Source organism: Niallia sp. WK069_GA_01 (assembly GCF_983173855.1).
Window position 1 is genome coordinate 3,575,628 of record NZ_OZ470138.1, and the last position, 115,343, is coordinate 3,690,970.

Annotated in this window: 85 protein-coding genes, 9 pseudogenes and 1 CRISPR repeat array (2 of these 95 cut by a window edge); of the genes and pseudogenes, 12 read left to right on the plus strand and 82 right to left on the minus strand. The window is 34.7% G+C overall.

From position 1 onward, the window contains the following. The 5 genes and pseudogenes from AC5LWL_RS16805 to AC5LWL_RS16825 form a co-directional block, all read right to left on the minus strand. On the minus strand, positions 1 to 1,564 hold the 5' portion of the coding sequence (locus tag AC5LWL_RS16805) for a UvrD-helicase domain-containing protein (protein WP_493435388.1). The gene continues 761 nt to the left of window position 1, outside the view; the window shows 1,564 of its 2,325 coding nt (coding positions 1–1,564); its start codon is at positions 1,562 to 1,564; its stop codon lies beyond the left edge, outside the window. 323 nt (positions 1,565 to 1,887) lie between these two features. Then, a complete protein-coding gene (locus tag AC5LWL_RS16810; protein ID WP_493435389.1) occupies positions 1,888 to 2,481 on the minus strand; it encodes a cell wall hydrolase in 594 nt (197 codons plus the stop codon). 459 nt (positions 2,482 to 2,940) lie between these two features. Then, complete coding sequence (locus AC5LWL_RS16815) at positions 2,941 to 3,813, minus strand: YitT family protein (protein ID WP_493435390.1); 873 nt, start codon at positions 3,811 to 3,813, stop codon at positions 2,941 to 2,943. Between the two features lie 405 nt (positions 3,814 to 4,218). Then, positions 4,219 to 4,602, minus strand: a complete 384-nt coding sequence (locus AC5LWL_RS16820) for a VOC family protein (protein ID WP_493435391.1) — start codon at positions 4,600 to 4,602, stop codon at positions 4,219 to 4,221. Between the two features lie 112 nt (positions 4,603 to 4,714). Next, positions 4,715 to 4,993, minus strand: a pseudogene (locus AC5LWL_RS16825) (ArsR/SmtB family transcription factor). Between the two features lie 482 nt (positions 4,994 to 5,475). Between AC5LWL_RS16825 and AC5LWL_RS16830 the strand changes: the two are divergent. Then, positions 5,476 to 6,708 (plus strand): type I restriction endonuclease, encoded by a 1,233-nt coding sequence (locus AC5LWL_RS16830; protein ID WP_493435392.1) that lies wholly within the window; start codon positions 5,476 to 5,478, stop codon positions 6,706 to 6,708. 215 nt (positions 6,709 to 6,923) lie between these two features. On the opposite strand, the gene AC5LWL_RS16835 is transcribed toward AC5LWL_RS16830, so the two are convergent. From AC5LWL_RS16835 to AC5LWL_RS16890, 12 genes are all read right to left on the minus strand, one after another. Next, positions 6,924 to 7,625 (minus strand): FadR/GntR family transcriptional regulator, encoded by a 702-nt coding sequence (locus AC5LWL_RS16835; RefSeq protein ID WP_493435393.1) that lies wholly within the window; start codon positions 7,623 to 7,625, stop codon positions 6,924 to 6,926. 380 nt (positions 7,626 to 8,005) lie between these two features. Beyond that, positions 8,006 to 9,466 (minus strand): amidase, encoded by a 1,461-nt coding sequence (locus AC5LWL_RS16840; protein ID WP_493435394.1) that lies wholly within the window; start codon positions 9,464 to 9,466, stop codon positions 8,006 to 8,008. 216 nt (positions 9,467 to 9,682) lie between these two features. After that, positions 9,683 to 11,152 (minus strand): amidase, encoded by a 1,470-nt coding sequence (locus tag AC5LWL_RS16845; protein WP_493435395.1) that lies wholly within the window; start codon positions 11,150 to 11,152, stop codon positions 9,683 to 9,685. Positions 11,153 to 11,293: 141 nt separating this feature from the next. Continuing rightward, on the minus strand, positions 11,294 to 12,679 hold the full coding sequence (locus AC5LWL_RS16850; protein WP_493435396.1) for an aminotransferase family protein: 1,386 nt from the start codon (positions 12,677 to 12,679) through the stop codon (positions 11,294 to 11,296). A gap of 133 nt (positions 12,680 to 12,812) precedes the next feature. Next, positions 12,813 to 13,757 (minus strand): ABC transporter ATP-binding protein, encoded by a 945-nt coding sequence (locus tag AC5LWL_RS16855; protein WP_493436638.1) that lies wholly within the window; start codon positions 13,755 to 13,757, stop codon positions 12,813 to 12,815. Positions 13,758 to 13,797: 40 nt separating this feature from the next. Next, entirely contained in the window at positions 13,798 to 14,763 is a 966-nt protein-coding gene (locus tag AC5LWL_RS16860) for an ABC transporter ATP-binding protein (RefSeq protein ID WP_493436639.1), read from the minus strand. A gap of 52 nt (positions 14,764 to 14,815) precedes the next feature. Continuing rightward, the gene (locus AC5LWL_RS16865) at positions 14,816 to 15,736 is read right to left on the minus strand and encodes an ABC transporter permease (RefSeq protein WP_493435397.1); all 921 of its coding nucleotides are present in this window, start codon (positions 15,734 to 15,736) and stop codon (positions 14,816 to 14,818) included. Positions 15,737 to 15,769: 33 nt separating this feature from the next. Continuing rightward, positions 15,770 to 16,717: an ABC transporter permease gene (locus AC5LWL_RS16870; protein ID WP_493435398.1), complete on the minus strand. Its 948-nt coding sequence runs from the start codon at positions 16,715 to 16,717 to the stop codon at positions 15,770 to 15,772. Between the two features lie 218 nt (positions 16,718 to 16,935). Beyond that, complete coding sequence (locus AC5LWL_RS16875; protein WP_493435399.1) at positions 16,936 to 18,504, minus strand: ABC transporter substrate-binding protein; 1,569 nt, start codon at positions 18,502 to 18,504, stop codon at positions 16,936 to 16,938. Between the two features lie 1,188 nt (positions 18,505 to 19,692). Continuing rightward, positions 19,693 to 19,866, minus strand: a complete 174-nt coding sequence (locus AC5LWL_RS16880) for a hypothetical protein (protein WP_493435400.1) — start codon at positions 19,864 to 19,866, stop codon at positions 19,693 to 19,695. Then, on the minus strand, positions 19,863 to 21,029 hold the full coding sequence (locus AC5LWL_RS16885) for a DUF4062 domain-containing protein (protein ID WP_493435401.1): 1,167 nt from the start codon (positions 21,027 to 21,029) through the stop codon (positions 19,863 to 19,865). Before AC5LWL_RS16885 ends, AC5LWL_RS16880 begins: the two co-directional genes overlap by 4 nt. A gap of 307 nt (positions 21,030 to 21,336) precedes the next feature. Further along, positions 21,337 to 21,666 carry a YegP family protein gene (locus AC5LWL_RS16890; protein WP_493435402.1) on the minus strand — a complete coding sequence of 110 codons (330 nt, stop codon included), beginning with the start codon at positions 21,664 to 21,666 and terminating at the stop codon, positions 21,337 to 21,339. Between the two features lie 964 nt (positions 21,667 to 22,630). Between AC5LWL_RS16890 and panE the strand changes: the two genes are divergently transcribed. Further along, entirely contained in the window at positions 22,631 to 23,557 is a 927-nt protein-coding gene (gene panE, locus AC5LWL_RS16895) for a 2-dehydropantoate 2-reductase (protein WP_493435403.1), read from the plus strand. 361 nt (positions 23,558 to 23,918) lie between these two features. Here panE and tnpA (AC5LWL_RS16900) read toward each other — a convergent pair. After that, positions 23,919 to 24,272: pseudogene (tnpA, locus tag AC5LWL_RS16900) on the minus strand (IS200/IS605 family transposase); the annotation flags it as partial. A gap of 31 nt (positions 24,273 to 24,303) precedes the next feature. Between tnpA (AC5LWL_RS16900) and AC5LWL_RS16905 the strand changes: the two are divergent. Beyond that, positions 24,304 to 24,699 (plus strand): ISL3 family transposase, encoded by a 396-nt coding sequence (locus AC5LWL_RS16905; protein WP_493436640.1) that lies wholly within the window; start codon positions 24,304 to 24,306, stop codon positions 24,697 to 24,699. A 372-nt stretch (positions 24,700 to 25,071) separates the two neighbouring features. Here AC5LWL_RS16905 and AC5LWL_RS16910 read toward each other — a convergent pair. The 6 genes and pseudogenes from AC5LWL_RS16910 to AC5LWL_RS16935 form a co-directional block, all read right to left on the minus strand. Continuing rightward, positions 25,072 to 25,437: pseudogene (locus AC5LWL_RS16910) on the minus strand (YitT family protein); the annotation flags it as partial. Between the two features lie 225 nt (positions 25,438 to 25,662). After that, positions 25,663 to 28,953, minus strand: a complete 3,291-nt coding sequence (locus tag AC5LWL_RS16915; RefSeq protein ID WP_493435404.1) for an SNF2 helicase associated domain-containing protein — start codon at positions 28,951 to 28,953, stop codon at positions 25,663 to 25,665. 571 nt (positions 28,954 to 29,524) lie between these two features. Continuing rightward, positions 29,525 to 30,328: an ABC transporter permease gene (locus AC5LWL_RS16920; RefSeq protein ID WP_493435405.1), complete on the minus strand. Its 804-nt coding sequence runs from the start codon at positions 30,326 to 30,328 to the stop codon at positions 29,525 to 29,527. Positions 30,329 to 30,476: 148 nt separating this feature from the next. Next, positions 30,477 to 31,838 (minus strand): annotated as a pseudogene (locus AC5LWL_RS16925) (ABC transporter substrate-binding protein). Between the two features lie 676 nt (positions 31,839 to 32,514). Further along, a pseudogene (locus AC5LWL_RS16930) lies at positions 32,515 to 32,843 on the minus strand (transposase); the annotation flags it as partial. Between the two features lie 95 nt (positions 32,844 to 32,938). Beyond that, positions 32,939 to 33,302: a CRISPR direct-repeat array (repeat unit 34 nt; unit sequence TATTTCAATCCACTCACCCATACAGAGTGAGACA). 371 nt (positions 33,303 to 33,673) lie between these two features. Beyond that, complete coding sequence (locus AC5LWL_RS16935) at positions 33,674 to 34,840, minus strand: pyridoxal phosphate-dependent aminotransferase (protein ID WP_493435406.1); 1,167 nt, start codon at positions 34,838 to 34,840, stop codon at positions 33,674 to 33,676. Positions 34,841 to 35,347: 507 nt separating this feature from the next. On the opposite strand from AC5LWL_RS16935, the gene AC5LWL_RS16940 reads away from it, so the two are divergent. Then, positions 35,348 to 35,563, plus strand: coding sequence for a hypothetical protein (locus tag AC5LWL_RS16940; protein WP_493435407.1), 216 nt, complete (start codon positions 35,348 to 35,350; stop codon positions 35,561 to 35,563). Between the two features lie 429 nt (positions 35,564 to 35,992). Here the strand turns inward: AC5LWL_RS16940 and AC5LWL_RS16945 are convergent, their stop codons facing one another. From AC5LWL_RS16945 to AC5LWL_RS16955, 3 genes are all read right to left on the minus strand, one after another. Continuing rightward, entirely contained in the window at positions 35,993 to 36,526 is a 534-nt protein-coding gene (locus AC5LWL_RS16945) for a hypothetical protein (protein WP_493435408.1), read from the minus strand. Positions 36,527 to 36,602: 76 nt separating this feature from the next. After that, positions 36,603 to 38,015 carry a sensor histidine kinase gene (locus AC5LWL_RS16950; RefSeq protein ID WP_493435409.1) on the minus strand — a complete coding sequence of 471 codons (1,413 nt, stop codon included), beginning with the start codon at positions 38,013 to 38,015 and terminating at the stop codon, positions 36,603 to 36,605. After that, the gene (locus tag AC5LWL_RS16955; RefSeq protein ID WP_493435410.1) at positions 38,012 to 38,671 is read right to left on the minus strand and encodes a response regulator transcription factor; all 660 of its coding nucleotides are present in this window, start codon (positions 38,669 to 38,671) and stop codon (positions 38,012 to 38,014) included. The genes AC5LWL_RS16950 and AC5LWL_RS16955 overlap by 4 nt, the downstream gene beginning before the upstream one ends. A 403-nt stretch (positions 38,672 to 39,074) precedes the next feature. Here AC5LWL_RS16955 and AC5LWL_RS16960 point away from each other — a divergent pair, with 403 nt between their 5' ends. The 5 genes and pseudogenes from AC5LWL_RS16960 to AC5LWL_RS16980 all read left to right on the plus strand — a co-directional run bounded on the left by AC5LWL_RS16960 (position 39,075) and on the right by AC5LWL_RS16980 (position 43,283). Continuing rightward, positions 39,075 to 39,740: an AraC family transcriptional regulator gene (locus AC5LWL_RS16960; protein ID WP_493435411.1), complete on the plus strand. Its 666-nt coding sequence runs from the start codon at positions 39,075 to 39,077 to the stop codon at positions 39,738 to 39,740. A gap of 96 nt (positions 39,741 to 39,836) precedes the next feature. Further along, positions 39,837 to 41,177, plus strand: a complete 1,341-nt coding sequence (locus tag AC5LWL_RS16965; protein WP_493432582.1) for a transposase family protein — start codon at positions 39,837 to 39,839, stop codon at positions 41,175 to 41,177. A gap of 163 nt (positions 41,178 to 41,340) precedes the next feature. Next, a complete protein-coding gene (locus AC5LWL_RS16970) occupies positions 41,341 to 41,595 on the plus strand; it encodes a GyrI-like domain-containing protein (RefSeq protein ID WP_493436641.1) in 255 nt (84 codons plus the stop codon). 194 nt (positions 41,596 to 41,789) lie between these two features. Then, positions 41,790 to 42,537 (plus strand): annotated as a pseudogene (locus AC5LWL_RS16975) (ABC transporter ATP-binding protein). Next, a complete protein-coding gene (locus AC5LWL_RS16980; protein ID WP_493435412.1) occupies positions 42,534 to 43,283 on the plus strand; it encodes an ABC transporter permease in 750 nt (249 codons plus the stop codon). The pseudogene AC5LWL_RS16975 and the gene AC5LWL_RS16980 overlap by 4 nt, the downstream one beginning before the upstream one ends. Positions 43,284 to 43,285: 2 nt before the next feature. Here AC5LWL_RS16980 and AC5LWL_RS16985 read toward each other — a convergent pair whose 3' ends face one another. Together AC5LWL_RS16985 and AC5LWL_RS16990 are read right to left on the minus strand one after the other, a co-directional pair. Next, on the minus strand, positions 43,286 to 43,597 hold the full coding sequence (locus AC5LWL_RS16985; RefSeq protein WP_493435413.1) for a hypothetical protein: 312 nt from the start codon (positions 43,595 to 43,597) through the stop codon (positions 43,286 to 43,288). 95 nt (positions 43,598 to 43,692) lie between these two features. Next, positions 43,693 to 44,883, minus strand: coding sequence for an MFS transporter (locus AC5LWL_RS16990; protein WP_493435414.1), 1,191 nt, complete (start codon positions 44,881 to 44,883; stop codon positions 43,693 to 43,695). A gap of 305 nt (positions 44,884 to 45,188) precedes the next feature. Here AC5LWL_RS16990 and AC5LWL_RS16995 point away from each other — a divergent pair, with 305 nt between their 5' ends. Beyond that, positions 45,189 to 45,620, plus strand: a complete 432-nt coding sequence (locus AC5LWL_RS16995; protein WP_493435415.1) for a MerR family transcriptional regulator — start codon at positions 45,189 to 45,191, stop codon at positions 45,618 to 45,620. Positions 45,621 to 45,756: 136 nt separating this feature from the next. On the opposite strand, the gene AC5LWL_RS17000 is transcribed toward AC5LWL_RS16995, so the two are convergent. The 26 genes from AC5LWL_RS17000 to AC5LWL_RS17125 all read right to left on the minus strand — a co-directional run bounded on the left by AC5LWL_RS17000 (position 45,757) and on the right by AC5LWL_RS17125 (position 81,598). Beyond that, on the minus strand, positions 45,757 to 48,474 hold the full coding sequence (locus AC5LWL_RS17000; protein WP_493435416.1) for an MBL fold metallo-hydrolase: 2,718 nt from the start codon (positions 48,472 to 48,474) through the stop codon (positions 45,757 to 45,759). Positions 48,475 to 48,809: 335 nt separating this feature from the next. After that, positions 48,810 to 50,483 carry an SWIM zinc finger family protein gene (locus tag AC5LWL_RS17005; RefSeq protein WP_493435417.1) on the minus strand — a complete coding sequence of 558 codons (1,674 nt, stop codon included), beginning with the start codon at positions 50,481 to 50,483 and terminating at the stop codon, positions 48,810 to 48,812. Between the two features lie 37 nt (positions 50,484 to 50,520). Then, a complete protein-coding gene (locus tag AC5LWL_RS17010; protein WP_493435418.1) occupies positions 50,521 to 51,087 on the minus strand; it encodes a Uma2 family endonuclease in 567 nt (188 codons plus the stop codon). Positions 51,088 to 51,435: 348 nt separating this feature from the next. After that, on the minus strand, positions 51,436 to 51,867 hold the full coding sequence (locus AC5LWL_RS17015; protein WP_493435419.1) for a DUF4064 domain-containing protein: 432 nt from the start codon (positions 51,865 to 51,867) through the stop codon (positions 51,436 to 51,438). A gap of 969 nt (positions 51,868 to 52,836) precedes the next feature. Continuing rightward, positions 52,837 to 53,160 (minus strand): nucleoside triphosphate pyrophosphohydrolase, encoded by a 324-nt coding sequence (locus AC5LWL_RS17020; protein WP_493435420.1) that lies wholly within the window; start codon positions 53,158 to 53,160, stop codon positions 52,837 to 52,839. 344 nt (positions 53,161 to 53,504) lie between these two features. Then, the gene (locus AC5LWL_RS17025; protein ID WP_493435421.1) at positions 53,505 to 54,017 is read right to left on the minus strand and encodes a hypothetical protein; all 513 of its coding nucleotides are present in this window, start codon (positions 54,015 to 54,017) and stop codon (positions 53,505 to 53,507) included. Positions 54,018 to 55,595: 1,578 nt separating this feature from the next. Next, positions 55,596 to 56,690 carry an ABC transporter ATP-binding protein gene (locus AC5LWL_RS17030; protein ID WP_493435422.1) on the minus strand — a complete coding sequence of 365 codons (1,095 nt, stop codon included), beginning with the start codon at positions 56,688 to 56,690 and terminating at the stop codon, positions 55,596 to 55,598. A gap of 28 nt (positions 56,691 to 56,718) precedes the next feature. Continuing rightward, on the minus strand, positions 56,719 to 57,471 hold the full coding sequence (locus AC5LWL_RS17035; RefSeq protein ID WP_493435423.1) for a nucleoside 2-deoxyribosyltransferase: 753 nt from the start codon (positions 57,469 to 57,471) through the stop codon (positions 56,719 to 56,721). A 21-nt stretch (positions 57,472 to 57,492) separates the two neighbouring features. Continuing rightward, complete coding sequence (locus tag AC5LWL_RS17040; RefSeq protein ID WP_493435424.1) at positions 57,493 to 58,380, minus strand: SMP-30/gluconolactonase/LRE family protein; 888 nt, start codon at positions 58,378 to 58,380, stop codon at positions 57,493 to 57,495. Beyond that, positions 58,380 to 59,723: an amidohydrolase family protein gene (locus tag AC5LWL_RS17045; RefSeq protein ID WP_493435425.1), complete on the minus strand. Its 1,344-nt coding sequence runs from the start codon at positions 59,721 to 59,723 to the stop codon at positions 58,380 to 58,382. Before AC5LWL_RS17045 ends, AC5LWL_RS17040 begins: the two co-directional genes overlap by 1 nt. A 50-nt stretch (positions 59,724 to 59,773) precedes the next feature. Further along, positions 59,774 to 60,709: a nucleoside hydrolase gene (locus AC5LWL_RS17050; protein ID WP_493435426.1), complete on the minus strand. Its 936-nt coding sequence runs from the start codon at positions 60,707 to 60,709 to the stop codon at positions 59,774 to 59,776. A gap of 22 nt (positions 60,710 to 60,731) precedes the next feature. Beyond that, positions 60,732 to 61,355 carry a hypothetical protein gene (locus AC5LWL_RS17055; protein WP_493435427.1) on the minus strand — a complete coding sequence of 208 codons (624 nt, stop codon included), beginning with the start codon at positions 61,353 to 61,355 and terminating at the stop codon, positions 60,732 to 60,734. A gap of 32 nt (positions 61,356 to 61,387) precedes the next feature. After that, positions 61,388 to 62,209: a carbohydrate ABC transporter permease gene (locus AC5LWL_RS17060; protein WP_493435428.1), complete on the minus strand. Its 822-nt coding sequence runs from the start codon at positions 62,207 to 62,209 to the stop codon at positions 61,388 to 61,390. Between the two features lie 90 nt (positions 62,210 to 62,299). Continuing rightward, on the minus strand, positions 62,300 to 63,541 hold the full coding sequence (locus AC5LWL_RS17065; protein ID WP_493435429.1) for an ABC transporter substrate-binding protein: 1,242 nt from the start codon (positions 63,539 to 63,541) through the stop codon (positions 62,300 to 62,302). A 44-nt stretch (positions 63,542 to 63,585) separates the two neighbouring features. Next, a complete protein-coding gene (locus AC5LWL_RS17070) occupies positions 63,586 to 64,542 on the minus strand; it encodes a carbohydrate ABC transporter permease (RefSeq protein ID WP_493435430.1) in 957 nt (318 codons plus the stop codon). 87 nt (positions 64,543 to 64,629) lie between these two features. Then, the gene (locus tag AC5LWL_RS17075) at positions 64,630 to 65,718 is read right to left on the minus strand and encodes an ABC transporter ATP-binding protein (protein WP_493435431.1); all 1,089 of its coding nucleotides are present in this window, start codon (positions 65,716 to 65,718) and stop codon (positions 64,630 to 64,632) included. A 511-nt stretch (positions 65,719 to 66,229) separates the two neighbouring features. Continuing rightward, a complete protein-coding gene (locus AC5LWL_RS17080; RefSeq protein WP_493435432.1) occupies positions 66,230 to 67,000 on the minus strand; it encodes an IclR family transcriptional regulator in 771 nt (256 codons plus the stop codon). Between the two features lie 751 nt (positions 67,001 to 67,751). After that, positions 67,752 to 68,345, minus strand: coding sequence for a cell wall hydrolase (locus tag AC5LWL_RS17085; protein ID WP_493435433.1), 594 nt, complete (start codon positions 68,343 to 68,345; stop codon positions 67,752 to 67,754). 403 nt (positions 68,346 to 68,748) lie between these two features. Then, the gene (locus tag AC5LWL_RS17090) at positions 68,749 to 68,901 is read right to left on the minus strand and encodes a hypothetical protein (RefSeq protein WP_493435434.1); all 153 of its coding nucleotides are present in this window, start codon (positions 68,899 to 68,901) and stop codon (positions 68,749 to 68,751) included. A gap of 304 nt (positions 68,902 to 69,205) precedes the next feature. Continuing rightward, the gene (locus AC5LWL_RS17095) at positions 69,206 to 70,195 is read right to left on the minus strand and encodes a helix-turn-helix transcriptional regulator (protein WP_493435435.1); all 990 of its coding nucleotides are present in this window, start codon (positions 70,193 to 70,195) and stop codon (positions 69,206 to 69,208) included. After that, positions 70,188 to 73,610 carry a UvrD-helicase domain-containing protein gene (locus tag AC5LWL_RS17100; protein ID WP_493435436.1) on the minus strand — a complete coding sequence of 1,141 codons (3,423 nt, stop codon included), beginning with the start codon at positions 73,608 to 73,610 and terminating at the stop codon, positions 70,188 to 70,190. The genes AC5LWL_RS17095 and AC5LWL_RS17100 overlap by 8 nt, the downstream gene beginning before the upstream one ends. A 63-nt stretch (positions 73,611 to 73,673) precedes the next feature. Then, entirely contained in the window at positions 73,674 to 76,529 is a 2,856-nt protein-coding gene (locus tag AC5LWL_RS17105; protein ID WP_493435437.1) for a PD-(D/E)XK nuclease family protein, read from the minus strand. Positions 76,530 to 76,949: 420 nt separating this feature from the next. Beyond that, positions 76,950 to 77,501, minus strand: a complete 552-nt coding sequence (locus AC5LWL_RS17110) for a UvrD-helicase domain-containing protein (protein WP_493435438.1) — start codon at positions 77,499 to 77,501, stop codon at positions 76,950 to 76,952. A gap of 133 nt (positions 77,502 to 77,634) precedes the next feature. Next, positions 77,635 to 78,177: a hypothetical protein gene (locus tag AC5LWL_RS17115; protein ID WP_493435439.1), complete on the minus strand. Its 543-nt coding sequence runs from the start codon at positions 78,175 to 78,177 to the stop codon at positions 77,635 to 77,637. Positions 78,178 to 78,273: 96 nt separating this feature from the next. Further along, the gene (locus AC5LWL_RS17120) at positions 78,274 to 79,392 is read right to left on the minus strand and encodes a HEAT repeat domain-containing protein (RefSeq protein WP_493435440.1); all 1,119 of its coding nucleotides are present in this window, start codon (positions 79,390 to 79,392) and stop codon (positions 78,274 to 78,276) included. Between the two features lie 271 nt (positions 79,393 to 79,663). Further along, positions 79,664 to 81,598: a hypothetical protein gene (locus tag AC5LWL_RS17125; protein WP_493435441.1), complete on the minus strand. Its 1,935-nt coding sequence runs from the start codon at positions 81,596 to 81,598 to the stop codon at positions 79,664 to 79,666. A gap of 564 nt (positions 81,599 to 82,162) precedes the next feature. Between AC5LWL_RS17125 and AC5LWL_RS17130 the strand changes: the two genes are divergently transcribed. After that, complete coding sequence (locus AC5LWL_RS17130) at positions 82,163 to 82,513, plus strand: hypothetical protein (RefSeq protein WP_493435442.1); 351 nt, start codon at positions 82,163 to 82,165, stop codon at positions 82,511 to 82,513. Positions 82,514 to 82,618: 105 nt separating this feature from the next. On the opposite strand, the gene AC5LWL_RS17135 is transcribed toward AC5LWL_RS17130, so the two are convergent. Together AC5LWL_RS17135 and AC5LWL_RS17140 are read right to left on the minus strand one after the other, a co-directional pair. Then, the gene (locus AC5LWL_RS17135) at positions 82,619 to 82,762 is read right to left on the minus strand and encodes a hypothetical protein (protein WP_493435443.1); all 144 of its coding nucleotides are present in this window, start codon (positions 82,760 to 82,762) and stop codon (positions 82,619 to 82,621) included. Between the two features lie 428 nt (positions 82,763 to 83,190). Then, positions 83,191 to 83,496: a hypothetical protein gene (locus AC5LWL_RS17140; protein WP_493435444.1), complete on the minus strand. Its 306-nt coding sequence runs from the start codon at positions 83,494 to 83,496 to the stop codon at positions 83,191 to 83,193. A gap of 128 nt (positions 83,497 to 83,624) precedes the next feature. Between AC5LWL_RS17140 and AC5LWL_RS17145 the strand changes: the two are divergent. Continuing rightward, positions 83,625 to 83,732 (plus strand): annotated as a pseudogene (locus tag AC5LWL_RS17145) (bacitracin ABC transporter ATP-binding protein); the annotation flags it as partial. 216 nt (positions 83,733 to 83,948) lie between these two features. Here AC5LWL_RS17145 and AC5LWL_RS17150 read toward each other — a convergent pair. The 25 genes and pseudogenes from AC5LWL_RS17150 to AC5LWL_RS17270 form a co-directional block, all read right to left on the minus strand. Then, a complete protein-coding gene (locus AC5LWL_RS17150; RefSeq protein WP_493435445.1) occupies positions 83,949 to 85,877 on the minus strand; it encodes a 3'-5' exonuclease in 1,929 nt (642 codons plus the stop codon). Between the two features lie 202 nt (positions 85,878 to 86,079). Next, complete coding sequence (locus AC5LWL_RS17155; protein ID WP_493435446.1) at positions 86,080 to 86,427, minus strand: HNH endonuclease; 348 nt, start codon at positions 86,425 to 86,427, stop codon at positions 86,080 to 86,082. 203 nt (positions 86,428 to 86,630) lie between these two features. After that, positions 86,631 to 91,196: a lamin tail domain-containing metallophosphoesterase family protein gene (locus tag AC5LWL_RS17160; RefSeq protein ID WP_493435447.1), complete on the minus strand. Its 4,566-nt coding sequence runs from the start codon at positions 91,194 to 91,196 to the stop codon at positions 86,631 to 86,633. A gap of 264 nt (positions 91,197 to 91,460) precedes the next feature. Continuing rightward, positions 91,461 to 91,598 (minus strand): hypothetical protein, encoded by a 138-nt coding sequence (locus AC5LWL_RS17165; RefSeq protein WP_493435448.1) that lies wholly within the window; start codon positions 91,596 to 91,598, stop codon positions 91,461 to 91,463. Positions 91,599 to 92,275: 677 nt separating this feature from the next. Further along, positions 92,276 to 92,377 (minus strand): annotated as a pseudogene (locus AC5LWL_RS17170) (VOC family protein); the annotation flags it as partial. 393 nt (positions 92,378 to 92,770) lie between these two features. After that, the gene (locus AC5LWL_RS17175; protein ID WP_493436642.1) at positions 92,771 to 93,769 is read right to left on the minus strand and encodes an SIS domain-containing protein; all 999 of its coding nucleotides are present in this window, start codon (positions 93,767 to 93,769) and stop codon (positions 92,771 to 92,773) included. A gap of 121 nt (positions 93,770 to 93,890) precedes the next feature. After that, entirely contained in the window at positions 93,891 to 95,312 is a 1,422-nt protein-coding gene (gene aspA / locus AC5LWL_RS17180; protein ID WP_493435449.1) for an aspartate ammonia-lyase, read from the minus strand. Between the two features lie 86 nt (positions 95,313 to 95,398). Beyond that, the gene (locus AC5LWL_RS17185) at positions 95,399 to 96,586 is read right to left on the minus strand and encodes an MFS transporter (RefSeq protein WP_493435450.1); all 1,188 of its coding nucleotides are present in this window, start codon (positions 96,584 to 96,586) and stop codon (positions 95,399 to 95,401) included. Positions 96,587 to 96,710: 124 nt separating this feature from the next. Then, positions 96,711 to 97,364 carry an amino acid ABC transporter permease gene (locus AC5LWL_RS17190; protein ID WP_493435451.1) on the minus strand — a complete coding sequence of 218 codons (654 nt, stop codon included), beginning with the start codon at positions 97,362 to 97,364 and terminating at the stop codon, positions 96,711 to 96,713. After that, positions 97,312 to 98,043 (minus strand): amino acid ABC transporter permease, encoded by a 732-nt coding sequence (locus tag AC5LWL_RS17195; RefSeq protein ID WP_493435452.1) that lies wholly within the window; start codon positions 98,041 to 98,043, stop codon positions 97,312 to 97,314. Before AC5LWL_RS17195 ends, AC5LWL_RS17190 begins: the two co-directional genes overlap by 53 nt. A gap of 21 nt (positions 98,044 to 98,064) precedes the next feature. Further along, positions 98,065 to 98,808 carry an amino acid ABC transporter ATP-binding protein gene (locus AC5LWL_RS17200; protein WP_493435453.1) on the minus strand — a complete coding sequence of 248 codons (744 nt, stop codon included), beginning with the start codon at positions 98,806 to 98,808 and terminating at the stop codon, positions 98,065 to 98,067. Positions 98,809 to 98,821: 13 nt separating this feature from the next. Continuing rightward, positions 98,822 to 99,682: a transporter substrate-binding domain-containing protein gene (locus tag AC5LWL_RS17205; protein ID WP_493435454.1), complete on the minus strand. Its 861-nt coding sequence runs from the start codon at positions 99,680 to 99,682 to the stop codon at positions 98,822 to 98,824. 70 nt (positions 99,683 to 99,752) lie between these two features. Next, entirely contained in the window at positions 99,753 to 100,589 is an 837-nt protein-coding gene (locus AC5LWL_RS17210) for a TIM barrel protein (RefSeq protein WP_493435455.1), read from the minus strand. A gap of 474 nt (positions 100,590 to 101,063) precedes the next feature. Then, positions 101,064 to 101,255, minus strand: coding sequence for a hypothetical protein (locus AC5LWL_RS17215; protein ID WP_493435456.1), 192 nt, complete (start codon positions 101,253 to 101,255; stop codon positions 101,064 to 101,066). A gap of 123 nt (positions 101,256 to 101,378) precedes the next feature. Beyond that, positions 101,379 to 102,350 (minus strand): SIS domain-containing protein, encoded by a 972-nt coding sequence (locus AC5LWL_RS17220; protein WP_493435457.1) that lies wholly within the window; start codon positions 102,348 to 102,350, stop codon positions 101,379 to 101,381. A 288-nt stretch (positions 102,351 to 102,638) separates the two neighbouring features. Then, complete coding sequence (locus AC5LWL_RS17225) at positions 102,639 to 104,012, minus strand: sodium/glutamate symporter (RefSeq protein WP_493435458.1); 1,374 nt, start codon at positions 104,010 to 104,012, stop codon at positions 102,639 to 102,641. 539 nt (positions 104,013 to 104,551) lie between these two features. Beyond that, the gene (locus AC5LWL_RS17230) at positions 104,552 to 105,265 is read right to left on the minus strand and encodes a GntR family transcriptional regulator (protein WP_493435459.1); all 714 of its coding nucleotides are present in this window, start codon (positions 105,263 to 105,265) and stop codon (positions 104,552 to 104,554) included. Between the two features lie 240 nt (positions 105,266 to 105,505). Then, positions 105,506 to 106,477, minus strand: a complete 972-nt coding sequence (locus tag AC5LWL_RS17235) for an aromatic acid exporter family protein (RefSeq protein WP_493435460.1) — start codon at positions 106,475 to 106,477, stop codon at positions 105,506 to 105,508. A gap of 546 nt (positions 106,478 to 107,023) precedes the next feature. Further along, on the minus strand, positions 107,024 to 107,872 hold the full coding sequence (locus AC5LWL_RS17240; protein ID WP_493435461.1) for a PfkB family carbohydrate kinase: 849 nt from the start codon (positions 107,870 to 107,872) through the stop codon (positions 107,024 to 107,026). 237 nt (positions 107,873 to 108,109) lie between these two features. Beyond that, positions 108,110 to 108,847, minus strand: a complete 738-nt coding sequence (locus AC5LWL_RS17245) for a UTRA domain-containing protein (protein ID WP_493435462.1) — start codon at positions 108,845 to 108,847, stop codon at positions 108,110 to 108,112. 117 nt (positions 108,848 to 108,964) lie between these two features. Continuing rightward, entirely contained in the window at positions 108,965 to 109,174 is a 210-nt protein-coding gene (locus AC5LWL_RS17250) for a UTRA domain-containing protein (protein ID WP_493436643.1), read from the minus strand. Between the two features lie 134 nt (positions 109,175 to 109,308). Then, a complete protein-coding gene (gene tnpA, locus AC5LWL_RS17255; protein WP_493435463.1) occupies positions 109,309 to 109,698 on the minus strand; it encodes an IS200/IS605 family transposase in 390 nt (129 codons plus the stop codon). A 405-nt stretch (positions 109,699 to 110,103) separates the two neighbouring features. Beyond that, a pseudogene (locus AC5LWL_RS17260) lies at positions 110,104 to 110,547 on the minus strand (nuclease-related domain-containing protein); the annotation flags it as partial. Positions 110,548 to 110,912: 365 nt separating this feature from the next. Beyond that, the gene (locus AC5LWL_RS17265; protein WP_493435464.1) at positions 110,913 to 113,582 is read right to left on the minus strand and encodes a DEAD/DEAH box helicase; all 2,670 of its coding nucleotides are present in this window, start codon (positions 113,580 to 113,582) and stop codon (positions 110,913 to 110,915) included. Next, a protein-coding gene (locus AC5LWL_RS17270; RefSeq protein ID WP_493435465.1) for a DEAD/DEAH box helicase crosses the window boundary here: on the minus strand, positions 113,573 to 115,343 show its 3' portion. 920 nt of this gene lie beyond the right edge of the window; 1,771 of the gene's 2,691 nt are visible here — the last part of the coding sequence; its start codon lies beyond the right edge, outside the window; its stop codon occupies positions 113,573 to 113,575. The genes AC5LWL_RS17265 and AC5LWL_RS17270 overlap by 10 nt, the downstream gene beginning before the upstream one ends.

The following is a 115,343-nucleotide window of genomic DNA, read 5'->3' on the forward strand; positions in this document are numbered from 1 at the left end:
CCAGTAAATATTCTTTATTATATCCTAATTTTTTTGCAATTTTTATCAGCGTTTCCTCGTACCCCAACTGAAAACGAATAGTTCGGATTGCTTCAAGTGGGGATGTTCCTTTCATCTTTTGAAAAATAGTTTTATATTCTTTTAAGATGCTCGCTTGGCTATTGTTCCACTTCATATGTTTTAAAAGAACATCAAACACGGAATCCTGGGGTTGCCATTTCTTCATGCTATCTACTTGGTCTTTTGAAATATAAAGGGTCAGTTTCCTAGAAATTTCTGCAAATATATCTAGTCTCCTATCATTAAAGGAAAAACGCATAAAGTTTAAAATATCTTTTACAACCCAATGCGAAAAGAAACGATTTTCATGGTCTTTCATATAAAAAGGAATACCAGCTCTGTCAAATTCATTTATTATGATGATAGCGGATGATTTATTTCGGAATAAAATGGCCGCATCTTGATAGTTTTGCAGCTTGTTTATTTCTTGTGCTAAATATTTCGCCTGGAATTTATAGTCTTCAAAACATTTAATTACTATCGGTTTATTGGGTGGATTTTCTGTATGCATATTTTTATCATAACGATTTTTATTTTGTTTAATGAATTGGTTCGCTGTTTCGACAATTTCCTTTGAAGAACGGTAATTTTTCTCCATCATTAAAATAACGGCATGTGGATAAACTTTTTTAAATTGGAGCAAATATTGCGGCTCTGCTGCCCTCCAACCGTAAATCGATTGATCATCATCTGCAACCACATACAAATTCTGATGCTGCTGCACTAATTTTTCAATTATAGCATGCTGAACCATTGAAGAATCTTGACTCTCATCTGTTAGGATATAATCATATTTTTGCTGATATTTTCTTAAGAGTGCAGCATCTTTCGCAAATACTGCATTTGCAATGGTAAGCATATCATCAAAATCAACTAACAACTTATTTTGATCTGCTCTCTTATATTTTTCATAATCTGTTAAGATTTGCTCTGCGTTTGGAACATCACATTTAACACTCGACCAATTTCTTTTAGGGAGCAGCTTGTTTTTAATAAAGCTAATATAATTTGTTAATTCCTCTAACTGATCCTCTGAAACACTTTCATGATTGACCGATTTAAAAATTTTTCTCAGAATTTGTTTCTTCTGTACAGGAGGACTACTTGAGTTTTGATCCGCTTTCCCTTCAATTAATTGATAGGATATTCCCTTTGAATAAAAATAATCACGAACAACTTGTAAGGATAGACTATGGATCGTGGAGAAATCTACTGAATTATCTGGGTGGTCAGGAAAAAATCGTTTAAACCTTTCTTTCATATCGGAAGCAGCTGCTTTACTAAACGTTACGGCTTTAATACGTGAGGGATGCACTCGCTTTTCTTCTATTAAGTAACCTATGCGCATAATCGTAGTAGTTGTTTTCCCGGAACCGGGGGTTGCAAGCAATAGGAAAGGTCCCTCCGTATGAAGAACAGCCTTTTTCTGCACTTCATTTAAATGAACACCTATTTGTCTTTTTTTTCTTTCAAAAAAATCTTCCTTTTGATTCAATGAAATCACCCTTGAGAGATTGATGGATAGTAAATAAAGAATTTACTTTAATTGTTATTTTTATTATACAGAATAGTTGTCATATATGGAGGATAACTGGTATCTTTTATTTAAACCTCATCCGCAATGATATTTGTATTTGATATCCATCGTAAGTCCATGTTTATACTTTATTTATTCTTACACTATATAAATCTACTAATAATATCTGTAGAAGCATACCATTTCACTAAAAACATTGAAAAATAGTAACTAATTACACCTTATTTTCTCCAAATAAAAAATGCCTCCAAAAAGTCAAAGCTCTTTGAAGACATTCTTTCATCCCTTTCTTATCTTGCAAATCGGTGATTCCCGATTTCCACTGTAACAGAACGGGATAAAATCCATTTGCTGCTTGAGGTTTTCGGATTATAGAAGAATAAAGATCCATTCCCTGATCCATCTAAAGCAATTGCTTCATTTACTGCCCTTTTCGATGCAGCATCAGCTGATTTATTGATCTGTCCATTTTGTACAGGAGTAAATGCATAATGTCCATCTGTGACCTGGTAAATAACTTCACGGACTGTATTTGGAAATTGATTACTTTTTACACGATTCAGGATAACAACAGCAACAGCGACTTTTCCAGCATATGGCTCCCCCACTGCTTCTGCATGCACTAAACGTGCCATTAAATCTTTATCGGTAGCGGAAATAGTAGCGTTAGGCAGAATCATTGTTTCACCTGCAATAAGTGGTTTGCTATCGTTGGCATTCATTACACTTTTCACCGGAACGCCAAACCCCTTTGCTATTTTCCAATATGTGTCCCCATTATGTATTGTACGATTTGTTGCTGCTTCTGTTTCATTTGTTAACGTAAATGCGGAAATCGTTACGATTAAACCTGCTGCTACCATTATTTTTTTAAATTTGTTCATATCTTGTGCCTCCAGTAGTAGTTCATTATCTACTACTAGACTATCAAATGTAATATTTTCAATCATGGCACAAAACTTGGTAAAAACAAGATTGCTAGTATAAAGCTATGATAATAAAGGGTGAAAATTGATAGAGGAATTATTATCCATCTTATTAAATCCCCCAATAAAATCCTCTTATAGGAAAATGCGGACTAAATTTTACAACATGGTAACATGTATATTACATAAGACTAAAATCAGCCCTCTTCTTAAATAGCTTCTTCATTCCATAAGAACTTTTACATAATTCAGAAAACATAGCGAAACACCAGATTCAAGTCTATTTTTTAATACAATGGTTCGTCCTTTTACTAATTTACCCCCATCCTTCTTCCCTAAAATCGAAAAAAGAGGAACCATTTTCAGTCCCTCTTTTTCCAACCCTCCACTATATCCGTTTATATGCTAACTAAATTATTAATGAATATTTTTCTTTTGAAAGTTCCCACCCTTTACTTCGGATACATCGTAAATTGCGACAAAGGCTTTCGGATCAATTTCACGGATAATTTCTTTCATTTTACTTTCTTCAAGGCGGTTAATAACACAGGTAATTTCCTTAAATTCTTCTTGTGAATAACCACCTTGAGCTAGTTTATACGTAGCTCCACGGCCTAATCGATCACGAATTGTCTCCACCATTAATTCCGGATGATCGGTAATAATATTAAAGGTTTTCGAACCACTTAAACCTTCTTCTACAATATGTATCACTTTCGATGCAATATAATAAGCAATGGCCGATAAAATAGCCCCTTGAAGACCAAACACCGTAGATACAATAACAAAAACAAACATATTTAAAAATAGAATAAGATCACTTGTTCCAAAAGGCAATTTCCGAGAAAGCAATACGGCTAACATATCAATTCCGTCTAATGCGCCGCCGTTACGCAAAGCCAGACCCATTCCAAAACCGATAATAATCCCACCAACAACGGTTACAAGCAACGTATCTCCATCTATAATCGTTGGCACATGGTGCATAAGACTCGTGCTAACGGCTAGTGAAGCGATTCCAATCACAGAATAAATGGCAAAGCTTTTTCCAATTTGTTTATATCCTAAAAATACAAATGGTATATTTAATACAGCAATTAGAAGTCCTAATGGCAAGCCAATTAATTGCGATCCAACAATACTTAAACCTGTTACACCACCATCTGATACAAAGTTTGGAATTAAAACGGCTTCTAATCCATAAGCTGTAATAATTCCCCCAATAATCACCAATAATGCACGTGAAAATTTAAAAATTTTGTTACTTTTTTTCTTTGTTATTGTACTCATTTGATTCCTTTCCCCGTTTCAACCTTATTTATGTAATTTTTCTTCCTTTATTACTTATTTTAACACTGTACTCTATTCAAGTGTTCATTTTTGCTCTGATCTTTCTTTTTTCCGCTTGATTTCTTTACTTTTAAAAAAACAAAGTTGATAATTATATCTTCTAATTTTACTTTAACAGTTATATTTTTTCTCCTTTGTTGAAAATTCAATTCTATCTATAATAATTTTAACAAATTAATATTCGTTTCTATTTGATATCAATCAAAGCGTTCTCTTATATAGTAGAACCCCATCCTAAATTAGGACAGGGTTCACATAAAGTTGAATAATGTTTGATAAAAGACACTTCACCTATCTAAAAAATCCACCATAAAGTCGTTAAGAATTACGTTCATTTATCATAGGTTACTTCTGTAGTATCTGAATAAGGTTGCCACATGTATCGTCGAAGATAGCTATTGTGACTGCACCCATTTCAGTCGGTTCCATCGTAAACTTCACGCCTTTTTCCGTTAATCGTTTGTATTCTTTATGAATATCTGCAACGCCAAACATTGCTGCTGGAATGCCCTCCGTACTTATTTTCTTTTGATACTCTTTAGCAGCAGGACGGTGATTAGGTTCGAGTAATAGCTCGGTACCATCTTGATCATCTGGAGAAACCAGTGTTATCCACCGATATTCTCCAACGGGAACGTCCTCTTTTTTTACAAATCCCAGTTTTTCTGAATAAAATGCCAGTGCCTTATCTTGATCTTGTACAAATATACTAGTAACAATAATTTTCATATGGTTATTGCCTCCTTTGATATTTTTGACACTTGATGTTGCGCTAATAATCTGACTGCAAGCAAAACCACCACACATTTGTCAGAAGAAGTCCTGTTCCGATTTTCTAGAATTACTCTATCCATCCTTTCAGCAATTTTTTAAGTGGCTCGTTATTAACTATTACCACTCGATATTTTCCCTTTCATTATGATTTTACAGGCCCTGCATCTTCCAATACAAAAAGATGTTTAGCTATCACTTGTCGCGAAATAGCAAGGTTATACTTCATAATGAGACGTACCGTAAGTTCATACTACGTCATCTCATTGCGTTCGGATAGTTCGTCTAATATGTGCCGCCGAGTCGAGTCACCAAGCGCTTTCAATATAGTTTGTCCCCATTTATAAATCAATTATAAGCAACTCTGTGTTTGCATGATGAAGGAACCGTTTCATGCGAACTTAACAAAGAAGATAAAAAAATGAATCTATCTTTGAGTGTCCGTATCCCGTTCATTATATTGCCTATGATAGTGAAATAGCCGCTGATAACAATCATCACCTTTCACTTGTGTAGGGCAATATAGAATTGGTTCTTACTAAATTTTATGACTGGATATTGGGCAGAATCTGCTTCTAGAGATACAACATATAAAATATGAGAAAATTATGAAAAAATAAAAATTCCAGAGAAAATTTGGAAGAAAAATGATATTATTTAATTAAGTACTTTAGTACTAACATAATTGCAGTTTATTCGCTAGATGTAGACTCCGTTATTTAACCTTTTAAATTTTAAGTGAGCTAGTACTAGATTGATACGTACATACAAGTTGCTAAAGGATTAACTAGAAGAAATGCTAAAATAAGAATAAAACCGGAGAGTGTTAATATGAATCTTAAGGAAACTTTAGAAATGTTAAATAAAGTTGTGATTGAAAATAAAGAGCTAATTAAGAACGAGGAATCGACCAAGCAATTTTTAATTTTACCTTTTCTCAGAGGTTTAGGTTATGACACTTATAGTCCTCAAGAAGTTACTCCGGAATTCACGGCAGATTTCCATAAAAAAAATGAAAAGGTTGACTACGCTATCTCAATCAATGGAGAGCCAAAAATATTTGTCGAAGCAAAACCGGTGAACAGCAAGATAGTTAAAAATGCTCCTCAATTAAGTAGATATTTTAGCACCTTCCCAAATGTTCGTCTCGGTATTTTAACGAATGGCATTGAATATCATTTTTTTACTGACTTAAATAATACCAATATAATGGATTCTACTCCCTTTTTCATTTTTAACCTTACCAACTACAGTGAAGATGATTTTAATCACTTAATTAAATTTTCTAAAAACCTCTACGACTATGAAAGTATCAAAACTCTTGCTGAATCTTTAATGTACTCTCAATCTTTCAAATCTGTCATTAAAGAAATATTTGAAAGTCCAAATGATGATTTTATTAAATTTGTCATAAAAGAACGATTTAAATTCAAAGTAACGCAACAGTTCATAAATACGGCTAGACCTTTGGTGCAAAAATGCATCCAAGAAGCGCTAACCGAAATTATTAGTGAAAAATTTGACGGTATACCCAATAATAATCAAGTGATTCAAGAAGCAGCTGCTGCTATGGAAGAAATACAACAGGAGGAGAAAAAAGTTTATTACTCTCCAGAAGACATTGACTTATTAGGTACCTTTGAAGAATTTGAAGGCGTTAAAGTAGTTCTTCCTAATCCAGAGTCCTATAAAAAATTATTAAAAATACCACAAACAGCCTATTCCGTTGAGAAAGGAAATCCATTAAGCGATTTTTTTGTTTCATCCATCCTCTTACAAGGATATGCTATTGCTGGGTACCTAATCGGCCACTATTATAATAATCGAGAAGATACCACCCTATATACGGTTAAATCGAATGAAATCGAAAAATTCTTAAAAGAAAATCCTATTGTTCTTAAATCAGGCTTCATCAACGCACGGTTAGGATCACGATTAAACAAAACCACCAATGAAAAAACGTATTATTTAAAAAGCTGTTTGACCAATCTTTCCTTAAGAGATATTCCTAATCTTGTTTCAAAAGTTGAAGATGTTGATGTGTTTTTTAGCAGATTGCAATAATTAGAAATTCGTATGCACTTAATTTAGTTTGTTGATTTTTGGAAACGATTAGCAAAAAGATGCAATTAACTGCTTTATCTTTTAATTTATGGCATTCGTTGTTAAGTAAAGAATTCCGTATGAAAGCTATTCAAGAACAACTTGTTCAGGCACCCATTGTCCTTGGACAAATGTCTTTTTAGGGTACCTGACACTTTTAATCCATTTTAACTATACTACAGTTCATTTCTCAAAATATCAGAGACTTGTTCCATTTCGTTTCGAACTAATAATAGATGCTCGGTAATCAGCATTTTGACTAGATTTTTATCACGACTTTTAATGGCTTTTACTATCTGTTCATGATGGGATATACCATCCTTTTTTGTTTGTGGAAACATAGTCATTAATAAATAAATAGTCTCATCTAAAAGAACAGAAATAGTATTCATTAATTCTAAAAAAAGTGGATTTTGTGTACATTTAGCCAACGTGATATGGAATTCTAAATCCAATGCAGCAATTTGTTTAGAATTGTCGATTTCTTCCTTCATCCGGTCTACTATTGTTTCTAAATGATTAATTTGTTCATTTGTTGCACGGTCAACAGCTAATTCTCCTATTTTCTGTTCTAACATTTCTCTTATTTCCACAATATCTTGCAATTTCCCATTATTATACTTCATAATTCGTTTAACATTGCCAATCAAATTGGCACTATAATGGTGGGCAACATAACTCCCCTTTCCTTGCACAACTTCTACTAACCCTTTCTCTTTCAGCAATTTCACCGATTCACGTATCACGTTTCTGCTAATATTATAATATTTAGACAATTCCCTTTCCGAAGGAAGCTTTTCTCCTATTTGATATTTTCCATTATTTATTCCATCTTCAATGACTCCTGCAATTTTTTCATATAATAACATTGTTGACATGACATTCTCCTTTCTACCATGAAGTGAACTCTAACTCATTAGTTTGCGCAATATACCATCTATTGGTTCCAGAGTATGCATACATTCATGAATGTTTTATTATATATTTATAAAGATATGAATATTGTAATCTTTAATACTTTGAAAAATCAAAGAGTAAATCAATTAATACTATTTCACTATTTTTCTCCGCTTCTTAAATCAATAAATAAAGAGTCAAATAATCCTCACCCTTCAAACAGGATGAGGACTTGTGTTATTTAACACTTTATTGATAATTGGCAAACTTGCAGAAGGCTGATGTACTAGAGGAATAAAGAACTGACACCTATTAGTGACTGTTTAAACTGTGATATAAGTACTTTCTATCTGCTTAAATCTTACTTCTCATTAACTCCCTGATAAATAGTAGCAGCAATTTTAGCCAATGTGGGTGTTTTCAGATGTTCTTCTACCCATTTAGCAAATTGGAAAAGAGTAACATCATCCAATCTTTTACAAATTGCTTGCATTCCAATTGGAATTCCTTTTTCTGTGAATCCAATTGGAATGGAAACTGCTGGCTGACCTGTCAAGTTTGAAATACTCGTATATAAAAAGGTATAATCATAATCTTCCGTAGCATGTCCATTAATCTCTTCCGGTTTATCTGCATCATAGGCTATTTTATTTGTAGCAAGTGTTGGAGTAAGAATGACATCATATGTTTCAAACATACTTTGCATCATATGCCATAAATAAGAACGATATTCTCCTAGTCTATCAAATTCTATTGCAGATAAACCATCGGCTCGTTGAACTACATTTTTTAAGCCTTCTGATACCTTATCTGCATGATTATCCATTAGAGGCTTTACACCCGCACCTAAATGTGTCGTCCAAATCTTATCAAAAAAGTCTATATACTCCTTACATGTTTTTTTCATAGAGATCTCTACAGGTTCAACACGCAAACCCCATTCTTTAAATTTATCTATCCGTTTTAAAAATGCATCTTTTGTTTCAATTTCTACCTCAAATATACCACAATCCAATGAATAACCAATGACAAACTCATTGCGTGCTTCTTTTTTTAGAATATCATAAATAGATACATCTAATTTTGGCAAAGAGAACGGATCGGAAGGCGCCTCACCTTGAATTACATCAAACATTAAAGCAGCATCTGTTACCGTTCTTGTGATTGGACCATAAAAAATAAATGGATTATGATTATTAAAAACAGCACCCATATCATTATCTAACGGAACACGCCCAAAGGTTGGCTTAAATCCATATACTCCACATAGGGCTGATGGAATTCTAATTGAACCTGCACCATCCCCCCCTTGTGCAAGTGGCACAAATCCTGAAGCAATGGAAGCTGCAGCCCCTCCACTTGAACCTCCCGATTGATAATCCAAATTCCAGGGGCTTTTCGTAGGACCAAAAAGAGCATTTTCTGTTGTTCCTTTAAATCCAAACTCAGGTGTATTCGTTTTCCCCATAATGATAGCTCCAGCTTCTTTTAACCTTTTAACTATCGTTGCATCACGATCAGGAATGTTATCTTTGTAAATAAGACAGCCATGCGTTGTTTTTATTCCTTTTGTATTGACAAGGTCTTTTATCGCAACCGGTATGCCTTCAAGTGCACGTATATTTGTTCCTTCTTTATATCGTTTCTCCGACTCCTCTGCCTGTATTAATGCTTCTTCCTTATTTAATGTCACAAAAGCATTTATAATCGGATTTTTTTCTTCAATAAATTCAAAAAGGTTCATTACTACTTCAACTGGCAATAATTTGTTGGAACGATAATGCTCAAGCAATTCATCTGCACTTAATTCATATATCTTCATCGTTCTTCCCCTTTCTTTCCATTTATCCCACTCTTAACAGGCAGTAAGTCCCCCACCTCAAGATTCTAAGAAATCAAGGAATACAGGTGGAAGATAACTGCACGTAAAAGTCCGATTGGTTCAACTAACCATCAATGGGGAAGGAAGCCCCCACTGATGGAAGTTTTACTTTATTAAAGGCACAGCACTTAATATTTTTAGAGAAACTACTAGGATCTATTCTCCCTGTGAAGTGATTAATGGTATCTCTTCCTCGTGTAAAAGAGGTCGTTTTTCTTTCCAAGGACTTGCTTGCTCAAGCTGGCCAGCCAACCTAAAAAGTGTAGTCTCGTCACCAAAACGACCAACAAATTGCATTCCGATTGGAAGTCCTTCTTTACTCCATCCAAGCGGCAATGATATAGCTGGCTGACCTGTCGTGTTAAACAAGTATGTAAATGGAGAATAGTCCAAAATTTGTTTCGTCCAGTTCCAAATATCTATACCAGGTGCATTCATATTAAGTACTCCTAATGGAACTGGCAAGCGTGCTGTCGTTGGGGTTAAGAGCACATCATATTTCGTAAAAAACAAACCAACCTCCCTTGAAATAGTATTGTTGATACTTAAAGCTTCCAACAAGTCGGATGCTTTCATGGTTTTATAATATTGATAAGCAGACCATGATACATTTTCCATATTGTCAATGGAAGGTTTCCGATTTAAGACTTTTGCCACGGTTTCTAAATTACGACTAATGTTAGCCGCCCATATGCGGAAAGTTGCAAGGAAAAGCGCTTCATTATCAATGACAGGAGCATCTTCTACCAATTCATGTCCTAAATCCCTACAAAGCTGAACTGTTTGATGAAGAGATTCAATACACTCCTGATCTACTGGTGCTCCATTAATAGGCTTGGACATCCAAGCAATTCGAAGTTTCTTTGGAGTATTTTCTAATTCCGTTAAATAAGGCCGTTTTGGTATTTCGGGAGAAGAGTAGCATCCTATATCTGCCCCCCCAACAGCATCGAGAAGAGCTGCCGCATCACGGACAGATCTGGTTAAGGCAAAATTGGAGGCAAGTCCGTTTAGCGGTTCGCTTGACGTTGGACCAAATGGCACACGACTTCGAGTAGGCTTTAACCCAACTAACCCATTCACGGAGGCGGGCTGGCGAATCGAGCCAGCACCATCATTTCCTTGGGCGATTGGCACTATCCCTGCAGCTACCGCGGCAGCCGAACCACCGCTTGATCCTCCAGCGCTCAACTGAAGATTCCAAGGATTTCGTGTAGGACCATACATAATAGACTCTGTAGAAAAGTTAAACTGTACTTCAGGGGTAGTTGTTGTACCTAGTAAAACAAGTCCGGCCTTACGAAATCGGATGACAAGTTCACTATCTTCCGATGTTGTATACCCCTCTGCCAAACGGCTGCCCATACATGAAGGAATCCCAACAGCTTGCGGACTCGTCTCCTTCAGTAAATAAGGGACTCCAAAAAAAGGGGCATTAGGTGTAAGTTGTTTCATATCCTCCATTGCTCGATTAGGATAAGTTGCCACCACTGCGTTAATAATAGGATTTATTTTTTCAACCGCTCTAAGAGCAACATCTTTCAATTCTTCAGGGGTTACTTCTTTTCTTCTAACTAACTCAGCAAGACCGATACCATCATAAGTAGCGTATTCAGAAAACTTCATCTCTATCTACCTCCTATAAATATTGGGTACCTCAATCGATAGAATATTCAGAACCATCCTGTCCTGTTGGAAAAGAATTAAAAAGGGCAGACTGCCTTTTGTACAGATGGTCCATGAACATTTTTAACATGAAAGTCGAAATTACAAAGCCAGAGCCAGTTCTTTTTTTACTTCAAGAATAGTCTCACGTATAATCCCGATAATATCATCCATTTGATTTGTATTAATAATTAACGGAGGAGCAAGGACAATCGTGTTTTTTCCATCATATGTAACAGATCTGCAAACAAGCCCACGGTCAGCCGCATGTTCCACGAATTTAGAAGCAATTTGAAGATTAGTAGAAAACTCGATGCCTAGGTCTGGATCACGCATAAGGTCAAATGCCCCCAATAATCCCATCGAGCGAACATTTCCAACGATTTCAAATTCATTCTTTAAAGCTAAAAATCCTTTGAGCATTTGTTCTCCACGTTCTTTCGAGTTTTCTACAAGATTTTCTTTCTCAATAATTTCAATGTTTTTTAATGCTACTGCACATGCGGTAGGATGTCCGCTATAAGTAAATCCATGGAACAGAGTACCTGCCGACAGTTCAATTAAGGTATCATGCACTTTTTTGGAAACACATACTCCTCCAAGTGGAACATATCCACTCGTAATGCCTTTTGCAATCGTCATAATATCTGGCACTACGTTCCAATGCTGGGTGCAGAACATTTTGCCTGTACGACCAAACCCTGTAATTACTTCATCCGCAATAAACAGAATGTTGTATTCATCACACAGCGTTCTTACTTGCTTGAAGTACTCATCAGACGGTACGATCATCCCCCCTGCTCCTTGAATCGGCTCAGCAATAAACGCGGCAATTGTATCTGGTCCTTCTTCATTAATGATAGATCGGATACTTTGCACTTCGTCTAATTCTGAATCGGATAACCGCTCACTTCCATAATAATTATTGACAGGCTTTGCTGCATGCAAAAAATCAGGTGACTTTGTGCCTGACATATTCCAAAATTCTTTAATCCCCGTAGCACTGGTTGCTCCCATGCTAATGCCGTGATATGCTTTTTCACGTGAAATAATTTTATTTTTTTGCGGCTCTCCTTTTATCCGCCAGTAGTGTTTCGCTAGCTTAAATGCCGAATCGTTTGATTCTGACCCTCCGGAGGTAAAAAATACTGCATTTAAATCTCCAGGAGTCAAAGTGGCGAGCTTTTCCGCCAACACAATAGCCGGCTCGTGGCTGAAAGTGGACATCGCAGAGGAGAAAGCCAGCTTTTCCATTTGAGCAGAAGCGGTTTCAGCAAGCTCCTTTCTACCGTGGCCTACATTAACATTCCACAAGGATGACATCCCATCTATTACTTTTTTTCCACTAATATCTTTTAAGTAAATGCCTTCTCCTTCTGTAAAAATAAAGGAAGCTCCTTCTGTATGCTGCTTTTGAATAGAAGAGGTAGGATGAATAAAAAACTTGCGATCCAATTCAATAAGTTCTTCCCGAGATAAATTTGTCATGTAGCATTCACTCTCTTTCCTATAGATTGTCAGATTTTAATTTTTTATATAATCAACTGCTTATTAGTGGCAGGTAAAACCTGATTTTTAATAACTAGTTATCCCTCTATCTTCGTTTCCACTTTTATATGAACTACGCATATAAATGACAAGCGACAAAATGACCTTCTGAAACTTTTTGAAGCTCAGGATTTACATAATTACACACTTCTGTATATTTATGGCATTTAAAACGATAGATGCACCCACTATCCATATCCGGTACAGGCTGCCCTTCCTCTTTTAAAATTATTTTATCTCTCTTACAACCAGGTTCCGGAATAGGAATGGATGATAATAATAATTGTGTATAAGGATGCAATGGGTTAGAAAACAATTCATCCGTAGGCGCTTCCTCGACCAAATTTCCTAAATACATCGTTCCAATTCTGTCCGAAATATGGCGTACAACACCCAAGTCATGTGCGATAAAAATTAACGTTAATTTATATTTTTCTTTTAATTCAAGCAAAAGGTTGATAATTTGCGCTTGAATGGAAACATCCAAAGCGGAAACTGGCTCGTCGCATATCAGCAAGGAAGGATTAATCGCCAATGCTCTTGCAATACTGACCCTTTGGGCTTGTCCTCCGGAAATTTGGTGAGGAAATTTATAATAATGTTCAGTAGATAAACCAACCTTCTTCAACATTTCAAATGCAATATATGATCTTTCTTTCGGTGAATACAGTTTATGAATTTTCAAAACTTCCACGATGGAATCACCAATACTTTTTTTAGGATCCAAAGATGCCAGCGGATCTTGAAAAATCATCTGGATTTCTTTGCGTAATCCTTGAAATGATTTATTATCCATTTTAGAGATTTCTTTATTTTTATAATAAATTTCTCCATCTGTTGTCTCTACAAGTTTTAATATGGATCTAACCGTTGTACTCTTGCCCGAGCCTGATTCACCTACGATCCCGTAGGTTTCTCCTTCATGAATATGAAAAGAAATATCATTGACCGCTTTAAATGATTTAAAATATACCTTCAAGTGATTAACCTGGACAATCAGTTTCGAGTTGTCTTCCATTATTTGCACGAACTTCTCTCCCTTCACTCATTATTCGTAATTACAACCAGCATCTAGCGTAATGACCTTCGCTTCTCTCTTTTAATTCCGGTGCTTTATCCAAACATTTTTGGGTGACATATGTACAGCGATTCGAAAATCTGCACCCTTTCGGAATTTCCTGGAGAGAGGGAACGGCACCTTCTATGCTGAATAGCTGTCGATTTCTTTCACCATCTATTCTTGGAATGGATTTTAGCAACCCTTTTGTATAAGGATGCAAAGGCGATTTAAAGATGCTTTTTACATCCGCACTTTCCACAACTTGTCCTAAATACATGACCACAACCTTCGTACAAAATTCTGCTACAACACCAAGATCATGGGTGATGAAAATAACGCTCATATCCATTTCCTCTTTTAACTTGTGCATTAATTCAAGTATTTGCGACTGAATAGTTACATCCAACGCAGTTGTTGGTTCATCTGCGATCAAAATTTTCGGTTGACATGCAAGAGCAAGTGCAATCATGACTCTCTGCTTCATGCCTCCTGATAATTGATGAGGATAGGAATGAATCTTTTCTTCCGGTGAAGGAATTCCAACCAATCTCAATAGCTCAATTGATTTTTGCATACTTTCCGATTTTGAAACCTTTTGATGCAACCTAATCGTTTCAGATAATTGATTGCCTATCGTATAAACCGGATTAAGAGAAGACATTGGATTTTGATGGACCATAGAAATGGAATTCCCTCTAATTTTCCTTAAATTTCTTTCTTTTAGTTCCAATAAATTTTGTCCATTAAACTGGATATCCCCATCAATCTTGGTTTTTTTCCGATCTAGTAATCGAAGTATAGATAAAGAAGTAACACTTTTCCCGCATCCAGATTCTCCTACAACTCCTAATACTTCCCCTTTATTTAATTCAAAAGAAACTCCGTCTACTGCCGTTAAATATCCTTCATCTGTGGAAAACGAAACTTTAAGGTCTTTTACATTCAATACTGTCTCTTTTAACATTTTGCTACTGCTCAATCCCATCACCCCTAGAAAATCTATAGTTTACCTTTCATTAACGTGAATGCTGATCAATGAAATCTCTAATCCCATCACTCAACAAATTGGAGGACACGATTGTAAGCAAAATTGCAGCTCCAGGAAAAACAGTCATCCACCATCCGACATCAATGACCACTGCACCTTCCTGTAAAATAGCACCCCAGCTTGGTGTTGGAGGAGGAGTACCCACCCCTAAAAAGCTCAAGGAAGACTCAATAATGATGGCGAATGAAAAAACATATGCCGTTTGCACGAGCAAGGAAGAAAGACAATTAGGTAGTATATGGCACCATATGATTCGCTTGGAACTTGCACCAATCGATTTCAATGCTTCAATATATGGCTGCTCCTTAACTGAAAGTGCTGCTGAACGAATGGTCCTTGCAACGGTTGGAATAAATACCACCGATAAGGAAATAAGAACATTTAATGTACTTGGTCCTAAAGATGCCATAAGGATTATGGCTAACAAAATTTCTGGAATAGACATAATTCCGTCCATAAATCTCATCAATATATTGTCGAGCTTTCGATAATAGGCAGAGTACAAACCGATTACACACCCAATTAATCCACTCATTATTCCAACTGTAGTACCTACCAATAAGGAAATTCGAGTTCCATAAAGCACCCTGCTAAATACATCCCTGCCCAGTCGATCTGTTCCGAAAAGATGATCCATGCTTGGCCCCTTCATCCGATCAATAACATTGGAAGTAAGCGGATCATATTTTGTAATGAACGGAGTAATTAGCATTATGATAAAAATAAATAGTAGTGTACTACTGCTGATCATCAAAGTCTTATTAGATAAACACCTCTGGATAAATTTAGATCTTTTCTCTTTTTTATATTGGTTTTTGATTTCCGACAAAGAGGTGTCCATTTCCAATCTTTGTTCATTAATATATTCTTTATTAACAACAGTACTCACGTTCTCACCTTCTCTTCAACTTCATACTCGAAGCTATTTTTTTAAGTCAATTCTCGGATCTACAACTGTATACAAGATATCGATCAATAAATTAAGAATGACATATAAAAATCCAACAAAAAGGGTAATGCCTTGTATTAGAGAATAGTCTCTTCTAATGACAGCGTTAACCGTCATTTGTCCTAGTCCTGGGATATTAAAAACAGTTTCAATGATTACCGCTCCACCAAACAATGTTGCAATAGACATGCCAATAACCGTTAATATGGGAAGAAAAGCGTTGCGAAAAGAATGTTTTATAATTACTCTAAGAGGGTTTATCCCTCGAGAATTTGCTGCTTTTATATAATTGGAATTAATGACATCCAGCATGGAAGACCTTGTCATTCGCAAAATTAAGTTTGAAAGAATTAAGCCCAGTGCAAATGCTGGAAGTGTCAAATAGCGAATATGGTTCCAAAAACCTGCACTCATCGGCTGATATCCTGCAACAGGAAGCCATTTCATAAAAACTCCAAATATAATCATCAAGAATAACCCTACTAAAAAAGGCGGTGCTGACATTCCAACCAAAGAAGATCCAACAATCAGTCGATCCACAATTGTTCCTCTTTTAGTAGCAGCAATAATTCCCAATGGGATGGAGATAAAAATGGCGATAACAAGAGAATATAATGCAAGAGATGCAGTTGGTCCCAGCCTTCCAAAAATCACCTCAGTAACTGGCATATCATTAAAAATTGACCAACCTAAATCCCCCTTAATAATACCTAATGACCAATAGAGAAACTGCTGTATCAAAGGTAAATTCAAGCCCATCTGCTCTCTAAGTCTTTGAATATCTTCAGGAAGCGCATCCCCTCCAAGTATAGCTATGGCTGGATCACCAGGGATTAAATGAATAATGCTAAATATGATAATCGCTATAATAAAGAGCAATGGGACTGCCGAAGACAAACGTTTTAGAATATATATTGCCATAATATCTTCCTTTCCTATTCTTTTAGTCCCTGATTCTTCCTTTGATTATAGAATCTTTTTTTGAGTATCGTAAAAAATAGGATAGCTCTTATGATACTCTTAATAAGGGATCCAAAAGTCTCTGTTCCCCTAGTAAACTAACTAGGATTATTCATAAATAAATCCAGCTCTTATTATAGGTTCACAGTAAGACTTAGGTTCCCTCTCCCTAATTTAATTTACTTGACATTCCAGAATGTAGTAATACCAAACGCGGAGACAACATTCATATTTTTTTGCATCACATTAAATCCAAATGTATCTCCAAACTTAATCGTAGGGACATCTTTCCAGTATAGCTGCTGTGCTTTTTCCCAAGCAGCAATAGCTTCTTCTTTCGTTGGAGCATAACGTATTTGATCCATCAATTTATCCATCTCTGGATTGGCATATCCGGCTGCGTGTTGGTTTCTGGAATCAAGGAAAAAAATCTGTGTTGGTTCTGGCGGTGGCGCAAAACCAGTCATATGAGCATTCCACTTTGATTTCGAACGCATGGCCAACATAGTAGGGAAGTCATATACATCTAATTTGACTTTCATACCGATTTTTTCTAATTGTTCTTGAATCATTAACGAAGTATTATACATGCTTGAATAGTCTTTTGTTGTTAAGATTGTAATGGTCTCGCCATTATAACCAGCTTCTTTCAGCAATTCTTTTGCTTTTTCAGGATTGTTCTGATTGAAAAATTCTTTGCCTTTATCCGTATACCACTCAGCTGGTTGTTGCTGAATTAGACCAGGAGTTACTTGATAGAAATCTTTATGTTCAGCAGCACCTAACATAATCTCGTCCATGTTCATTGCAGCAGCAACTGCTTGCCTTGCTTTTATATTTGAAAAGAATCCCTCTTTGTTGTTAAACACCAATGAGTCATCTAAATACGGCTTCAAGACTTGTACTGAAAGATTAGGATCATCTTTCAGTTGACTATATTGATCTTGTGGCATCCCTTCGACAAAATCATATTCACCAGATTTAATACCATTTAACCGAGTAGTAGGATCTGGAACAAAACGAAAATATAAATCTTTTACATTTGCTTCTTTCTTACCTGTCAAACCACTTGTTTCACCAGCAGGACTTTTATAATCATCATATTTTGTTAAGTGAACATACTGTTCTTTTTTCCAATCAACAAATTTATAGGGACCTGTGCCGATATATTCTGTCATTACATTATCCCCTGCTTTATCTAACACTTCTTTAGGATAAATATAAGGTCCTAATGAAGATGGATAAGCAAGATCATATAAAATAGTGATAGAAGGCTTGGGCAATTTCATGACCACTGTATTTTCATCAGGAGCTTCCATCTTTACTCCGTTCATGGCTCCTCTGCCTGTTATCGCTAACTTTCCCCATCGAGTCAGGGAAGCAATTACATCATCTGCAGTAAGGGCTTTGCCGTTATGGAATTTAACTTCTTTTCGCAAAGGAAATGTAATCGTTTTACCATCCTTACTAATATCAATACTTTCAGCCAAAAGTGGCACGACTTTATAATCCTTATCGTATGTAAGCAATGTTTCTGCCATATGTAAAGCAATAGTACCAGTTACTATCTGTGAGCCTATATGAGGATCTAATGAAGATGGATTAGCTGTTAAAGCAATATTTAATTTTTCGTTTGTTTTTTCCGTTCCTGAAGAAGGTCCTGAACTGGTAGAATTTGAAGTACAAGCTGCAAGTGACCCCACAATCAAAATAGAAATAAGAATAGAAATCATCGTTTTCCGTTTCACATAAACACTCCCATCTACTAATATTCATTAATAAAAAACAAGCAATTTTCCAAGCTGACATCTAAAAACACTTATGCCTTAATCATAAAACATGTCATTTTGCCTTTTTGAAAGAAAGTGTAAGTTTATTATGCAAATTGATTCCTAGGTGGGTATCGGTTCTTTGATGAATGTTATTTATTTCGAAGATGTTGGTTCTTTTGATGTTTAATATTTCTTTGAGGGTATTGGCTCTTGGGTGTTATTTAATGTTTCTTTGGAGAGTAATGGCTCATTGATGTAAAAAGATGTAGGTGCTTCAAGTGGGTAAACCGGTACTACCACTTTTAATTAACATACCTCCTTCAATTAAAAAATATTGTTATTCTATGAATATAATACTATTAACAAGTTAATAATGCAATTATTTTTTCTGAATAATCTTAATTTTTTGTATATACAGAATATAACCCCCTCATGAAATAAGTAGAATGAATGTAAAAATACTTGATGACTTTTTTGCTCATCAGTACTTTATATTAGAATTCGCCTTGTTAATCAAGAAAACAGAAGAAAAAATAAACGACGAATAAAGCAGAACCTATTTAAGGTAGAGTTGACGGGAGTCCCTCTGAAATGGATTGTGCTTCTCTCTTCATCGTCCATTTGAAAATGATATACCATAGAGACAACATTGCTATTCCATAAAGTATTTACTAGATTATATACATGTTATAAAGAGTGTATGAAGAAGAAAAAAGAGAGAAAGTATTTTAAAATCCAATCAAATAACTAAAGCCACCCCCCCTGTAAATAAACAGCACTGCTCCAATATTTTAAACGAATCTTTCATCATAATATTCATTAAATCAGTAGGCGACATCGTATAAATTGGTGTATGAGGATAGAAGAATGGACAATCGGCAATACCACAATATGGTTCGCATGGGCATACGTTATTAAAATTTGTCTGCATCTTCTAACATTCCGAGCGACGGAAGCAGATCATTCCCATGCATTCTCATTCCTGCATCAATCAATTCGAGATTTTCTCTCTATAAACGTACATTATTTTTATATAAATAATATTGTGAATATGAATTAAAACAAGGTACCTGTCCCCCAGCTCATTAAAGCCATCACCGCAGTGTCGCTTTAATACATCGAGGGACAGGTACCTTATTTTTGACTCATATAGACCTAAATATCTTAGTAGCTGTAACTTTTACGTTTTTTATTTTTACCAAAAGCTTCTTGTAAACGTCGATTTGTTTCATCAAACCTTTTTGCTTTCGCATCAATATATTTTCTATCAGCATTTACACTACCAGAGGCCACATGGATAACTTTGTCATTATCATAACGCATTACCTTTTTATTCATTGCTTAATCCCTCCTAGTAATTGCATCGCAAAATCACGAAAAAGTGCTGGTTCAGTTTCCATTATATCACGCATAATATCAACTTTAAAGCGTTGTACATTCTCTTCTGTCCAAAACGAATCAACAGGATAATGAAAACAGACTACATAATTCCCTGATCTTAACGCAAAATAAAACTGTCTTTTTTCCTCACCAAAAAATAATTCTGGTTTTGCGCTATTAAATGCTTGAACAACAAAGGAAGTTGGATCATCTAGAGTATAAAACTCATTATTCTCTCCAGCCATCCCAGATGACGCCATTAATTGAAGCTGTTTATCTACCTTCTTATATATTGTACTTCCAGAACATGATTCATATTCACCAAGTACTTTTTCAAATACTGTTCCTGGCTTATAAAAAATACTTCCTTTTTTCAAGAATCGCTGTAAATATTCTAGAAACATTCTTGGTTTATGCAATTCTCCATTTTGTAAATATCCAATCATTTTAGACGTATAATCTGCATGTTTACGATAAGTAGGACCTTCTTCTATTTGTTCATCAATATCTTTTTGTAAAGCCAAATATTCACTGCCTTGCCTGAATAAATCACTAAAATATTTCTTAATGGTTTTTATTCCATCAACAGCTAAGGACATCCTTTCAAGATAATAGCCCTTTTGGTAGATATCAAATAAAAATGCCCAAACATAGGAGTCAATACTATTCGATGTTTCAGGGTGTTTTCCCCATGCCTTTTCTGCAATATCACAGTAAGTATCCGGATCACTTTTATGAGTTTTTTTGTATCCATCGACCATTTCACTAATGGTAAAACGCAGGTCGTTCCAAAACAAGTTATAAATATATTCATCAACAAAGACAATAATATATTTATTATTCTGATGTGCTTTTTGAAATTCACAATGCGTTACAGTTGCATTATATTCATGGTTATAACTTCCTGCTTTATGAGAAATAAATAATAAAAAAACATCACATCTCATTACATAATCTAAACAATTTTGTATTAACTCTTGTGGTGGCCAAGGCCCAAAATCTTTTTCATACATTTGAGGATTATGTTCCATCAATTTTAATTCATTATGGATGTCTTCTCTCAATCGGATCAAACGACCTTCAGCAGCAGAACTTATAAATATCTTTGCAGATTCAGCCAATTTCCACACCTCTTACTAGTAACTTTTATTATTTATTTCGATATTTCCTCTAATATCTCTTTATTATTTCCACTGTCTAGTTGACAGGTAGCGGTTCACATTGCTTTAAAGCTAGGGACAGATACTTGTAAATTACATGTACCAGCCTCAATTTGGCTATTAAATGGTTACTACACTTTGGGAATTTTTTTTACATAGTTTAAAGCTACCTGAGACTACTTTATTTTTCCCTATGATAAAAACGCACCCTCAATAATCGAGAATACGTTTTTATTAGATAATTATTCCTAATTTTTTATCTATAACTTCATGTTAAATCAATAATTTGGCTATCAATATTTAGCTTACAGCTAGCTATTCCGCTTTCTCGACTTTGAGAAGTTACATAGGTTTCACTCGTAGCAAGTACTTGTCCATTTGCTGAAGATTTAATTACAAAATAATATTGTTCATTATTAGATATCAATCTAGTATAATTTGCATCATATTTACCGTTAATCTTGACACTGCTAATGCCATTTTTACAATTAGATTTGGTGGTATATGTTTCACTCGTTACAAGAACCTGACCGTTTGAAGCCTTTAATACGAAGTAATACTGTCCATTTGAGCTTTTATTAATTACATAATTTCCCATAAAAAATACCTCCAATTAGTATTAAATTATTAAACTTCAATATCTATAACAACATATCTTTAAAGTTTTTTGTTACTCCCTTAAATGGAGTAGAACTACTAGTTTCCTAGTCTAGAAATAAACCCGTTTTCGTACCTTTCCCAATTACCATTAGGCCCTTGAAGCTTTACTCTATCTTTTATCGGACCGATTTTCCATTTCCCCATACTCCATTTATAGCAATTTTTATTTCCTCCTTTCAATTTTCTAGCGATTTATACGAAAGATGAAAAAATTTACTATTGCTAACTTTTTAATAACATGATAAATTTTAAGTGAAAATATTTATAAAAATTAGTTTAGAAAGATTAGAAGAGTGTAGGAGCTTTTCTAATCTTTTATTTTTTATACGAACATACAATCGCCTATAAACATAATATCTTATCTGATTAGATTTTTCAATATATAGTTATTTTTTATATTCAGAGAGCTATATAGTATCCCTATCTCTATTAATAAACTTTTAAATTTGTCAAATGATAAAAATTAAGCAATGCTTTAAACTGCTTACTATAGCTCACAGTGACAACTCGAACCATCTCGAATTTTGTCGAATATTCATAAGCTAGAAGTATAACAGGTTTAACTTGTTGTGCTTCTTTTTTTTAGTTTCTTGGTTTGTTTTATTGAAGGATAGGCGTTGATATTTTTGTTCTTATCCCTAAAAAAAGAACACTTCTGTTTAAATCTCAATGGTAAATTACTTCATTATTTTTTCTATATTTATTTTATTTATGATCTAACAAGTGAATGAAATCAAAACCTTTTGGGAAATAGAATAAAAAAAGTTCAATGAAACACTACAGTTGATCTATTGTATCTACAATTCGACAAATTCAGAGAATATTCGGGTCGTCACTGTGACTAAGAGCAATGGAAATATGCTACAATGATAGAAAATAAATCAACAGAGAGGAAGTTTTTCATGCGTATTTTAGTACTCGGAGCTGGCGGGGTTGGCGGCTACTTCGGCGGTCGTTTAGTAGAAAAAGGGGAGGATGTGACTTTTCTTGTTCGCAGTGGCCGAAAAAAACAACTAAAAGAAAAAGGTCTTGTCATTCGCAGTGTAAATGGAGACTTTCAATTTTCACCCAAATTAATCACAAAAACAGATGAGGCAGAAGCTTTCGATTTAGTTTTATTTTCTACAAAAGCCTACCATTTAGAAGAAGCAATAAACGATCTTCAGGCGTTCATTGGAGAAAAAACAGTTGTACTGCCTCTTTTAAATGGCATAGCCCACTTACCTGCATTAAAACAAGCTTTCGGCGAGGATAAAGTAATTGGCGGTTTATGTTTTATTGAAACTACTTTAAATAAAGAAGGCGATGTTGTGCAGACAAGTGCTGCTGCCCGTATAGTTTACGGAGAAATCGGAAGCCAGCAGACAGAGCGGATTCGTCGAATGGAGGAAGCATTCAGCGGAGCGAAAGCAGATTTCCTTTTAAGTGATCATATCGAGCAGGAAATGTGGCATAAATATTTATTTATCTCGGTGATGTCTGGTGCAACAACACTAATGCGTGCACCAATAGGACCAATTCGTGAAAGCAGCGGAGGCAGATCTTTTATCCGCCAACTGTTTGAGGAAGCAGCACAGATTATGCGAGCATATGGGGCACCGATCCAAGAAAACATTGTAGACGAACATATGAAAACAATCGATGCTATTGACTATGAAATGAAATCTTCTATGCAGCGGGATATGGAAAAGGGTTTTTTTATTGAGGGAGATCATTTACAGGGATATTTATTAGAATTGGCGAAAAACACCTCTTCGAATGCCCAGTTGCTTTCCGTCGTGTATCAAAATCTGAAAGTATATATAAAAATGCTAGAATACAATAAATAACTCAAAGTTCGCCGTTATAAATCCCTTCTCGCTCCTTGAGACAACTAGGTTTAGAATTAGTAGAAAAGGGTGGTTGCTTTTCGTTTCAGGCTACTCACTTTCCGTGGGGCGTACAGGGTGATCCTCGGCTTCGCCTTGCGGGTTCGCTTCACGCCCGCTAATTCTACAGGACGCACCTTTCATTTCACTTCAAGCACCAGCGTCACGAGTAAGGTGCCTGTCCCTCGTTGCTTTAAAAGCATGTGAACTGGTGGTTTGCTCTGTGCGGCTGAAAGCCTCTCTTACCGGTCTAGGCCTTAAAGGCCAGCTGATAAGGTTTCCCTCTTGCACCACATTCACTCACTAATTCTACAGAATTTCTTTATTTCTTCTTATTTTTCTCACCTGTAAATGGGTCATAATCTTCGAACAATGTTAACTGGTCACCCATATAGTCTTCTTTTAGCTGATTCCTAATATATTCTTGTATTTGCTTTTTATTTCTACCCACTGTATCAACGTAGAATCCTCGACACCAGAACTTTCTGTTTCCATATCGATACTTCAAATTTGCATGTCAATCAACTATCATGAGACTACTTTTTCCTTTTAAGTAACCCATGAATGGAGATACACTCAACTTTTGGGGAATACTCACCAACATATGGATGTGATCCGGACAAGCATTTGCTTCATGAATCATGACACCTTTTCGTTCACATAAATCTCTTATGATTTAAGCGAAGAAACATCATAAATCACGTTTTATCGATCGCTGTTTAGCATGTAAAACAGAAGACTTAACAGCTGAAGAGCATGGGTTTGTGGCTGAATGGCATAAGGAAGTTTTACATACTAAGTACATTTATCAAGCATTAAATCACATCCGTTATGTCTTTAAAGCAACGACGATGATACAGGCGAAACGTCGATTAAAAGAATGGTTTAAACGCTATCAATTTCATGTTTGTGGTGCTGTTTCAAAGATTGCCAAAACTTTGATTGCACGTGAACAAGCGTTACTGGATACAATTGTTTCGCCACTCTCAAATGGCATCATGGAAGGAACGAATAATAAAATTAAGCTTATCAAAAGACGTGGTTTTGGCTACCGAAACGACGCCCATCTCTTCCTGCGACTTCGCTTGAAAACGGGGCGTTAATTTTGTCATCCCCTACTTTTGGTGATGAACCTAATTTTTTTATTTTATAAAGAATATTCCTTTTTATAAAATCGAACCTTAATCAAATTCCAATGTCTTTTATTAACCGATAAATATGACTTTCAATCTTAGTGTTAATTGGAGCAAAATGACTGGTCCCATAGCCATCTAAATATAAATGTGTTGATGATCTGTAAAATCGACAAATCATTCTTTTTCTAGACAATCATTTGTTTTTTCACCAAAGTGGCGTAAGAACCAATATCACTTGACGATTACAACAATTCTCCAGCCTTTGCACTTCGTATCTACCAATCTATATATATTCGACAAATTCCGAGACGGTTCGGGTCGTCACTGTGACTTGGTTTTAATAATCCCACCAACAACAGTTACAAGCAGCGTATCGCCATCTATAATCGTTGGCACATGGTGCATAAGACTCGTGCTAACGGCTAGTGAAGCGATTCCAATTACAGAATAAATGGCAAAGCTTTTCCCAATTTGTTTATATCCTAGAAACACAAACGGAATATTTAATACAGCAATTAGAAGTCCTAATGGTAAGCCAAATTGCGAACCAACAATACTTAAACCTGTTACACCACCATCTGATACAGAGTTTGGAATTAAAATGGCTTCTAATCCATAAGCTGTAATAATTCCCCCAATAATCACCAATAATGCACGTGAAAACTTAAAAATTTTATTGCTTTTTTTCTTTGTTATTGTACTCATTTAATTCCTTTCCCCGTTTCAACCTTATTTATGTAATTTGATACTTCCTTTACGTTTTATTTTTACACTGTACACTATTCAAGTATTCTTTTTTGCTTTGAACTTCTTTTTTTATAGATTTCATTAAGGAAGCTTGCTTATATTGAATAGAGGGGGAGAGTTCTTTTAATATTTGTGACAGGCATCACTATAGACAAATGTCTTTTTAGAATGCCTATCGCCAATTTATATATTCAATATCTCTCTTATATCTTTTTCCGTCATTCGTGATAAAGCTTTATCTTGATCCCCTTGTTCCATAATGGTTTCAATAAGTTCTTTTTTTGTTTGCTGCAATTCATGCATTTTTTCCTCAATAGTTCCTTTCGAAATAAGGCGAATGACTTGAACGACATTTTTTTGACCCATCCGATGGGCTCGGCCAATCGCCTGTTCCTCCACTGCTGGATTCCACCAAAGATCATAGAAAATGACCGTATCGGCTTCCGTTAAGTTCAACCCTGTATTTCCAGCTTTTAAAGAAATAAGAAAAATGGCTGTCTCCTTCTTATTATAACGCTCCACTAATTCTATTCTTTCCTTAGAAGAAGTTTGTCCATCTAAACGGAAAAAACTCAAGCCTTCTTTTTCTAAAGAACGACTAATGATATCCAACATACTGGTAAATTGAGAAAAAATTAATAATCGCCTTCCATTTTCAACAGCATTCGCTACAATCTCTACTAATTGAATCAGCTTTCCAGAGTCCCCATTGTATGCCTCTAAAAATAAAGAAGGATGACAGCATAATTGACGAAGTCTCGTTAAACCGGCAAGAATTTTCATCCGGCTTTTTTGAAACCCTTCTCCTTTAAGCGACTCTTCCGTTTCCTCTTTCATTTTTTCCAAGTAAGCAAGATAATGCTCTTTTTGATGCTTTGTAAGCTCTGATACGTGAAGGGTTTCAATTTTATCTGGCAATTCCTTCAAAACATCCTTTTTCATCCTTCTCAATAAAAAAGGCTTAATCATGCTTGCTACCTTTTCTGGTGAAAGCTCTCTAAACTTCTTTTGATTTGGAAAAAAATCAGGCATAACGATTTGAAAAATAGACCATAATTCATCAAGCGAATTTTCTATTGGGGTTCCACTTAAAGCAAAACGCGTTTCTGCTTGAATGCTGCTTACTGCTTTCGCTGTTTTTGTTGCATAATTTTTGACCACCTGCGCTTCATCCAATATAAGAGTCTGAAAATCACGATCCACATACTCCTCCATATCTTGACGTAAAGTAGGATAGGAGGTTATCCAAACATCCGCTTCTGCTGAACGTCGAAATAATTCCTTCCTTTCTGTCGGAGAGCCGATCATCACTTCTGTTTTTAAAGATGGTGCGAATTTTCCCAGTTCATTTTTCCAATTATAAACAAGTGATGCTGGTGCAACAATAAGGGCTGGCTTCTCTTCTTTCTGCTTCTCTTTATCTGACAATAAAAGAGCAATACTTTGCAGTGTTTTCCCTAATCCCATATCATCTGCGAGAACCCCGCCAAACCCATAATATTTCAATGTACTCAACCATTGAAATCCATAATGTTGATAATCACGCAGTTCTGCCTGCAAGGAGCTAGCTACCCCAAAGTTCAGTTCTTCTGGATTTTTTAACCGAGTAAGCAGTTGAAGATATTGTTCTCCAGAGTTGGTATTTTCCGCCGATACTAACTCTTCTAATTGGACTCCTCTGTATAAGGGAAGTTTAATCGTTTCCTTCTCCAATTGAGCGATTGGCAGATTCATTTCATCAACTAGATGACGAATTGTGTGAAACTGCTCCGATTCAAGCGCTACAAACGTTCCACTCGGCAAACGATAATACTTCTTTTTTTCCACCACACTTTTCATAATTTTTCGAATCGTTTTCTGATCTATTCCTTCCATTGAAAAATCAACTTCCAACCAATTTCCAGAAGCATCTACATCAATATTCGTAATCGGCACATATGATTCTGGCAGGATCATATTTTTTACTGCGCTCGTTAAATAAACAGCAGATATCTCTTCCAACTGCGGAAGAATTTTATAAACAAATTCAAAAATTTCTTCTTCCTCTTCTGTATATAGAAACGCTCCATTCGATTTTAATGAACTAGATTCAAGCACACTCATAATCCGCTGTTCCTTTTCCATATCGCGAATAAGGATCATCTCTTTTGGGGGAATATACTGAAATGGATTCATCTTATGCTCCCCGTAGCGAAATTCCAAATCCACTCGCAATAACTGATCCTTAATATCTACATATAGATGGGATTGAAGTGGAGTTTTTATAATCTTAGTCGAAATATTATCCGCCACTTGTACCTTTCCGACCTCATCCATGATCGGTACTACATAAGACAGCAACGGTTCCACCTGCTCCTTGCTGATCGGCAAAATAGGCGACTTCGTACGTTCTACTAACGTAATCAACTCTTCCAAAAAGGGTTGTTGTTCCTCGGAAATTTTGTAGATAGAATCCTCTTTCACAAAATAACCATAAAAACGAAAATAATTACCCTTTGAAAAATCAGCTACATTCAGCTGATAATCTTGCCCCTCTCCTTTTTCAAGTTGAAAATGAAAGGGACGCTTGTCATATTGATATTTAAGTTGTTTATGGAATTTTCCTTTATGACACAACTGCACACCCTGCACCTGCGTCAGCATTTGTAAAACCCTATCGGCAATCAGAGGAGATAAAGTAATGGCACGAGCATCATTAGATAAACCTGATGCATAATAAGGAGAAGAATATAAATCTTGATACATTTTTTCAAAATGGACTGCCTGCTGCAAGAGGTTAACGACTTCTTGATCTGCTTCTGAAAAGATATGTTCTAAAGGGTCATAGGTGAAGTTTTTTGTAAATGGATATTGCCATTTCCATTTTACAGCTTCCAAAAATCCCTTTATATCTCTCAAAACATACGGTCTTTTTAGCCCTACCTTCATTTCTAAAGTGATAGATTTTTTGTCATGCAGCATACATACCCAGTCCACAATCAACTGCTGCTTTCCCGCCACGTTCTCTTGTTGTACAGTCTCTTGATAATAGGAAGAGAATTTATCGATAAACTGATTTGTAAGCTGATTCGCATAAGCAGATTGCCTAACTTGCTGCTGTCTCACCAGCTCTACTTGTTGTCTTTCCATCATTCGCTCTCTCTCTTCTATTCTCTTTTTTCTCAAGGGATCCTCGTACGCCCACTTCGCTACTGATTCCTGAATCTCAAACAAAACGGCGGCAATATGTTTGCATTCCTGATCATACCAATTATTAAAAGCTGGACAGCTACACGAACATTCATAATCAGTTTCTACTTCCTGAATCACTACTTGATATCTCTTAGATCCAGATACAGTCGCCCTCCATCTCCCTTTGCTTTCATCACAAAATAAATCCTTCACCTTACCTTGCCGAAAATACCTTTTCCCATTTTGATAATTACTTGCTGAAAACAATTCCTTTATATCTACACGAAGCAATGAACTAGCCATTCCTCTCCTCCTTATTCGTAAAAAATATCAATAAATACGTTGGTAAATACATGATTATAACTACCATAAATATTTTACTCTATCATAGTAACATAGTATATTATCATTTTTGCCGAGAATTTTGTGTTTCATTCTTACTACAAAAAGACACGGTAAAAAAAACAAATTGGCTATCACAATACTGCGAAACTATTACAGCTTTTGTTTCATCTATTAATCAAACGGTACAGCAGAAACTCCTGCACAACGATTAGGTTGAACCGTAAAAGTTTTTGATCTAAAGATATAATTTTTCTAAGTTATTTCGCTTATAGAGGTTGTTCAAAAAGTCCGGTAAAAAGGGCACGTCGAATTTCTTCGTTTTTGAACACGCACTTAAGACATAAGAAAAACCTTCTGTATATTAGTTGCATGCCTGGCAAACAACTAAATTATCCAAAAGGCTTATCTTGATTCTATTAATAATGGCTCTCCATTCTGCAATAATCATCTATCACACACAACACTGTCCACACTGAAAATACAAGAGTCCTTTTCAGGGGTCAGACCCCATAGCCTTTCTATAGCCTTTCTACATAGCCTCAGGAATATTAAAAACCGTTTCAATAATTACTGCACCACCGAACAATGTAGCAACGGACATACCAATAACCGTTAATATAGGAAGAAAAGCGTTACGAAAAGAGTGTTTTATGATTACTCTAAAAGGGGTTATCCCTCGAGAATTTGCTGCTTTTATATAATTAGAATTAATAACATCCAGCATGGAGGACCTTGTCATTCGCAAAATTAAGTTAGATAAAATCAAGCCCAGCGCTAATGCCGGAAGTGTTAAATAGCGAATATGGTTCCACAAACCCGCACTCATCGGTTGATATCCTGCAACAGGGAACCATTTCATCCAAACACCAAATATAATCATCAAAAATAATCCTACTAAAAAAGGAGGTGCTGACATTCCAACCAAAGAAGATCCAACAATTAGTCTATCCACAATCGTTCCTCTTTTAGTGGCAGCAATAATTCCCAATGGGATGGAGATAAAAATGGCGATAACAAGAGAATATAATGCAAGAGATGCAGTTGGTCCAATCCTTCCAAAAATCACCTCGGTAACTGGCATATCATTAAAGATTGACCAACCTAAATCCCCCTTAATAATACCTAATGACCAATAGAGAAACTGCTGTATCAAAGGTAAATTCAAGCCCATCTGCTCTCTAAGTCTTTGAATATCTTCAGGAAGCGCATCCCCTCCAAGTATAGCTATGGCTGGATCTCCAGGGATCAAATGAATAATGCTAAATATGATAATCGCAATAATAAAGAGCAATGGGACTGCCGAAGATAAGCGTTTTAGAATATAGATGGCCATAATATCTTCCTTTCCTATCCTTTTAATCCCTGATTTTTTTTGATAAAAGATTGAATAGCCGATGGTTCTCTTAATATCTAACTGGGATTATTCATAAATAATCCCTCATATATTTGAAAAGAACCATAAGACTAATAGAGCTTTTAAATTACTTAGCATCCCAAAATGTAGTAACTCCAAACGCTGAAATAACATTCATATTTTTTTGCATCACATTAAATCCAAATGTATCTCCAAACTTAATCGTGGGAACCTCTTCCCAGTATAACTGCTGGGCTTTTTCCCAAGCAGCAATAGCATCTTCTTTCGTTGGAGCATAACGTATTTGATCCATCAATTTATCCATCTCTGGATTTGCATATCCTGCGGCATGTTGGTTTCGTGAATCAAGGAAAAAAATCTGTGTTGGTTCTGGCGGTGGCGCAAAACCAGTCATATGAGCATTCCAATCTGCTTTTGTACGCATACCCAGCATTGTTGGAAAGTCATATACATCTAACTTAACTTTCATACCTATTTTTTCTAACTGCTCTTGAATCATTAACGAAGTATTATACATACTTGAGTAATCTTTTGTTGTTAAGATTGTAATGGTTTCTCCATTATAACCAGCTTCTTTCAGCAATGTTTTTGCTTTTTCAGGATTATTCTGATTAAAATATTCTTTGCCTTTATCGGTATACCATTCAGCTGGTTGTTGCTGGATGAGCCCAGGAGTAACTTGATAAAAATCTTTATGTTCAGCAGCACCTAACATTATTTCATCCATGTTCATTGCAGCAGCAACTGCTTATCTTGCCTTCACATTTGAAAAGAAGCCCTCTTTGCTATTAAATACCAAAGAATCATCTAAAAAAGGCTTCAAAACTTGTACAGAAAGATTAGGGTCTTCCTTAAGTTGACTATATTGATCTTGTGGCATTGCTTCGACAAAATCATATTCACCAGATTTGATACCATTTAATCGGGTGGTAGCATCTGGAACAAAACGAAAATATAAATCTTTTACATTCGCTTCTTTTTTACCAGCCAAACCACTTGTTTCATCAGTAAAGCTCTTATAATCATCATATTTTGTTAAGTGAACATACTGTTCTTTTTTCCAATCAACAAATTTATAAGGACCTGTGCCAATATATTCTGTCATTACATTATCCCCTGCTTTATCTATCACTTCTTTTGGATAAATATAAGGACCTAATGAGGAGGGATAGGCAAGATCATATAAAATAGTGATAGAAGGTTTTGGCAATTTCATAACCACCGTATTTTCATCAGGAGCTTCCATCTTTACCCCGTTCATGGCTCCTCTTCCTGTTATTGCTAATTTCCCCCAGCGAGTCAAGGAAGCAATGACATCATCGGCAGTTAGGGCTTTCCCGTTATGAAATTTAACCTCTTTTCGCAAGGGAAACGTAATTGTTTTACCATCTTTACTAATATCAATACTTTCAGCCAAAAGTGGCACGACTTGATAATTCTTATCGTATGTAAGTAATGTTTCTGCCATATGCAAAGCAATAGTGCCAGTTACTATCTGTGAACCTATATGAGGATCTAATGAAGATGGATTAGCTGTTAAAGCAATGTTTAATTTTTCATTCGTTTTTCCGTTCCCGAAGAAGATTCTGAACTATTAGAACTTGACGTACAAGCTGCAAGAGACCCTACAATCAAAATAGAAATAAGAATAAAAATCATCGTTTTCATTCTCACATAAACACTCCCATCTATTAATATTCATTCATAAAAAAACACACAACTTTCCATAGTGGTATTTAAAATATGATGCAGTGGTTGCAAAACATGTCATGCTTCCTTTTCGAATAATAGCGTAAGTTCATTATGCAAATTGTTCTAGGAGGTTATTGTTTTTTGATGCTTAGTATTACTTTGAGGGTATTAGCTCTTTGATGTTTTGGTATCACTTAGAGGATTTGTACTCTTTGATGTTGGTATTTCCGTTGAGAGTAGTGGCTCTTTGATGTAAGAGTTTCTTTTGAAGACTTTAATTCCCGCTTGAAGATATTTCTTGTGGATAAACCGGTACTACCACTTTGATACTTGTACCTCCTTCCGTAAAAATATTGTTAATCTATGAATAGAATACTATTAATAAGTTAATAATGCAATACTAATTTTCTGAATATTTTTTATTTTCTTAAAAATAATTTTAGGACCTTTCACATTGCTGATATTGCGTATTTGTGTTGGTTATTCTTGATTGCATTTACTTTCGTCCTAGTATCAGCGCGGCTTACTTTAAAATCTCATTTTCCATTTCTAGCTGCTTATTTCTTCTTCGGAGTTCTATCCATTCTTTTTGCTCATCTGTTACATTGTCTTTGTCCTTAAAAGAACCTGATTTTTGACTCTAACTCACCCACTTATCTAAAGATGAGAGAGTAAGGTCATATTCACGAATAATCTCTTTTCTTGGTTTTCCATTTTGGTACAGTTGCACAACCTGTTGCTTGAAGCCTTCAGTAAATGTTCGGCGTTCTCTTTTGGCCATGTAGATTCTCCTCAAATGTGTTATCTGTAGTCTACTTGACCTTAAAAATTCTGGATAACTAAGTGGTATGTCAAGTCCAGTATTAATTCCAAGCGTATTTCAATCCACTCACCCATATAGAGTGAGACGATAAAAAGAATGCGGATAAATTAGCAGACGAATTATTTCAATCCACTCACCCATACAGAGTGAGACATTAAGTAGTTAATATAACCAGCTGTTTTCAACTATTTCAATCCACTCACCCATACAGAGTGAGACAGCAACCAAGACGCGATGCTGCAAGTGCATCTTATTTCAATCCACTCACCCATACAGAGTGAGACATTCAAACACATCGTTTTGTGTGTATATTTCAAGATTTCAATCCACTCACCCATACAGAGTGAGACTGAAATACTTCATCAGATGCTACATCAGTATAAGATTTCAATCCACTCACCCATACAGAGTGAGACAGCGGTTTTTACACAAAGCGGGAAATATTACACTCCGTTTCATGCAATCATCGCTATTTCTCTTGGTTTGCAAGAGACATATTATCACATTTCTTATTTTCCCCACTTCATTTTATATATTTTTTAGTGCGAATCCCCTTATATGTTTATGTGAGCTTCACATTCGCACTACAATTATTCTATTAAAAAGACGTTTCCGTATACAATTTTTGCAACCGCTTAGTATCTACTTCCTATTTACTTCCATACGTTCTACTAATCTTTTTACCTTCTTTTTTTGGTCCCTAATAAATAATTTTAAAATCACCCAAGGTACGTTGATTAATGGAAAGAAAACCATTTGTCTGGGCAGTTGTTTTCACACTAATTTTTCTATGTAAAAAGGTTAAGTTTGGCGATTCTCTCTACCGCTTCTTTTATTCGGTTTTCCTCTTCTAAAAGACCAACACGCACATAGCCCTCACCATATTCCCCAAATCCATTCCCTGGTGCTACGACAACATTGCTATGTTCTAATAAATAGTCAGAGAATTGCTCACTTGTATAGCCAGTAGGGACAGGAAGCCAAGCAAAAAAGGAGCCTAGGGGCGCTTCTACCTTCCAGCCGATATCAAGACAAGCTGAAATTAACGTATTGCGACGACTTTCATACTTTTCTACAAGATCTCGTACGCATTGTTGATCTTCAGTCAGTGCCGCAACCGCTGCTTTTTGAATAGCAGGGAATAAACTAACAAAAAGATGATCCTGAATTAAATTTAATGCTTCAATCATAACAGGGTTGCCGACAGCGAACCCGACGCGCCAGCCTGCCATATTATATGTTTTTGATAATGTATACATTTCGATACCAACATCTTTTGCACCTGGGGTTTCTAAAAAGCTAACAGGCTTTTTGCCATCAAAACCAATTGCGCCATAAGCAAAATCATGTAAAATGGCGATATTATACTTTTTGGCAAATGCGACGGTCTCTTCGAAAAATGCCTGATTCGCAACTGCACCTGTTGGATTGTTCGGATAATTTAAATACATAAGCTTTGCCGCTTGCCTATCTTCTTCTGCTATTTTTTCTAAATCAGGAAGAAAGTTATTTTCTACTTTTAACGGGAACGTTTTATACGTTACATCTGCAAGCACAGCCCCTGAAAGATAGTCAGGGTAACCCGGATCAGGAAGTAGCATGAGATCCCCTGGATTCATCAAGCAAATCGGCATCTCGACAAGTCCCGTTTTTGTGCCAAAAAGAATAGCAACTTCCGTCTGCGGATCAATCTTTACACCGTATTCCGACTGGTAAAATTCCGCAGCAGCTTGTTTCAATTCTTCAATCCCCCGAAATGGCGAGTATTTATGTGTAAATGGATCTTCTGCTGCTGATTGTAGTGCCCGAACAATATGCTGTGATGTCGGTTGATCAGGATTCCCCTGACCTAAATTAATAATATCTCGTCCTTCTGCCTTTGCTTTATTAACCTTTTGCACAAGAGATGCAAAAAATTGCACTGGTAATTTTTTTAAACGATCTGAATGCTCCATATGAATCCACCTTTAATTAATAGTAAACTTATTCGATTAATCAAATTTTATATTTAATGATGAAAAAAATCTAGAAAAAATCACAAAAAAACGAAAGAAAAAAGCATTATTTCTTGTATAAACATATAAAATCCACAACGTAAGCGCTTTAGTATAAAACCGATGGGCAAGAAAAATCCCCCCTACCTTTGCAAATTTCTTATTATCCATGCCACATTCTTCTAGAGCACAAGCCACCCTATATCTTATTTGCTATAATAACAATGTAACTATAGAATTTTTTTCTTGATACCTATAGTAGGATGATTTAACCGTAAAGCTACCGTTTTTTCATCTTTGTTTCTATAGCAACTACTTGTTGAATAGCTGGCAAAATATCCTCTATTGAAGTAGATTATAACATTGACTAACACCAATATTGACTGTATTATAATATTAACAGAACCCACCACGCCTCTTAACAATGCGGACCAAGGTGGGTCATTTTATTTCAAGGAGAAATTTAAATTGGATTCTGAAAATAACAAACCTAATATAAAACCTCCTACTACGTTCCAAGAACAAGTAGAGTTATATAAAAGAAGAAATTTGCATATAGATAATTCTGAAAATGCCGAAAAAACATTACAAAGAATTAATTATTATCGCTTATCTGCTTATGGACTTACTTTAAAAGATCCTCTTAATAAAGTCGAGTTTATTAACGGTGCGTCATTCAATTAGAAATCCTAATAACCACCATTGTTACTTCAACAGCCGCTCTCATATCTTCTAAAGGTATATGTACCACTTCACCCGTTCGTGTATCGATCAATGTCAGCCATTCTTCGCTACCAAAATCCAACGCGTCTATTTATTATATCTTCTAATTTAACTTTAACTGTCATGTTTATTCTCTTTTGATAAAAATTCTATTCTACCTATGATGATTTTAACAAATTAATCATAGCCTTTCTAGTTGATGTCAATCAAAGCGTTCTTTTATATATGTATAGCCCCGTCCTCAATTAGGGCTGGCATCTTCTTATCAACCGTCAAGTTATCCACCTTCCCATTTCGTTTATCACTTCCTAGATGATAAAAAAGTATTCTTGCCAATTACTATTTTGACGAGAATACTTTTTATCATTATATAAGGGATACTTTCCTAGTTTATTTATTGTAAATGGAATAGATTAGTTTATAATATTTGTCGTGTAGTTCTTGTTTTTGTTTTTTTGCTATTTCCACGTCTTCTGAGAGCTTTGCTTTAACACCAGAAAAACTTTCAAGCGTAATAACTTCACCAGTATAAGGGTTAATGTCAGCGTTATACCCATCATTATCATCGTAAAATACAATATTCCACTTAATTGGATCTACCGGTGAGTAATCATCTGCAATGTGGATAGAATACGGCAGGTTACTGACATCTTTTATTCCTTTGAATGCATGGATGGCTATTTTTAATGCTGTTTTTTCTTGAACACCATTCTTTATTCCTAAATGAGCCATATCACTTGTTGGATCTGTTACAGGCTCTATTAATTGATCTTGTTCAATGGTTGTAGCTGGTACTGTTTTAATCTCGGAATTTCCTGGGCTAGCAGCCAGCACAGAAGGGAAAACGAAACTGTTGAACAAAAGTACAGCTCCAAAAGCCAATCCAGTGACAGTACCGCCAACTATATATTTTTTATTTTTCATAGGAACCTCTCCTCTTATAATTGGTATGTAGTATCCCTTATATGAAATAGAATACAGAGACAATATTTCAGGCTTGCTAGGAAGTTGTTATCGAGTTGTTAAAAATAATTCGTGTGGTTATCCCTTGTTGAGAGTGAATTTCTAATTTTGCATCATGATATTTGGCAATTTTGGCAACGATACTTAAACCTAGTCCGAATCCTCCAAATTGACGAGAACGAGATTGATCGACTCGGTAAAATGGTTCGGTTATTTTTCCGATTTCTTTTTTATCTAAACCAATACCGTTATCTATTACTTCTAAAATTGGCTGGTTCTTTTCATTAACATATGTATTTACCTTTATTTTACCGTTTTCACTAGATGCTCTTACGGAATTTTCTACTAAATTAATAAGAAGGGACAGCAATAATGTTTCATCCCCCACCAAGGTTTTTACGATTGCCTGTGTTTCTAAGTGAATATTTTTCTTTTTCAAAATTGGCGTCATAAAGGCTTGTAAGGAGTTAAAGAGGGTTTCTGTGTTAATCTCCTCAAACTCTTTCTTTTTGTCACGCATTTTCGTTAGATCAAGCAGTTTAATAGATAAATTTTGTAGTCTTCCTGCCGCTTCCTTAAGATGCTGGGTTGCGATAATTCGCTGCTCCTCGGTAAACTTAGCCTTTTGGAGATAGTCAGCATACCCCAAAATAGAAGTAAGTGGTGTCTTCATTTCATGGGAGAGATTATCAATAAACTGCTGTTTATTTTCAGAGGCATGTGTTAATTGTTTTACTTTATCCTCTACAGAATTAGCCATGAGATTAAAGGTGTCACCTAGTTCACCTAGCTCGTCCTTCTGATTAATATGAACTCTTTTGTGATAGGCTCCATTTGCTATCTCACTTGTAATGGCATTTAATTTATGGAGAGGATTTGTTAAGTGTTTCAAAAGTAGAAAGATAGAAATCCCCAATAGCATACATACGAGGATACTTACCATTACAAACACATGAATCATTGAAGAGAGAAAGGAATCTAGTTGACTAATATCACGAACATAAATAAATGTTAAATCAGGGTTGGATGATAACGGTGAAGCGACAAATAAATATCGTTGATTTCCAATTTTTTTGGTTTGTATCGTTCGCTTTGTTTTATCCAGATGATTTAATAGGTTAGCATCAAAGGTTGGAGCGTTAGAATAAATTTTCGTATTAACCTTGTATAACGCCAGGTAAACCTGTTGATTTTCATAATAGTTTGCTAGTGGTTTAACAATAGAGTCAAGGCGTTCTTTATCATAAGAAATCGTTGGATATAATGGGCTGGTGCTATTAATGCTGTTTTCAATCGAAACTAAAATAACCGATTGTTCCCGAATACTATTCTCCTCTTCTCTCTGTAGATTGAAATGGTAAGAGGATGAAACAAGGACAAAAGCTGCAACATCAAATAAAACAATAAAAATAATCAGAGTACTTAAAAATATTTTTTGCCAAAACTTCATGTTTGAATCTCCAGTCGATATCCGAACTTATAAACAGTTTGGATGTAGTCTTCTAATTGTAACTTTTTTCGCAATTTCGTAATATGTACATCAACAGTTCTAGCATCCCCGAAATAATCATGCCCCCAAGCCAAGTTAAGCAATTGTTCCCTTGATAAAGCTAAATTACAATTATTAATAAGTACTTCCAAGAGAACAAATTCCTGGTTAGTCAAGCTTACTGGTTCATTATTAACGATCACAATATGTTGATCCAAATTAATTAGGGCATTTCCGATAATATATTTTCTTTTAGCAGGTTGAGAACGACGTAACACAGCTTCAACCCTAGCAATTAGCTCAATGGATTCAAATGGTTTTACAATATAATCATCTGCACCGAGTTTTAGACCTTTTACTCTATGGGACACATTATCTTTTGCAGTGACAAAAATAACCGGTATGTGAGTAAATTTTTTTTGTTCCATTAAAGAAAATCCATCTATATAAGGGATCATTACATCAAGTAAAATTAAGTCAGGCTTCCAATGATTCAAAATGCTAAGCGCTTCGTTTCCATCAAATGCTTGCTTACACTCATACCCAACTAATTCTAAGTTCATAAAGATTAATTGATTAATTGCATGATCATCTTCTACAATCAGTATTTTTGGCACAATGAAACCTCTTTTCCTAAATGGTAATAAGATATATAGTATATTATAGCATTCCTCATTCCTACCTTTTGCCACAGCCACCCCTTTGAAAAATCCGAATATCCAAGATGGTCTTCTTATATCTGTTGAAAATGGAATATATCGCTTTTGATAATACATTAGAAGCATAATAGATGGCTCCCTCCCAAGTAGAATGCTGTCCACTTAACAAATGGAATTTGTTTATATTTTTCTAGCAATCTAGTGATCACCTCATTCTCCAAGCTTCATTTTCTGCATTAGGAAGAATCTAGATAGACTACAACGAACATTTATTTTACCATTCGATACTTTTTATGTAAAAAAAGTCGAGTAGCGATAAAATAGCTTTGATAAGATACAGATATAGAAAGGAGGGAATCCTATGTTAAAAGAATTAAATGATGTCATTGACTATATTGAAGAACATTTAACCGATGATTTATCTCTGAAAATAATTTCTGAATATGCAGGTGTTTCTGATTACCATTTCAGAAAAATTTTTTATTATCTTTCAGGAATAACGCTTAGTGAATATATTAAAATTAGGAAATTATCGGAAGCAAATATGGATTTATTACATGGAGAGAAAGTTACCGATGTTGCTTTTAAATATGGTTACCAATCACTGGATGGATTTACCCGAGCATTTAAAAAATGGAGTGGGTTTTTACCATCTGATGTCATCAAAAAGGGCATTAGCAAATCGTTTCCCAAACTTTCCTTTTCCATAACTGTCAAAGGAGGAATTACGATGGAATTTAGAATAGAAACTAAACCAGCGTTTAACTTAGTTGGTGTAAGCAAACGTGTTCCTATACAATTTGAAGGGGTCAATAACGAAATTGTGAAGCTTGCAAAAAGTATAACGAATGCACAAAAAGAAGAGATGCATTCTCTTCAAAATATGGAACCTTATGAAATCGTTAATGCTTCTTATGAAGCTGACGCTAATTTCTTAAAAGAAGAAGGTGACTTAACTCACCTGATAGGCGTTTTAACAACGGAAAACCAAGTAAGTGCTTCGTTAGAAACCAGCTCTGAAGAGTAAAAGTTTTTCGAGATAATTCCACCTAACACTCGCCAAATATAGGATAATTAGGATATACAAAACCCTATTATATTGATATTTGGGAGGATTTTTTTTATGATAACTAGAAAAGACAAACGTGATAAAGAAAAAGGGATAAACTTTTTATTCGAGTTTCTGAAAACGCAGAAACACTTTTTTAAAGATTTTAATAAGTTGCTTAAAAAAGTAAAGGATCCAAGACACCAGGGCTATACCATTTATGACCCAGAAGTCCTTTTGATGATGGTTATTTTAAAAAACACCTGTAATCTAAAAAGCATGCGTGAAATGACGAATGAATTCAACAAGGACGAGTGCATTGAAAATATAGGAAAAATTTTAGGGATTGAACATTTGGAAGAATTACCCCACTATGACACAATCAATAATTTTCTTTCTCGGTTGAAACCAGCAGAACTTGAACATATCCGAACGTACATGATCAAAGAATTATTGAAAAAGAGGTGCTTTGATTCTTATCGGATTGAGGGGAAATATTGGGGCGTTATCATTGATGGTACAGGCATTTTCACGTTTAATGAAAAGCATTGTGACCACTGCTTGAGACGAAATTACAAGGAAAAGGATAAGGAAACGGGTGAAGAAAAAACAAAGACCATCTATATGCATCACGTCCTAGAAGCTAAATTGGTTGTTGGAGATATGGTGCTGAGTGTTGACTCAGAATTTATTGAAAATGAATCGGAAGACGTGGAGAAACAAGATTGTGAACTAAATGCTTTTTATCGATTGGCTACAAGACTTAAAGACACATTCAAACGGCTGCCCATCTGTATCATTGCCGATAGTCTTTATGCGTGTGAAAAGGTCTTTAACCAATGCAAGAAATATAAGTGGAACTATTTATTTCGATTCAAGGAAGATCGCATCAAAAGTATTGCCAGTGAGTTTCAGGTATTAAAAAATATGGAAGACAATGTCTTGAATATAAATGAAGATAGCCAACAAGGAAGAATTACTTGGGTGAACGGAATTGTTTATAGGGAACATCAACAAAGTGTGCTGGAATACGAAATGGAGACGAAAAAGGGAAAACAAAAGTTTCTTTTCCTTACCAACATAAAAATCACAAAAAAGAATGCCAAAAGGCTCGTTAACACTGGACGAAGCCGTTGGAAAATAGAAAACGAGGGATTTAACAGACAAAAAAACCTACGCTATCACATTCAACACGCAAGCAGTAAAAATTACAATGCCATGAAAAATCATTATTTATTGGCCCAGATTACAGAAATCATAATGGTGCTTCATGAGCAAGGGTCGAAAGCATTGAAGCGCGTCAAAAAAACGGTAAAAGAAATATCCTCGCGACTGTTAGAAGCCTTGCGCGGGCAAACACTAACAAACGAGGATATAGTACAACTGGGAAAACCAATGCAAATTAGATTTACCTAGTGCCATAATTATAACAAAAGGATGTGGTGTTGGGAAAGAGAAAAGTAGTTATCCACAATTTCACAATGGAAATGACGAAATTGGCTTGTCTTTTTTGGTAAAAAGGACGAAAATGACAATGGTAAATTTTTACATGTGAATAAGTTACTTTAACATCTTTCACATTTTTTTATCAAAGTTTACTCCTCGGAGCTGGTTAGAAACGGTTCCTGTTGACACACATACTTGGGCAATATTCCCAAACGAGGGACCCTTCCCTTCTATGTTACAAGAAACAATGGCAAATATTTATTCAGAATGGCTTCCTTCTTCCAATTATGAAGTAATAAATGCCCCTACGTTTTCCTTTACTAAAATGGATAAAAACAAAAAAGATTACGCTTATAGTGAAGTTTGGATTGCTGTTCAGAAAAGATAAAGGAACACGAACAATCAGTGGGAGGTTTTCTTCTCTACTGATTGTTCGTTAAGCCTATATGGCATCTCCCGCCAACTTCCCCACTTTAAGATGATGCTTCCATTCCCATTCAAATCCAAAAGTTCGAACCCATCTATAGCCAAAATATGATAAAATCTCACTATACCTTTCTATTGATTAAAAAAGGAGTCATTATGATTAATAAACATATTCAAGAGGCTATTACATTTACAAAAGTAAAAAAATTTTATGTGGAAAAAGAGGAAGTTCACACCATTTTAAAGGAAGTATCTGGGGTAATTAAAAAAGGTTCTTTTGTCATGATTGTTGGTCCTTCAGGTTCTGGAAAAAGCACGCTACTTTCTATGTGTAACCTGCTTCATACACCTGATGAAGGAGAAATAAACGTATTCGGAAAAGAGATTAAAAAGTGGAATATTTCGGCATTGCGAAAAAGAGTAGGAATTGCCTTTCTTTCAATCAGCCCCACTACTAGACGGGACTGTTCGTGATAATATGTTAATCGTCCAAAAATTACATAACAACCAGCATCTTTCACCTGAACAGCTTTGCTCCTTAACTGGGCTATCAAGCGATTTATTAGACCGAGATGCCAAAGATTTATCAGGTGGGCAAAAACAAAAGCTTTCCTTAGCTCGTACATTATCCAATGCTTCTGATATTTTACTTCTAGATGAAATTACATCTGCATTAGACCTTGCTTCTACTCATGAAGTAGAGCAGCTTATTGTTCAGTTAAATAAAGAGCAACACAAAACGATTATTTGGGTTACTCATAACCTCGAGCAAGCAAAACGATTAGCAGATGAAGTATGGCTGATAGTAGATGGAAAACTTATTGAAAGTGCTGATACTGTTTCGTTTTTTACAGCTCCGAAGCAAAAGGAAACACTTGCCTTCCTACAAGGAGCACTTGTATGAGCAATATTTCTTTATTATTTACCATTATTTTTGTGTTTATTGCCTTATTTTTTTCTAAATCATTCAAGCTCGAAATCGGAAAGGATATTGTTATTGCCAGTGTTCGAGCAGTCATACAGTTATTCCTCATTGGCTATGTATTATCGCTTATTTTCGAAAAAAACAGCCCTTTTTTCATTATCTTAATTCTTCTTTGTATGTTAACCGTTGCTGCTCAAAATGTGGTTAAAAAGAAGCAACAAGCATTTCAAACATTTTGGAGAGTGTTTATTACTCTAGCAATCGTTGAAGCTATTACACAAGGAATTCTTTTAACTATTCACATCATCCCTCCAACAGCTAGATACATTATTCCAGTCAGCGGAATGATAATAGGAAATTCAATGGTTATTTCTAGTTTATTTTTAAACAGGCTGCATGCGGAGGTAGATAGTCGAAGAGAAGAAATTCAATTAATACTTGCACTAGGTGGCACGCCAAAGCAAGCTATTCATTCCATTTTAAAGTCAGCCATCAAGGCTAGTATGATTCCAACACTTGAAAGTCAAAAAACAATCGGTCTTGTTCAACTTCCTGGCATGATGACTGGTCAAATTATTGGCGGCGCAAGTCCGATAGAGGCAGTTAAATTCCAGCTGCTCATCACCTTTGCCATGATGGCTTCTGCAACACTCACTTGCTTTACTTTAAGCAGACTTATATATCCAACTTTCTTTAATTCCTATCAACAGCTAGTTAAAAGATAAACCTACTGCCACCATTCGTATTTTGCCGAAAAATCATGACAAACTTCGGGTGGTGACAGTGGATTTTGCTCTTTTAAGTACTTGCCTAATAGCACAGCATCTCCACCGGTTAATCCAGTTATTGATTTCCCCTGCTCTATTAACCCTCTATTTACAGCTTGTTCCATCACTTGTAAATTCTTTTCCATTGCTAACATTATATCTTCTTTGTTTTTTCCTGTTAAATTATTCTCGGATTCTATCATTACTTCTGAAATAGATTGGTTACGTTCCATACAAAGTGCAATCAGTTCTCCTACTGTTCTAAAACTCATATTCTTTTCATCACCCTTATTTCATCCGTTATTTATCCCACTCTTAACGGGCAGACCCAATGTCATCCTTTGTAGTTCCGCTCTTTTCCAACAAATTAATGGGAAATCCGATCAACATGAGCCAAATGTTTTTTACCTGTAGCAACTACTAACATTGCGAATAAAACAAAGATGGCTCCTGTTATAAATGGAATATGCGGAGAATATGTTTCTGCCAATTTATTAGCTAGCCAGGGACCAATTGCTCCTCCTATAAAACGAACAAAGCTGTATGCGGCAGATGCGGTTGCTCGTTCAACAGGAGCTACTTCCATAACAGCTGTTGTAATTAACGTATTATTTGTACCTAAAAACAAGCCTGCAGCGATAACAGAGATGATAATTACTTCTTTGCTTTCCGTCCATATTCCCATTGTTAATAAAGTCAGGGCAAACAGCACAAGCATTACACACATCGATTTGATAGTACCAAAGCTGTCTTGAAGTCTTGGTGCAATAAAAACGGAGGTAATAGCTAGACATAATCCCCACCCTAAAAATACAAATCCCAGCCCATGTTCATTTAACCCCATTACAAACGGGGAATACGCCATTAAGGTGAAGAAACCGATATTATATAAAAATGCAGTTAACCCTAACCGAAATAATCCAGGAAATTTCAGTGCTTTAATCGGATCCAATAAAGAGCTTTTTACTTTTGGTTTTGGCAGCTTCGGCATTTTTATCAATAAAGCGAAAAAAGCAACCATCATGAGAATGCTAACACCAAAAAAAGGACCTCTCCATGAAATAGATCCTAACTCTCCTCCAAGAAGTGGACCAACTGAGATGCCTAAACCTATCGCTGCTTCATATAGGATAATGGCTTTTGCTGTTCCGCCTATTGATAAGCCAACGATAGCCGATAAGGCAGTTGCAATAAATAAAGCATTGCCTAATCCCCAGCCGCCACGAAATCCGACAATTTGCCAAATTCCATTAGAGGATCCTGCAAAAGCAGCAAATATTATTGTAAATAAAATACCCGTCAACAACGTCCATTTTATTCCAATCCGACTGGAGACTACACCAGTTATAAGCATAGCAAGACCAGTAATTAAATTATAGCTGGAAAATAATAAGGAAACTTGACTCGGTGTTGCATCAAGCTTTGCAGCTATCGCCGGCAAAATAGGATCCACCAATCCTAATCCCATAAACGATATAATTGCTGCAAAAAAAATAACCCAAACAACCAGTGGCTGTTTAGCTGATTTATGTTGAGATTGTATTGTGTTTGTAGACATATTGAAAAAGCCTCCTTGCTTTTATCGTCATTCTTTAAAAAACGTTCTTGTTTTATTATAGAAATAAATAACGTTGACGTCAACGTTAACTTTTGGATATTAAAAAAACATGATTTGTAAACAAACACATTCTATCTCTTTATAATTTTTGTTCATCGTACCTTTTCCCGTCAACTTGCTCTTTTAGCCTGCTTATGACAAAGTTATAGTATAAACGCATGTGTACAATTATGTTTTATTTTTTTAATGGAGATTTATTCAGCTGCTTCCATTATTTTTTATTTAACTTAAAGGAGCATCATAAAATGAAGGAACTAAAAATTGATGATGTCGCAAAAAAAAGTGGTCTTACGAAGCGGGCAATTCGTTACTATGAACAAATAGGGCTGCTTCCTTCACCGCCAAGAAGTGATGGCGGCATTCGCCTCTATTCCGAGGAGCATGTTGCATTTTTAGAAAAAATTACAAATGCAAAAGAAGTATTAGGTTTTTCTTTGCAGGAATTACAAGAATATATCGCCTTAACCGATGCATTAGAAATGCAAAAATCCGATTATCGACAGTTCAAAGGAACAAGCCTACAAAAGGAAAAACTTAAAAAAATTCTAGCAACAACTCTTGAGCAATTGAAATTAATTGCCCAAAAGAAGGAGAATATTTCAAAAGTGGAAAATGACTTGCTTTCGTTAAAAGAGCGGGCGGAAGCAGCACTGCAAAAGTATCCGGATAATCGTTGAATTCTACTGTCTATTTAGATAAGCAAGCGGGTAAAAAAATGAGTAATCAAAATCCTCGCTGAAGGATGATACTAGGTCACAGTGACGACTCGCCTTTTCAGGGGTCAGACCCCATAGCCTAGACCCCATAGCCTTTCTACACCATTACCTTCAACGAGTATCCCGTCACTTGGTTGATGGAATTATTCACAATTTCAATCTCCTTTTCACTAGGCATCGTAGCAGCAACTTTTACCGCTACTTGTGCGACCTCTATATGAATGGATGGATTCTTTTTCAGCTGCCAGTTAGGTGGAATCGATTGACTAACAAATTGAATAATTTCGTTTTGTTTTGGATTTTTGGCATAGGTTACTGGCATGCCAATTCGATAAGATAGTTCTTCTAAATCTCTCTCATGCATTTTCGCCACTTCAGGTGAGATAAAATGAATTTCCATAACCTCTTGCTTTAAACTATATTTATAAACAGTAATTTCACGATCTTGCGCCCATTTTTTTGCTTCTTCGATTGCTTGGTTATTTTCCATACGATTTGATTTCGTTAGTGATTGAAAAACGGTCTTTTCTTGAATTGGTTGTGAACTTGCTGCGCCATCTTCTAAAAAGATTAACCGGAATCCTGTCTCGCAAAAAAACTGTTCGATTATAGCTGGTGCACCTACTGGTTTAGATAATGGTACAGCTATTTGGCGATCTGTTAAATAGATGGATAAGGCTCCATTTAAGCTCCCCACTAATTCAGATACTTTGCTTTGCAAAAGATCTTGGCGTACGGAATCAGAAAATGTTGTGACCCAACCGGTTTTCTCCATAATAGTGTCTGCAATCAACTTTCGTTCTTCTTCAGAAACAGCATCAGGAAAATCAAAATAGATGGTTAATCTTTGAACGCGAGTACCTAGGTTATCAACACCACATCGCATAAAGCGAGGATGCTCCTTTAGCATTTCCCGAACGAAATCCATTGCCTTTGCTGGATTCACCAGAATTCCTTGAATAGGCAGCTCCCATTTCTTCAATTGCTGTTTCACTTTATCATCAAGTGTATAATATACCTTTCCCTCTCCCTCTCTTCGCTTGTTTTCATCTGGTACTGCATAAAGAGCAAGACACACTGCCAGCTGTTGTTGAACCGAATCCACTTGCAAGTACTGGTAGATGTCTGGTAGAGCAACTGGTTGATTAGGAATTACGTTCCAATCTATATTTTTTAAATACGGTCTGGAATAGGTAAATACTTGATCCACTGCCTCTGTTAACTCTTCCATCGACCGATTCCAACCAGCATCAGTTTCAATAGTCTGTCCAAGCTGTAGCTTTATTTGCTTTCCTTTTAACGTCTGGCAAAATAATGTTTTTGTCTTTTGATGAACGCCTGTACAAATGGCAGCCTTTAATGGACTTTCTCCTAATTTTTGATAGAGGACGATTTGCCCGACTTTCTCTTGCAAACTTGCATCCACTGTGCTCCTAAGGCTTCTTTTGCCTTTAATACCTTGTCCGGATGAGCGTTTTTCAAAAGGATAGGTTTCGCCATTTTCTACCAAAGTAGGATGGTATCTTTGATCAATTTTACTTGCCAACGTACTTCTAGCATCATCATCACCGTGCACCAATAACGTATACGTCGGATTTAACGACTCGATAAAACGGGTCATTTCATTGCTGTCTGCATGGGCAGAAAGACCATATTTGCCAATCTGGCATTTTACCGGATAACTTGTCCCACTTAGCTCCAGTTGCTGCTCTTTTTCCTCTGCTACATCAAGGAGTTTTTTTCCAGGACTTTCTTCATCCTGATAGCCTGTAATAAAGATAGCGTTTTTTTCATGTGATATAAGCTTTTCTGCATACCACGTACTCGCACCACCGATTAGCATGCCAGAGGAAGCGACAATACATCCAGGCTTTCCTTTCAAAACCTCTGCCCGCTCCTTAGGGGAAACCGCTTTACATCTTCCCTCCGTTAAAAAAGCATCCCCATTATTCTTTATTCGATAAGCAACAGGTCCTTTTAAAAAATGAGGATAATTTTTATAAATTCTGCTGATTGGGGTTACTAGTCCATCTACATAGATAGGAAATTCCGGGATTAACCCTTTCTCCATATAATCTTGTAAAATCAGCAAAACCTCTTGAGCTCGGCCAAGGGCAAACGCAGGAATCAGCGCAAATCCCCCGTTGGAAATAATCTGGGCAATATCATTGGCAAGCCGCTTTTCCTCCGTATTCCGATCCGTATGCGCCCGGTTTCCATACGTTGACTCCATAATCACTACATCTGGATTAATATGATGAGGTACTTTTGCTCCTGGAATCGTTCTTCCAGCCTGAAAACTCAAATCTCCTGTCACCAATATTTTTTCCCCATCGCCTTCCAGCAAAAACATAACCGCACCAAGGATATGCCCTGCTCGATAACTAGTAATTTTTACATTCCCAACGGTTAAAACACCTGTTGCTGGCAATAATTGAATCGATTCCAACAAGCTATTCACTTGCTCTTGGGTATAAGGAGGCAGCGAATTTGTCTGAAGACAACGCTGCTCCAATATTTTAAACGAATCTTTCATCATAATATTCATTAAATCAGCAGTAGGCGGCATTGTATAAATCGGTGTATGCGGATAAAGGGAATGAACAATTGGCAAAGCGCCAATATGGTCCGCATGGGCATGCGTTACTAAAATCGCATCAAGCTTCTCCACGTCTTCCAACATTCCGAGCGACGGAAGCGGATCATCTCCATGCATTCTCATTCCTGCATCGATTAACAATGAAGTATCTGCTATTTCTATATGTAAACAAGAAGCACCTACCTCACTTCCTCCTCCTAAAACACGTACTTTCATTGCTCTTTCCCCTTCCTTATTTTTCATTCATTTAACATTCACTGTCTCTTTTCTCAATTGAATAGCAAATGGCTTCATCTCAAGCATACCACGGCTATCAGCAGGGGAATACTGGTAGGAGAGGGGGAAAATAAAGATGTTTTTCAAACACTTTTTATTTTTGCATCTCTAATTATCCTCCTCCAATTTGTGGTGGCAGATAGATAACAATATTACCTAGAGGAACATTGTGACCACTAGTTATATCCCAAATCCCAACATAAAAAGGATTCTCCACTCTTCCCAAAACACGATACTTGTACCCTTCGATTCCCTCCAGTTAAATTCAGTCTCATTTATTCTATTTTCTGCAATTCGTCTATAAAGGCAGGTCTTCTTTTATATAAACCAATTAATTCATGGATTAATTCTAATTCCTTTTCCTTCCCAGCAACCTTTTTATATCTCTTTAATTTATAACATACCCCTTGATAATCTCTTCGATTGGATGAAGTTTTTGCTGTAGAATGGATATGGCAATGATAAATGTCGATAACTTCTTCCTTAAAACGTTGGATTAGCTTCTTGGCATAATTTTCCACATAACCAGGATTTGCCCTGACAAATTCCAATATTTCTTCTAAATCATTTTCTTCCTCTATTACTTTAAGAAATATACTACTAGCATGCCAGCCTTTGCCCGACTTCAGTTCCTCTTTTAAGTTTGTATAAAATGCTTCTTTATTTTCTGTAGCTAAAGCTTTTAGATCATGATAATACTCAAAATCTCCATTGAACAATAGTTCCTTCGCTAATATTTGTTGCTCTTGTGTTAATGACAAAGATTTATATGCAGTGTAACGGAATTTTTTCCATTTCGTGATTAATCCTGGGTATTGTTGATCCTTTACTTCTCCATTTTTCGCTACTTCGACTACTTTTTCATATTCTTTCTCTTGAAGGTATTGATTCAGTAATTCCTCTCGAAAGGATGAAAACTGAAGATTCTCGTGAATAAATTGTTCCGTCTCTTCTTGTGTACCATATTGCTTAAGCAGCTGAAACAATAGTTGAAGCAGACTTTCATATCGATAGCTTTCATGAAAACTATCACTTGATTTTTCACCAAGCATAGACTTCAGTTTGGTTGTTAATGACTCTCTGAATAGTTCATCATCTGCAAATTCAAAACAAATCTGAAACAACTCCATTTGGAAATCTAACCATCCATTGAAAATTTGATTATCTGTTTGATCTAATAGTTTCTCAAATATAGCTGCTCGATGACTGCCTATCTTTTTGCCCTTAATAGCCAGTTCCCCTATTAATTCTAGTATTTCACTGACGAGATCACCAATATCCCCGCCGGAATCATCGGCATATTGAAACGCACCCATTGCTTTCTCGAGCAATAGGAATGCAATATCTAATGCCAGTAGCACATTTTCCCTATTCCTTGCCTTATCTATTAGATCATCCCATTCACTTACAAAACGGCTTGTATCCCGATACTTGATAAACCCTTCTCTTCCCGTATACTTACTCACAATCGTATCAATCAACCTCTTGCAAGCCTGAAGCTCCTGTTGATTGTCACCGTTTGCGTATTTAACCATAATCGTCTTTTCCAATGTAGTATCATTCCGTGTACTATCTAGGATAATATCGATCAGCTCTTCTTTCGAAAGGTTGTTTAGAACCTCTTGAATCGTCAACCGATTAGCATTAGCAGACGTTACCTTGTCATTTGCATCTTTTTGATGCACCAATGCAAATAGTTGATAATATGCAGCTACCTCATGTTTACATACAGATCCAAAATCATAAGGACAATCACACGCTGAATACACTATGTCTCCGTTATCCTTGATCTCAACGAATACTCCGTAGTCATGGCTTCCTTCAATATGAAAAAGATACTTGTTTTCACTTTGTTTAAACACTTCTACGACATTTCCGTCCATATAATAGCTGTATCCCCTATCTAAAATAATAGCATCGATATAGCTTTCAAAATTATTAATATTCATCTCATGCACCTCATTCAAACTCAAAAGAATCAGCTGTTCAAGAAAATATTTCATGCAATTTTATTGTAAATTCAGGTAAAAGAGAAGAAGTAAATATACTTTCTTCATTAAAGATAAAAGGAGTATGGTACCGATTATTTTCTCCAAGAACATATTGCTCTAATACTTTTTCATTTGGATAAATTAATAAATATTCTCTTACCTCGTGCCTCTCGTACTGGTTCAATTTCTCAATACGATCTCTTTTCCAAGTGGAAGGAGATAAGACTTCAACAACAAGATCTGGAGCACCCTTACAACCTTTATTATCTAATTTTCTTTCATCACAGACTACACTAATATCTGGTTGTACCACTTGGTATTCTGCTTCATCCTCTGCAGCAGATAATCGAACATCAAAAGGAGATGTATACACTTCACAGGTTTTTCCTTTGAGAAAAGTATATAGTTCACCAGTGAGTTTCGTTACAATTGCCTGATGCTGCCTCGATGGAGCAGCTTGCAAAAAAGGAATGCCGTCAATGATTTCATATCTTTGCTCATCTGGCCATGTTAGATATTCAGCATATGTCACTTTCTTCGAATAAGGCTGATTCACACTCATTAGAGACACCTCCTTCATTATGAATAGTTTAACACTGTTCCCAGAGAAAACACAGCTGAACACCAATCTCAAGACAACTTCTACCATTAAAGGCTATGATTAATCGTTAATAGCTCTATTTCAATATCAATACGAATTAACAGCTTCCAAATCAGCTTATTTCCTCCCACAGCATTTTTCATTAATTGGCGCCGATGCTTTTTTTTACCACGCTTGAAGCTCTTTAGCCCCCCCGGTATAGCGAAGGGTTTTCTAAATCACTAAAAAAAGCGACCTTCTTAACGAAGAGTCGCTTTCCTCATTTAAAAATATTTTCGATGCGACATAGCGCAACTAAAAGGAACATCCTTAAAACGAACTATTTGCATGAAAAGAATCTTTCGGCTTTCTTACAAAACTCATAATCCCTGCAATCAGAAACAAGGCTGCTGGTAAAAAACCTACTCCAAAGGTTGGGATAACGATAAGCAGTGTACTCAAAATAAACAATACTCCTGCCACTTTCGGTTTCCTATTCTTTTTCACACATACTATTGCGATAATGCCAAGAATAACCGTTAAGAAAGCTGCAATACTAATTATCCATCCTCCACTAGCTATAGCATCGAAAAAAACTTGGATTTCAGTTGAAGAAGTTCCAGCCTCTTCTAACGTTTTTGTTAATTCTCCCTGCAGCTTTTCATTGTATTGTAAGGCTATCACACAAATACCGCCAATAAAAAAAAGTGCTGACAATATAACACCAATAACTCCTAATACTATTTCTCCTGTACGTTTCATTATTAATCCCCCTCGTTATTTTCTCAAGTTAAATGATACGACCATTATTAAAAAGCAGCAACGTTCCTCATTCCCCGTTACATTTGAAAAAAAGATAGTACTTCCTCTTTCAAATCTCTCAGTTTTATAACGATTAAAATACTAACTTTCTTTCTATTAAATGTCACTTCCTATGTAGGTCTCCGATGCTAAAACAATAAATAACAGCGAATCATCTGGTTTGTCTATTTATTTACGGTTAATTCCATAAAAAGTTTCAGCAAATTGATTTTTTATACAAGTGCGTGTTCAAAAGGGTGGATAAAAAGGACCAAGAAGTTCGAGGCGCTTAACTCCGCACTGCTGGCTCAATCTATCCGCAATATTCATTTTCAGCAAAGTGGGTAAGAACCAATATGACGATTATAACAATTCTCCAGCCTTTGCACTTCGTATCTACTAATCTATATATTCGACAAATTCCGAGACCGTTCGGGTCGTCACTGTGACCTGGTCTTATTACCCGTATCCCCGTATAAAGCCCCCATAACATTGAGCTTACATCTCCCCTTAACTTTTGATATAATTTCCACTTGTAATTCAGGAGAAAGTTTATCAAAAACGAATGTGCTAGGAATTGTATAAGCAGATTGAATATCTAAGAGAATATTCTGCACTTCCGCTTTTTTCCCTGTCATATTTATTTGATTAAGTTTATGGTGTATAACTAAATTCCAGTATATTTTTCAAAACTTCCAAACAAACTGCCATAAGAAAGCTCCAGCCGATCGTTGACATTATATAAATTCTCCAATAGTGATTTGACAAGCACAAACTTATAAGTAGTAGAGTTTCGTGACTTACTGGAAAAGATATAATTAAAATGTCCTCATATTTCCTTATCCGTCAAATATTCTGTTTGCATTTCACCGACTTGCAATTTAAAACTCATTCTTATTCCCCTGTTTTTCTGTCGTTAATATGATTCCATTAATCTTCCACTGCAATTAAGTAAACCTTCTCCTTAAAGCCGCCTCTTTCTTCTGACTTCTTCTTTCTAATTTGTTCTATCTCGTCCATACTGGACTGATGATAAACCGCAAAAGCATTTACTATTTCCAACACATCCGCCAATTCCTCTAATGCATTGTCTCGATCAGCCGCTTCCATATACTCTCTTAATTCCTCAAAACTTTTTTCTTTCAGCTCTTTTATGTATTCTTCATCTGATAGTATTCTAGTTTTAAAGTTCTTTCCTGTTTTTTCAATGATTTCTGGTATTTTATCCCGTACAAGCTTGTTGTGAACTGGCATTTTAGATCTCCTAACTTAATAGAGTCTTTTTTTGAATGACTGCTCTTACTGGCTTTCGGTTCTTCCGTATCCACTTTGTATAGTAGAATAAGATGAACTTCGAAAATCGTTTGCCTTGCAGTTTCTCCGGAATTTATCCTATATTATAGACATCTGGTTTATTTTGTTTACAGAAATAATGGCAACTTCTTCTTCTTGGTTTAAATTGCAATATCCTTCCCAGTTAAACCTACCTTTTAATAAAAAAAAGCACCGCGTCCTCTATGTTCCTTTCACTTGTTGCTTCATTTTCAACTGCTCATACAATTTTTCAACCATTCCTATTCCAACATTATCTTATTTTGCTAGAATAACAAGTTCTTTTGGCAGCTAATCAACATATTTAATGTCATTTTCTTTAAGTAATCCGATTCAGTAAGAGGTGTTTTGGATAATGCCTCTGTAACAATAATATGCTTTGATTTATAAAAGAAAAATAATTCACCTGATCGTTCTAATGATAACTTTCTACGAATCTTCTCTTCTTGAATAAACAGCTTTAACTCTTGAAAAAGATTCGCTTCGTTCTTTTCACTGTAACGTTTTACATATTTATTTAGACCTTCTAGATTATTGGGTAATTCACTCATAATCCTTGCTTGCTGCTCCGCTCCTAATCTTATAAGAAATGTCTCTGATTTAGCAAAACGCTGTGGTAATAAAAAAGCATCACGTAAAAAATACGATATTTCTAGCTTTTTGTCTTTATATGTAAGTGTCCGAATAGTGGTAAATCCAGAAGCTTCCGATTCTACCATTAAAGTAGCAGCTGTCTCTTCATAAACTGAATCAACATCGGATTTTTTTAAGGATCCCACCTTGTAAATATTCTACTAGCCTTATTTTACCATAATAGACTACATTATTTTTAAATAACGGAAAAGATTTAGTACCAAGGGAAGGTTCGCTTTTGCACCTTCCCCTGGTATATGTCCCTTTTCGTCATAACAATCACAGTTGATTTAAAGCGGTTCTTTAATAAAACCATCAAATTACGTGCTCGGATTAAAAATAATTCGATTAAATTAATTCAAAAATAACTTAATATAACAATTAATATTCGTTTTTCAGGATTTTTTTCTAAATATAATGGATAATTATTAGGCATAAAAAAACCTCCTGTATATTAGTTGCATGCTCGGCAAGCAACTAATATACAAAAGGCTTATCTTGATTCTATTAACAGGCTCTCCATTCTGCAATGACTGGTTCATCAAACACCGCACAAGTGGCTCAATTCACCTGCAATAATCATCTATCACAGAAAATACTGTCCACCTTGAAAACACAAGAGTCCTTTTCAGGGGTCAGACCCCATAGCCATCATAGCCATGGAATCTTATCCGGTTTTCCCTTCCATTTCTCTATTCCAACTGCTAAGAAAAAAATTGTTTTTTCATTTCTCCTTTTGGGTTATCCAGCGTGATCATTCCTTTCTTTTAAAAAGTTTTTCAAATTAATTACATCGGAAAAGGTATACCTAAATTGGTACACCTTTTCCGATTTTCGGATTATCTTCAACAAATATACACCAAATGTAAGCATTCTTTGTACTAATCAATATTCTTTATTAAGATTAAGTGAACGTTTTATTATTAACTCAAACTTCGCAGTTATAAATTCCTCTTCCTGTATTTCCATAACTTGGTTTAGAGCAATTAGAAAAGGGTGATTGATTAGTCTTTTAGGGTATTTTTTTGCAAACATTATTCCTTATAAATAGGGGCAAGATTCTCGTTTCAGGATGCTCGCTTTCCGTGGGGCGTGCGATGAGCCTCCTCGGCGCTTGCGCCTGCTTAGGTCTCACCTAACCCGCTAATCCCACAGGAGTCTCGCACCTTCCACTTCAATCAAGCCGTTTCATCAATTAGTTGCTGTCGCTGAACTGGTGAAAACACCCACCTTATAGAAATAGACTCAAGCGGCACATTTTGGTAGAACAACGTTGAATAATAACATGAAAAAAATCAACGCTACTATTGTTTAGCAATAATACCTTGTAATAAAATTCGAAAACAAGAACTTATTTTAAAACAAGTTGCTTGTAACGGAGGGTGCGAAGACTCCTGCGGGAAATGTGGGAAGGCTAAAGACCCCGCAAGGCAAAGCCGAGGAGGCTCAAGCGTAGCCCCGCGGAAAGCGAAGCAACCCGTAGTGGAAAGCAACCTCAACAATAAAAAACAAGCCTTACTTTTTATTGTTCTAAACCAAGTCTTATCAAGATTTGCAAACGAATTTGAAGGTGCGAAGTTTGAGTTATTAACAAATAAAAGAAGGAACCATTAGACTATATCAGAAAGATAGTTCCCCCCTATTTTCTAATTAAACATTGTCCTCCCAATAAAGACAAATCATACAATCTGTCCTTTTTAGGGGTATGACTCCATAGCCGGATTCTATCTAATAGCCATCTCTGTATGCCCATCAAAAAAATGCATTTTTTCTTTATTTAATGCTAGCTTAATAGCATTGCTTATTTTACTTGTCTTAAAACCCGTTGCTTTAATCAACAATTTTTTGTTTGCTACAGAAACTTCAATATAGGAGGCAGATCCCATATTTTCAATTAATTCAATTTCTCCTGACAAACAATTTCCCCCAAGATCTGTTATAGCAATATCTTCTGGACGGATGCCAAGAATAATTTTTTGATTTAAATATCCTTGTTTTTTTAATTTTTCCGCCTTGTTATTTTCAATATTCAAGTAATTTTGCTTATATTCAAAATAAACTTTTCCTGACATTTCAGTTAATGTGCCTTCTAAAAAATTCATAGAAGGTGAACCTATAAAACTTGCAACAAATTTATTGATGGGGTAGTTATAAATATCAAAAGGAGTAGCAACTTGTTGAATTCTTCCATCCTTCATCACTACAATACGATCTGCCATTGTCATTGCTTCTGTTTGGTCATGTGTCACATAGATAAAAGTTGTTTGAAGACGTTTATGTAATTTTATCAACTCTTCTCTCATTTGCACCCGCAATTTAGCATCTAAATTAGATAAAGGCTCATCCAGCAAAAATACCTTGGGATCTCTTACAATCGCCCTGCCTATTGCCACTCTTTGCCGCTGTCCTCCTGATAAAGCATTTGTTTTTCTTTTAAGCAGCGATTCCAGCCCTAATATTTTTGCAGCACTATTGACCCGCTCTTCTATATCTCGCTTAGAAATTTTTTTGATTTTTAGAGGATATGCCATATTTTCATAAACAGTCATATGCGGGTATAAAGCATAATTTTGAAACACCATCGCAATATCTCTATTTTTAGGCTCCAATTCATTCACTCTTGTGCCATCAATAAAAAGATCTCCTTCTGTTATTTGCTCTAAACCAGCAATCATTCTAAGTGTAGTAGATTTTCCACAGCCTGAAGGTCCTAAAAAAACAAAAAATTCTTTGTCGAATATTTCCAGATTAAAATCTTTAACGGAATAAGTTCCATTATCATAGCTTTTTTTTACTTGCTTGAAGTTTAGACTAGCCATTGTACAACTCCTTCTATTATATATTTAACTATGAAACAAACTTAGTTTGATCCTCCCAAACTTTTTTGATGCAATCTGCAAATGTACCAACTACTAATGTCATAGGAATCGATAACATTAAATTTATTGGCAAGTTAAAATCCTCTACGTACATTCCATCTTTAAAAAGACCTGTTTCTGGATCAATGGCATAATTTAACTTTTCTTTCATTGTGCTGCCATTGTCTATATATCCATATAATTTTTTTCCCAGTGCATATCCATAGCCACATTCAAATACCGTTCCTGAATCAGGTTCTTCTCCTCGAAAGGAATTTAAATTTGCAATAATTATATCTGATTCGCGAATCAGCCCCTCATTCGAATAAAAAATCATCGTTGCTAATTCTTGATCTTTTAAGTTATTGATAGGTTCATTATCTGCCGGATATAACCCCTTAAATCCAAAATCACCACATAGACTCCGCATCTTTTTTCCAATTTCTATCGAATCAGGGTGAAACACATGGAACCCAGCTAAATATATTTTTGATTCTTCCTCCATTTCCTCGATTCTCCATTGTAATTCAGTTGCCGAAACCTTCCCAGTTATAATGGCTTTTTGTGCTGCTTCTTTTGTCTTAAAAACAAACTGATCTATATAAGGAGAATGAACATTTTGTTTATACATAACAATCTTTTCGCCTGTTTCCGTCTCTTTATAAACTTCTGTTAAGCCATTTTTCATTCTTTTCTTACATCTTGTGACTCCACCATTTATTACAAGATAGTTTTCTTCCATTTTACCTCCCAAAAGCTCTTGTTATTTGTTGCAGAATTTATTGCTGGCTACTCCTTTTACGCTAGTTTTCACTTTATACAAGCCGCCCGCAGTTGGATAATTAGGATCAAATATATCCTTTTTCCCGCGGGCAGTAGTAATGAATAACTCATTTAAATCCTTGCCGCCGAATGCACAAGAAGTGACGTTTGGCACAGGAAGCAAAATCTCTTCCAACATTTTTCCATTGCGAGGATTCCATCTTGAAACACGAAACCCGCCCCAATGCGCTATCCATAACATTCCTTCACTATCAATTGTCATGCCATCTGGATCTCCAATGCCTTCAGGAAAACGGATAATCGTTTCAGGGTTCGATATATCCCCTAAATCTAACGAATACTGAAATGCAGTAACTATCCGTTTTGGGGTATCAATATAATACATCAGCCTTTGATCCAAGCTCCAAATAATTCCATTTGAAACAGTTACACCATCTAGTTTCTTTTCAAGCAAGCCCTTCCCGCTAAAACAATATAAACTGCTTGTTGGCAAGTTTTGAAATGACATAGTACCAGCCCAAAATCTTCCGTTTTTATCGCATTTGCCATCATTAAAACGATCTTCCAAATCATGATTTTTTAATTTTGCTAATTCTATCAGTTCCTCGTTTTCCATATTCAACTCGTATAAACCATATTCAGATGCAAGAATTAGCGACCCTGAAACGGCAGGTGTCAATGATCCTACAAATCGATCCAGTACAATCGTTTGATTCCTCCGATTATATGGATTGTATATATGAACCTTTTTTCCAATGCTGTCAACCCAATAAAGCACATCTTTATCATGATCCCAAATGGCTGATTCTCCAAGAATGCTTCTTTCATCCACAATTAACTCTGCTTTTGACAATACTACCGATTCCATTAAATTCCCGCTTTCATTGCAATTGGTTTTAGTGCATTTTTGCTTTCAAACATTATTTTTTCTTCATCTAATGTTAATACTTGACGATTTTTCATCACTATTTTCCCATCAATAATAGAATCTTCTACATCTCTTGAGGTGGCACATTCAATTAACGTATTAATCAATTTATGGGATGGACTTAAATGAGGCTGATCTATATTTATTAAAATCAAATCTGCTTTTTTGCCGACTTCTATTGTCCCAATTTGTTCTTTGAGCATTAACGCAGATGCTCCCCCAATAGTTGCCATTTTTAATAATTCTTGCGCTGGAATTACTAAAGGATCAAAAATTGGAAGACCCCAATAGACATTTAATCCTGAGCGAAAGACTCTCATTTCATCGAATAAGCTTAAACTAGACCCTGCCGCTCCATCCGTTCCCATGCCAATTGGCATATTATGCTGCATAAATCTTGGCGTTTTAGGAAATCCATGGCTTCCAAAATTGCTTCTTGGATTATGCACAATATTTACTTTTCTGTCTCTTAATAAATCAATCTCAGATTCTGATAAAACAACACTATGAGCTGCCAATAAATTGGGGCCTAATGCTCCAAATTGATCAAATACTTCTGCTGGTCTTTTTTGATAATTCTGCAAGCAATAGCTTACTTCATCCCGATGTTCCGATAAATGTATATGCAGTCCCGTTTTATATTCTTTTGCCTTTTCCGCCATAAGCTGGATTAATGCTGGGGTACTTGTCATTACTTGGCGCAAAGCGAACCAAATTTGAATTCTTCCGTCACCAGCGCCATGAAACTCCTTATACAAAGATTCTATTCTATCAGCCGCCTCTAACGGATTACTTTTCATGGAATCTGGAATAAAGGGTCCTTGATCCATGGTAGAACAAGTTATTGCTCCTCTAAGCCCTGACTTGACTGCCACTTCAGCCACTTTATGCATATGGACACCACCTGATTCAGCAAATGCAGTGGTTCCAGATTTAATCATTTCTAAACAGCTTAACTGGGCACTATGATAGGAATCCATTTCATTGAGGCTGCTTTCAAAAGGCACTAATATTCTTGCCCACACCATCGGATATTCATCAGCTGTTCTGCCTCTTAAAAATTGTTGGGAAATATGAGTATGTGCATCTATTAAACCTGGCATTAGAAGTTTACCTTTTCCATTAAGAATCTCTTTTGACTCATAAACTTTTTCAATATCATCTGCATGATCAATGGCAAGTATGATATCTTCATTAATAACGACGGATTGTGATTCTTTTATTTCAAAATCCATCGTCATTAAACTGCAATTTTTTATAATAAGATCTACTAATATTTTCATATTGGTCTTCCCTTCTTATCACTACCGATTTATTTTTATCTTCTAAGAATCTACATTATATTTAGAAAAAAATCTTTCATAAATCTCTCTGCATCCACTTGAATGCTTACTTTTGTTGCAGGAGTTTCAGAACTGTTCCGGAATAAATCTTCTGTTGTTCTTCCAGAAGCATCACCTTGTGTATCCACATGAATATGTATCGGAATCGTCTGAACAAGATCTGGAAACTTAGCTACTCCTATGGCTAAAGGATCATGTAGGGCACACCCCTTTAAATAGGGGTGTATTTTTTTATAGGCATTTAGATAATATTGTGTAAAATCCGCAAAAAAGCTGGATACCTCTGTTCCTTTTTCTCTCCATCTTTTTACGTCTTCATTTGTTAATAATGTTTTTCTCGTAACATCCAGTCCAACCATCGTGATTGGCAAGTTTGATTTATACACATATTGTGCGGCATGAGGATCAATGCTGTAGTTTGCTTCTGCATATTTATTTACATTGCCTGGTGTTGTTAGAGCTCCCCCCATCGTAATTACCTTGCCTATTAAACTCACAATCTCCGGATCTTTTTTAATGGCAAGTGCAAGATTGGTTAAAGGACCGGTTACGACAAGGGTTAATTCTTTTTTATATTCATGGATTTTTTCAATAATATAGTCTACTGCATGTATGGATGGACAGCTTTCTAAATCACTTTCCTTCACACCACCTAGCGTGTTTCCGAGACCATCCATTCCATGAATCAGGCCATTGTATTCCTTTTCTAATACAAGCGGCTTTTCTGCCCCTTTCCAAACACCTATATCGCTGTTTAGCATGCTAAGAATCTTTTTTGCATTTCGAAATGTATAGTCAACAGGCGCCATGCCATAACATACCGTTATCCCAAGAAGTTCAATCTCAGGAGAATGTACAGCATAACCGATAGCAAGGGCATCATCTATTCCGGTATCGCAATCTAAAATAACTTTTACCATATGCATCACCTACTTCCTTTTTCTATTTTTATGCTTGCCATGAATTGTAGGAAAAAGGGGGAACCTTAAGATTCTGCGCTTCTTTTTTATCATTCGTTAAGATTTCTATTAAACGTTTTTTATATTGTAAATTAATGTCTTTTTTTTCTGGGGAAACTTTGCTTGCTTCTTCTAAAAAATGAATACTATCTTTTCCTTGTTTTCTTCCTCTATTTGTATGCATGTCTAAAGCAAAATCTGGAATATCCGGTTTTCTGCCATTTTCAAATTCAGCTATCACAATATTTTTTAGCCAATCAGAAGATCTTTCTTTTTCGCATTGACATAAATAACGGATAGCATGAACAAAAAACATTGGTCTATCGCCATCTTTATAAGGAAAATTTTTTCTCATAGAATTTAAAGTATTTATTAGTATTGGTGCGTTTACTTCTCCAAATCCAATATCTTCTACCGATATGATCAAAAGCCTTCTCCACATTTTTTCTTCAAATTCTGGACTTGTAATATACATTTCGTATGCTACCGTAACTGCTTCTTCCTCTAATCCCCGTCTAATGGATTTTTGCAGTGCTGAAATAATTTCATCACCAGGAATGCCATTTCTTGTTTCCACCTTGCTCCATGGATCATAACTCATAAATTGTTCCATTTAATTCACCTCGACTGTTGATTTATTTGTTACTATTTAACAGATCCCTCTGTTAAGCCTTGAACAATATACTTTTGAAAAACCATCACAAGAATTAATATTGGCAAGCTGGCAATAACACCTGCAGGAAGCATTAATTCATATTGAACCCCTTCTTGGCCAATTAACTCTCCAATGCGAATTGGAATCGTTTTAAGGCTTGAATTAGTAAAAACAGAAGCAAAAAGGAATTCATTCCATGCTCCAATAAATACAAATATTCCAGTTGTAACAAGGCCCGGCAAGGATAATGGAAGAACCATTTTTACAATTGCCTCTATTCTTGTACAGCCATCCATTCTGGCCGCTTCTTCAATGTCATACGGCACAGATAGAATAAATGCACGGAACATCCAAATTACATATGGCAAGGAAAAAGTGACATACGCTAAAATAATACCAATATGGGTATATAATAATCCTGTCATTCTCATCAAGATAAATAGCGGTATTAATAATGCCATCTGCGGCAGCATTTGAGTGCCTAAAATCATTAAATACAGCGAATTTCTCCCACGGAATTGCAATCTAGCAAATGCATAGGAAGCCAATGTTCCTACAACAAGGCAAATAATGGTAGTGAAAGATGCAAACAGTAAGCTATTACTTAATGAATCTGTAAACGATTCTGTTTGGAATAATTCCATATAGTATTTAAAGGTCATTTCCTTTGGCAGCCATGTTGGAGGATTTTGAAAAAGCTCTACTCGATATTTGATACTTGAAATAACTAGCCATAAGAATGGAAAAAGCAAATAAATCATTAAGAATATGGAAAAACCTATCAACAATATTTTTTTCATGTTTTTTTTCAAAATAATACCACCAGCTTTTTCAATAATTTTTCAAATAGTAATTGTAAGAGCCGGCGTATATCCAAACCAGCTCTTATATATGCTTTGTACTTACTGATTTATCTTTTTTACCTCCTCTTCTGCTGTTTGGAGCGCTTCTTTTGGCGTTATTTCTCCTTTTATCGCTTGTAAAAATTGTCGAGATACAATATCTGAAATCACTGTTGCATTCTTATTTTTAAATAATCCATGTGGATACTGAATTTGTTCCCCTACATAAGCAAAATGTGGATATTTCTCTAACACTTCCTTATCTTTTAAAACTTCTAAATTAGCAGGAATTCTTGCAACCTCTGAAAGTGCCATTTTCTTTTCTTGCTCCTCACTTGCAGCAAACTTTATAAACTCAAATGCTTCTTCTTTATGTTTTGAGTTGGCAGGTATGGCTATTCCGCCTGTTTCCGCTAAACTTGCGGTTTTTTCTACACTTCCAGGCATTAATGCTGTTCCTAGCTGCCCTATAATTTTTGACTTTTCAGGATCGCTGGCAAATCCTACAATATCAGGATATCCTATAAACATAGCTGTTTTTCCTTGTAAAAATTGATCCTTTGCTGACTCATTTTCAAAAGAAAGAGGATCTAATATTTTAAATTTAGTATTAATATCCTGAATTCTTGTTAAAGACTTTAACCCTTCTGATGTATTAAAACTTTGTTTATTTGTACTATAGTCCCAAAACTCTCCTCCCTCTGCTCGTATATTATAAATAAATGGTCTTATTGCATCCTGTTCTCTTAATTGAGTAGAAAGGGCATATTTTATATCCGTTTTTTCTTGTATTTGCTGTGCAGTTTTTATTAACTCGTCCCATGTTGTTGGAACCTTGCTAATGCCAGCTTCTTCGAATATTTTTTTATTGTAGTAAAATTGAGTCAGCCACAAATATCTTGGAACACCATAAATATTTCCATCGTAAGATAAATTTTCGAAACTTATTTCACTAAAATCTTTTTTCATATCTTCTGTAATATAATCGTCTAATGGTTCTAAAAACCCTTGGGAAGCAAATTCATCAGCCCAATCATCCCGAACATGGATAATATCATATTCATCACTGCCGCCGCTTAAAATAGTAAATAATTTATCATGCAATTGTTCAAACCCAACTGCTTCATACTTCACTTTAATTCCTGTTTCTTTTTCAAATTCTGCTGCTTGATCCTTCCAGAACTGATCTCCTACATATAAAATCGATATTTCCTTTTCTTCTGATCCGCTAGTCTCCTTGTTGCCGCAAGCTGTGGTCAAAAGTAGTAAAATCACCATAAATAATGCTCCGATTTTTTTCATAAATGACTATTCCCCCTTTAATTTAATGAATTCAGCTATGCAGCTTAGTTCTCCTTTCCAAGTATCTTCAAATAAAATATTGTGATAATTAATGTAATAATGGTAATTAACCATGCCAATGCAGAACCATAACCTAGATTTATATATCGAAAAGATTGATCATAAGCATATACATTTAACACCATCGTACTGTCCACTGGCCCCCCTTTAGTCAATACACTAATGATGTCAAAAACTCTTAATGTCCACATGGTTTGAGTAACCATCACCACAAATAAAACTGGCTTAATCGTCGGAAGAACAATGCTTTTAAATTGCTCAATTGTCCCTGCCCCATCTACTTTTGATGCATCATATAATTCTTTTGGAACACTTTGCAACGCTGCCAATATCAGCAATGCTGCAAAAGGAGTGCTTTTCCATATATCTGCGAGAATAATCGCTCCCATGGCAGTTGACTGCTCTGTTAGCCACATTTTATATTCATCTATAATATGCAGTTTCATTAAGATATAATTAAATATTCCATTGCTTGCACTATACATCCATTGCCACATCAGAGCATTTACTACATTTGACAGCGCCCAAGGAATGAGGAACAATCTTTTAAAAAGCCAAGACCCCCATACACCATGATGAATAGACAACGCAATAGCAAAAGCTATAATAACGGTTCCTAAAACACTGATAACTGTAAATACAACCGTATTAGTCAAAATATTCTGGATTCTTTGATCGGATAATATCTTAAGATAATTGTCTAGACCTACAAATTCAAAATCTAAAATGCCCGCCTTAAATTTAACATTTGTCAAAGACATGATGAATGAATAGATAATAGGAAAAACAATCGTTAAAAAAATCAAAATTAAAGATGGCAATAAATAGATAGCAGCAGTTTTTGATTCGGAAATACGGTCCATTCTTTTATTAAGACTAATAGAATTATACTTATATATTTTTTTCTTCTCTATATTGTCTTTGGTTATTTGGGTTTCCAAACAATCCCCTCCATATCACTTTATAAAACACCCAAGATTTTAAAGTTTAATAGCATCACCTCCTAAAAAGTTTTTAGTTATAAACGATTAAAATATATTTTGCTCAGTAGTGGCATCAAAAATATGCAATTTCTTATTTTCAAACCCTAATTTGATAGAATCTCCTAAGCAGTAAGGAATATATCGATCTAATTTGACTGTAATTTCTCCAACCTCTGTCTTGCAAAAAATAATGGTTTCGGAACCATGATATTCTATATTCTGAATAAGCCCCTTCACTTTCCCATTTTCTTCTTCTGCAATATATAAATCCTCTGGACGAAGACCTACAATCACTTTCTGTCCATTATATTTACATAGTTTCTCCTCTTTATTTTTTGGAAGTTTCCATATATGGTTTACACATTGAATGATGGGAGTAGAATCTTTTATTTCGACAGTTGCGTCAAGTAAATTAATCTGTGGTGTACCTATAAAGCTTGCAACGAAAATATTTCTAGGGTGCTGATAAATAGTAGTAGGGGTATCTATTTGTTCTAGTTTTCCTTTATTCATAACTGCTATTCTTGTTCCGAGTGTCATTGCTTCTACTTGATCATGCGTTACATAAATCATTGTAGCTTGCAGCCTCTGATGTAATTTAGCTATCTCTTTTCTTGTAGAAACACGGAGGCTCGCATCTAAATTGGACAGCGGCTCATCAAACAGGAAAATATCAGGTTCTTTTACAATGGCTCTAGCTAATGCAACTCTCTGCCTCTGCCCACCAGACAAATGTTTTGGTTTTCTTTTTAAAAGCCGATCTAAACCAAGCATTTCAGCGGTAGCATAAATAATTTTTTCGATTTTCCCCTTTGGAACTTTAGCCTTTTTTAAGCCAAAAGCAAGATTTTCATATACATTCTTATGTGGATATAACGCATAACTTTGAAATACCATCCCTATTTTCCTTTCACCTGGTGCATAATTATTCATAATTTTATTGTCAAAAGTTAATATACCATCTGTGATTTCTTCAAGACCTGCTATCATCCTTAATGTCGTAGTTTTTCCGCAGCCAGATGGTCCAACAAGTACGATAAATTCTCCCTTTTCAATTTCAATATTTAAATTATCTACCGCTAGAGCATCATTCTGATATTTTTTTGAAATACTGCTTAACATAATGTTCGACAAAATAACGACACCTCATTATTGAATATTTTTATATATTAAAAATTACAATCACTGATTATTTTTTTACACTACTATATATTTTTAACTTTCTTTTTTCCTTTCAAATCAAATATGAGTTTTCATTTTATTTATTAAAATATTTAATATTGAAAACCTGTTTAATAAATTGCGGAAGTTTTCGTTCTCTTTTAAAGGACGTCGTTCTTCTAAATATCCAAAAAAATAATTTATTCAACTCATTTTTTTCATTTTGTAAGTATATGTTATCCATCAATACATCATAATCCATAATCGAAAAATAAGATTAACATAGTATAAATGCTATAATCTACTTAACTTGAGGTTAGTTTATCACTATTCTTCTTTTCTGCACACAAACTTGTCAGAAAATTGAACATACTTTTTGAAAAAATAATTGAAATAAACAGAAATTTGTCCTTTACTTGCTATAATTAGTTCATTAACCTAGCTGAACTAAAGCAGACATCACCTTAGATGAGCCTGCTTCTTTTTATCTTCCCCCTAACCTCTCCGAAATCCTATTGGCTGCTTGTTGACACTTTAAAAGCAAGTGATCCGTATTTTCCTTCATTCTCATTTCCAAACCAGAGATAGATAAACCAGCTATAACCTTGCCTGTATAATCATATATAGGTACAGCTATTCCCATGCTCCCTAAACTAAAATCATTTGATGAAATACAACTGCCTCTTTCTTTTATTAATTGGAGCTGCTTTATTAGTTCAATCGAATCGCATACCGTATATTTGGTGAATCTTTTCAACCCACGGGAAATAATTTGATTTAGCTTTTCCTCCGAAAGATATGCCATTAAAATTTTTGTTGTAGCACCAGCGTGAAGAGGCACTCTTTTTCCAAGTGGAGATGTATCCCTTACACTTTGAGAACTTTCCACCTTTTCAATACATATTCCATCTAAACCTTCCACTATCATTAACATAACTGTTTCTTTTGCATCCTCACAAAGTTGTTCCATAATGGGTCTTGCAATGGAGCGCAAGTTCATCTGATTTGCCACTACCATCCCCAATTCAAAGAGTTTTATTCCAAGGAAGTATTTTTGACTTATTGGGTTCTTGCTTACAAAACCACGATGTTCTAAAGTTATTAAAGCTCTGTGAACTACACTCTTGTATAATCCTAAATATTCACTAAGTTCCGTAACTCCCCATTCAGGTTGATCATTTGTAAAACATTCAAGAATTTTCAAAATTCTATCGCCAGTTTCTAAGATAGCTGTTTTTTTATTAGAATGTTCCATTTCCACAAACCTTTCATTTCAGTAGTAAGAAGCTTTAATACTAAATTTTACATCATATTTTAATCAATGTTAATAGATAAATCCTGATTATTGCGTCAATATTCATATATGAAAAGGCGGAACAGTAAGAAAAATGATTGATGCGAGGAGGAAACAGCGGGAGAAATGGCTCACGGAGATTTAAAAACGGCTTTGGACAAATTAGATGAACTACTTGAAACGTAGGAATGAAGAGTTCTTTAGTATAACAGGGAGCTTCTATAAAAACAGCTCCCTGTTGTTCTATCCAGCTATGAAGAGTAAATTTTTAACTTTCCTTGCTTGATAGGGAAATCCAACTTATCCAAATAAGTAAAAATTCCCCAGTACATTTTTATCTATTTTATGGATAAACTGTTTGCTTTTTCCATCCTCTATTTCCATCTTTGACTCCATCAAATTAACCGTTCTTTGGTTGTAAGAACTACATCTTTCCACAGACACTTCATTGCCTTTTTTACGGAGGATAAAGCTGCATAAGCAATTAAAATGGACTAATAGGAAAGCCTTCTATAACAAGGGTTTAAACTAGATTACGATTTAGAAAACCTTGTTTATTAAGGGTGCGAAACTCAAGTAGAATGTTACACTCAATTTCAAAAGTATTTCGTCCTATGTGGTGCTGTTTAATTGTTCAAATATATTGAAAGGTATGGAAATGATAGAATAAAAGGACGTCCTCAAAGAGGCAGCCCCTTCGAAGACATCCTTTTTATTTTGCAAAACGATGATTCCCGATTTCCACTGTAGCGGGACGTGAAAAAATCCACTTGCTGCTTGAAGTTTTAGGATTGAAGAAAAATAAAGATCCTTTCCCTGATTCACCTAAAGCAATTGCTTCGTTTACTGCTCGTTTAGAAGCAGCATCAGCTGGCTGATTGATTTGTCCATTTTGTACAGGAGTGAATGCATAATGCCCGTTTGAGATTTGGTAGATGACTTCACGGACTGTATTAGGGAATTGATCACTTTTTACACGGTTCAGTACAACAACAGCAACAGCTACTTTTCCAGCATAAGGCTCCCCAACTGCCTCCGCATGGACTAAACGTGCCATTAAATCTTTATCTACAGCGGAAATAGTAGCGTTTGGTAGAATCATAGTGTCACCTGCAATAAGTGGTTTACTATTATTGGCATTCATTAAACTATTCATCGGAATTCCGAATCCCTTTGCTATTTTCCAATACGTCTCCCCATTATGTATCGTGTGATTTGTTGCTGCCTCTGTTTGATTGGTTAACGTAAATGCAGAAAGAGATACGATTAACCCAGCGGCTGCTATTAGTTTTTTAACTTTTTTCATTCCTTGTGCCTCCTAGCAGTCTTTCATTTGTTCTACTATTAGGCTATCAGATGTAATATTTCCATTCATGATACAAAACATGGAAAATGCAAGATTGCTATTTTAAACCTATGGTAATACAGGGATAGAAATTATAGAGGAATTATTACCCATATCATTAAAATTTCCAATAACATTCTCTTGTAGAAAATGTGGACCGAATTTTACAGTATGGTAACATTATGTAACAGAGAGACAGAGGAGTTTTTGTAAAAATCAGTGCCTGTCATAGCGCTTTAAAGCAATAGGGGATAGTACTTTTTTTATTTACTACAGCATTTTTTACCGCTTCCACATGGGAAGCGGGCATTTCGATTTACTTTTCCGATTGAATAGCAACCCTAAAATCAACCAAGCCTCCCATTTATTTTCCTTGCTCACTCCCCACCATCACAATCTCATTAAGAGGAGCTAGAAGATCATTCTTCTCCAAATATATTAAAACAGCTGAATCCTCTATTGCAAGTTCATCAATTTCTTTTGCTAAGTCAAATAATTGAATAATAGATTTATGCATGTAATCTCTCCTTAAAATGATTGGTGGATAAAGTAAACTTCCATCAGTGGGGGTTTTCCTCATCCCCACTGATGGTTAGTTGAGTTCCACAGGATGTGGATCACACAAACGTTGCCACAGGAAGTGGCGTTCTTAGTTTGTGTACCTCTCACTCGGACCTTTACGGGCGAGTTTCAACGCCTATCTTCCTCGATTTCTCGGAGTCTTAAGGCGGGGGTCTTACTGCCCGTTAAGAGTGGGATAAATACTTCCTTATGCTTATATCCAAATTATACAAAAAGAGATGTACCAAAAACGGCACACCCTACAAATAGGTTTTATTCATTTTTTCAATGTCTTCTTTCATCTTCTCGACAACATAAGGAGGTGATAAAACTTTTACGCTACTGCCCCAGCCTCGAAGCCAAGTATAAAACCCTTCTCCTACATGTACTTTCGTTTTTAATGTAAAGGTATTCTCGTCTATTTTTTTGATATTTGCATCCATTCCAAACTTATCAATAACAGCATTCATCAAATACTCTCCAGTAAATTGGATTTCCACCCATTCTCCTTTACCCGTAAACATGTTAAAAGTGGAATATAAATAATCATCCATGTTTACATCTTTTCTTTTAAACCCTCTATCTACTATTTCAACGTCTTGCATCCGATCCACACGATAATGACTTAACCCCTCTTTATTCTCTTTTTCTCCTATCAAGTAATAAAACCCTTGATCCCATATTAGTTCGTAAGGTTGGTATACATAGTCTTGACCATTTCTGCTTAACACGAATTCGCGATCCAAATTATATTTTCCATATTTGAAAATAATTACTTTTTTCCCTTCGATGGCTCGATGTATTTTATCAATATAAACTTTTGTTAAATGGTTGATGTGATTCATTGATTTATTATATTTAATTGGACTTGGCAATGATTTCGCAATATACTTGCTTGTTAGCTGATTTAGCTTTGCTATTATTTTTTTTGCTTGTTCTTCTGTTACAAACCGTGCAGAAAGAATGGCATCCACTAACATTCTCAATTCATATGTTTCAAATAATCTATCTTGATAACTGTATACAATTTTTCCATATTTTTCTTCATCTTGTATGATATCAAATCCACTTTCATTTAGTGAATCTAAATACCTTTTAATCGTTTTTTTATCTATGCGTTCGGTTGTTGATAAAGATCTTTGTAACTTTTCAATCAAGTCATTAACCGATAATTTATGCACTTCATCTGTTTCTTCCGATAAAATCTTCTTCAATTCCAATATCTTCGTTGTATTTGGTATTTCAGCCATAAATCTTCTCCATTCTTCCCATATAACTTTTCTTTAATTCGACCATGTCTTGAATGGCAGCAAGCACCTTTTTTTCAAACAAAGGATCAAAAGGAATCGTATATAAACCTTGGTTCTTATCGCGTAAAAATAAAAAACTCATGTTTTTAATCGAAATCTGTTTTTCTTTTTCATAAGCTATTTTATATAAGTAGAGCTGCGGCTTATAATAGTCTAATAATTCTTCTACATTAGCTTTTATCTGATTCGTTTTTAAATCCATGATTTCATAATGACCATCCACTTGAACCACTTTATCTATTTCCCCAATAATATGTACTCCATTGATATTCACTATGAATTCCCACTCATTTTCAATAGGCAGCCCTCTATTATTGGTTTGAAAAGCTTGTACTAAAGGAGCAACGTTTTTTCTGTATATCTCTTCTTCTTCAGGTTGAACCAAACTAGTAAATGCTTCTTTATATGCCTCATTTTTATGGTAGCCTTTATCGATAAGCTCACATATTCTATGGACAAGCGTACCTAAAACTCGTGCATCATAGGCCGATTTTTTATATTCAAGATCTGCTTCCTCTTTTTCATCTATTAGTAAAATTTCTTCCGTTTCAGTTTCGATTATCCAGCTATCTTCCAGATTTAAGATATGTTTCTTCACAAAAGCTTCCGGATCATTCATGTAGCTAATTACTTCGGAAACAGAAAATGAAATAGGTATACTTCTTTCTATTTTTTCAGTTGGTCCTGTATAGAATTGTGATTTTGCAGTTTCTACAGTCTGTTCTTCCACCCCGTCTGAAATTCGGATAACCTTATTTATATTTCCATCCCTTTCTAAAGCAGCACATAGCCATTCATACCAAGTATCCTTTTGTATTTTATCCTTTGATGACAACACTAAATAATCACGAGCTCGAGTTAACGCAACATAGAATAAACGTTTTGATTCTTCGACCGCTTGATCTTTATTTCGTTCAGCCAGTTGTTTAAAGTTAGCAGAACTTATACTAACTGGATCTCTTAATAGATCTTCTTCATTCTCCATCTTAAAAGTCACTGCTAATCCTTCTTCTAAATCAAAACGAAGTGACTCTCTATCAGGTGTAAGTGACCTTGAAAGATGGGGAACACATACAACAGGAAATTCCAATCCTTTCGATGCATGAACGGTCATGATATGGATAAAATCACCACCTGTTAATTCCACATCTGCGTCTCCCTCTTTTTCAGATATCTCTATAAGAACCTGTAAATCAGCTAACATTTCCTCCATTGATCTGGCGTGTAAACTCTCAATGATATCGATTAACTTTTCTACGTTTCCTACTTTCATTACGTTATTCTTTTGTAAAAGCAAGACCTTTTTCAACCCACTTACATCGAATAAATGATGCAAGTCTCCATAAATAGAACCTTTCCAACTGAAAGGAACGAAATATTCAAAAAGTTGATAAAAGTTTTCCAGCTTTTGTTTCAGCTTCCCACCTGTATTATCACGAAATTGGTTCTCATAAATAAATCTGCTAATATTCGAATCCTCTCCATAGTGAAATTGAATTTCTAAAAACTCCTCCATCGTTACTGCAAACATTGGACTTCTTAATACAGCCATTATGTAATAAGGTTCGTAAGGCTTATTTAGCCAACATAAAAGATTTTGAAAATCGATTACTTCCTGGCGCTGATAAAAGCCTAATCCACCGTATACATTGTATGGAATATCATATCTTCTAAGTGCCATCTCTAATAAGGGTAAATTGGTTCTTGATGCCAAAAGAACAGCCATATCCCGCCATTCAACAGACCTTTCTGTATTCAGCTCCTTATCAAAGATCCTTGCTTTTTCTTTTTTTAACTCCAGCATACGACGAGCAAGCATGATATATTGATTCTCCTCCAGGCTCGCTTCTTTCTCTTCTGTCACTTTTATTAATTCGACACGCTGCTGCTTAGCAAATTCATTATTTCGAAAAGCGCATAACGGAGAGTATATGGTTTTATATAAAGGATCATTTTCTTTCCTTTCTAATCCCATCACATGCTCTTGTTGAAAAAGCAAATTGATAAAGTTAATAATGCTTTCACATGTGCGATAATTGATGTTCATATCGATAAAAGCAGATCCCTCTTCTTCTTCAGCCTGTATGGCCAAACGATTTAACAACTGAACATCCGCTCCCCGAAATCGATATACAGACTGCTTGCTGTCACCGACGATAAATCGATAAGAAGGGTTTATTCTTTCGACAATACGTAACTGCAATGAATTGGTATCCTGCGCTTCATCTATTAAAAAATGTTTATATAATGAAGAATAATAGTTTTGGACCGCTGGTTGATGAAGTAATTGCTGTGCGATTTGCTGCAAATCAGAAAAATCTAGTTTCCCTGCTTCCTTTTTTGCTAACTGATAGTCTTCATCGAACCTTTTTAGGAAGGATCCGAACTCATGAAGAATGGTTTCTACCATTTGTTCTTGATCCTCTGTTTGTTGAAACTTTTCCTTAATTGTTACCCAATGGGTTAATACATCATAAAACGCTGGAAACTGTTCTGCGATTTTTTTAGGCGCCGTTTTAAACGGTTTTACTTCCGCCTGCAAGCTATCTAATAAGCTTTTTCCATGGAGACTTGCCTGAAAAACCGCTAAGCATTCCTTCCATATTCGTTGATTAGCTGGAGTTAATTTAGGCGGAATTTCATACTGATAGAAAAATTGATAAAAATCATTTTCAAATTCTTGAAGGATTTCTTCCTTTTCCAGTTCCCACGAAGTGATGAGCGCATCCACTTTCAGTGCATCCTCTAAGCTTCCTTTTTGTTCATACTCCCTTACTTTTCCATATACAGAAAAAATACTATCCTTTAAAGCCAATTTGTTTATTGCCTTAAAAAGAGTTTCCCACCGCTGGCTTCTTTCTCCCTCTTCTACCAACTCAGAAAAGACAGCTGTTTTCATTAATGTACTTTCTGTTTCATCCATTACCGAACTATCTGGAAAAATATCTGCTTCAAAGGAATTTTCCATCACTATTTTTTGACAAAAACTATGGAAGGTAGAAATGCTGCTTGTCTCTAAAGATTCTAACTGCTTTGTCCAAAAAGCCTTTGCTTGTTCCATATAATGAGGATATTCGGTTTCTACTGACATACGTTTTTCCAGTAATCGTTTGCGGATTCGATCCTTCATTTCCAATGCTGCATCCTCTGTAAAAGTAAGGGTAACGATTTGAGGTACCTCTGCTCCAAATTCATCCCCATATTCAAAACGAAGAGCACTTTTTAGTTTTTCTTCACAAATAGTTACATAACGCTCTGATAATACTTTTGTTTTTCCAGACCCTGCGCCTGCAGCAACCACAATTAACTGTTCTTTCCCAAAGATGGCGTTTCTTTGTTCCTTATTAAATTTCATGAGATCCGCTCCTCCTTTATCCCACACTTAACGGGTAGTCCCCCCACTGATGGAAGGTTCCCTTTATGACAGCTCTGTTCTTATTCTGCAGATAGGTTGATAGTTGCAATACGTACAAACTTGTTCTGAAAATGGCTGAATAGAAAAGTCTGCAAACGTGCCACGCCATAGTTCTTCAATTACATTAGCTATCCCGTATTTTTCTTCCAATGCTTCACGATGAACAGGCAGGATATTCGTTCTTATTCTAGCTGGTTCAAACCTGGCTTTTTGTTGTTCATCTCTCCACACCATATTTTTCTTTCGTATATGCGGCTGCTTTATTGAGATATAGCCTCCCCCAACAGGTTGATTATTTGTTCTGTTAGCCTTCGTATATTTATTCTCTAATGCCATGAGATAAAGAGGAATCTGCAATACCAAACCTGCAGGAATTTCGTTGTCAAAATCCAAGCTTTTATTGCTGGATTTATAATCGTAAATCATAAATCCATGCTCATCTACATCAATGCGATCTATTTTCCCAGTAACAGTCAGCGAATGATTATTTGCCAATTCGATTTTTAATTGAATGCTTTCCTCTAATTGGTAGATGCTTGTATGCTGAAGCTCCTCATTATCCCAAAACCGCCGTTTTTCAGCAGCCAGCCAGCGGCGGAATCTTCTTATCCATTCCTCTTTTGCTTTTTGCAAAGAGTTAAATGGAATTTCTTTATGTGCATGTACAATCAAAGACCACTCCTTTTCAAACAGCTCCAAAAGTATTTCTTCTTCTCTATTTTTAAAGTGATGAACGAGATCCTTAAAAGAAACCCCTTTTACTCCTCGGTAAAATTGTTCCACGATTCGATGCATCATGCTGCCTGTTTGGATAGGATCTAAACGGAATTGCTTTGCAACTGGAGGATTTACCTGCAGTACTCTCTCCATGCCATATAGAAAAGAACAACCAGCATAACGTTCTAAACTAGTAATCGCTATACTATTGGAACGTAGTGTTTCCTGCCATTTTTCCGAAATTTTTTCTACCCTGCTCTGAAGCTTCTGCACGTTCTTTGCAAAATTACTTATCACAACCGGTGGCTCAGGAACCACTTTTCCAATCCCAATATGATAAGAAATCTTTTCTTCATATTCCTTATTTGATTGATAAGTATCATTTATTAATCGGGAAATATGCGAATAGCATCTCCCTACTTCTTTATCCATTAAATATTTCGATGCCAATAAAGGTTGATGAGGATTCATGCCCTGTACAAAAGAAAAAGTAATATTTTCTGCTAAATACTTTAATTGCTCAAAAGCTGCATCATCCTTTTGAATAAAATATGCAGCAAGCGGCAGTGGATAAGGACTAACCACATTCTCCACATAACGTTCTTGGAAATATCCGCTTAAAGAATGCTGCTTCGGAAACTCTCCTTCATTTAATCCAAGTACAAATAAATGCTTTCCTTTAAATAAAGGCACATCACGGAAAGAAAAAATTTCAATCCCTTCTGTTGGAGCGCGATCGATAAACAATGATTCCTCTTCCAAATTAACTAGCAGCTTCTCCTTAAACGTTTCGATTGAAACGATAATCTTGCTTGTTGGTAATATGTCTTCTTCCTTTTGCTTTTGTAAAAGTTCAGTGGTTCTTTTTAAAGAACGAATAGCAAAAGCAATTTGATGACTTTCCTGCTTATTTCCATCTAACAGCTTTTTATTCCAGAAGGAGAAAAGCTCAAGTGAAGCTAAAAAATCAACTAGCTCATTTATGTAATCAGAGATAGATGCTTTTTCAGGCAAGCTCCATTGGAAGCTTTTTGTTTTTTCCATTAATGAGGATATTTCTTCTATTACTAGTTCCTCAGTATGGATAAACGCTGCTTTTAACGTATTAAAATCAGTTGGGGTTAAAAAACATAGCTTTGCTAACATATCTACCAATGGCACCTGATCCCATTTCGTAGGGGTTTCGTTTTTTTCTAAAGCGAGATGAAGAAAGGAAAAAAGAATAGAATCCGATAACGGGAGTTTCTTTGCTCGTTTTATTGGAATCTGCTTTTCCTCACTAATTCGTTCTAATACCGGTAAGTAGGCTGTTTCATTGGCTAAAACAATCGCGAAATCTTGAAAACTATTCGTTTTTTTTGTATGTATGCTTTCTAAAGCTCCATGTATTTCTTCTTCAATTGTCGTGGCTGCACTTACTGAGCTTGTTAGCAACATCGGTTCGATAGTAGGAATGCTTTCCTGCTGAATGGACATTCCCATTCTTTTTAAAGCAGCAGCCGTTTCAGCAATGATAGGTGTATCCAATGCAGGCAAGTATATAGTAACGGGAATATTGTTCATTAAGAGATAGTCGATCATCTTATATTGAACCGGACTAAAATCAACATAGCCGTCAATCACCACATGACTTAAAGGGAAAGAATCCTTTGAAATTGGAACCTCAACTGCTTTACCGATTCGATTTTCCGGATCGAAAAAGCCTTTTCCATCCTGATAGATTTCTTCATATGTATAAAAAACTTCTTTTAATTTTTCCAACGGAGCAGGAGTATCCTCCACCGGAAAACCAAGACGTTTCAACTGACCGTAGCTGTCATTATAGGCCTTTGCTTTTTTGGAAAGTAAATTCTCGGATAAAAATTGGTTTGTTTGATTTAAAATATCGTAAAAAAAGAAATAGCGATCATCTTCTGTTATGGGTGTAAAAGGAATAGAAGCAGTTTGCAAAATAAGTGTCGCCAAATCATCAAAAGTTTGATACGCAATACCCGGCTGCAGCTTCCGAGCAGACCGAAACCACTTAGACGACGGAAGAATATAATAGAGAGGTTTTTGTTTCATTGATTGCTTTTGATACCAATCATTTAACCGTTCCTGTGAAGCAATATCCTGAAATGCAGTAAAAAATAACTCACCCAATTTAATCACCCCTTAAGTAAATGTACCTATTTCCATTATAAGCTAAATGGTGGGGTAAAAATAGGATAAGTTGGGAGGAAGAGGGATTTTTTTATTCTTCTTATAAACGCAAATAATCCCCACCTATCAATTAGGTGAAGATTATTTTGCATTTACTTTATTTGTAGACAATTTATTTTCTAATTGTCACTTTATGAAGTAAAACTTTAAGCGTTTTGCTTCTGAAACCGTATCGTTCTTTTATAGCTAGTGTACTTAAGCATATTTCTATTTATCCAGAAAATCTTTATTCAAATTGTTATGAGATAGTATCTCCCATACCAACTTTTCCACTGCATAATATCCGGATAATTCTGTTAATCGTCCTTTTACTAATTTTTGTTGTTCCTTAGTTAACCACGATACACCTAATTCAAACTCCTATTCAATCTCATGAATAAACGCAAGATAATATTGCGTAAAATCTCTTTCTCCTTCTATGTACCTTGCCACTTTTACAATATCACTTTCAAATGGAGAAACATTTCCATTAGATTTATATTTTATCTCAATAACCGCTATTACTTCATCTATCCTATCTTTTAGATGTGCTTCACCTTGATTGTCCTTTATATGAACAATAGCAATATCAGCAATACTATTTTTATAATGAAATTCCGTATAAATTCTAATATTGTTATCAGACAAAAACTTGTCCGTTAATTGATTTCTAATATGAAAATACAGAGCATTTTTCAAAGTATCTTCTTTTAATAAATAGAAGTTTTGGTAATCATTTTTTATTTGGTTTATCCAAACCTGTTTTATGGTTAGGTCAATGATTTCAATTATATTTGTTGTTTTCCCCGAACCAGGGGTTGCTAACAACAGTAAAGGTCCCTCCGTATGAAGAACCGCCTTTTTCTGCATTTCATTTAAATGAACACCTAATTGCCTCTTTTTTCTTTCAAAAAAATCTTCCTTTTGGTTCATATAAATTCACCCTTGAGAGATTTAAATAAGATTCCTGCCCCCTAGCTCATTAAATCATCACCGCATTGAGGGTCAGGCACCTTGTTCTTAAGCCTACTTATTAGTTAAATACCCTGTTAATACAAAATGGTGATCAAAGCTTCTTTTCATCGGTTAAAATAGCAAAATTCATTATATCATCCTGCTTTATCATCTGTCCCATATGATTCTCGATAAAGATAAAATAACCGTTCGGCCCAAATTGTTTCGTCCATTGTATAATGGATTTTTCAATCCTTAACAAGCATTTAATCGGTATCTCGAAATATTTCTTTGCATCAAAAAAATTGCCATCCTCCATTACTACTTCATGAATTTCTCTATTTGTAAAAGGGTCAAAACTCATAAGAAGCCCATGTAATAAAGCCTGATTTTCCGGAGTAGCATGACTACTAAAATCGTACTCAACTTGTTTTATATATCCATCTACGGTAAGCAGGGACATTTGAATCGCCGTTAATGCTTTTCGACCTGAGCGATTAGATTCTTCACGATGGAGTTTCAACATATTACCTTCCATTACCGAAAGAGGATATGCATAATGTTCTTCTTGTCCTTTAGAAATCGTTCCGAAATCTTTCGCCATTCTAGTTGAAATTCTGTCTAATTTGTAAGTGTCTACCATGATCTTCTCCATAAATTCTTGAAACTCCTCTATTTATTTAATGATTTAGATCCTGCACCAGGTTCCTCTAAAATATATAATACATTATTCTTTTGAAGATTTTCCTTTTCAGGGGTCAGACCCCATAGCCCCTTCGTTTCGAATGGGTATGTTTGAAAGTACACTTGTATCCTGCGTCATAATTTCCCTAAAGTCCATCTCTCTTTCTGAAGCAGCATCCTTCCATCCTTCTAGACCAGGATGCGCGAGCCCTAATATTGAGTAGTAACTATATGCTGTTAGTTCAATATCAACAATTGTTGTAAAATACTCTTTTTCCATATGATGCGCGATTTCAGGCAGTGCATCTACAGACAACTGATGACAAAGCGCTTCGACAATCATATCTTCATCTTCCAAACTTGTTGCTGAATGATAAGCTTCTCTTAATACCTGAATAGACAGATTTGATTTAATGTTTTCTAGTATAGATAAAGCAAAAATGATGGACTCCTGATTATTTATATAAGGTTTAACCGCATTCACGACTTCATCAGATTGGAATCTAATCAGCGCCTCACAAATTTCCTCTAACAAAATATCTTCATCACGGACAAGTAAGCTTGCGAGTAATGGAATATGCTTATCTAGTTTTAATAACCCAGCCATGTACACATTTAGAATCCCATTAAATGAAATGAAAGGATTTTTTAATTCTTCTTCAAGAACCCAACCAATTTCATCTTCTGTGATCCAATTCTTTTTTACGAGCCATGCTGCAATTGTCTTTGCTTTTATATACAGATCATACTGATAGGTCTCTGAATGTTCAAAGTCAGCTAATGTTTGCCCATATTCTGAGTATACGTCTTCTTCAGTTCCATTGATTAAAAGCTTATACAATGACCACATGTCTTTATTAATATATTTTTCTAGTGATTGCCTATATTTAAGCGCAAGTTCTGGTTCAATATTGTTCAACAATTTTTTCGCAAGATGTATCTTTGATTGATTCATCTTTGGCATATTTTCTATTAGAATTTTAACTGCTTCCTCTTTAATTGGTTGGTTTTCGACATCAATTAAGATAGCCGATTGCTTTTCTCTATTCTTAAAAGCTTCTTCTAATAATGCGAGTGTCCATTCTTCAGGGACATTGGGATAATGATGCAGCGCTTGAAGCACCGTATCTTGAATAAGCGCATCACGACTTATTAAGTGTGGTTTGATCTGTTCTAAAAATGTCATAACATGAATCCTTTCACTGTGTTTCTGATATGGTAAAATATGAAGATACATCGGTTTGCAATCATTTAATATAAATTTTACTTCATCAGTAAGTCAAAGTAAAACAGTGGTTTATTTTTTGTGTTTTTAGAAAATATTAACTAATATTTTCCCCTTTCTATGCCTGACAGTGACGATTTAAAACATCGTTTGTACACCGATCATAAATTTATAGAGAAAGCTGATTGCAATATGCGGGTCGTCACAGTGACGAAGAGCTAAAAGATATAACCTACATAAATAGATAAGGCGGAAAGGCAACTGTATTTATATCCACAAATGCTTTTATACCTTTCTCTCCTTCTTTCTCTTGTTCTTTCTTATCATTTTTTCCTTCTGCTTTTTCCTTTCCTATTTGTTTTTCTTTTATTTCTGCATTTTCCAACATACTTATATACCATTCATAAGTTTCATGTATTGAATTTAAAATTTCAGAAATTAGTAGGTTCGGCTGCCTTTTCAAATAATGTATTAAAGTTCCAATGAGTGAGTTAATATACTTATTTAGACGGATAGTAAATATATCTATATTAAATGAAACATTATTTTCAGAGTGAACTAACTTGTTTCTCAACCGATATATTCTTGTCAAATCATGTTCAATCGACTCATGGAGAGCTTTTATATTAACAATAAACGTACCAATACTAATAAACATCTCTCTTAGATAGGCAATTTCCCTTTGCATGATTACATTCTGTTCTAAAGCAGTATACAATTTTTTTAGATTCTGTTCTGTGCTTAAATATTCTACAAGCTTATTCTTATCATATTTCTCTTCCCTTTCTGAAAAATTAGAAAATATTTCTTCTATTACATCAATTTTTTCATAATCCTTACTCGATTTTATCTTGACTAGGTTATCCCATAGTATATTCATTCGATCTTTAATAAGATATAGACATATCACTTTTGGAATGACATCAATTACCTTTCCAATTATACTTTTGCCCTCATATGTATTTAATATATATTCAAGACCAGACCAATTATTTAACAGTCTATTTTCCGGTGAATTCTCATTTGACTTCTTCAAAATCTCAAGTGAGTTATTTAGTTGCTTAATACTTGAAGTAATAGTTCCTTCTTGTTTTCTAACTTTATCTCTAACTGATATAAAATCTTTAATGTCCTCATTCTCTCGTTTACTTATTTTTTTATTAAAAATTTGGTTATCTACATTATCGGTTCTCATTTGTTTCCAATATTCTTCTCCAACTTTAAGTAAACAGCTTACATTAACAGCTTTTTTATCAAAATTAAGGTGATGTTTATACATCTCAAGATAACCTTCAAGATTTTTTACTACTTTTTCGATGGCTTTATATTTGTCGTACGCAACAACTTCTACCAATAAATTTTTATATTGCTCGGATTTCGGGTAGTTTAGTTTTTCTGCTTTTTCTATAACCACGTTTTCTTCTTCTCCATTTAATTTCTCATATTTAAACTCTATATTTATAAATCCATTTTGATCGAGATCATTTTTCAATTCATCTGGTAACCAACTATTAATTATAATCAAATACCTAATAGGTTCTTTAATTAGATCTTTAAATAATAATAATTTTTCCTCTAATTCAACTTTATTTAGGTCTTTAGTATATTTATTTAGCTGTTTATATTTTTGCTTCCATTCACTTAAATACTTAAAAGAATACCCTAGTAGAATGATTTCGCTGATAAAATATTGAACTAACAAGTCTATTTCCTTAAAAGATAATGGTTCATTCAAAATAAAATCTATGTATTCGCTTATTAAACTTTCAGATTCATATCTTTTGGCTAAACTAGAAATAGATAAGCGTATTGATGTACAGTCCTTTTCTTTCTCTTCATCTTTTAAGTATTGATCTATTCTTTTTATCAAAAAGTTAACATCCCTTGATAACTGTCCTTTTAACACCCACGGATTTTGTTTACAATGAAACAGAATACTTTTTAAAGAACTATTCATGCTATGTTTTAACTTTGTCTTATCACTAGTTCCCTCTCTGATATCTTTTTCAATCTCTAAAAATTCATGAAACATTAGAACAATACTATCATACCGTTTATCTTGTAATGCTTTATAGAATATCGGCATCTGCTGATTACTAAAGTCAAAATACTCCAATACTTTGCTAATGAAATAACACTGCCCACCTAACAATTTTCCTTCTGACACAATTTTTACCTCAGTTCCATTTTTTTTATTTAGGATATCATAAAAACTAAAAAAATTATTGACATGAACAAAAAATATTTATATAATTGTATTAAGAATAAATAAATATTTTCTTGAATAAACTAATATTGCAAATATAGGACATGGCATAGTGAAATGGGTCAAATTAATGATTCCCTTGTTATGTTATGTCCTTTAATTTTGAAAGTAAAGGTAAAACTCCCTAAAAAGTCGTGGTTTAGTAATAATATTTATAGTCCCTATTAACCCCCATGCTTCTTGAAAATAAATGATAAAGAACCATAACCCCTAAAGGAAAATACTCATTTTATAAAAATCATAGGTATACTAAGTATTAAAGATAAAAATTTCAGAAGTATCGGTAGCATTCCTGTTATATTAGACTTTCAATCAACTGATGTCGTTTTTTTAATTGGGGAGAATTCGTCTGGAAAATCAAATATACTAAAGGCTTACGAGTTGTTCTAGCACACAAGAAAATGCGTTGATTTGTATGACTTTCATCAGAATGATATTTCTCATCCAATAGAAATTTAAGTTATTTTGAATTCAAATGCTAAAGAACTTCATGACAAATGTTATGAGCAGAATAAAATAAAAATTAAGCAGGAAATAACTGCGGATAATCAGCAAAAATATTACTATTACTATAATGATGGTTATATTCCTCTAATAAGAGGCGATGTTTTAATAGAATTCTGCTTTCCAATGCCAGTTTACATTCAAAGGTTAGACAGTCAAGAAGATGTTGCCAAATCAGTATCACAATTTCTGTATAAAACTTTCCAAAAAGGCGGTATCCAAATTAAATTAAACAAGCATACTAATATTCATGATGCTGTTAGTCATTTACAAATAAATATGCATGAAAAAACACCCCATCATTTGGTATAGTTGATTTGTCTAAAGTACTGGGGGACATGCACCTTCTCCTATCAGCTCCGCTTGTTGTCTCTCCAGCATTCGTTGTCTTTCTTCTATTCTATTTTTTCTCGCAGGTTATTCGTACGGCCACACCGCTTCTGATTCCTGAATCTCAAATAAAACTGCAGCAATATGCTTACATTCTTCATCATACCAATTATTAAAAGCTGGACAGTTACACGAACATTTATACTTATTATCTATTTCCTGAATCACCACTTGATATCTCTTTGATCCAGATACAGTCGCACTCCATCTACCTTTTCCTTCGTCACAAATTAAATTTTGTACCTTCCCTTGTCTAAAATACCTTTTTCCATTTTGATAATTACTCGAAGAAACCCTAATCCTTTCGAGCTATGTAGCGTAGAGAGAGTATCAGCATTTTTATTCTTATTGAGCTTAGATTGATTGTATGGGGAGCAGTGCAAAAATCCAAAATTCTTTTAATCTATCAGCCTTCGACAAATTCCGCCTTACTTCGGGTCGTCACTGTGACCAGCAATTCATAGTGCTTGTATAGGAAGGGGAGTATTCGGATTTTTTTATTGTGTTATAAAGTGGAATTTAAATGAAGTTTATGAAGAATGTGGTGTAAACAAAGCTCCTTCTTTTACTTGTTTTTTAAAATTGCAATTTCACGCTCATTACGTACTGTTTTTTTCCCATATAAAGTCTTGATCTACCTTTATTACATTTAGTTTTTCTAAGATTTGACTATGACGTTCTTCATTCTTATTTTCCATCTTATATAGTTTATTATCGATTTTCTTTTCGATCTCATGTAGCTTTTGATTAAAGTTAGCATCGAATTGTTCGAATTTTTGATTCGTGTTCACTTCTATCGCTTTCATGTCTGCATTCATTTCTTGTAGTTTTTGATTCGTGGTTCCTACCATTTTAACTAATTGCGTCAACACATTCTCGATTCTGTCTAGTCTTTCCTCTTGCATTTCTTTCACCTCCCTCTTTTCATTATATACGCTTTTCCCACTATTACAACTTATTGTTGCAACTTCAAAGACTAGATTGACTGACATCTAAAAAGAGACAGTAGTTAATACCTGCCTCCCCTTTATGAGGCTTCGTCTTTCAAGACTTTAATTTACTTTATACCTTAACGCTTGAAGAAAATATTGTCCTACCATTAACATTGGACGGAAAAAAAGTGAGCGAAATGAAGGACAAGCAAGAATAACCTTATAAATTGGATTTTTATACTCTGGCTCAAACTTTACTTTTTTTATTTTTGCTAGCATTTGTTTCTCCTCTCAAAATACCAATTCAACCGATACACACAAATCTCTTTCGTCCATTCTTAAAGAATAGATTCCTCTGCCTCGTCAATTTCCAAAGCGCTGGAGACAGAGTACAACGTTTGGGTTTTACTTACAGTTCTATCCTCTTATTCATTTATTAACACTTTTTCATTTCCCTCTGATGCGTCCGTTTGCTTTTCCTTTATTTCTTCAAAGTACTTGGTGAACGCTGATTCTCCAGAATAAGAAAGGCAAAGATACTGTTTAGCTCTTGTCATGCCTATATAAAGTAATGCAATTTCTCGTTCTTTATCTTCTTCTAATGGAAATGGCATGTTGTCTACATTTACAATGAAAACAGCCTGAAAATCAAGACCTTTGCTACTATCAATCGTACTTATTTTTACAGTGTCTTCCTCTCGATCAAATTTTCTTTTCGCGTGTTCATTTTCTGTAATCCAACAAAATGGGATTTCCTCTTTCATTAGTGAATGTTTAATCGCATCAATGAAATTTACTTTATGCGTCCGTTTCACTCTATAAAGAATAAGCATTTCAGAATATGGTACTTTCTTATCTTCGTGAAGCTTTTTAATCTGTCTTGACACGATGCGTAATTCGTGTCCGAAGTTATCTGCTTTTACAAGTGCTGCTTCAGGTCCTCTTCTTCTTGTACTTTGCGGTGCAATCACTTCCCCTTCATGTTCACGTGTAACCACCTTATTTTTTAAATAAGAATGGGCTTGGTAAAAATCCCACGCAAACTTTACAATCTGAGCTGTATTTCGATAATTAATAGACAAGATTTTTGAACGCCCTTGAAAACTCAACCCTGTATCCTTAACATAACTTCTTTGTCTCTTATAAATCGTTTGGGCACGATCTTCCACCAGCAACAATGATTGTGTTTTTTTGTTAAGAGTTTCACTAACCAGTGCCAGCCAATCCGATTCAAAATCCTGTCCTTCATCAATTAAGATAGCGTCATATGTAGGTAATATCGCTTCTTTATTTTGTAATTTTTCAATAATTTCAGATATTTGGTTCTCTCTAATCTGTAAATCAAACTTTAACCATTCATGAAAATTTCGAACAATTACGTTTTCATGTGTTCCGGTATGTATACTATCCGATGTGTTTTTCGTAAAATCAAATAAACTATCTGGTTCTTCTAGCATATGACGAATAATTTGTTTAATATTTCGTGAAAGGGAAATGTTATAACACAACACGAGAATTTTCCAATCCGGATGTTCTTTTAATAATAGTTTTGCACGACTAGCTAAAATTAACGTTTTCCCACTACCAGCAACGCCACGAATTAATCGATTCTTATCCCCAATTTGTTTTGCTAAATTTTCTTGATGAATATCCATTGTTTTAATATCATGCAACGATAAAAGAAGTTGATCTTGATAAGGAACTGGCTTCTTAAACTCCGCACTAATTCGCACTTCTGGGAAAAGATGATAACGTATAGCATCTATTTCATTCATCTCAAGATTTTTTCTTAATCTATACGGTACAACAAACATATTAATAATCTTTTCCACTAAATTTTCTTCAGAAAAGCCCTCTTTATCTGGATCAATTTCATCTCTTGTTAAACATAGGTTTGGTTCAACCACATGATAAAGACCCTCTTTCACAAAATCCTTTTGATGTAACCGGGTAAAAACAGCGCCAAAACCATATGGAAACTTTAATTGATTTTGATATTTTCCTTCAGTTTGAATTAAATGTAGATCCTTTCTTAATACATCAACAATATGAAACATATACTCCCTGGCTTGTTTAATCGGGCTTTTTACTGTTGCTTGCTCCCCTTTTTTCGAGACAATCGTCCAATTATCAGGATTTATACGAAGCAAAGTTTGTTTTGTATAGTCCTTGACCTCTAATACGACCAATCCCAAATCTGGACCGATAATTACAAAATCCGGGCGTTTCCCTAATATCTCTGGTTCATAATAAACGATATAATCATCTGGTAAATACATTTTTAACGTTCGAAATAGCAAACGTTCTCCAGCTGTTGCACTAGACCTTATGGACTCTGGAACCGTCTGAGCCATTTGCATTCACTCCAATACATCCATTTTATGTATATTTACATATTTCATTCTATGCTATTGCAACTATGTCATATTAACTATAAAACTGATTATATCATACAAATTCACTTAAATTTGTAAATAAATGAATAATTTCATGCTGCCATTCCTCATAAAAAAGAACTTCCTTCAAAGTAAAATCTTTTAAAGAAGTTCTTTTTATTCATACAATGATATTCTTCGGTCGCCAAAAATCTGTATACCCATTATCTATAGAATACGTATATAATTCATTAAGCTTTTTCTTGCTATATACTTGCATATCCGTTCTTAAAATGATTTTCTTTTCCACTAGAAGCTGTTCATTCCGATCAATTAATCTTGTTAAAAATTTCTGTTCTGCTAGCTTATCATTCTTAGATAAATTGCAAGCTGAACAGGATATAACTAAATTCCATAATTGATCGGCCTGCACAAAACTCCATGGAATAAAATGATCTACATGTGCAGCATTCTTCCTTTTTATTTCCTTCCCACAATAAAAACAGCAACCTTTCCACCCTGAAAACACAAGAGTCCTTTTCAGGGGTCAGATCCCATAGCCACAGGCCGATCAAAAACGTTTGTCTTTCAAATCGAATAACGAAGAAAGCAAGCGTTTGTCAACAGCCTGAAGATACTGAATTTTTATTTATCAATTCATTAACTACTACTGATTATTTATTGTATTTGGACCTAGGATCTGATTGGTCCTAATCTTGGATAGGCGGCAACTTAATTTCCCCCTTTTGTAAATGTCCAAATGTCAGAAACCGCTCTTCCTGTGAAATCATCCTCAGCAACCGCATACCAATAATATTGATTATTTCCAGCTAAATCTTTCCAATCTATTTCAGCAGTCCCGCCACTTTGAACATTTTTATCCTTCCCAATTTCTTTATCTGTATAGATATTTACAGCAAAATAGTCGGTAGCAACACGCTTTTCATTTGGCTGAAGATCCATCTGTATGTTTCTCTCGTCTTTTTCAGGAAAATCGCTTGGATCATAGAAATTATAATCGTCTAAATAAGGTGAATACGTATTTACCATTATTTTATTATTTTTTTGATTAAAATGAAGCAGCTTTATATATCCTTGACCACCTTCAGGACCGCTTTGGTAGTCTCCAAGCATTTGATAGACTTGGCGATCAGGATTTCCATCCCTATTATCGTCAATTGGATCAATCAGTGTTTCCGAGTCATGATAGTGCCCGCTTAGTACAGTGATGACATTTTTATTTGGCAATACAACCTGATTATAAATTTTATCCCCTAGCGGACTACGAGTTCCGGATACTTGCAAATACTCATGGAAGTTTAATATCGCTTTACGATCTGGGAATTGCTTTAAGATATCACTCATCCATTTTATATCTTCATCCTGAACGCCCCAGCCCATATATAACATAATATAATCGTTTCCATTTGCTGAAATTAAGTCATAGTGTCCTCGATTATTCTTATAAGAACCACCATAGTAAGACATATCCTTGAACCTGTCTTCACCAAACCATTTGCTAAATTGTGTATAGTCACTTGTTTTATGGTCAACATCATGGTTTCCTGCTAGTACACCGTAAGGAATATGATTATCCTCCAGCACTTTCATAAATTTATCTGCATCTTTCCATTGATACTCCTGGTTGGATTTATCGACGATATCCCCTGTATGGAATACATATTTTATTTTCATTTCATCTTTCATTTCAGCAATCCAGTTCGTCTCTCTTTCATAAATCCATGGATAGCTGTCAGCATAGTATTGCGTGTCAGACATCCAAACAAAAGTATAATCATACTGATCAGGTGAAATGGGAATTTCATCTTGGATTAATACATTTATTTTATTGTTTTTCACGAACTCACGAACTGCGGCGTTTCCTTTCAACTCAAAGCTTCCTTGCCCAGCAATTTTGAAATCAATTGTCATCCATTTATTGGTCAAATGATTCCATGCATACATAGATACTTTTCTGCCTTTTAAAGATTTCCCTTTCCAAACTAATTCAACAACATCAGTTTTATCAACAGAAGAATCGACCGTTACATCAAATCGATGATAAGGGAATTTTGTTTTTGAATCTGTTATTAAATATTGTTGATCTTCTTTAGAGACAAGCGATATATCTTCCGTTGTAAAAAATTGTTCTCCTTTCGGAACCATTGTATTTGGCGGTTCAACATCCGCTGCATTTTTATAGGCTTTCACATATTGTGTTTTAGACGCATCATATTGTAATCCTTTATAAAATGACACATGTAATGCATCATTTGTTGGATCCGTTACTTTTACCTGTAACTTTGGATTCCCATTTACTTTTGCAGTAGATGAAATAAGCTCAGGCTTACTCGGATTTTCATTTACAACAGAAAAACGAACGGTTTTCTGTGCTTTGTTTCCTACTTTATCAAAAGCTGTAATTGTCAACTTATGTTCTCCAGGTGAGAGCTTGGATGACGACGTTTTAAATGGAACTTCTATTTCCTTTGCATCCAACATGACTTGCATTGTTTTAATACCAGCAACAGCATCAGTTGCCTCTATATTTATAGTGAATTTCCCTTTGTACTCTTTTTCTTCCTTTATATTTGTTTTTAATACGGGTGCTGTGTTATCAACTAATACAGAAATACTTGTTTTTTCATTTTTATCTTGAACATGAACAATATGTTTTCCATCAGAAACAGATTCAGTATCCCATTTATATGATTTAGAGGTTGTATATTTTTCAGGAATCGTAAAGGTGAAATCTTCAAATGGTCGACTTTCTCCCAAATCATACGTTTTTTTAACATCTTTGTGTGTTGGATCCTTTATTATAGTTCCATTCGGCAGCATTAAGCGAACATTCCGTATTTTAAAATTATCACGATTTTCTTCTAATACATCTAATTGGAATGGTGATACTTTATTTCCCGCACGTATCGAAATGTTATTTTTTCCTAATTGAAGACGATCAGCATCAATAGGGACCGTAATAGTGTCCCAATCGTTCACGCCGTCATCAAAAATTCGGATTATATCTTTCCCAATGGTCACACCATTTTGAAAAAATGTATTCACTCCACTCGCTTCAAAAGCGAAATAAGCTGAGTTTTCCACAGATTTATATATATTTCCAGTTACTTCAGATCCATCAATCAATAATTTCACATCATTTGGTGAATCTGTCTTTGATGTTCCTTTTAAAATTTTTTCATCTCTTAAAATATCACCATTTTTCACATTTAAACGAAGGCTTGCATTGTTGAGATCCGTTGTAATCTGCACTTTAAACTTGTTACTTGTTACTTTATTTGTTCCATCTGAAACGACAAAATAATATTCCACAAATTTCTTTCCAATTATTTCAGGTGTGTGAATTGTATAGTCATACATCAAATCATCAAAATTTTCCGCTAAAATAGCTTGTTTATACTTTTTATCCGTATTTGATTTGTAAAATAACCGTACCGATTTGATGCCAATATTATCTGATGCATCAGCGATAATGTGAAGATCTTTTTTTTGATTGATTGATTTAATCCTAGTCACATCTTTAATCGTTGGCTTTACATTATCATCTTCTATGTGAACGACTTCTGCGGGTACTTGAATTCGTTTAACTTTTCCTGGAGTAGCCTTTTCCACCCCTGCACTTATTTTCTTTAATCTAGTGGATCCGTCGGCGGGATAGGTGTAAATGATCCCTTTATTTGCGTGAGTATCATCTACATTGAATTCATCATTATAATAAGAAACTGCAATTTCTTGGTTGGAATTGGTAGCAACAGCCAGGCCTTTTGCTGCACCATTTGCCATTCCGTCTCTGTAAATTTTGACAATATCCTTGTTTTCCACTAAATTCGTCTTGTAATTCGCATTAAAATCCGCAACTTTTTTTTCACTATTTTGTCCATTCATCATCCAAAATACGAGCGTTTTCCGAGACGGAATCACTACATTTTCTGGACTTGAAGGCCAAGAGATATCTGTATTAGGATCTATTCCATTTCTGTAGTGAATCTTATAATCTCTAAAGTTAAGATCTTTATCCGTATTGTTATAGATTTCTACAAATTCATATCCATCACCTGAGCCGACATTAGTAGAATCAGGTGCTATTTCTGTTATCAGAAAGGATGGAATTTTGCGATAATCCACTTTAGGTTTTTTAATACTTAACGTATATTTCTTCGTTTTAGTATGATTTGTACCATCTGCTGCCTCAATATAGTAAACGATCTTTGATTCTGCACTCATGCTTGGAATTTCAGCAGAATATTTCGTTGAACCTTTTGCAGATTCGTCCATAGCTAGAGAAGTGAATGTTTTATCTCCTTCTTTTTTATAATAAAGTGTCACAAATGGGTCTGCCACGTTATCTTTAATGACCGCTTTTATTTTTACCGTTGTGAAAACATTGGCATTCGTTACTGGTGTAAACGTAATAACAGGTGCTTTTGTGTCTGGCGGAATCGGATCAAGTTCAACGGGGTTTGCTGGAATCTGAACAGAATCAATCGTTCCTGGTGTTGGTGCTGCCAATACTTGATGTTTCTCCATTTTTGTTCCAGATGTTGGATATTTGTATTGAATATCCGCACCTGTATTATCACTTTCAGCAGCAAGATAGCTAGCAGAAACAATTTCTGCTCCTGATCTATTCTTTATGATAATGGCGCGATTTCCCCCATTTATAAACCCTGGGAATACATCCTTAAATGCAATTACTTGATCACTTGTCAACGAAATTCCATAGTTTTTATTAAAATCATCTAATGTTCGATTCCCATTATTAAACCAAAAGACTTTTGCTTTATGCGGATCAATGGTTACGGCAGGCAGCTGAAATCTTTTTTCTACTCCAGTGTCCATGTATTGGTATGTAAAGGAATAGTTTGATAAAGTTTGAGGTTGATTCGTATTGTTATAGACCTCAAAAAACTCATAATAATCTATACCTCCGCCTCTTGAATTAGGCGATAATTCCGTGATAAGTAGCTGAGGGCGGCGATTAAAATCTTCTTTTTCATTATTTTTTTCCGTTTCCAAAAGATTGATGGATTGTTCTTTCTCTCTATCTGCCTCTTCTTCTACTCCAGAATCTGCTTGATTTGCAGCAGGTTCCTTGTTGCTCTGTGTCGTATGTAAGGAAGCTTTTGTTGATAAAGCAGACGAACCCGCATCATTACTATCCCTCTCTGCAAAAATTCGTTTCGGTGGAACAGCTAAACTTACATTTGTCAGAATGATAGAGAAAATAAAAATAAATAAAATAAGCTTTGTTAATTTTCTTACTTTCTGCTTACTCATTGCTTCCTCCTTATTATCCTTAGTGGATACCCACCAATAATTTTAGAGGTTAATTGTTAATAAAAACTCTTATAATTGTAAAATACTATTAATCTATGTTAAGGTTTGTTGCTATTATCTGATTAAATAAAGCTTCTGCTCCTACATCTCAATAAAGCATCAACGCAGTGTCGCTTTAATATATTGAGGAACAGGCAATTTATTTAAAAATAATACCTAATAATCTTTGTTGAACTTTTGCCGCTAGGAGTATGATGAATAATATCATATCGATGCAAATGAATAGATCGCATTGCAAACACTAGGCATCCTATTTTGTAATGCTAATTCTTTATGGATATCACCAGATTTAATATCTAAATGCTTTTTTCCTTCTTCCTTTGCACGTTGTAGTATGGACATGATTATATTGTCTAATTTCTTCTGTTTGACCTTTACGTACTACTAGATGGTTTGTTTTGGGGAACTTTTTCTTTGCACAAGGAATCATCCTTCCAGCCTAAAAGCTCAAATCTCCTGTTACCAATAGTTTCTTCCCATCCCCTCCCAAAAAAAAGCGACCTTCTAAACGAAGAGTCGCTTTCCTAATTTAAAAATATTTTCGATGCAACATAGCGCTATTAAAAGTAACATCATTAAAACGAACTATTAGCATGAAAAGAATCTTTTGGCTTTCTTACAAAACTCATAATCCCTGCAATAAATACTAGGTCACAGTGACGCCTCGAACCATCTCGAACTTTGTCAGGCTAGAAGTATAACAGGTTTGACTTGTTGTGCTTCTTTTTTTAGTATCTTGGCTTGTTTTATTGAAGGATAGACGTTGATATTTTTGTTCTTATGCCCTAAAAAGGAACACTTCAGTTTAAATCTCAATGGTAAACTACTTCATTATTTTTTCTATATTTATTTTATTTATGATCTAACAAGAGTATGGAATCAAAACCTTTTGGGAACTAGAATAAACAAAGTTCAATAAAAAAAAATAAGCACTACAGTTCAGCTATTGTATCTACTTACAATCTATCGATTTTCGACAAATTTAGAGAATATTCGGGTCGTCACTGTGACTAAGAGCGACGAGCAATGTTTAGAATACTAGAATCTTCTATTATAGAAGTATATGTATTCATTGCTTCTTCTGCATTTCCTTGAAACATCAAAAATGGTGTAACTTTTTTTCATTTTAACATCACTCCTATTCTCCTTTTTTGGGTATTATATATTCGTTATTTTTCAAAAAAATCCTTCCCAATACATCTCTCTATACATAAACGAAAGTAAAACATCATTTGTTTCACTTTCATTTATTACTATTCTTTGATATCTAGTTAGATTTCTTGTTTTTCTTCTTTTATTTGTTATTTTTCCGCCCCTGTTTATTTACTAGAATCTTTTTTCCAATTAGCATCCTTTCTATTCTTTTATAATTTTATAAGGATTAACAGAAATCATTTATCTTAAAAAAGTCTGCTTAATAAGTCTAAATTAATATACTGGTACACAAGTCTTTATTTATAGTAATTAAAAACCTCATTTCCAATTGGAAGTGAGGTTTTGGGTGTTGTTATTTCTTAATAAGGAACTTTAAACATATATCTTCTTGTTTCTAATGGATGGTTTCTTACCTTGGATATTGCCACGGCATATTCTCTTAAGACAAAGTTTAAAACAAGTGGCGCAATATATTGTTTCATTTCTTCATCTATACCAGTTAAATCTAAATCTTTAGCATCTAGTATTAATAATTTTTCCCCATGTTCTTGTAAGAATGTTAGTGCTCTTTCTTCCATTGGACGAGTTTCATCTAGACCCATTAAAAGGATAAATGGAACATCTTTATCAAGTACTTCAAACGGTCCATGGAAGAACTCTCCCGCATGGATGGCATGAGAATGAATCCATTGCATTTCCATTAAAATACAGATAGCGAAAGAATATGCAATTCCATAGTTGGAGCCACTAGCCATTGTATAAATAACTTTTTCATCTTTATATAGATTAGCATACGCTTTTGCTTTATCTGCACATTGGATCTTCGCTTTTTCAAATACAGTGCCAAGATTATTTAAGCTATTCAACAATTTTTCATATTTTTTATTATCTTCTTTTACGTATAGCAGCCCCATCGATAATTGATAAAGAATAGCATAGTTCATGATTTCTGGATGAGGATCCAACTGTCCTGCTGGCGCCCAACTGTAATTTACTATAAAATCTGATTCATCTCCGAGCGGAGCATGATCTACATACATAAGAGATACAGTCAATGCTCCTTTGCTTTTAGCAAACTTAGCAGCCTCTGTTGTTTCTGGTGTTTTCCCCTTATGTGAACATAATATAACTAAAGCATTTTCTCCTAATGTTTTCGGATTGCGGTAAATAAATTCATTGGAGTTAAATACTTCTGCTGTAATCTTATCTGACTCACGATCAATAAAGTATTTACTTGGATACATCAAAGCAGAGGATCCGCCGCATGCTACTAAAAATACTCGGTCAATATTTCTTTCCTTATATGCATTTAAAACTTCCTTCACTTGCGCTTGAGCTGAAACGGTAATATTCGAAATAGACATTTAAAATTCCTCCTCTTATTTTTTCATATGTTATTATATGTTATTATATTATAAGTTATAACATCTAAAGAAAACGAAGTCAATCATTTTTAAAAAATATTCTTACAATTTATTTTTAAACTTTGCTAGTTTCTCTTTCTATAATTCCAGGTTTTGTCATACGCAATGGATTCAAAATAATATCCAGCTCTTCTTCGCTTAACACCTTTTTATCCAAGCATAAATCACGAACTGACTTGCCAGCAGCAATAGCCTCATGTGCAATAGCTGCTGCCTTTTCATAACCTACATAGGGATTTAAAGCAGTAATAATGCCCACACTTTGTTCTACAAAGGCAGCACATCTTTCCTTATCAGCCCTTACCCCCTCTAGACAATGCTTTTGAAACACAGTAAATGCTTGGTTCATCATAGACAAAGACTGCAGCAAATTAAACACCATTACAGGTTCCATCACATTTAATTCTAATTGACCTGCTTCAGATGCAAGGCAAATAGTATGATCATTTCCTATTACTTGAAAAGCGACTTGATTAACCACTTCACAAATAACAGGATTAACTTTCCCTGGCATTATGGAAGAACCTGGCTGTCTAGCTGGAAGAATAAGCTCCCCAAATCCAGCTCTCGGACCGGATGCCATTAGCCTTATGTCATTTGCTATTTTTGACATATTAAGCATACAAATCTTTAAAGAAGCGGAAACTTCCGTATATGCATCCGTATTTTGGGTCGCATCAACAAGGTGCTTTGCAGCAGCCAATGGAAAGCCGCTAATTTCTCTCAACTGTATAACTACATTTTGAATATATTCCGGATCAGCGTTTAAACCTGTTCCAACCGCTGTTGCTCCCATATTAACTTCAAATAGATTTTCTTTTGTTTTTTCAATTCTTTTTATATCTCTAGACAAAACACAGCGAAACGCCTCAAATTCCTGTCCTAGTCTAATCGGAACAGCATCCTGAAGATGTGTTCTCCCTACTTTTAACACACTATTAAACTCTAAAGCCTTCGATTGAAATGCCTTAATCAGTTCATTCATGGTAATCAACAGTTTATTAATTTGGACTAAAGTGGCCAAATGTATAGCAGTTGGAAAACTATCATTAGTAGATTGAGACATATTAACATGAGAATTAGGACTGACTATAGCATAATCTCCCTTTTGTCCTCCAAGCAATTCAATCGCCCGATTTGCAATGACTTCATTTGCATTCATATTGATGGATGTTCCTGCACCACCTTGAATTGGATCAACTATAAACTGATCATGCCATCGTCCTTTAATAATTTCATCGGCCGCTTGAACAACAGCATTTCCTATATAGGAAGGAAGTCGATTCGTTTTCATATTAGATAATGCCGTCGCTTTTTTTACCATTGCCAAAGAAACAATTAAACTTTTATCTAATCTATAGCCACTAATAGGAAAATTATCAACAGCTCTCATTGTTTGTATTCCATAGTAGGCATCCTTTGGAACCTTCATTTCTCCAAGAAAATCATATTCAATTCTGGCTGATTTAGTGGACATAGGGTTTGCTCCTTTTAATAATTATTTATTTCCATCCAAGAGGTGTCTTTGAAATAAAGAACTCTTTCTACCTATTCACACTGCATTTATTGTTTATTATTTAAAATAGATAAGCTAGTAAATTTACCAAGTCCTAAAAATCCAATAACTCCTAAAAAACTCATAATAGAAGCCAATTGAAACAAAAGAGTATATCCTCCTAATTCAATTAACCATCCACCAACATTACTAGCAATAATGCCGGCAATATTCACATACACTACTATAAACAAAGAATGGGCAGTGGTTTTCATGCCTTCTGGGCTTATATCATAAGCATAATTAATGCCAGCTGATATATATAAAGCATAAGTTATTCCTGAAGATAATTGGTTAAGTAATATTACTGCGAAGGGCGGCTCTAAAGATAAAATAAACCAGCGTAAAACTCCTGCAAGAGAAACAAATGAAAGAGTAAAAACATATCCAAATTTTCTAAGGAACCATCCAGAAAAAATGAAGAAAGGAATTTCGGTTAATGTTGCAACAGCATATAAAACACCTAATTTACTAGCCATTTCTTCTCCAAAGCTACCTATATAAACAGAGAAAAATGCATTGTTCATTTGTGGGCCAATCGATGTCATAAATACAGGAATTAAAAAAAGCAAAAAGTTTGGTTCTTTAATCAGTGAGATAATGTCTTTCCATAGCCCTTGCTTCTTCCGCTTCCCTTTCTTTACTTTTTCTTCATCGTAAATAAAGAATGTTAAAAAACAAACAAACATCATTGTTGCTATATACAGTATGAACATTTTTGAAATTCCAATATGATTATAAACAGTGCCTAAAAGCGTGACTGCAAGGCCAAAACTAATAGAGCCTAACACCCTGATTATTCCATAGCTTAAAGAGTGCAATTTAGCATGGCGAACAGTCATGGCATCAACAATTGGCATAATCGTAGAGGAAAAAACAGCTAAGAAAACCGACACCAAAATATATAACGGAAAATAGGAATCTATAAATTTATAGCATAGCGCTATCCAGGGAGTTAGGAATGTACTTACTAACAGAATTAGCCTTGTCATGCCAAAATAGTCAATAAGCATTCCCAACACTGGCTGGATAATCAATCCTACTAACGGACCTATAGAAAAAATCAAGCCAATTTGTGATGCCGATAGCCCTCTTTCTGAAAACCAGTAGCCTACAAAAGGCATAAAACATGCATAGGCAATATAGAAAAAATAATTATAGATGTGCAAGTAGTATTTTTGAATTACTACTTTCATAAAATCCCTCCGATGTTAGGAGAACACTTTTAAGCAGGATAGATTCATATCCTAATCTATTATTCATTACTTACTTAAAAAGACTGCTTACATATAGATTTAAACTTTATTCATGATAGTTTGTTTAAAGTGTTACTGACATTCTTTTTTCCATTTTTTTAGCTAATATTGATAATGGATAGCAAATAATGAAATATACAACAATTACAAATGCATATACTTGGAATGCAATAGTTCCCCCTTCCATTATTTCCACTCTTTCTATTAATATTTGAGCAGATTTTAGAAAATCAGTATTTCCAATTAACACGGATAAAGAAGTAGATTGTATTAAATTTGAAATTAAACTGATCATAGAAGGAAGCACCCTCCTAAAAGCTTGCGGCAGTATAACAAATCGCATTGTTTGAAAGTTGCTTAAACCTAATGCTAAACTTGCTTCTACTTGTGTAGGGGGAATTGATTGAATAGCCCCTCGTACAGCAATGGAAATATTGGCACTGCTCCATACACTTAAAGCAAGCATTGCTGATATAAAACTATTTACTTGTATACCGAACTCAGGAAGGATAAAGAATACCATAAATAAAGTAATAACAAGAGGCAAACCGCGGAATAATTCAGCATATCCTCTGGCTAGAACAGAAACAATATTCTTTTTCCTGCTTGATTGAAGAGCACCTATTATTACCCCTAATATAAGTGCAATAATGATACAACAAACACTAAGAAGGAGTGTTTTCATTAACCCTTCTAATAGAAACTCGAAGTTTTTCAAAGCTGCTCCCCCTTTCCGGTTTTTTATTATTAAAATCTAATTTTTTTTCGATTCGGCTAAACAAATAAGATGTTCCCCAAATAAGAATCAAATAAATAACAGCAATAGATACTAAAATTTCATATGTTTTAAAGTCGTAAGCCATTCTATCTACTGCTATAAATGTTAATTCTGCAACACCAATTCCCGTCATATATGCTGAGTTTTTTATAAGGGATACAGCTGTATTGGAAAAGGCCGGAAAACTGATTCTAAATCCTAATGGGACAATAATATGTCGCACGATTTGGAAAGTGCTTAATCCAAGGGACTGTGCAGATTCTATCAAGCCTTTTTGTACTGCATTAGTTCCTCCCCGAAAGTTCTCGACTGCATATGCTCCTCCCCATAAGGTCAAAGTAATAATCCCTACAGCTACAGCAGGAAGTTTAATCCCAATAACCGGAAGTCCAAAATATAAAAAGAAAACATGTACAAGCAGTGGTGTATTGCGGAAAATCTCAACAAATATGGTAATAATTTGAGTTAAAATAGGTAGTTTGAGTGTACGAATTACTGCACCACTTATCCCGATAATCAAGGATAAAATGATGCTAGTAGCACTTAAAAGTAGAGTTAACTTAAGACCTGTGAGCAGTATAGGAAATGTTTTAATTACATAGGACATATCAAAGCCCATCTAGCAGACCTCCTTTCTTTTTTACATAGCATTTAGAAGAAATTGTTTTGTTCGCTCTTCTTTAGGATTCTCAAATATTTCCTTAGGAGTGCCTTGTTCTACTACTACTCCTTGATCCATAAAAATAATGCGATCTCCCACTTCTTTAGCAAAACCCATTTCATGTGTTACAATCATCATGGTAGTGCCCTTTTTGGCCAAGTCTTTCATTACTTCAAGTACGTCTCTTACTCTTTCTGGATCTAGAGCAGATGTTACTTCATCAAACAGTAGTACTTCTGGATTCATTACTAAAGATCTTGCAATTGCTACACGCTGCTGCTGTCCCCCTGATAACTGCGAAGGATAGCTATTCGCTTTATCTAGTAGCCCGACTTGCTCTAATAATGCTTCTGCTTGAGGAATAACATCTTTTTTTGACTTCTTTTGAACATTGACAGGAGCTAATAATAAATTTTCCATTACGGTCATATGGGGAAATAAATTGTAGCTTTGAAACACCATTCCAATTCTTTGTCTAACTTTTTGCAATGCTGCTGGTGTATATTCAATTTCATCCTTTTCATCAAGGAAAACTTGACCATCATTAATATTTTCAAGACCATTTATACATCGAAGCAGCGTACTTTTGCCTGAACCACTTGGCCCGATAATAACGATTACTTCCTGAGGATATACATCGAAGCTCACACCTCGGAGAATTGAAAGTTCCCCGAAGTGCTTATGTAGATTTTTAATAGATAACTTAGGCTTAGTTCCAATCATTTTATTTCCTCCTTTATGGTCTTGGGATTAATCCATCAGAAGTAGCGTCTGCCATGCTTGGCATATATTTTTCTACTAGTGTTTGATAGTAATCTTCTTTTTTCATTTTTTCTAAAGAGGCATTTAAAAATGCTAACAATTCATCATCGCCTTTTCGAACACCCTGCGCCATATGAGAAGCTGCTACTTGATCTCCCACCATCACATAATCTTTATTTGTTTTAATAAATTCTGACATTAAAACCGCATCATGAAGTATAGCATCTGCCCTTCCATCCTTAAGTGCACGGAATGCGTCTGAATTATTCTCTATTTTGATTTGTTTAGCAGTTGGAATATTTTCATCTAAGTAGATAGATGCAGTTGATCCTTTGATAACAATTACTTTTTTGCCAGCTAAATCTGAAACCTTTTTAATATCGCTATTATTAGGAACTACTGTTACAGCCCCTGCGTAAAATGTGCTAGAAGTAAAATCCACTTCCTTCTTGCGTTCTTCTGTTATTCCTAATGTCGCTGAAATAAAATCTACTTTTTTTGATTGCAAAAATGGAATACGGTTTGTAGCATTTACTGGAACATATTCAACTGCATCTTCAGAACCAAAAGCATATTCAGCCATTTTTTTTACAAGATCTATTTCATAGCCGACGTTTTTACCATCCTCATCTAGATAGCCTAATGGTGGATAGTCAACTTTTACAGCTACTACAAATTTTCCTCTATCTTTTATTTCCTTTGGCAAATCTGGCAAATCTGTCGCTATTGCTTTTTTCTCCGTTGTACTAGCTTCTTCTTTCCCACATGCAGATAAAACTCCTAAAAGCAGCATAAATACAGTAACTAGCATTATTAAAATCTTTTTCTTTTTCAAATGAATCCCCCACTTTTCTTTTTTTATATAACTACCTGCTTTTTATAACAGGGATGTTTACTGCTATTATTTAAACTTTTGAATTGCTTTTTAAAGAATTATTTATGTGGATTAAACTTTTCCTAGTCGCTTCTTCCGGGTCCCAATTGTATTTTGGTCCGATTAATTCCAAAGTGAAATAATCATTATACTGAATATTCTGAATGATTTCTATAAAAGAATCTAATGAAAAATTCCCTTCTCCCCAAGCAAGATGAGCTGTTGTTTGGCCATCTCCATCTAACAGGTGAATATGTTTAAGATCTTCTCCAAATTCTGCCCCATATTCATCAATGGAATCACCTGATAATACCATAGGAATAGTATCAAGCATCACTTTTAAATTAGGTGAATTTACCTCTTGATACATTTGTTTCAAAGTATTTAAATTATAAACCAAGTTGCTTCCAAAGCGTGACAATGGCTCTAAAAGCAAAGTTATTCCTGCCTTTTCAGCTTCCCCTGCAAGTATTTGCAAAGATTCTCTTCCTTTTCTCCAAGCTTCCTCAATCGGTTCATTGTATAAACCATATCCAACTGTAACTAGGAGATTAGAACATTCTAATGAGTTGGCTATTTGTATACATCGTTTAAAGTAGTTAATACTTCTTTTTCGAAAAGTTTCATCTTCTGCGGACAAATTTATTGGATATGCACATTGCTCTGGTGTAAAACAAATCAATTCTAGCTCTCTTTGTTTAATCTCTTTTAAAAGTGAAGAAATTTCCTGGTAGTTCACATCATCTACATATAAATGAGGAGTACCGCCCCAAAGCTCAATAGCCCTAAGCCCTAATCGCGTTGTTGAATCTAAAAAATACTTCAATGAATATCTGTGATAATGAAGGTTCATATTTGCTATTTTCATCAAATCTCACAACCTTTTAATAAAGTGAAAATCAATAAATATATTTTGAAATAATGGTACACCTTCCTGCAAAGTATCTTTAAACTTTCATTTATTCAAACAGAAATGCTAGACAGAAAACTGTAATATGCTTTTATAAAACTTCATAAAATTCTATTCTGGTTTTCCGATACTTTTTTCTTTTTTATAATTTCTCAAAAAGAAGTTAACATCCCATCCTTTTAATTAAACTACCACTCCTCTTATTAAAAGCTTTTATTAAATACAAAAAATTCTGTTTTTAAATCAGAATTTCAATTACTTTCTAAGTTTGTTATCACTTGTTATATATAAATATATTACGATATCGAATCCTAGTCAATAACTTTTTTGATTTTTCTGACATATTGTGTTAGATTTTCTAACACAATATTTTATCACGCATTAACGTGCTTCTTCCCACCACCTCAAATTTAACAATTTTATCTCAACGCCTTATTTAAACCCTCCTACTAAATATGAATCAGACGTAAAACCCGAATCATTATAATAGACCACTTCGGAAAGAATCTTAACATCTTGAATAGCATCAAATGCTTTTCTTGCTTTGTTTTCTGTAGTAAATTCAAACATAGTAACATCATTCTTTAAATAGACAATAATTACCCACATGGAAATCTTCTTCATAATTGATTGCCTGCTCCTATCTTATCTTTATCCTGCTGAGCAAAATATAAATATACTAAGAAAGAACAGCATTCACTTATTCTTAGGAGGCTGTTCTTTCAGTTAGTCTAGTAGGAATATTAATTAATATGCAACTTTCCACATATATCTGCGGTCATCCATTGAATGATTTCTCGCAAGGGACATTTGATACACAAAGTAGCGTTCGATTGGAATCATGACAACGGAGTTAAAGAATTCTGCAACACTTGGATCTATTTGATCTACCTCTGCATCTTCTGCATCAATGATAATAAATCTTTCTGCATACTGGCTTAAGAAGGTTTCTGCTCTGTCATCCATCGGGCGAGTTCTGCCTACGCTTTTCAAAAGTACCATTGCAACTTCCTTATCTGTTGTTTCAAATGGTCCATGGAAGTATTCTCCTGAATTCAGCACAACTGCATGTTTCCATTGCATCTCCATGAAGTGACAGCAACCCATTGTATATGCTGTACCGTAAAGTGGGCCGCTTCCCAATACATAGAATACTTCATCCTCTTTAAATTCTTTTGCAAATGCTTCAGCCTGTGGCAATAGATTGGTTTTAGCAGCATCAATAATTCCATCGATTTTATCATATGCATTCATTGCAGCATCATAATTTTCATATTCTTCAAATTGGTGAAGAATTTCAAAACCTAATTTTAAAGCATACGCTTGGTTTGCTTGAGAATAAACTTGATTATCACCATTAGAATAAACTACTTTATATTGACCGGTTTGCGCCATTAACGTGTCTGGAGAACCTGTCATAGCAATAGTAATTGCACCTTTAGCATTTGCTACTTTTACTGCTTCTACTGTTTCAGGTGTAGCGTTTAGTGAGCAAATGATACAAATAGTTTGTTCATTTAATGATGCTGGTGTTCTATGTACAAACTCGTTGCTATTAAAAAGTCCTGTTGCAATATTTTTTGCTTCGCTTTCCATTAAATAATTTGCTGGATAAATTGCTGCTTGGGATCCACCACATGCTACAAAATAAACTGCTTTAAGACCTCCAGCTGCATCTATCTTTTGTTTAATTTCACTAATCATTGGTTTGATTTCCATTTTGTTCGCTCCCTTTTGTTTTATATAGTATTTTCTTTACCTATAACAATATAGTACCATTAAATTCTGTATTTACAACTTTTTTTCAGAATTTTTTTATATTTTTCGATTTAACAAGCTATTTTGGTAATAAAACAGCTTGTTTATCTAATACCAATACATACAATAAAAGAAATAATTTTTCTCTCTCCTCATATCAAAATATAAAGCTGCTAGTTTTCAAGGCTAGCAGCTTACGGCATCAACTTTAAAAAAATATATTTAATATCCATTCAATAAATACAACTGTTATGCAGCTTTAGATAGTTTTTGCTTTTTATTTTTGGATTGCGGAATCCACCACTTCGCAAAAGTTGGTACACCAAGGAAAAATACCAAGTATATTGCCAATGGTAAGACAACTGCTATCCAATTACCTGTAAATAACAATGAAGGAGCTAACGAAAGAAGAATTATGTCAACCGGTGCAACAATTGGCGTTAGAATTGCTGTATCATCAAGTGTTGAACTTTTATTATTTGGATCACAAATCCTTAACAAAGATAAACTAATAGCAAAACTTCCAGTTGCATAGCCATATACAAAAATTGACTTTTCAAACCAATCTTTTTTTATTAGTCTTGGACCAAAGAAAAGGAAGAGGAAGAACATCCCAGCAATTCCAATGATCATTAATGCAGCAAATGGAACAGCATATTTCACAATAATTGGCACATTAATAGAGGCAATCCCAAAGAATACTAGATAATCAGTGATTGTACCGCCAAGTCTAGTTATTATTTTCTTATCAATATACTTATCTGCTTTCGTTGCTTTTAGAATGTAGAATAAGATAATCGCAAATAAAAATCCAAAAGAGAATGCTGGCAGATTAATATTAAAGCTTTTAGATAAATATTGAACAAATAAATAAGCTAACCCAGATGGGATTATTAGTAAAGCCACATGCAACGCTAATGGATCTAGTGAGATAGGCGAGAGTGTTTCCTTGCCCAATGATTCTCTTTTTTCTAAAGGGATTAGACCGGTTTTTAATTCAGGAGCCAATGATTTAAAGTCTTTGATATAAGACGTTTGCCCCTTTCTTGTAGCCCACTTGATAAGGATAATACCTCCAAAAATACCCGTTAAAGTCCCAACTGTTGCGGAAGTCATTGCTAAATCAGTAGCATCTGCCCATCCAAGATTTTCAAGGGTTGCACCAAGCGCGGCAGCCGTTCCATGTCCGCCTAACCATCCAGCTCCAAAAATTATTCCAAAGCTTGGATTAACGTTATCAATAAATGGGATTATTATAAATAATGAGAATGCAATTGGTATTAAATATTGCCAGCCATACACAATTTCACGTAAACACATATAACTTCCTAAATTTTGTATATTCTCTTTTAGACTGTTACCAGAAAGACCAAATCCTCTTAAACCAATACTTGCAAATACTAAAATAACCAGCACACTAGAATACATGCTAAATTGATCAGAAAACTTTAAGATGCCAAGACCATATTTACCTAATCCAAGTCCTAATAGTCCTGCTATCAAACTTGTAGGAATAAACATTTCTTGAAAAAGCTTTACTTTAACGCGTATCAATTTAGCAATTAAAACCAATCCACTTGCAAGCATCAAATCAACCAGTAAATTATAAATAGTAAATTCCATCCTAAAACTCCTCTCGTCTGTTAGAAAACCTTTTGAAAAATATGCATCTTCCTGGTTTTGTTCTAATTGTTGTTGTTCCTATTTCATAAAATTCCTTTGTGTAACCTTACTTTTTAATTCCAAAAAACCAGTTAACTTTTCTCGTGTTTTTATGTAATATTAAATAACATGCAATTACACTTTTCTCTTCTAACCCTCCTTTTTAAAAGAAATCTCATAAAATAAAAAGAAAAAATGTAGAAATACGCATTTTTAATTATTGAATCTCCAAATTGTTATTGATTGTTACCTATAATCATTACAAAATTTGTACTATAATGTCATATTATAACACCTAAAAAATAACTGTCAATGTGATTTTTTAGAATTGTAAGACTTTTCATTCTTTTACCTTGAAAACTTCGCTGTTTTTTGTCAAAAAAAATAACACATGATGTTAAGTGGTTGCTTTACATCATGTGTTTTAGCTGTTTTCACAATAAAAAGATATTCCCTAAGTATAAATAATCCTATACTTAGGGAATATCTTTTTTATTTCGTTATACTATAAATTTAATCTTATCTGCCACAATGAACTGCATGAAACGATGGGAAGGCACTCCTTCTCTATCATTGGAAACTCCTGTAATCGATAAAAGGGGATATCCCTGCGATAGATTAAGGTAGCGGGACATTTCATATGTTGCAAATACTAATTCAATTGTTTTCCGTGGATTAACAAAAGCAATATTATGCTTTTCAGATAGGATGGTAAACATAGAAGTATCATTTAAGTCTTCGTCTAGCATAAAAGAAAATTGCTCTGGCAGACGAGAAACTTCCAGTGCAACAGGAACATTATCTGCATAGCGAATACGTTCAATCACAATAATCTTAGAATTATGCTCTAACTCTAACAACTCTATATCCTTTTCATTTGCATCTTCAATAACACATTTGATAACCTTTGCTCCTGGTGTACAGCCAATTTCTCGACACATCTCTGTAAAGCTTTGGATGCCGCTAATTCCCCTGCTCAGCTTCTCTGTATTTACGAATGTACCTTTCCCTTGTTTTCTAATTAATAAATTTTCCTTTGCTAATTCCTCTAACGCATTGCGGACCGTAATCCGGCTTACATTATAAAGCTTGCTTAATTCCACTTCCGTTGGGATTTTTTGCCCCTTTTTAAACTTTCCCTCTTCAATATCACGACGAAGAAGATCGGTAAGCTGCTTATACAAAGGTAATACATCTGTTTTTTTTAAGTTCATTGTATCTTCCCCATATCCATATTTATATAACCTTATAATACTATTCTGAAAATATAAACGCAACCTCTTAATTTTTATAAAAAAATATCTTAGAGAGGAATTTTCTTCTCTAAGATATTTTTAATTACGACAACTAATCTTCATTGCTATACGATAAAGACTAAATTACATATTCCATTTTAAATTATATTCATTTGGTTTGTAATTAACACCTATTACTTTTATCTAAAATGGATAATATTATATATACGCTAATGCTCTTTTGCCTTTTTTATTTTGATTTCCAATAGAAAGATAGTATTCTAGCTCTCTTAAAATGAGAAGAAGCTGTGCTCTCGCTTCAAAAGTTTCCCAACTGACAGGTAATTTATCTTTTTTAAAATCCTCCTCAACTTCCTTAAGCTTCTCTAAAAAATTTTGTTCATTCGTTTCTGACTGCAGGGACGAACCTAGCGATTCAATAAAATCAGCTAGATTATAGCGCTGCACAACCATTGTATTAATTTGAGCTATTTCTGATAGTACCCTTTCTAAAATCTCCATTTGTTTTTCCCGCTTAGAAAAGTATAGATAATAATAGTTATCCGTTCGGGAAAAACTATTCTCTATATATCGAGAGGCAAGGGCTTTTGCTTCTTTTATCGCTTTACTGGCTTCTTTTATTTCATTTTCCGTCCAAGTCATTTTATCAGTTCTTAAGTATTCAACCATTTCAGTGATAAGATGCTGTAGCTTAGAATCTACTTCTCTCTTTCTAGAGAGTAATTTGCTTTCAAGATTTGGCATATATAGGTTAACAACTAAAGCTGATCCCACTCCTATAATTATTAACCCTACTTCATTAAATACAACAGACCAGGTCATATGTGTGGAAGTGTATATATGCAAAATAATTACCGTGCTTGTAACTACCCCTTCATTTACCTTTAATAATACTGTTGTCGGAATAAAGAAAAGCAGCAATGCACCAATCATAATTGGATTGTAGCCAAACCCTTCAAAAAATATATACGTAAAAGGAATAGAAAGCATACATGCTGCTAAACGAGATGATGCACTTTTTAACGATTTTTTCTTTGTTGTTTGAACACACAATATTGTAATAATAGCTGAAGATACATAAAACTCTAGTTCATAAAACTGACCTAATAAAATAGCAAGAGATACAGCTAGAGCAGTCTTAATTGTCCTAAAGCCTATTTTATATTTCATAGAAATACTCCTTTATTTTAATTTCCCTATCCCGTTATCAAAGGAAGGACATGCTTTTTCAGATTAATTTTCCTAGTATCGCATGGGAAGGGTGATATTCCATATATAGATCCGTATTAATAATTTTCATGAATTGCTACGTTTTCTCGATGAAATAATTTTCTTGAACTTTTTTCATTCGATTATTTTTTATTTTTCATTCTCCTTTTTTTAATTTCTGTATAACAGAGATTATATTGTTCTATATTGTTATAGTCAATAAGTTTCTCTTAAAAAATTCTGATTATTCTTATTTCTCCCCTTTTAACCCGTTAATTACATTAAATTCACTAGATATATGACATAAAATCCATGTATGCAAGCATAGATTATTTTTCAATTAAAATAACATTCAATAACAAAAACTATAACCAATTTTTTTATCAATACAATATATAACTATCCAGCTCTTAGTAAAAATAAATAGGGCAATGGCAATAAAACAGGGCACCCAATTTATGGATGCCCTGTTTTATTAACATATAGTATCTTAAATTCCCTTGGTAGTTAGACAGTTATGCTTTTTTCCGTTTCTCCCTTCTTCTTTCCATATCCAAAGGCACCAGAACATTCACATGTTATTGCAGCCGATTGGGCAGCAATATGTAATGCTTCTTCTATGTTTTTGCTATCATAATAAGCCGCAAGAAAACCGCCAATAAAGGAATCACCTGCACCCATTGTATCCACTAATTTTGTTGGCAATGGTTCCTGTTCAAAACGTTCTCCGTTTCGAGAAAATATAGCACTGTCTGCCCCTCTTGTAACACCAACTATCTCAACTCCATATTGATGCACCATTTCTATCAATTGATCAATTTCTTTCGGAGACATGTCACTACCCGAAAAAAATGCATAATTAATGAATGGGCATACTTTCTCTAAATAATCATTATTCCAACGATTAGAAGTAGAAAAATCAAAAGATATATCTTTATGGGCAAGTTTTCGCAATTCATACTCCAAATCACTGTTAATGCTTGTATGAATAAGGTCATATCCGTTAATAAAATCGATATCCTCCTGGTTAAGACGCAGAGAAAGCAAAGATTGCACTCTAATTGCTTTATTTGTCCCAATAAATTGCCGATCACCATCTTCAGCAAGAGAAATAACTGCTTCTCCAGTAGGACCATATACTTTTCGGACTCTACTAATGTCTATATTTTCTGAATTTAAACTTTTTAAAACATGCTCGCCTTCTACATCATCCCCTACTATCCCTAAGTATGCACTCTCTTTTGCACCATTCCGTTTTGCTGATACTATTACATTAACTGCATTTCCTCCAGGATAAATGAGTCCCTCATGTTTATAGAAATCTACTACACTATCACCAATACCTATAATTTTCATTATTTTCCCCCATTCATCAAGTATATTGCCATTTAATTTTATTATAACTTGTTATATACTAATATATAATATCGTAGTTTTACCCGTCAATTGATTTTTAAAAAGGGATGCTTCAATCAAACGGGACAGGATTTTTCAGATACTTTTCTCTTCTACTTATAACTTAAATGGCTTAAGGTTGACTCATGTGGAAAAAGAAAATCACGTCTCCACATAAGACATGATTTTCTTAAATATTTACTTATTTTGTTCTGTATCAATTGTAAAAATAACCTTATTCGTCATAAAGAGGGATGTAGATAAATGAACAGCTCTATTCTGCTGATCAAAACTTAATTTTTCAATGGAAAAAAGAGAGGTTCCTGCATCACATTTAAATAATTCTGCTTCATAAGCGGAGGCAGAAATTCCTTCTAAAATTTTAGTTGATTTTGTAACATCCACATCATATCTTTTTTTCAAAATAGTATAGGTGGAGGTTGACTCTCCTATGTATCTTTCAAGGTTAGGAAAATAAACGAGGGGGAAATAAGATGTTTCAATAATGAAGGGTTCATCATCTTCAATAAAAAGCAATCGATGTAAATTAAGTACCCGTTCTCCAACTGGAAGCTTAAACTTTTCCGCTAATTCCACATCCATATTTATAATAACACTCGAAAGGATTTGGGAACTTGGCCGTTTCCCTGAAGAAATTGTTAACTCAGAGAAGCCACCTGCAGAAACCAATTCCCTCTTTTCCTTTGCCGATCTAACATAGATGCCCTTTCCTTGATGACTATGCAATATTCCCTCTTCCACTAAATCCTTAATGGCTCTTCTTGACGTAATCCTGCTTACTCCATAAATATCACATAATTCTGCTTCAGTAGGCAATTTTTCCCCTGACTTATACTTTCCTCTTTTTATATCCTCTTTAATAATCTGCTTTAACTGAAAGTATAAAGGCAATTTACTGTCATTATTTAATTTCATATTTCATTGCTCCTAAATTAATAGTACTTGTTATATAATAATATATCATAAGTACTATTCTGTCCACTATCTCTCATCTTTACATTTATCTATATTTTTATTTAAATAGGATGCCTACTATTTCTTAGGATGAAGCTCACTTGTAATAGTGAAACTAATATGACTAGTTATATAGTGGAGGATAGAATGATAAATAGGATCTTGGTTGGCATCAAAAGCAGTCTTCTCAATCTTATAAAGTGAATCCCGCACATTGCATTTTAAATATTCAGCTAGTTCTTTATCCACAAAAATAACATTTAGAATTTTGTTATTATCTACAGGAATGACTTTCTTATCTCTTAAACGACCACCTGCTAAAGCAGGTGGATTTGGACATTAATGTCGACGACTAAAGTCGTTAACTAAGACTGAAGTCTTCTGAAAGACCCTAAGCTTAAGCCAACTAAATGGGACTAAACTCATTCTTCAATCCTGAATATGTCGTTCTTTTCTTCATTAAACTGATTGGCGATATAATTTCTTATTGTTTCTTCATCCACTGTTCCTACTGTCGCACAAAAATAGCCCCTTGCCCACAAGTGTTGACCCCAATATTTCTTTTTTAACTCTGGGAATTGATCTTGAAGAAGCCTTGATGATCTCCCTTTTAGGTACTGCATGATTTTACTTGGAGCAATACTCGGTGGACATGATAACAATAAATGGATGTGATCTTTTCCAACACTTCCTTGCAAGATAGTGATTCCTCTTGCTTCACACCCCTGCCTTATTAATTCCCTTACTCTTACTGCTATAGCCCCCTGTAATACCTTATATCTATACTTTGTCACCCATATCATATACTGCATGGCTATTTTTTCGATACCCGTCCATACTTTCACCTCATATTTAGTATGGACACAGAAGGGAAAGGCTAAAAGCTTATACCGTCTAAAGACGGTGGAGTTAGACCACGCATTTGTAAATTAAAATAACAATTAATATTCGTTTTTTAGGATTTTTTTCTGAATATAATTGATAATTATTAGGCATAAAAAAACCTCCTGTATATTAGTTGCATGCTCGGCAAGCAACTAAATTATACAAAAGGCTTATCTTGATTCTATTAATAGGCTCTCCATTCTGCAATGACTGGTTCATCAAACACCGCACAAGTGGCTCAATTCACCTGCAATAATCATCTATCACAGGAAATACTGTCCACCCTGAAAATACAAGAGTCCTTTTCAGGGTTCAGACCCCATAGCCATCTGATAAAGACCCTCTTTCACAAAATCTTTTTGATGTAACCGGGTAAAAACAGCGCCAAAACCATATGGAAACTTTAATTGATTTTGATATTTTCCTTCAGTTTGAATTAAATGTAGATCCTTTCTTAATACATCAACAATATGAAACATATACTCCCTGGCTTGTTTAATCGGGCTTTTTACTGTTGCTTGCTCCCCTTTTTTCGAGACAATCGTCCAATTATCAGGATTTATACGAAGCAAAGTTTGTTTTGTATAGTCCTTGACCTCTAATACGACCAATCCCAAATCTGGACCGATAATTACAAAATCCGGGCGTTTCCCTAATATCTCTGGTTCATAATAAACGATATAATCATCTGGTAAATACATTTTTAACGTTCGAAATAGCAAACGTTCTCCAGCTGTTGCACTAGACCTTATGGACTCTGGAACCGTCTGAGCCATTTGCATTCACTCCAATACATCCATTTTATGTATATTTACATATTTCATTCTATGCTATTGCAACTATGTCATATTAACTATAAAACTGATTATATCATACAAATTCACTTAAATTTGTAAATAAATGAATAATTTCATGCTGCCATTCCCCATAAAAAATAACCCTCTCCTGCCAAAATAAAAAGAACTTCCTTCAAAGTAAAATCCTTTAAAGAAGTTCTTTTTATTCATACAATGATATTCTTCGGTCGCCAAAAATCTGTATACCCATTATCTATAGAATACGTATATAATTCATTAAGTTTTTTCTTGCTATATACTTGCATAAGTAAAGCTTTGATTCGGACATTTTCACCTGTAAAAAATTATACTTTAATCAAAGAATCCAAAATCCCTTCCATAAACTGAATTCCACCAGTTTTATCAAGTGGATCATTATTCTTTTCACAAATCGACAGATGTGTACAGTTAGGACACCCACTCGCACATGGACAAGATTTTAAAATTCCTAACCCCTTATTAAATATATGAAAAATTCTTTCCTCTATCGCTTCCACAATACCTGCTCCACCACCAGCAGTTTCGTAACAGACAATAGTAGGTATGTAATTAAACTCTTTGAAATTATTAGAAGAAAGAAGGGAAAAATCGCTATTTGAGCATTTTACAATGGTCGGAATAGCTGAAGCAATAGCATGTTCCACTACATGTAAGGCACCTTCAGTCATTCCTATATGGGGAAACTGAATCCATAACCCTTCAGTCAAATATTTTACAGGATACATATTTCCATCTTGAATAATATCAGATGCAGTCCCGCCAAATAAGCTTACTTTTTTATACCCCCATAATCTTCTTGTTATTTCCAGTCTACCTCTTCCAATCTTAATAGATTCTTTTATACTATTTAGTTTGTTTTCTTCTAAAACATATATTGAATCATTAATTTGTGACCTCGTTGTATAGTCTGCTTTTATGGGAACAGCACAAATCTCATTTTTATTTGATAAAATTCTCGTAACCATATAAGTTCTTTGATTATAGAGGAATACTGCACCGTAGTGATAATCTCTTAATAAGGAGCGTTCGTCTACGCCTTCATATAACGTTTCAGTTGTTAGTCCTTGCTTATAAACCACACTGTACAATTTACTGCTATTTAACAAGTTATTATATTTGATTTTTTCAGAAAGTTTTAATGACAATGTACCTCTAGTTAATTCCTGCATATTTCCAGAGAACTCTTCTGCTTTCCGCGCAGCAGATACTTTAAAAAAATTATGTGGGGAAGAAATACTCCCATTCAATTCATGGGCAGCATATTGCAAATGTTCTGCAACAATATTTGGATTAGATACATCAATAGTCACATGTTCTGGTTCACGTTCCATAAACTCGGCTGGATTAGCTGCATAGTACTGTTCCAAAGGATCTTCTTGAAAAATTTGAATAACTAGTCCTGGTCCTTTTCTTCCAACTCGACCAGCCTGCTGTAAAAAACTAGCTTTACTGCCTGCATATCCAATCATGATACAAAGGTTTAAATCACCTATATCTATACCCATTTCAAGAGCAGATGTAGAAACAACTCCAATCAACTCCCCTTTTTTTATTTTATTCATGATATCTTGCTTTTTATAGGCATTAAGCTGTGCATGAAATGGAGAAAATAATTCTATAGGGATATCAACCCCTTTCAAAACTTCTCCCAGCCTTGACCGAATGGTATTATTCAAATCAAAGCTAGCGGCTGTAACCGCTCTTCTATTCCCATAAAAGAAAATGGTTTTTGGAAGCATCTTATAATTACCAGCAATCACCTTTAAAATTTCTATTGCTTCAGATATAGGTGCTCTCCTGGTTCTGTGTTCTGACTTTTGTTCCAACAATCCTGGATTCCATAATAATACCTCTCGTCCATAAGAAGGACTTCCATCCTGATTAATTAGGGTAAAACCATTTTTTCCTTTTAAACCTGTTATTGCTTCTACGAGTTCTTTGGGATTTCCAATAGAAGCAGAACATGCAATAAATTGAAGATTGGGATTTCCAAGCGCTTTACATAAACTTCTCAATCTACGAATTAACATTGCCACTTTAGAACCTAAAACCCCATTGTAGGCATGTAATTCATCAATAATGACATACTTTAGATTCTTAAAAAACCTAAAGCAATTTTGTCTATTTCTATAATAATGAACAGGTCCTTGGAGTAAAAAATGTAAAAAATGAACATTTGTTAACCAATATCTTGCGCTTTGATAAGTTAATTCTTTTACTGCATCAGACTTACCACTTTCAAGAACACCAGCACCAATTTCTTTATTACCAAGTTTAATTATTTTGTATCCGTAGGTTGAATTATCTACGCTACCTTCGTCATCAAATGTTTCTAATACTTGAAGTTGATCACGCATTAAAACTTTTAATGGTGATAAATAAAGAACAGTTGAATCTTCATCATTTAGAAAGGATTCAAGAGACGGAATCGTATAAACCATGGATTTACCTGATGCTGTTCCTGTTGTGATGACTACATTCTCGCCATTTCTAATCTTATTAATAGCCTCTGCTTGGTGAGAATACAACCTGTTAATTCCTTTTTCTACTAATTTATTCGAGATTTGTTCTGGTAATGGCTTTTCTAAACTTCCAAACACAGGCTGTTTCTCAGATAAAGAATATTGGTCTATAGTTGAACCTAATTTTTCACCAACATCTTTTAAGCTATTGATTACTTCTTGAATAGGATGATCTCTAAATGACCAAGTCTCTAATCGATTATCTTTTATAAGTTCCTTTTCCTCATAAGTTAAAAATTCATTTTGAATTAGTGCATCGCATTCTTGACAGTAAATGCCATCTTTAAATTGCTCCCCTTCAAGTTCCTTCCAAGATCTTAAATGTATTCCGTTAGTTGGCTGCTTAATTTCTCTTTTTGAGGGCATACATTTATATTTTCTACTAATCTGAAAAAAGTTTATTTGCTTATGACTAGGACTATCTAAACGACATTTCATACATACTAAAGGCAAGATTGCTCAACCTCCCATTTCTCATCCTTTATTTTCTTGGCTAATAACTCGAGAATTTTTCTTCCACCTGATTTTGATAGATTACTATTATCTTTTTTCGGATATTGAATACAAGAAGGACATCCTCCAACACAAGAACACATTTCTAATAAGTTTAATGCACTTGTTACAATTCTTTCAAAATGTTCACCAATTGCTTTTGTAGTACCCATTCCGCCAGATTGGTTTCCAAAAAATCCAATGACAGGCTTATTGCCGAATCCCGAAATAGATACCCCAGAAAAACTTGAAATATCATTTCCATCACAAATAATCGTATCAGGAATCACTGATAATAAGACATGCTCTGCTGCCCGAATCGATCCATCAAGCTTTTCTATCGTAAATTCTTCCCCAATTGCTTCCTTAACTTGCTGGATTAAACCATCCGAAAGAGTTAACCAAAATCCTTCTCCATCAAAATTTGTAGTCAGTGCATTATCTAAAGTTTGCTTATCCTGAACACGCGTTCCAAAATAGATTTTGGTAAATCCAAAAACCGAACGTTTAACGTTTAATATTCCTAGTTCCTGTACCATTAGCTCGTTTTCTTTTAATGTATGTTGCTCTGAAATGACAATAAAATCCTTAAACATGGATTGAGTATAGTACTCAACTTCACCCCTTATAGGTATAACGATCACTTCCATTTTTTTTCGATTTATACTATCAACTCGATACCCTTTTTCATTTGCATTCCAATATATAGCTCCTTCATGAAAGTCCCGAAATACCGTCCATTCATCAATATTTTCAAGAATTATCTCATGATTTTTATTTGTCACAATTTTATAATTATGAGTAGTTCCTGTCCTTAGATTACATCTATCTATGATTTCTACAGATGAAATTTCATTTAATAGATCTTCTGATATCTTCTGATAATCAATAAAATAGAGAATATCTTCCTTCACTAGCTCTCTTCCTAATTCCTCTTGTAAATAAGCTAAGTGTACTTTTAATAATCCCTTATTTTTCGGATCAATTCTTACCACTTCTGGTGGCTTCTCCAAAAAAACTTGTGGGTTTTGCATATAATATTGCTGAAGTGGCTCATCTTCAAATAACAACACAGATACTCCTTCACCTTTTCTACCCACTCGACCGATTTGTTGTGAAAAAGCTGCTTTACTTCCAGGGTATCCACTTAAAATAGCAAAGCTTAGATCTCCTATATCAATCCCAACTTCTAGAGCATTTGTAGTCATTACTAAATGTACATCACTTTTCTTAATGGCTTGAATAACTTGTTTTCTTTCATCTACCGCTAACATTCCATTATAAAACGCAGCTAACTGAACTCCATTTACACTCTCTTTTTTTAATTTTAATTTCTTCCTTAAAACATCTTTCATAGACCTTGCCGTTACTTTTCCTTGAAGGCGGGAACTTTGAAACATGATTGTTCGTATAACTTTTTCATTCTGAACAAGAACATTTTCTGCAATCGATAAAGCATCCGAAACAGGAGCTTTTCTTTCTCCAGTATCCAGAGTAACTCCTGGATTCCAAAAAGCGAGATGCCGCTTTTTTTTAAACGAACCATCATTATCTATTACCATAAAACTCTTTCTACCAGTTAACTCTTCCGCTAATCTTTCTGGCTTCTCTATTGTCGCAGAGCATAATATAAATTGAATGTCTGAATTACCTAATTCATCACAAATTTTTCTTAATCTCCTAAGTACTAAGGACACATGACTGCCAAAAGCTCCTCTATAC

What these genes read in the sequence shown, in the direction of transcription:
- AC5LWL_RS16810 (WP_493435389.1), bottom strand. Translation starts at nt 2,481, where the DNA reads ATGAACAAATTTAAAAAAATAATGGTAGCAGCAGGTTTAATCGTAACG.
- AC5LWL_RS16815 (WP_493435390.1), bottom strand. Translation starts at nt 3,813, where the DNA reads ATGAGTACAATAACAAAGAAAAAAAGTAACAAAATTTTTAAATTTTCA.
- AC5LWL_RS16820 (WP_493435391.1), bottom strand. Translation starts at nt 4,602, where the DNA reads ATGAAAATTATTGTTACTAGTATATTTGTACAAGATCAAGATAAGGCA.
- AC5LWL_RS16830 (WP_493435392.1), top strand. Translation starts at nt 5,476, where the DNA reads ATGAATCTTAAGGAAACTTTAGAAATGTTAAATAAAGTTGTGATTGAA.
- AC5LWL_RS16835 (WP_493435393.1), bottom strand. Translation starts at nt 7,625, where the DNA reads ATGTCAACAATGTTATTATATGAAAAAATTGCAGGAGTCATTGAAGAT.
- AC5LWL_RS16840 (WP_493435394.1), bottom strand. Translation starts at nt 9,466, where the DNA reads ATGAAGATATATGAATTAAGTGCAGATGAATTGCTTGAGCATTATCGT.
- AC5LWL_RS16845 (WP_493435395.1), bottom strand. Translation starts at nt 11,152, where the DNA reads ATGAAGTTTTCTGAATACGCTACTTATGATGGTATCGGTCTTGCTGAG.
- AC5LWL_RS16850 (WP_493435396.1), bottom strand. Translation starts at nt 12,679, where the DNA reads ATGACAAATTTATCTCGGGAAGAACTTATTGAATTGGATCGCAAGTTT.
- AC5LWL_RS16855 (WP_493436638.1), bottom strand. Translation starts at nt 13,757, where the DNA reads ATGGAAGACAACTCGAAACTGATTGTCCAGGTTAATCACTTGAAGGTA.
- AC5LWL_RS16860 (WP_493436639.1), bottom strand. Translation starts at nt 14,763, where the DNA reads ATGTTAAAAGAGACAGTATTGAATGTAAAAGACCTTAAAGTTTCGTTT.
- AC5LWL_RS16870 (WP_493435398.1), bottom strand. Translation starts at nt 16,717, where the DNA reads ATGGCAATATATATTCTAAAACGTTTGTCTTCGGCAGTCCCATTGCTC.
- AC5LWL_RS16880 (WP_493435400.1), bottom strand. Translation starts at nt 19,866, where the DNA reads ATGAATAAAAAGGTAATGCGTTATGATAATGACAAAGTTATCCATGTG.
- AC5LWL_RS16890 (WP_493435402.1), bottom strand. Translation starts at nt 21,666, where the DNA reads ATGGGAAATTATGTAATTAATAAAAGCTCAAATGGACAGTATTACTTC.
- panE (WP_493435403.1), top strand. Translation starts at nt 22,631, where the DNA reads ATGCGTATTTTAGTACTCGGAGCTGGCGGGGTTGGCGGCTACTTCGGC.
- AC5LWL_RS16915 (WP_493435404.1), bottom strand. Translation starts at nt 28,953, where the DNA reads ATGGCTAGTTCATTGCTTCGTGTAGATATAAAGGAATTGTTTTCAGCA.
- AC5LWL_RS16920 (WP_493435405.1), bottom strand. Translation starts at nt 30,328, where the DNA reads ATGGCCATCTATATTCTAAAACGCTTATCTTCGGCAGTCCCATTGCTC.
- AC5LWL_RS16935 (WP_493435406.1), bottom strand. Translation starts at nt 34,840, where the DNA reads ATGGAGCATTCAGATCGTTTAAAAAAATTACCAGTGCAATTTTTTGCA.
- AC5LWL_RS16945 (WP_493435408.1), bottom strand. Translation starts at nt 36,526, where the DNA reads ATGAAAAATAAAAAATATATAGTTGGCGGTACTGTCACTGGATTGGCT.
- AC5LWL_RS16950 (WP_493435409.1), bottom strand. Translation starts at nt 38,015, where the DNA reads ATGAAGTTTTGGCAAAAAATATTTTTAAGTACTCTGATTATTTTTATT.
- AC5LWL_RS16960 (WP_493435411.1), top strand. Translation starts at nt 39,075, where the DNA reads ATGTTAAAAGAATTAAATGATGTCATTGACTATATTGAAGAACATTTA.
- AC5LWL_RS16965 (WP_493432582.1), top strand. Translation starts at nt 39,837, where the DNA reads ATGATAACTAGAAAAGACAAACGTGATAAAGAAAAAGGGATAAACTTT.
- AC5LWL_RS16980 (WP_493435412.1), top strand. Translation starts at nt 42,534, where the DNA reads ATGAGCAATATTTCTTTATTATTTACCATTATTTTTGTGTTTATTGCC.
- AC5LWL_RS16985 (WP_493435413.1), bottom strand. Translation starts at nt 43,597, where the DNA reads ATGAGTTTTAGAACAGTAGGAGAACTGATTGCACTTTGTATGGAACGT.
- AC5LWL_RS16990 (WP_493435414.1), bottom strand. Translation starts at nt 44,883, where the DNA reads ATGTCTACAAACACAATACAATCTCAACATAAATCAGCTAAACAGCCA.
- AC5LWL_RS16995 (WP_493435415.1), top strand. Translation starts at nt 45,189, where the DNA reads ATGAAGGAACTAAAAATTGATGATGTCGCAAAAAAAAGTGGTCTTACG.
- AC5LWL_RS17000 (WP_493435416.1), bottom strand. Translation starts at nt 48,474, where the DNA reads ATGAAAGTACGTGTTTTAGGAGGAGGAAGTGAGGTAGGTGCTTCTTGT.
- AC5LWL_RS17005 (WP_493435417.1), bottom strand. Translation starts at nt 50,483, where the DNA reads ATGAATATTAATAATTTTGAAAGCTATATCGATGCTATTATTTTAGAT.
- AC5LWL_RS17010 (WP_493435418.1), bottom strand. Translation starts at nt 51,087, where the DNA reads ATGAGTGTGAATCAGCCTTATTCGAAGAAAGTGACATATGCTGAATAT.
- AC5LWL_RS17015 (WP_493435419.1), bottom strand. Translation starts at nt 51,867, where the DNA reads ATGAAACGTACAGGAGAAATAGTATTAGGAGTTATTGGTGTTATATTG.
- AC5LWL_RS17020 (WP_493435420.1), bottom strand. Translation starts at nt 53,160, where the DNA reads ATGCCAGTTCACAACAAGCTTGTACGGGATAAAATACCAGAAATCATT.
- AC5LWL_RS17030 (WP_493435422.1), bottom strand. Translation starts at nt 56,690, where the DNA reads ATGGCTAGTCTAAACTTCAAGCAAGTAAAAAAAAGCTATGATAATGGA.
- AC5LWL_RS17035 (WP_493435423.1), bottom strand. Translation starts at nt 57,471, where the DNA reads ATGGAAGAAAACTATCTTGTAATAAATGGTGGAGTCACAAGATGTAAG.
- AC5LWL_RS17040 (WP_493435424.1), bottom strand. Translation starts at nt 58,380, where the DNA reads ATGGAATCGGTAGTATTGTCAAAAGCAGAGTTAATTGTGGATGAAAGA.
- AC5LWL_RS17045 (WP_493435425.1), bottom strand. Translation starts at nt 59,723, where the DNA reads ATGAAAATATTAGTAGATCTTATTATAAAAAATTGCAGTTTAATGACG.
- AC5LWL_RS17050 (WP_493435426.1), bottom strand. Translation starts at nt 60,709, where the DNA reads ATGCATATGGTAAAAGTTATTTTAGATTGCGATACCGGAATAGATGAT.
- AC5LWL_RS17055 (WP_493435427.1), bottom strand. Translation starts at nt 61,355, where the DNA reads ATGGAACAATTTATGAGTTATGATCCATGGAGCAAGGTGGAAACAAGA.
- AC5LWL_RS17065 (WP_493435429.1), bottom strand. Translation starts at nt 63,541, where the DNA reads ATGAAAAAAATCGGAGCATTATTTATGGTGATTTTACTACTTTTGACC.
- AC5LWL_RS17080 (WP_493435432.1), bottom strand. Translation starts at nt 67,000, where the DNA reads ATGGAACATTCTAATAAAAAAACAGCTATCTTAGAAACTGGCGATAGA.
- AC5LWL_RS17085 (WP_493435433.1), bottom strand. Translation starts at nt 68,345, where the DNA reads ATGAAAAAAGTTAAAAAACTAATAGCAGCCGCTGGGTTAATCGTATCT.
- AC5LWL_RS17090 (WP_493435434.1), bottom strand. Translation starts at nt 68,901, where the DNA reads ATGCATAAATCTATTATTCAATTATTTGACTTAGCAAAAGAAATTGAT.
- AC5LWL_RS17095 (WP_493435435.1), bottom strand. Translation starts at nt 70,195, where the DNA reads ATGGCTGAAATACCAAATACAACGAAGATATTGGAATTGAAGAAGATT.
- AC5LWL_RS17100 (WP_493435436.1), bottom strand. Translation starts at nt 73,610, where the DNA reads ATGAAATTTAATAAGGAACAAAGAAACGCCATCTTTGGGAAAGAACAG.
- AC5LWL_RS17110 (WP_493435438.1), bottom strand. Translation starts at nt 77,501, where the DNA reads ATGAACCAAAAGGAAGATTTTTTTGAAAGAAAAAAGAGGCAATTAGGT.
- AC5LWL_RS17115 (WP_493435439.1), bottom strand. Translation starts at nt 78,177, where the DNA reads ATGGAGAAGATCATGGTAGACACTTACAAATTAGACAGAATTTCAACT.
- AC5LWL_RS17120 (WP_493435440.1), bottom strand. Translation starts at nt 79,392, where the DNA reads ATGACATTTTTAGAACAGATCAAACCACACTTAATAAGTCGTGATGCG.
- AC5LWL_RS17140 (WP_493435444.1), bottom strand. Translation starts at nt 83,496, where the DNA reads ATGCAAGAGGAAAGACTAGACAGAATCGAGAATGTGTTGACGCAATTA.
- AC5LWL_RS17150 (WP_493435445.1), bottom strand. Translation starts at nt 85,877, where the DNA reads ATGGCTCAGACGGTTCCAGAGTCCATAAGGTCTAGTGCAACAGCTGGA.
- AC5LWL_RS17160 (WP_493435447.1), bottom strand. Translation starts at nt 91,196, where the DNA reads ATGAGTAAGCAGAAAGTAAGAAAATTAACAAAGCTTATTTTATTTATT.
- AC5LWL_RS17165 (WP_493435448.1), bottom strand. Translation starts at nt 91,598, where the DNA reads ATGTCCATACTACAACGTGCAAAGGAAGAAGGAAAAAAGCATTTAGAT.
- aspA (WP_493435449.1), bottom strand. Translation starts at nt 95,312, where the DNA reads ATGTCCACTAAATCAGCCAGAATTGAATATGATTTTCTTGGAGAAATG.
- AC5LWL_RS17185 (WP_493435450.1), bottom strand. Translation starts at nt 96,586, where the DNA reads ATGAAAGTAGTAATTCAAAAATACTACTTGCACATCTATAATTATTTT.
- AC5LWL_RS17195 (WP_493435452.1), bottom strand. Translation starts at nt 98,043, where the DNA reads ATGGGCTTTGATATGTCCTATGTAATTAAAACATTTCCTATACTGCTC.
- AC5LWL_RS17200 (WP_493435453.1), bottom strand. Translation starts at nt 98,808, where the DNA reads ATGATTGGAACTAAGCCTAAGTTATCTATTAAAAATCTACATAAGCAC.
- AC5LWL_RS17210 (WP_493435455.1), bottom strand. Translation starts at nt 100,589, where the DNA reads ATGAAAATAGCAAATATGAACCTTCATTATCACAGATATTCATTGAAG.
- AC5LWL_RS17215 (WP_493435456.1), bottom strand. Translation starts at nt 101,255, where the DNA reads ATGAAGAAGATTTCCATGTGGGTAATTATTGTCTATTTAAAGAATGAT.
- AC5LWL_RS17220 (WP_493435457.1), bottom strand. Translation starts at nt 102,350, where the DNA reads ATGGAAATCAAACCAATGATTAGTGAAATTAAACAAAAGATAGATGCA.
- AC5LWL_RS17225 (WP_493435458.1), bottom strand. Translation starts at nt 104,012, where the DNA reads ATGGAATTTACTATTTATAATTTACTGGTTGATTTGATGCTTGCAAGT.
- AC5LWL_RS17230 (WP_493435459.1), bottom strand. Translation starts at nt 105,265, where the DNA reads ATGAACTTAAAAAAAACAGATGTATTACCTTTGTATAAGCAGCTTACC.
- AC5LWL_RS17235 (WP_493435460.1), bottom strand. Translation starts at nt 106,477, where the DNA reads ATGAAATATAAAATAGGCTTTAGGACAATTAAGACTGCTCTAGCTGTA.
- AC5LWL_RS17240 (WP_493435461.1), bottom strand. Translation starts at nt 107,872, where the DNA reads ATGAAAATTATAGGTATTGGTGATAGTGTAGTAGATTTCTATAAACAT.
- AC5LWL_RS17245 (WP_493435462.1), bottom strand. Translation starts at nt 108,847, where the DNA reads ATGAAATTAAATAATGACAGTAAATTGCCTTTATACTTTCAGTTAAAG.
- tnpA (WP_493435463.1), bottom strand. Translation starts at nt 109,698, where the DNA reads ATGCAGTATATGATATGGGTGACAAAGTATAGATATAAGGTATTACAG.